General features: G+C 72.1%; 50 protein-coding genes and 1 pseudogene. 31 read left to right on the top strand and 20 right to left on the bottom strand.

Annotated features, from left to right (window positions below; genetic code table 11):
- Positions 1 to 91: 91 nt before the first annotated feature.
- Positions 92 to 2,758, bottom strand: a complete 2,667-nt coding sequence (locus tag ITX44_RS33350; protein ID WP_307795610.1) for a beta-glucosidase family protein — start codon at positions 2,756 to 2,758, stop codon at positions 92 to 94.
- A gap of 513 nt (positions 2,759 to 3,271) precedes the next feature.
- On the opposite strand from ITX44_RS33350, the gene ITX44_RS33345 reads away from it, so the two are divergent.
- The gene (locus ITX44_RS33345) at positions 3,272 to 4,495 is read left to right on the top strand and encodes an ROK family protein (RefSeq protein ID WP_205362281.1); all 1,224 of its coding nucleotides are present in this window, start codon (positions 3,272 to 3,274) and stop codon (positions 4,493 to 4,495) included.
- Positions 4,496 to 4,570: 75 nt separating this feature from the next.
- On the top strand, positions 4,571 to 5,140 hold the full coding sequence (locus ITX44_RS33340; RefSeq protein WP_205362279.1) for a hypothetical protein: 570 nt from the start codon (positions 4,571 to 4,573) through the stop codon (positions 5,138 to 5,140).
- A gap of 233 nt (positions 5,141 to 5,373) precedes the next feature.
- On the opposite strand, the gene ITX44_RS33335 is transcribed toward ITX44_RS33340, so the two are convergent.
- The gene (locus ITX44_RS33335) at positions 5,374 to 6,012 is read right to left on the bottom strand and encodes a cyclase (RefSeq protein WP_205362277.1); all 639 of its coding nucleotides are present in this window, start codon (positions 6,010 to 6,012) and stop codon (positions 5,374 to 5,376) included.
- Positions 6,013 to 6,583: 571 nt separating this feature from the next.
- Positions 6,584 to 7,303, bottom strand: coding sequence for a DUF4328 domain-containing protein (locus tag ITX44_RS33330; protein ID WP_205362275.1), 720 nt, complete (start codon positions 7,301 to 7,303; stop codon positions 6,584 to 6,586).
- Positions 7,304 to 7,573: 270 nt separating this feature from the next.
- Between ITX44_RS33330 and ITX44_RS33325 the strand changes: the two genes are divergently transcribed.
- Positions 7,574 to 7,978 (top strand): VOC family protein, encoded by a 405-nt coding sequence (locus tag ITX44_RS33325; protein ID WP_205362273.1) that lies wholly within the window; start codon positions 7,574 to 7,576, stop codon positions 7,976 to 7,978.
- 311 nt (positions 7,979 to 8,289) lie between these two features.
- Entirely contained in the window at positions 8,290 to 9,132 is an 843-nt protein-coding gene (locus ITX44_RS33320) for an alpha/beta fold hydrolase (RefSeq protein WP_205362270.1), read from the top strand.
- Between the two features lie 75 nt (positions 9,133 to 9,207).
- On the opposite strand, the gene ITX44_RS33315 is transcribed toward ITX44_RS33320, so the two are convergent.
- Complete coding sequence (locus ITX44_RS33315; protein WP_205362291.1) at positions 9,208 to 10,230, bottom strand: LLM class flavin-dependent oxidoreductase; 1,023 nt, start codon at positions 10,228 to 10,230, stop codon at positions 9,208 to 9,210.
- Positions 10,231 to 10,577: 347 nt separating this feature from the next.
- Between ITX44_RS33315 and ITX44_RS33310 the strand changes: the two genes are divergently transcribed.
- Positions 10,578 to 11,402: an alpha/beta fold hydrolase gene (locus ITX44_RS33310; RefSeq protein ID WP_205362269.1), complete on the top strand. Its 825-nt coding sequence runs from the start codon at positions 10,578 to 10,580 to the stop codon at positions 11,400 to 11,402.
- Positions 11,403 to 11,488: 86 nt separating this feature from the next.
- On the opposite strand, the gene ITX44_RS33305 is transcribed toward ITX44_RS33310, so the two are convergent.
- Positions 11,489 to 12,958: a DHA2 family efflux MFS transporter permease subunit gene (locus ITX44_RS33305; RefSeq protein ID WP_205362268.1), complete on the bottom strand. Its 1,470-nt coding sequence runs from the start codon at positions 12,956 to 12,958 to the stop codon at positions 11,489 to 11,491.
- A 121-nt stretch (positions 12,959 to 13,079) separates the two neighbouring features.
- On the opposite strand from ITX44_RS33305, the gene ITX44_RS33300 reads away from it, so the two are divergent.
- The 5 genes from ITX44_RS33300 to ITX44_RS33280 all read left to right on the top strand — a co-directional run bounded on the left by ITX44_RS33300 (position 13,080) and on the right by ITX44_RS33280 (position 17,012).
- Positions 13,080 to 13,550 carry a MarR family winged helix-turn-helix transcriptional regulator gene (locus tag ITX44_RS33300; RefSeq protein ID WP_307795609.1) on the top strand — a complete coding sequence of 157 codons (471 nt, stop codon included), beginning with the start codon at positions 13,080 to 13,082 and terminating at the stop codon, positions 13,548 to 13,550.
- Between the two features lie 176 nt (positions 13,551 to 13,726).
- A complete protein-coding gene (locus ITX44_RS33295; RefSeq protein WP_205362267.1) occupies positions 13,727 to 14,665 on the top strand; it encodes a heavy metal-binding domain-containing protein in 939 nt (312 codons plus the stop codon).
- Between the two features lie 107 nt (positions 14,666 to 14,772).
- Positions 14,773 to 15,483 carry a heavy metal-binding domain-containing protein gene (locus tag ITX44_RS33290; RefSeq protein WP_307795608.1) on the top strand — a complete coding sequence of 237 codons (711 nt, stop codon included), beginning with the start codon at positions 14,773 to 14,775 and terminating at the stop codon, positions 15,481 to 15,483.
- 50 nt (positions 15,484 to 15,533) lie between these two features.
- A complete protein-coding gene (locus ITX44_RS33285; protein ID WP_205362266.1) occupies positions 15,534 to 15,974 on the top strand; it encodes a hypothetical protein in 441 nt (146 codons plus the stop codon).
- A gap of 231 nt (positions 15,975 to 16,205) precedes the next feature.
- Positions 16,206 to 17,012 (top strand): transglutaminase domain-containing protein, encoded by an 807-nt coding sequence (locus ITX44_RS33280; RefSeq protein ID WP_205362265.1) that lies wholly within the window; start codon positions 16,206 to 16,208, stop codon positions 17,010 to 17,012.
- A gap of 47 nt (positions 17,013 to 17,059) precedes the next feature.
- Here the strand turns inward: ITX44_RS33280 and ITX44_RS33275 are convergent, their stop codons facing one another.
- Complete coding sequence (locus tag ITX44_RS33275; protein WP_205362264.1) at positions 17,060 to 17,521, bottom strand: carboxymuconolactone decarboxylase family protein; 462 nt, start codon at positions 17,519 to 17,521, stop codon at positions 17,060 to 17,062.
- Positions 17,522 to 17,601: 80 nt separating this feature from the next.
- Between ITX44_RS33275 and ITX44_RS33270 the strand changes: the two genes are divergently transcribed.
- The 4 genes from ITX44_RS33270 (at position 17,602) to ITX44_RS33255 (ending at position 21,623) form a co-directional block, all read left to right on the top strand.
- Positions 17,602 to 18,480 (top strand): sigma-70 family RNA polymerase sigma factor, encoded by an 879-nt coding sequence (locus ITX44_RS33270; RefSeq protein ID WP_205362263.1) that lies wholly within the window; start codon positions 17,602 to 17,604, stop codon positions 18,478 to 18,480.
- Positions 18,481 to 18,529: 49 nt separating this feature from the next.
- Positions 18,530 to 19,357, top strand: coding sequence for a class I SAM-dependent methyltransferase (locus ITX44_RS33265; protein WP_307795607.1), 828 nt, complete (start codon positions 18,530 to 18,532; stop codon positions 19,355 to 19,357).
- Positions 19,358 to 20,409: 1,052 nt separating this feature from the next.
- Positions 20,410 to 21,306 (top strand): ParB/RepB/Spo0J family partition protein, encoded by an 897-nt coding sequence (locus ITX44_RS33260; protein WP_236062146.1) that lies wholly within the window; start codon positions 20,410 to 20,412, stop codon positions 21,304 to 21,306.
- 104 nt (positions 21,307 to 21,410) lie between these two features.
- A complete protein-coding gene (locus tag ITX44_RS33255; RefSeq protein WP_205362257.1) occupies positions 21,411 to 21,623 on the top strand; it encodes an MbtH family protein in 213 nt (70 codons plus the stop codon).
- Positions 21,624 to 21,846: 223 nt separating this feature from the next.
- Here the strand turns inward: ITX44_RS33255 and ccrA are convergent, their stop codons facing one another.
- Positions 21,847 to 23,214: a crotonyl-CoA carboxylase/reductase gene (ccrA, locus tag ITX44_RS33250; protein ID WP_205362256.1), complete on the bottom strand. Its 1,368-nt coding sequence runs from the start codon at positions 23,212 to 23,214 to the stop codon at positions 21,847 to 21,849.
- Between the two features lie 653 nt (positions 23,215 to 23,867).
- On the opposite strand from ccrA, the gene ITX44_RS42415 reads away from it, so the two are divergent.
- The 11 genes from ITX44_RS42415 to ITX44_RS33195 all read left to right on the top strand — a co-directional run bounded on the left by ITX44_RS42415 (position 23,868) and on the right by ITX44_RS33195 (position 60,392).
- A complete protein-coding gene (locus tag ITX44_RS42415) occupies positions 23,868 to 32,771 on the top strand; it encodes a type I polyketide synthase (RefSeq protein WP_205362247.1) in 8,904 nt (2,967 codons plus the stop codon).
- On the top strand, positions 32,768 to 36,121 hold the full coding sequence (locus ITX44_RS33240; protein WP_205362239.1) for a type I polyketide synthase: 3,354 nt from the start codon (positions 32,768 to 32,770) through the stop codon (positions 36,119 to 36,121). Before ITX44_RS42415 ends, ITX44_RS33240 begins: the two co-directional genes overlap by 4 nt.
- Positions 36,118 to 39,450, top strand: a complete 3,333-nt coding sequence (locus tag ITX44_RS33235; RefSeq protein ID WP_205362238.1) for a non-ribosomal peptide synthetase — start codon at positions 36,118 to 36,120, stop codon at positions 39,448 to 39,450. Before ITX44_RS33240 ends, ITX44_RS33235 begins: the two co-directional genes overlap by 4 nt.
- A gap of 5 nt (positions 39,451 to 39,455) precedes the next feature.
- The gene (locus tag ITX44_RS42865; RefSeq protein ID WP_205362237.1) at positions 39,456 to 45,266 is read left to right on the top strand and encodes a type I polyketide synthase; all 5,811 of its coding nucleotides are present in this window, start codon (positions 39,456 to 39,458) and stop codon (positions 45,264 to 45,266) included.
- Positions 45,263 to 46,048, top strand: a complete 786-nt coding sequence (fabG, locus tag ITX44_RS33225) for a 3-oxoacyl-ACP reductase FabG (RefSeq protein ID WP_205362231.1) — start codon at positions 45,263 to 45,265, stop codon at positions 46,046 to 46,048. The genes ITX44_RS42865 and fabG overlap by 4 nt, the downstream gene beginning before the upstream one ends.
- Positions 46,049 to 46,127: 79 nt before the next feature.
- The gene (locus tag ITX44_RS33220; RefSeq protein WP_205362229.1) at positions 46,128 to 47,339 is read left to right on the top strand and encodes a cytochrome P450; all 1,212 of its coding nucleotides are present in this window, start codon (positions 46,128 to 46,130) and stop codon (positions 47,337 to 47,339) included.
- Between the two features lie 8 nt (positions 47,340 to 47,347).
- A complete protein-coding gene (locus ITX44_RS33215; RefSeq protein WP_205362227.1) occupies positions 47,348 to 47,563 on the top strand; it encodes a ferredoxin in 216 nt (71 codons plus the stop codon).
- A gap of 79 nt (positions 47,564 to 47,642) precedes the next feature.
- On the top strand, positions 47,643 to 48,386 hold the full coding sequence (locus ITX44_RS33210) for a thioesterase II family protein (RefSeq protein ID WP_205362225.1): 744 nt from the start codon (positions 47,643 to 47,645) through the stop codon (positions 48,384 to 48,386).
- 47 nt (positions 48,387 to 48,433) lie between these two features.
- Positions 48,434 to 49,408 carry a beta-ketoacyl-ACP synthase III gene (locus ITX44_RS33205; protein WP_205362223.1) on the top strand — a complete coding sequence of 325 codons (975 nt, stop codon included), beginning with the start codon at positions 48,434 to 48,436 and terminating at the stop codon, positions 49,406 to 49,408.
- A gap of 110 nt (positions 49,409 to 49,518) precedes the next feature.
- The gene (locus tag ITX44_RS33200) at positions 49,519 to 59,106 is read left to right on the top strand and encodes a non-ribosomal peptide synthetase (protein ID WP_236062145.1); all 9,588 of its coding nucleotides are present in this window, start codon (positions 49,519 to 49,521) and stop codon (positions 59,104 to 59,106) included.
- Between the two features lie 26 nt (positions 59,107 to 59,132).
- Positions 59,133 to 60,392 (top strand): MFS transporter, encoded by a 1,260-nt coding sequence (locus ITX44_RS33195; protein WP_307795606.1) that lies wholly within the window; start codon positions 59,133 to 59,135, stop codon positions 60,390 to 60,392.
- 31 nt (positions 60,393 to 60,423) lie between these two features.
- Here ITX44_RS33195 and ITX44_RS33190 read toward each other — a convergent pair whose 3' ends face one another.
- The 5 genes and pseudogenes from ITX44_RS33190 to ITX44_RS33170 all read right to left on the bottom strand — a co-directional run bounded on the left by ITX44_RS33190 (position 60,424) and on the right by ITX44_RS33170 (position 70,668).
- On the bottom strand, positions 60,424 to 62,412 hold the full coding sequence (locus ITX44_RS33190; RefSeq protein WP_205362219.1) for an N-6 DNA methylase: 1,989 nt from the start codon (positions 62,410 to 62,412) through the stop codon (positions 60,424 to 60,426).
- 287 nt (positions 62,413 to 62,699) lie between these two features.
- Positions 62,700 to 62,879 (bottom strand): annotated as a pseudogene (locus ITX44_RS33185) (DUF397 domain-containing protein); the annotation flags it as partial.
- A gap of 13 nt (positions 62,880 to 62,892) precedes the next feature.
- Positions 62,893 to 64,524 carry a YncE family protein gene (locus ITX44_RS33180; protein ID WP_205362217.1) on the bottom strand — a complete coding sequence of 544 codons (1,632 nt, stop codon included), beginning with the start codon at positions 64,522 to 64,524 and terminating at the stop codon, positions 62,893 to 62,895.
- 236 nt (positions 64,525 to 64,760) lie between these two features.
- Positions 64,761 to 67,598, bottom strand: a complete 2,838-nt coding sequence (locus tag ITX44_RS33175) for an FG-GAP-like repeat-containing protein (RefSeq protein WP_307795612.1) — start codon at positions 67,596 to 67,598, stop codon at positions 64,761 to 64,763.
- Between the two features lie 523 nt (positions 67,599 to 68,121).
- Entirely contained in the window at positions 68,122 to 70,668 is a 2,547-nt protein-coding gene (locus tag ITX44_RS33170) for a GmrSD restriction endonuclease domain-containing protein (protein ID WP_205362212.1), read from the bottom strand.
- Positions 70,669 to 70,987: 319 nt separating this feature from the next.
- On the opposite strand from ITX44_RS33170, the gene ITX44_RS33165 reads away from it, so the two are divergent.
- Positions 70,988 to 76,546 (top strand): PDDEXK-like endonuclease domain-containing protein, encoded by a 5,559-nt coding sequence (locus tag ITX44_RS33165; RefSeq protein ID WP_205362211.1) that lies wholly within the window; start codon positions 70,988 to 70,990, stop codon positions 76,544 to 76,546.
- Positions 76,547 to 76,678: 132 nt separating this feature from the next.
- On the opposite strand, the gene ITX44_RS33160 is transcribed toward ITX44_RS33165, so the two are convergent.
- Entirely contained in the window at positions 76,679 to 78,871 is a 2,193-nt protein-coding gene (locus ITX44_RS33160; protein ID WP_205362209.1) for a UvrD-helicase domain-containing protein, read from the bottom strand.
- A 423-nt stretch (positions 78,872 to 79,294) separates the two neighbouring features.
- On the opposite strand from ITX44_RS33160, the gene ITX44_RS33155 reads away from it, so the two are divergent.
- Positions 79,295 to 83,494 (top strand): carboxypeptidase regulatory-like domain-containing protein, encoded by a 4,200-nt coding sequence (locus tag ITX44_RS33155; protein WP_307795605.1) that lies wholly within the window; start codon positions 79,295 to 79,297, stop codon positions 83,492 to 83,494.
- A gap of 177 nt (positions 83,495 to 83,671) precedes the next feature.
- A complete protein-coding gene (locus tag ITX44_RS33150) occupies positions 83,672 to 85,927 on the top strand; it encodes a glycoside hydrolase family 3 N-terminal domain-containing protein (RefSeq protein WP_205362199.1) in 2,256 nt (751 codons plus the stop codon).
- A gap of 84 nt (positions 85,928 to 86,011) precedes the next feature.
- Here the strand turns inward: ITX44_RS33150 and ITX44_RS33145 are convergent, their stop codons facing one another.
- The gene (locus tag ITX44_RS33145) at positions 86,012 to 86,269 is read right to left on the bottom strand and encodes a hypothetical protein (protein ID WP_205362194.1); all 258 of its coding nucleotides are present in this window, start codon (positions 86,267 to 86,269) and stop codon (positions 86,012 to 86,014) included.
- 327 nt (positions 86,270 to 86,596) lie between these two features.
- Positions 86,597 to 87,568: a nuclease-related domain-containing protein gene (locus ITX44_RS33140; RefSeq protein WP_205362192.1), complete on the bottom strand. Its 972-nt coding sequence runs from the start codon at positions 87,566 to 87,568 to the stop codon at positions 86,597 to 86,599.
- A 119-nt stretch (positions 87,569 to 87,687) separates the two neighbouring features.
- Here ITX44_RS33140 and ITX44_RS33135 point away from each other — a divergent pair, with 119 nt between their 5' ends.
- Positions 87,688 to 88,332, top strand: coding sequence for a hypothetical protein (locus ITX44_RS33135; RefSeq protein WP_205362190.1), 645 nt, complete (start codon positions 87,688 to 87,690; stop codon positions 88,330 to 88,332).
- Here ITX44_RS33135 and ITX44_RS33130 read toward each other — a convergent pair.
- Positions 88,325 to 88,918, bottom strand: coding sequence for an XRE family transcriptional regulator (locus ITX44_RS33130; protein WP_205362188.1), 594 nt, complete (start codon positions 88,916 to 88,918; stop codon positions 88,325 to 88,327). The genes ITX44_RS33135 and ITX44_RS33130 overlap by 8 nt on opposite strands.
- Before the next feature lie 290 nt (positions 88,919 to 89,208).
- Between ITX44_RS33130 and ITX44_RS33125 the strand changes: the two genes are divergently transcribed.
- Positions 89,209 to 90,822, top strand: coding sequence for an MFS transporter (locus ITX44_RS33125; RefSeq protein WP_205362186.1), 1,614 nt, complete (start codon positions 89,209 to 89,211; stop codon positions 90,820 to 90,822).
- A 29-nt stretch (positions 90,823 to 90,851) separates the two neighbouring features.
- Here ITX44_RS33125 and ITX44_RS33120 read toward each other — a convergent pair whose 3' ends face one another.
- The 3 genes from ITX44_RS33120 to ITX44_RS33110 form a co-directional block, all read right to left on the bottom strand.
- Positions 90,852 to 91,385 (bottom strand): hypothetical protein, encoded by a 534-nt coding sequence (locus ITX44_RS33120; RefSeq protein ID WP_205362184.1) that lies wholly within the window; start codon positions 91,383 to 91,385, stop codon positions 90,852 to 90,854.
- Positions 91,386 to 91,437: 52 nt separating this feature from the next.
- Complete coding sequence (locus ITX44_RS33115; RefSeq protein ID WP_205362182.1) at positions 91,438 to 92,895, bottom strand: MFS transporter; 1,458 nt, start codon at positions 92,893 to 92,895, stop codon at positions 91,438 to 91,440.
- Between the two features lie 156 nt (positions 92,896 to 93,051).
- Positions 93,052 to 93,678: a cysteine hydrolase family protein gene (locus ITX44_RS33110; protein ID WP_205362180.1), complete on the bottom strand. Its 627-nt coding sequence runs from the start codon at positions 93,676 to 93,678 to the stop codon at positions 93,052 to 93,054.
- A 119-nt stretch (positions 93,679 to 93,797) separates the two neighbouring features.
- On the opposite strand from ITX44_RS33110, the gene ITX44_RS33105 reads away from it, so the two are divergent.
- Complete coding sequence (locus ITX44_RS33105; protein WP_205362178.1) at positions 93,798 to 94,274, top strand: MarR family winged helix-turn-helix transcriptional regulator; 477 nt, start codon at positions 93,798 to 93,800, stop codon at positions 94,272 to 94,274.
- 28 nt (positions 94,275 to 94,302) lie between these two features.
- On the opposite strand, the gene ITX44_RS33100 is transcribed toward ITX44_RS33105, so the two are convergent.
- Entirely contained in the window at positions 94,303 to 95,277 is a 975-nt protein-coding gene (locus tag ITX44_RS33100; protein WP_205362168.1) for an alpha/beta hydrolase, read from the bottom strand.
- Positions 95,278 to 95,294 lie beyond the last annotated feature (17 nt).

Below are 95,294 nucleotides of genomic sequence, written 5' to 3'. Positions count from 1 at the left end.
CCGGATGGCGGCGGGCGGAACGGCGCGGGTGGGCAGCGGCGGTACCGGGCGCTGCCGGTGCGGTGGGTCGGCCGATGGGCGAGCCGGTGGGTCAGCCGGTGACAGTGACCTGCTGTCGGAGCGCGTCCGTGCCGGAGGAGGTGCTCAGGTGGACGGTCCGCGTGCCGGTCGCGGTGGTCCAACGGCCGGCCGCGGTCGACCAGTACTGGAGTTGGCGCGGCGCCACCCGGATCGTCACCGTGCGGGCCTGGCCCGGGTTCAGGTGGACCCGGTCGAAGCCGGCCAGCGCCTCGGGAGCGAACTGGACGCCCTGCGGCTGGTCGTCGGGCGCGCCGAGGTAGACCTGGGGCACCGCGTCGCCGGCGGTCCGGCCGTCGTTGCTCACCCGGAAGGTGACGTCGAGGCCGCCCGCGTGCGCGGGGGCCACCCGCAGTCCGGAGTAGTGGAAGGAGGTGTAGGACAGGCCGTAGCCGAACGGGAAGAGCGGGGTCTCGCCGGTGGCCTGGAAGAACCGGTAGCCGACGTCGACGCCCTCGGAGTACGTGGTCTTCCCGTTCACGCCCCGTGATGAGCGTTCGGGGTGGGCGGCCTGGTGCGCGAGTTCCTGGTCGATGGCGGCCGGCCAGGTGAAGGGCAGCTTGCCGGCCGGGTCGGTCCTGCCGAGCAGGACGTCGGCGGTCGCGCGGCCGCCGCGGTCGCCGGAGTACCACATCTCCAGTACCGACTTGACGTTCGGCAGCCAGGGCATGGCGACGGGCTGGCCGGTGTTGAGGACCACCACGGTGTCGGGGTTGACCGCGGCGACGTCCTCGATGAGCTGGTCCTGTCCTTCGGGCAGCGGCTTGGACAGGTCGTCGCCGCTGCCGGCCCAGGCGAACACCACGGCGGTCTTCGCCGAGGCGGCCGCGGCGACCGCGGCGTCGTGCTGCGCCTTCTGTTCCTGGGGGGTCACCCAGTTCAGCCGCACCTGGACGGGCCGGCCGGACACGTCGGCGTGCTGGACGACCTGGAGGGTGTGCGGGCCGGCGGAAAGGTCCAGGAAGGTACGGCCGTTGGCCAGGCCGTCGGTGGTCGGCAGCGGTCCGTTGCCGTCGGTGGCGTGGACGGTGCCGTAGCGGGGCGGGCCGGCCTGGCCGTCGTAGCCGCCCCCGATGTTGGTCAGGAGCTTGCCGTCCACGGTCAGGGTCGCCCAGGCGCCCAGGGTCTGGATGTTCAGCCAGTAGCTGCCGGCGGCGGGCACGTCCAGCGTTCCGGTCCAGGTGTGGTCCGAGCCGGCGGGGAGCGCCGCGTGGCCGGCGGTGGTGAAGTCCAGCTGCGGGTCGGTCTGCTGCACGGTGCCGGCGGTGTCGGTGCGCTGCAGTCCGGGCGTGCCGTCGTGGGACAGGGCCGAGGCGGGGACGGGCACGCCGGTCATGTCGTCGCCGACGGCGTAGCTCAGGTGGGCGCGGGCGCCGAGCTGCTGCTCGAGCGCCTGGTAGGTGCCGGTCTGCTCGGAGGCGATGCCGCCGGACCGCTCGCCGCCGCCGTCGGTGGCGACGGTCCGGCCGGCGCCGGGGCCGATCAGTGCGACGGAGGACGTGCCGCTCAGGGGCAGGGTGTCGGCGTCGTTCTTCAGCAGGGTGGCGGCGTCCTCGGAGGTCTTCTGGACGGCGGCGTCGTCCGCGGCGCGGTCCTCCGCCGTGACGGTGTGCTTGGACGAGCCGTCCAGCAGCCCGAAGCGGTCGTACTCGTAGAGGATGCGGCCGGCGGCCTGGGTGATACGGGACTCGGTGACCGTCCCGTCGGCGACGGCCGCCTTGAGCGCGTCCTTGCCGAAGTACGCCGGGAAGCCGCGTTCGGTGCGGCCGGGGACGGTGTTGCCGTAGCCCTGGCCGGGCATCTCCAGGTCCAGGCCGTCGTTGATGTAGTCCGTGCCGTGGTTGGCGCCCCAGTCGGAGGTGACAAAGCCCTTGAAGCCGAGCTCGCCGCGCAGGATGTCGGTGAGCGTGTGCTGGTTCCCGCACGCCTGGGCGCCGTTGACCTTGTTGTAGGAGCACATGACCGAGGAGACCCCGGCGTCGACGGCGTCCTGGAAGGGGGCGAGGTAGATCTCGTGCAGGGTCTGCTCGTCGACGGTGACGTCGTTCGCGCCGTCGTAGGCGATGTAGTGCTTGACCTGGGCCATCGTGCCCTGGCTCTGGGTGCCCTTGATCTCCTCGGCGCCCATCTGCCCGGTCAGGTACGGGTCTTCGCCGAAGGTGTTGAAGCCGCGGCCGCCGGTGGTGTCCCGGTCGATGTTGACGAACGGCTCCAGCACGACGTCCTGGCCCAGCGCCTTGGCGTCCCGGCCGACGACCGCGCCGTTCAGGCGTGCGTCCTTGCGGCTGAAGGTGGCGGCGACGCCCATGGTCGCGGTCATGCCGGTGGAGTCCTGCTTGGTGATGACCCCGGGCGGCCCGTCGGTGAGCTTCAGGGAGGGGATGCCCAGCCTGGGGATGCCGGCGAGGTAGCCGGCCTGGTACTGGGGGTCGGCCTCGAGGTCGACCTGTCCGGCGATCATCGTGAGCTTGTCGTCGAGGGTCATCTCGGCCAGCAGCCGGTCGACCCTCGCGTCCCCGGTCGCCGAGGGCGCCGCCGGTCCCTGGTCCGGGTGGTCCGCGCGGTCCGGCGGGGCGGCGGCGCCGACGGTGCCGGCGGTGAACAGGAGGAGGGCTGCCGCACCGGTCGTCAGCTGGACGACTGCGCGGGCGCGTCGTGCTTTGCGTCTGGTACGTGCCACCGGGTGTCTCCCTCGGTCGGTTGTCCTGTGCTCTGTTCCGTTCCGCGCCCCGTGGCGGTGACCGGGCGGGCAGGGCGACGCGTCCGCGCAGGGGTGTCCCGCGGGCGCGGTTGTGCGGGCAGTACAGGGGGCCGCCGGACGGGCGGGTCGCTCCGGTCGGTGTGCCGGGGCCGCGGCCGGTGGGGGCGGGCGAAGCCGGTGAGACGGCGAAACAGGCGAAACAGGTAGAGCTGGTGAAACCGGTGAAACGGGCCGTGCAACCTGTCGGCGAAACCGGTGACCGACCTCGTCCGGGTCGATCATTTGTTTTCGTCGGAAACGAATATTTAACCTGCCGGTCGAGGGTGTCAAGCCTTCTGCGCGGACGGGACTCGGCGTCCCGCGCGGCCTTGTGCCGCGTGGGACCATGACCTACTCGCGGTGCCTGACTCGCACCGCGCATGGAGGGTCGGAGCGCCCCTGACGCGCCGACAGGGGCGCCGATGCCAGGCCGATGCCAGGGGGAGACACAGGATGACCAGGACCGCCGGCCAGGCGACGCCGGACGTACGCAGGCACAACCTGCGGGCCCTGCTGCGCCACCTGCACCTTCATGGCCCCTGCACCCGCACCGGGCTCGGCGAGGCGCTCGGCCTGACCCGCAGCGCGGTCGCCGACCTGGTCGCCGAGCTGACGCGGCGCGGCCTGGTGACCGAGTCCGCCGCGGCCCGCGCCACCACCGCCGGGCGCGGCCGCCCGTCGCTGACCGTGGCCCCCGACGGACGCCGCGCGCGGGTGCTCGCCGTGGACATCGGGGTCGACGAGATCCGCATGGCGCTGGTGGGGCTGGACGGGTCGGTGGCCGCGACGACCGTCCTGGACCAGGTCCCCGAGCCCGGCGACCCGGCACGCACCCTGGACCGGCTGGCGCAGGCCGTCGACGGGTTCACCGCGGGCCGGACGCGCCCGCTGGCGGTCGGCATCGCCGTGCCGGGGCTGGTCGACGGGGCCGCGGACGCCCCGGACGGCGGCCCGAGCGTGGTGTCCTTCGCGCCGAACCTGGACTGGCACCAGGTGCACCTGGCCGACGAGCTGCGCCGGCGGGTCCGCCTGGAGATGCCCGTACGGCTGGGCAACACCTGCAACGTCGCGGCACTGGCCGAGCTGCTGCACGGCGCCGGGCGCGGGCACCGCAACATGCTCTACCTCTACGCCCGGGTCGGGGTGGGCGCCGGCATCATCGTCGACGGCCGCCTGCTGGGCGGCCCGGGCTGGGCCGGCGGCGAGGTCGGGCACATGCTCTTCGCGCCCGGCGACCGGCCGTGCCGGTGCGGGTCCAGCGGCTGCTGGGAGACCGAGGTCGGCGGCGACGCGCTGCTGCGCCACGCCGGGCTGCCCGCCGGCCGCGGCCACGCCCGCCGGGCCCGGATGACCGAGCTGCTGGAGCGCGCCGACCGCGGGGAGCCGCAGGCGGTGGACGCGGTGACCGCCCTGGCCCCGGCGGTCGCCACCGGGCTGTCCTCCCTGCAGGCCCTGCTCGGCACCGAACTCATCGTGATGGGCGGCCTGTTCTCCCACGTCCTGCGCCACGCCCGGGGCACGCTCGAGGACGCCCTGCGGGCGGGCCGGAGCCGGCTCGGCGTCCGGCGGGAGACCGAACTGCTGCCGGCCGCCCTCCAGACCGGCGCCCCCCTGCTCGGCGCCGCCGAGATCGCCGTCGAGGCCTTCCTCGACGACCTGGCCGACACGGCGCCCTGAAGTCAGCGGGACGGACGTGGCCCGGAAGCGTACATTCCGCCGCGGCGCGATCCCGGCGGGCGCTAGCGTGAGGAAATGAGCAACTCGGTCAACCTGGCCACGGTCGGGGTCTCCGTCGTCGTCAACGGCGTCATATTGTTCTCGCTCCAGCAATGGGTGCAGCACAAATTCAAGCGGCTCGGCGCGACCGTCGACCGTGAGACCAAACTCGGCGAGAAATCCCTGGAACTGCTGACGGAGTCCTACCGGGCGGTCTGGGGCGGCCTCAGCAGCCTGGAGAGGTATCTGCGGTACGAGATGCCCGACCGCATCAACGCGGGGAACCACGACGGCCTGGGGGACCCGATCCGCGAGGCGTTCATCCTCTTCCGCTCGACGCTGTTCCTGACCGATTCGCTCTCCGGGAAAATCGGCACGCTGATCAACGACCTCGAACGCGACTACAACACGTTCGTCGCCGTCGCGCTGCGGCAGGGCGCATCCATCAACGCGGGCGGCAGCGGACAGGAAGCCGTGCGCCGTATCCAGGAAGCGATGTCCACGATGACCCGGAATTACACCACCGGCATTGACGGCCTGCGCGAGGAATTCCGCCGGGCGAGCCACGCGGCGATCAGCGGAAATCCGGCGGCGCTGGGGCGTTGACGATGGCGGACGTCCGCACGTACCCCGTCTGCATCCTCGGCGTGGAGGGCAGCGAGGGCGGCAGGGTCGACCTCGTCGGGCTGGAGGGACCGGAGCGGCTCTTCATGGCCGGTGACGGCGGGCACTTCCTCTACCTTCAACCCGGCGCCGCCCAGACCTGGTGGGGGTGGGTGAGCTGTCACCCGGGGCGGGCCCGGCGCCGGGCGGCGCCGGGTCCGCGGTTCACGTTGACGTCAGCTGATGGACGTCGTGGTCAGTACCGGGTTCGGCGAGGGGTAGCAGGCGGTCGGGGCGTTCACCGTGAAGATGGCCGCGGTGACCTTCGCGGTGAACGTCAGGCCGGGGCTGGAGTAGCTGGTGCCCGCCAGCTTGGTCTGCACCGTGCTGCCGGATGCGCCGGCGGTCAGGTTCAGGTTCAGCGTCGGCAGCGTGAAGGTGCTGCCGCCGTTGATCGGACCGGGCACGTTCATCGTCAGGGTGCCGCCGCTGAGCGTCAGCGTGGGCGTTCCGGATCCCAGCCCGGAACCCCCGCTGATCGTCTCGCTGTTGAGGGTGGCGTTGGCCGGCACCGGGGCGCTGAGCTTCAGGCCGCTGATCGAGTTCACCGTGTTCCCGTTGACCGAGCTGGGTACGGTGATCGGGTCCGGCGCCAGTGTGATGGCGAAGGCGCTGCCGGAGGCCACGCTGGCCGGCGCGGTTCCGTTGACGCCGGCGCCGATGGTGAAGGTCTGTGCGCCGCCGATCGGGGGCGTCGCCTGGCAGGCCAGGCTCAGCTGGACGTCGGCGGCCGAGGCCGCCCCGGTGGCAAGGCCGACCGCGGCGACCGTGCCGAGCACGACCATGGGCAGGCGCAGAGCGGTTCTGGGTCGCATGAGTCTCTCCTGTTCCGGTTTCCCGGTGCTCCGGTCCCGTGTCGCGGAGGCCGGGGAATGGTCGATGTGGTGGTCATGGCCATGACACTGTTACCGCGGGTAAGGGTCTACGCCCGGCAATATCCACCCGCGGGATTCAATGGATAAGGGGGTGTTTCAGCCGTCGTCCCGGCCCGGAGAAAACCATGCGCCCGACCCCTGACCAGGTGATTCGTCCAGCCGAGGGGACGGTCGCCCGCGGCGGCCGCCGGACGGACCCCTCGAACAGGTGCGCGCAGCCGCCCCCTTGACGACCGAGCCGGACGCGTTTGGAGGGTGCGTCCGCGGCGGGAATACCGATACCGGAGGGACAAACAGGGCAAGCGAGGTCGTCCGGGAGTGGAGTCACGGGCCCTTCCGCCGGCGTCCCGTGACGGTGGAGCACGCACGAGACGCAAGTGACCGGAAAGCTACTGTTCAGTAGGGGAGGGAGCCTGCGCCCCCACCTGTTCGCCTCAGGGACGGCGGGCAGGCCGGACCGGGAGAGACGATCACGCGGAATGCGAGGGCGCGGCCTGCTGCGGAGGCGTCCTTACGCAGGAACCGCCCACTCGTCGTCGAGCACCTGTTCCGCCTGCCCCTGTCGCTTCATCAGCCGTCGCACCATCACCACCGCGAGGACCGCAGCGGTCGCCTCCATCACCGACCGCACGCCGAAGAACACGTACAGACCCACCTCGGCCCCGGGATCCGTCCTGAGCGCCGTCGCCAACCCGCCGGTCAGCAGCCCCGACCAGCGAGCGACGGTGAACAGCAGCCACCAGGCCAGCACCAGCCGGGGCCGCTTGTCGTCAGTGGGGCCACTCGCCTGCCAGATGTCCCGCACCGACTGGTACGGCATCCACAGGGATCCGAGCGGCACGAACCAACTGGCGATCGTCCAGCCCGGACTGTTGGTCAACCGGCCGGGGGCGATGCTCTGTGCGGCCCGGTGTGCCCGGTACAGCCAGGCAATGAACACCGCGGCCGTCAGGAAGAAGAGCGCATTGTCAGCCGTCCCGGTGGACCACGAAGCCAGCATCCGGCGCACACCGGGATCCGTATCAGAAACCCGACCCGCGGCGGCCTGCGCCCACAACTCCCCCTCCAGCACGTCAAAGCCCAGCCGAACCAGGCACATGACGGCTTCGAGCCCCAGCAGAACCCGAACCGCCGCCCCCAGCCACTCCGGCACGACAGCCCCTTGCCGCCGCACGGCAACCACCAGCGGTGACACCACCACGCCCTCCCCGCCCCTGCGCACTGTGCCCATGATCACCAGAGCACGGCGCACCCTAGCAGCGCTGACGGGGGTGCGATTCCCCTGGCGGCCCGACTTCCGCCTCGTCCGGGCCGTCCGCGCCAACGCGGCCGGGTCGCCGGCGTGATCGCGCCCACCAGATGTCCACGGGCAGCCACCTCATGGCGTGGGATGTGGGACACCGTCATTATGCCGGGCAGCCAGTCGTAACAGGCAGAAGGGAAGGGTCCGATTGAGTGCGGGGTTGACCTCCCCGTACCCGCAATCTCCAAGGAGAACGCCATGCCCGACGAACCCGCCGTCCGTGAACTTCGCCTAGTGGTCACGGCAGCCGACTACGATGCGGCGCTGCACTTCTATCGTGACGTCCTCGGCTTGACCGAACGCGCCGCGTTCACCTCTCCCGGCGGACGGGTCACGATTCTCGACGCGGGCCGAGCCACGTTGGAGCTGGCCGATCCGAACCACGCGGCTTTCATCGACGAGGTCGAGGTCGGACACCGAGTGGCCGGCCACATCCGGGTCGCCTTCCAGGTCGACGACTCCGTCGCCGCCACATCAAAACTGGCCGCAGCCGGAGCCCAGGTGATCGCCGAGCCGACGCTCACCCCGTGGAACTCCCTCAACTCACGGCTGGAAGCACCTGGCGCTCTTCAACTGACCCTCTTCACCGAACTCGACGATTAGGAATTCGGGGATCGTCCTGGTCGCAGCCATTCGCTGATAGGCCCAGCCAGGACAGTTGTTCCACAGCAGACCGCAAGCTTGTCGTACTCTCGGGAAGTTCGTGGGGGTGACTCTCGGTCCGGCTGCGGCGATTGCTCACAAGCGGAGGCTATAGGGGCGTCGAGTGTGGGGGGTGGCCGGTCGGACAGCCTGACCAGGTGGTCGGATCGTCCAGGGACCGGAGCGGGGTTTTCGCCGGGTCACGAACGCCGGCTCGTCCACCCCCCTGGTAGAACGGAATCCCTGGAGGGACTGCCCTGGCGGAGGCTGTCGTGCGGGATGTCGAGGTTACGGCCGGTGTCATCGAGTACGACGTTGCCGGATCAGGGCCGCCCGTCGTTCTACTGCACGGGCTGCTGATGGACCACACCGTATGGGACCAGGTACTGCCGCTGCTCCCGCAGGGGTTCACGTATCTACGCCCTGTGCTGCCCCTGGGCGCCCATCGGCGGCCCATGGAGCCGGACGCCGATCTCACGCTGCACGGACAGGTCGGCCTGGTCGCCGATTTCCTTGACGTACTCGGCCTGGAGGGCGTCACGCTGGTACACAGCGACTGGGGCGGGGCACTCTTTCTCACCGCCCACGGCCGCGACCAGCGCGTGGCCCGGCAGGTGATCCTCCCGTGCGAGGCGTTCGACAACTTCCCGCCCGGGCTGCCCGGCAGGATGGTGACGCTGGCCGCCCGAATGCCCGGTGGATTGCGGTTCGCCGCTCGCCAACTGCGTATCGGCCGGCTGCGCCGGCTGCCCATGCTGTACGGGCAGATGGCTCGGCAGCCGGTACCGGACGACCTCATGCGTCGCTGGACCGAACCCCTCCTCGGCGATCCCCGCATTCTGCGTGACCTACGAAACTACTGCACCGGGCCGTTCGACAAGGAGAAGCTCGTTCGCGACACCGAGGCGCTGCGCCGGTTCACCGGGCAGGCGCTCGTCCTGTGGTCACCGAGCAACCGCGTGATGCCGCCCGACCACGGTCATCGTCTGGCACAGCTGCTACCGGCAGGGCAGTACGCCGAAGTACCCGACGCATACGTGCTGTCGATGCTGGACGAGCCCGAGACCGTGGCCCGCGAAATCGGCAGGTTCCTCACCTCTCCCGCTGCCCCGTAGCCGGAGTGACCGGAGCAGCGGCCCCCGGGCCGGAGCGCCCACCGCTCCGGCCCGTACGTACATTCGCAGGGGGGGTCAGCGCCAGCCGAGGTCCGGGGCCACGTGGGTGAGGATGCTCTCCAGGACGTGGGCGTTGTAGTCGACCCCGAGCTGGTTCGGGACGGTGAGCAGCAGGGTGTCCGCGGCCTGGATCGCCTCGTCCTCCTGGAGCAGCTTCACCAGTTCGTCCGGCTCGGCGGCGTAGGAGCGGCCGAAGATCGCCCTGGTCGTGTCGTCGATCATGCCGACCTGGTCGCGCGAGTTGCGGTCGCGGCCGAAATAGGCCCGGTCCGTGTCGCTGGTCAGCGCGAAGATGCTCCGGCTGACCGACACCCGCGGCTCGCGCTCATGACCGGCCTCCTTGTACGCCGCGCGGTACGCCTCGATCTGCTTGCGCTGCTGGACGTGCAACGGCTCGCCCGTCTCGTCGTCCTTGAGCGTGGAACTCTGCAGGTTCATCCCCAACTGCGCCGCCCAGACCGCGGTCGCGTTCGAGCCCGAGCCCCACCAGATCCGATCGCGCAGCCCCTCGGAGTACGGCTCGACGCGCAGCAGGCCCGGCGGATTGGGGAACATGGGCCGCGGGTTCGGCTGCGCGAAGCCCCGGCCCTTGATCACCTCGAGGAACGCTTCGGTGTGGCGGCGGGCCATGTCCGCACCGGTCTCCCCGTCCGCAGGCGCGTACCCGAAGTACCGCCAGCCGTCGATCACCTGTTCCGGTGACCCACGGCTGATGCCGAGCTGCAGCCTGCCACCCGCGATGAGATCGGCGGCGCCGGCGGTCTCCGCCATGTACAGCGGGTTCTCGTACCGCATGTCGATCACGCCGGTGCCGATCTCGATCCTCGACGTACGCGCCCCGATGGCCGACAGCAGTGGGAACGGGCTCCCCGCCTGCTGCGCGAAGTGGTGCACCCGGAAGTACGCGCCGTCCACCCCCAGCTCCTCCGCCGCGACCGCGAGATCGATCGACTGATGCAGGAAGTCGGCAGCGGAGCGCGTCTGCGAGTGCACACTGGGCGACCAGTGCCCGAACGAGAGAAAACCGATCTTCTTCACACTCGTGACAGCGTCCCAGAGCCCGCTTTGATTCCCGCCGGCGGCGGGCCGCAAAGGCATCAGGGGCTTCCTCGCCCGCGAAACCTCCGTATTCGGAATTCTCTTTACGGTCATAACGGGCAGGTCCCCGCCGAACCGCCGCGCGTACGCCGACCAGGGCAGAAGCTGACGTGTCGCACGGCGAGCCCCGCTGCGGCGCCCGCCACAGGACGGTAAGCTTTCAGTGGCCATTATTTCACTTCAAGTAATTGCCGTGATTGCTGCGCGTCAAATCGAGCAGCGTTGCGTGGGCATGTCGGCAGCACTCACACGGTCACCACGGTCACCGCACAACAATCGGGAGAGTCATGGGTTTCGTGACGACGCGCGACGGCACGGAGATTTTCTACAAGGACTGGGGGTCGGGCCGGCCGGTGGTGTTCAGCCACGGTTGGCCGCTGTCGTCCGACGACTGGGACCCCCAGATGATGTTCTTCCTGAACCACGGGTTCCGCGTGGTCGCCCACGACCGGCGCGGCCACGGGCGCTCCGCCCAGGTCGCCGACGGTCATGACATGGACCACTACGCCGATGACCTGGCCGCGGTGGTCGAGCACCTGGACCTGCACGACGCGATCCACGTCGGCCACTCGACCGGTGGCGGCGAGGTCGTGCACTACCTGGCCCGGCACGGGCAGAACCGGGCGGCCAAGGCCGCGATCATCAGCGCCGTGCCGCCGCTGATGGTGCAGACCGACGCCAACCCGGGCGGCCTGCCCAAGAGCGTCTTCGACGACCTCCAGGTGCAGACGGCGACCCGCCGTACCTCGTTCTACCGCGACCTGCCCGCCGGCCCGTTCTACGGGTTCAACCGGGACAGCGTGCAGCCCGACGAGGCCGTCATCCAGAACTGGTGGCGGCAGGGCATGACCGGCGGAGCGAAGGCCCACTACGACGGCATCGTCGCCTTCAGCCAGACCGACTTCACCGAGGACCTGAAGAAGATCACGATCCCGGTCCTGGTCATGCACGGCGACGACGACCAGATCGTCCCCTACGCCGACTCCGGCCCCCTGTCGGCCGAACTGCTCCCGAACGGCACCCTCAAGACCTACGCGGGCTTCCCGCACGGCATGATCACCACGCAGGCCGACGTCATCAACGCGGACCTGCTCGCGTTCATCCAGAGCTGACCGACAGCCCCACCGAAACGCGATGGCCGGACCCTCCCCCGGGCGGTGCCCGGCCATCGCGTCACGGGCCGCCCCACGCGTACCCCTCAGCCCTGCGGTCCCCCCGCCTCGGCCGCCGCTCCGGCACGCCTCCGGCGGGAAACACGCTGCACGCGTGGGCTCCGGGGTGGGGGCGGGTCGTTGCGGGCCGGGGCGTCGTGCAGCTTCAGGGTGAAGAGGGTGGCCACCGCGCACATCACGGCGAGCACCAGGTAGACGGTCCGGTACGTGGAGGGCGGCGCGGTGTGCAGGCCGTGCGGGGTGCCGGCGATGAGCAGGGTCGCCACCAGCGCCGGTGCCAGGGCCATCCCGAGCTGGGTGATCACGCTGGTGAGGGTGGACGCCTGGCCCACGTCCTCCTTGGGGATCGTGCTGAACGAGGCGACCGTGACCGGCATGAAGACCGCACCCATGCCGAGCCCCAGCAGGAACATGTAGAGCCGCATCGCCCACGCCCCCGTCCCGGCGTCCACGCTCGTCATGAAGCCCAGCACCACGGTGACGCACAGGAGTCCGCCCGCGATGATCAGCCGCGGGCCCACCCTGTCGTAGAACCGCGACGCGACCTGCACGGTCAGCAGTACGCCGATGGCCTCGGTGAAGGTGCTGGTGCCGGAGTGCAGGGCGGAGCCGCCCTGGGCCTCCTGGATGAACAGCGGCGCCGCGTACATCGCACCCATGAACGGCACCACGCCGATCAGACCGATCACCTTGGTGTCCCTGAAGAGCGCGTCCTTGAACAGCCGCAGCCGCAACGCCGGCGCGGGCGTGCGGAGTTCGACCACGATGGTCGCCACCACCAGTACGGCCGCGGCGGCGAGGCTGCCGGCGATCACCGGCGACGACCAGCCCTGCCGGGCGCCCTCGCACACCCCGTACATCAGCAGCGACATCGCGGCGGCGGACAGTACGAGGCCGGGGATGTCGAGCTTCCCGGGCCCGGGCTGGCGGGAGTTGTCGAGGAAGAGCAGGCCGAAGAGGCAGGCAGCCACGCCGAACGGCAGGTTGACGTAGAAGACCCAGCGCCACGAGAGGCTGTCGACGAGCACGCCGCCGAGCATGGGCGCGACGGCGGGCGCGATCTGCTGCGGGATGGTCATGACGCGCGAGGCCCGTACCCGCTCGGCGGGCGTGAACGTACGGAAGAGCATCGCGGCGGCCACCGGCGTGAGCAGCCCGCCGGCCAGGCCCTGGAGGCCGCGGTAGAGGGTGAGTTGGCCGAGGCTGCCCGCGATCCCGCAGAGCGCGGACGCTACGGTGAACAGCCCCATCGCACCGATCAGCACCGGCTTGCCGCCGAAGCGGTCGCCGAGCCAGCCGGACAGGGGGATGGTGATGCCCACGCACACCGGGTACACCACGGCGACGCTGTCGCTGCCGGCGGCCGACACGCCGAACTGGTGGGCGATGGACGGCAACGCGACGGTGGTGATGGCACCGTCCATCACCACGAGGAAGAAGGTGGCGACGAACATGACGGGTACGACCAGGCGCTGGTCGATACGGCGGCCGGGCATGGTCCTCCTTCTCCGGGGGCCCGGGGCGGTCTGCGGACATACGGGGGTGTCGGCGCGCAGCCGATATGCTGAGTCTACTCACTATGAGTCGACACACAACGGGTGAGAGCTCGTAGAGGGAGTGAGGCGGAACACCGTGGTGGAGACCCGCAGCAGCGACGTCCTGGTCGACGACCTTTTCCGTACGACGGTGCGGTTGCGCACGTACGTCGACGCGCAACTGCGCTCCCACGGCCTGTCCGTGTCCCGCCTGCGGCTGCTGCGGGCGCTGGCCACGACGACCGAGCCGCTGCGCATGCGCGATCTCGGCGAGGCGCTGGACGTCGCCCCGCGTACCGTCACGTCCCTGGTCGACGCACTGGAGCGGGAGGGCCTGGTCGAGCGGGCCCGCCACCCCACCGACCGCCGCGCCTACCTGCTGACCCTCACCCCGACCGGCCGCACCGTCCACGCCCGCGCCGAGGAGATCGACCGCGCCGCCCTGTCCACGGCGACCGCAACCCTCACCCCGACCCAACGCACCACCCTCCTCGACCTCCTCTCCACCCTCCGCGCATCCGTCCCCGACGCCCCGCCGAGCCCCCAGGACTGAGCTCGCGCCGGGGACTGCGGCGACCACGAGTGGTACCGCCAGGACAACGAGTTCTTGCGCTGCTACCACTGCAAGGTGGCGCCCCACCTACCCGAGGGCGGCTTGGGGGGCGGGCGTAGACTCCGGGCCGCTGTGGGTGGGGCTCGGCGGGGGCCGGGACGGGGAAGACGGTGGGCATGAGCGGGGAATGGGCAGGGGCCGGGTTGCCGCCGGGGGCGGCCGCGCGCGTGGCGGAGGCGCGGAGCAGTGGGACGTGGTCCTCGGCGCTGTCCACCGGGGAGTTCGCGGCTTTGCGGGCTGTGGGGTTCGAGCCGGTGGGCCAGGTCATGGGGTCGGCTGTTTATCACGTCGGCCGCCGCGGCCGGTATTGGGGCTATCACGACTGCCAGTTCACGAGCAGGTGGTCCGGCTCCGGCAGACACGCGCGTGTCGCGCTCTCCGGACGCGGCGCCCCGTCGGCCGCGCTCGTCGAGGTGCTGGACAAGGCGCGCCGTACGGCGCTCGGGCGGATGAGCGCGGAGTGCGCGGCCCTCGGCGGCGACGGCGTCGTCGCGGCGCAGTTGACGGTGGCGCCCTTCGTGGCGCAGCCGAACTGCCTTGAATTCCAGGTGATCGGCACCGCGGTGCGCGCCGCCGGGGCGGTACGGGCACCGCAGCCGTTCACGTGCCACCTCGACGGCCGGGGGTTCGCGAAGCTGGTGACCGCCGGATGGGTCCCCGTCGAGCTGCTGTACGGGATGTCCATCGGCGTGCGGCACGACGACTACCGCACCCGATCGCAGCGCAGCTCGTGGCGCAACACCGAGGTCAGCGGCTGGACCGAGCTCGTGCACGACGTACGCTCCGACGCCAGGGCCGATCTGAGGGCCCAGAGCGGGCGACGGGGCGGTGACGGCGTGATCCTCGCCGCGGGCGACCTGCGCGTGTGGAGCGAACCCTGCATCCGCAGCGGCAACAAGGACCAGGAGGACCACCTGGCCGAGGCGACGCTGGTGGGTACGAGCGTCGCCCGCTTCGCCGTACGCGAGCAGCCGCCCCGCGTCCTCACCGTGATGCCGCTCGACCCGGAACGACGCCGGCGGGCCACGCGCCCGGCCGGCCCCGACATGCGATGAGGGGAACCCGTACATGACCGACTTCAACTCCGCGGCTGGCCGAACTGCAGCCGGGCAAGCCGGGTTCGATCTTCACCAGTGACCTGTCGGTCAACGAGTTCCTGCTGGTGCGCGAGGCGGGATTCCGGCCCATCGGTCTCGTGCTGGGCAGCTCCATCTATCACGTCGGCATCCAGCTCGGCCGATGGGGCAAGAACCAGGAACTGACCACACTCAGCCAGGCGATGTACCAGGCCCGCGAGCTGGCGATGACGCGTATGGAGGCCGAAGCGGCGCAACTGGGCGCGGACGGCATCGTCGGTGTACGGCTGAGTGTCGAGGCCCGCGACTTCGGCAACGACATCGCGGAGTTCATCGCGATCGGCACGGCCGTCAAAGCCGATCATCCCGCGCCGGGCGGCAACGGCGGCAGCTGGCGCAACCTCAAGGGCCAGCCGTTCACCTCGGACCTCAACGGCCAGGACTTCTGGACACTCATCCGCGCCGGCTACGCCCCGCTGGGCATGGTGATGGGTACGTGCGTCTACCACATCGCGCACCGGAAGATGGGGCAGATGCTCTCCAACATCGGCCAGAACGTGGAGATCGAGCAGTTCACGCAGGCGCTGTACGACGCGCGGGAGCTGGCCATGGAGCGGATGCAGCGCGAGGCGGAGGAACTGCGCGCGGAGGGCGTGGTCGGCGTGCAACTCAACGCGCACAACCACCGCTGGGGCGGTCACACCACCGAGTTCTTCGCGATCGGCACAGCCGTACGGCCGCTCCGCGACGACCACGTCATCGAACGTCCGGCCCTCGTCCTGGGCCTGGACGGCTGAGCGCCCCGCCCAGCAGGCTCGCAGCAGGCACCCACACGAGAGACACCACGATGACCTCGCCGAACGACCCCGCACCGTTCGACCCCGCCACCGGGGCAACCGACTCCATCGACCTCCTGACGGCCGCGCTGCGCCGAGACGCCGCCGACCTGGAGGTCTACGCCCGGGTGCTCACCACGACCCTGGCCGACGCCCTTCCGCCGGACTCCGTCACCGTGGCCCGGAAACGCAGCATGGCCGACCGCCTCGCCGGGCGCGACGGCCGTGTCGAACGCGTCGAGGTCGTCCTCGGCGAACAGCGACTCGTCCTCGACCTCGCCGGTGGCCGTCCCCAGGGTCAGGTGTGCAAGGAAGTCCGCGGTGTCGTCCTCTCCCGGCGTCCGGTGGCCCTGGACGAGTGGGTACGGGAGCTCGCCGGCGCTGTCGTCGCCCGTGCGCAGTCGGACGCCCGGGCGCGGGCGGCGCTGGAGCGACTGGTGCTCGGTGAGTGAAGGGGCGGCTGCCGGGGTGGGTCAAGGGTCCGGGGGGCCGGCACACCTGAATGGTGCTTCTGACGCTATGTCGCGTCGCAGCAGACCCGCTGAGTTCGGGCGCCGGGACCGTTCAGCAGGTGCGGCTTGCCGGTAGTCGGGCAGCCCGTACGGGCAGGGTTGAACACGTTCAGTTTTGCGGGCATGCTGGGTGCGCGCCCGCAACAGGCTCTGGACGAGAGGACCGTGGGCATGACGAGCTCGCTTCTCACTCCGCGCGGCCGGTCCGGCGGGGGTACGGCCGGGGCAGGCAAGGCCGGGGCGGGGACAGCGGTCGGCAGCAGCGCACCCACGCCCATCCTCAATTGGTCGCATCCACGGGTTGCCTCGTTGCTCCAACAGGTCGACGCGGCGGCGGACATGGGCGAGGCGTCGGATCCCGTTCGCCGGACAGCGGCACTGCGCCGGGCCCACCGCCTGATCGCCGCGACAGTGCGGCCGGTGTACTCCGTGCAGGACGAGCGACCGGTCTCCGAGGTCCTGCGCCGCGGCCGCGGATCGTGCAGCCAGCGGCTGGCCGTTCTGGAGTCCGTCGCGCGGGCGTCCGGGGTGCCCACGCGCGTACGGGGGTTGCTGGTGGACGGTGCCTTCTGGTATCCGCGGTTCCCTCGGCTGCGTCGGGTCGTCCCGGACCGGGTGGTCCTGCCGTGGCCGGAATTCCGGCTCAACGGCCCGGCGCCGACCGCCCACTCCCCCGCGCCCTGGCTGACCGTCTCCGAACTCTTCGGCAGCCTTGACGAGTTGAGCCACAGCGACGGCTTCGCCAATTTCGGTAAGGAGACGCTCTTCGAGGCGCTGTCCAGGACGGCGATCGATTGGGACGGCGTAACGCTCTGCCCGGCGGACGGCACCCCGTGCGATCTGTCGGCCTACGTCCTCGCCGACCTGGGCCACTTCGACTCGCGTGACGAACTCTTCGCCCGGCACGGCCAGACCCTCTGCCGTACGGCAAGGCTGCTGGCCGAACCGGTCCTTGGCCGACGCGCGGCCGGCGCCTAGCCACGAACGACGGGCGCCCGCGTTTCGGATGCGGCGTTCGGCTCAGCTCACCAGCTCTTCCCCGCCTGCTCCCGGACCGTGCGGTTGATGCGGTTGAAGAAGTTGGTCAGCGCGATTTCCAGGATGATCGCGTTCAGCTGCTTCTCGTCGAAGTGGTCGGTGGCGTCGTCCCAGATCTCGTCGGTCACCCCGGCGGCGCCGTCCTGGAGCCGGGTGGCGGCCTCTGCGAGCTGAAGCGCCGCCCGTTCCTCGTCGCTGAAGAAGGGGGTCTCGCGCCACGCGGCCACGCTGTGCAGCCGCTCGTCGCTCTCCCCCTGCTTCTTCGCCGACTGGATCGAGGCGTGCACGCACGGGCTGCAGCCGTTGATCTGGCTCGCGCGCAGGTGGACCAGCGACAGCAGGCGCGGGTCGACGCCGGCGGAGTGGATCGCCCTGTTGAGCTGCTGGATCGCGGAGATCACCTCGGGGTTCGCCGAGTCCGACGTGCGCTTGGTGCGGGTTTCTTCCATCGTCCTGCCCTCCATCGGTTACGTGTGCCCGTCCGGGCACGTCACCCTCATGACGGAGCGGATCCGAGGAAGGTAACCACATGACCGACACCAGCCCGGCGGACCCGGTGGCCGAGGCGTTCCAGGCCGAGCGCCACCGGCTGCGCGCGGTCGCGTACCGCCTGCTCGGATCGCACGCCGATGCCGAGGACGTGGTCCAGGAAGCCTGGCTGCGGCTCTCCCGCCAGGACACGGCGACCATCCAGAACCTCGCGGGCTGGCTGACCACGGTGGTCGGCCGGATCAGCCTCGACGTCCTTCGCTCCCGCCGGACCCGCCCCGAGGCTCCGTACGACGACCATCTGCCCGAACTCGTCGTCACGCTCGACGACGGTCCCGCTCCCGAGGACGACGCGATGCTCGCCGACTCGGTCGGGCTCGCGCTGCTCGTCGTCCTGGACTCGCTCGGGCCGAGCGAGCGGCTGGCGTTCGTGCTGCACGATCTGTTCGCGGTGCCGTTCAGCGAAATCGGCCAGATCCTGGGCAAGTCCACCGACGCGGCCAAGATGCTCGCCAGCCGTGCCCGCAGGAAGGTGCAGGTGACCGAGCGACCGGCAGGCGTCGCGCAGGAGCAGCGCGAGGTCGTCCAGGCCTTCCTGGCGGCGGCGCGCCTCGGCGACTTCGAGGGACTGCTGCGCTTTCTCGACCCCGAGGTACGGCTGACCGTCGACACCCCGGCCGGCCCGGTCGTCACCCTCGGCGCCACGCAAGTGGCCGCGGGCGCGAAGCTGTCCGCCGGCGCGGCCACGCAGGGACGGGCGGCGATCGTCAACGGCCGGCCCGGAGTCATGTCCTGGCGCGAGGACGGCACCCCGCTCGCGCTCCTCGCGTTCACCGTCGTCGACGGCCGGATCACCGACATCCAGGCCGTGATCGACCCGGCCGAGCTCGCGCTGATCGACCTGCCGAACCCCGCGTGACGGCAAACCGGTGGCGTGCGCGCGGACGAGCCCCGTAGTTTGTGCGCTCGTGACCGATGACCCGCATCCGCGCCCGCATCCACGCGAACTCGGTAGGCTGTTCGACGAGGTGCCGGAGCTCTACGACCGGGTCCGGCCGGGTTACCCCGACGAGTTGTTCGCGGACCTCGTCTCCGTCACCGGCACGGACGAACGCTCGGCGGTGCTGGAGGTGGGCTGCGGTACGGGTCAGGCGACGCGCTCGCTGGCGGCACTCGGATGCCCGGTGACCGCCGTCGAGCCCGGCGCGGGCATGGCCGCACTGGCTCGCGAGCGGACCGCCGCCTTCCGCAACGTACAAGTCGAGAGGTCGACCTTCGAGGAGTGGGACGACCGCGGCCGCCGCTTCGACGCCCTCGTGGCCGCGTCGTCGTGGCACTGGGTCGACCCGTCCCTCGGCTGGCGACGAGCACACGCCGTTCTCCGGCCCGGAGGCTGGATGGCGCTGCTCGGCAACGTCGTCGTCCGCCGGCCGGGAGAGCCCGAGGTCTACGCCGAGACCGCCGATCTCCACGAGCGGTTCAGCCCCGGCAACCCCGGCTGGGGCCATCCCCCGCTGGAGGACGACGTACGCGCCACCGACGAGGGCTGGGGACAGGTCGACGGCCCCGGAGGCCTGTTCGGCCCGACGATCGTGCGCTGGTACCCGACCGTCCAGTGGTTCGACGGGCAAGGCTTCGCCGATCTCCTCCGCTCGACCTCCCTCTACCGCAAGCTCGCCCCCGACATCCGCGAGCCCCTGCTCGACGCCATAGCCGAGCGCATCCGCACCCGCATGGGAGACCGGGCGTCACGCCGCTACCTCAGTGTCCTCCGCGTCGGACAGCGCGCCGGGTGAGTCCCGCCGCGCGGACCCACGGACGGATCACCGCCGTTTGCGGATGTCGACGGGCTTTTCGTGTCCGGTCCCGCAGCACGGGCACAAGCATGACCGCGTAACGGGACGGCTTCCCTGCGCGCGGCTCGCGGTTGAACAGCAGCGGAAGGTATTCGCGGCGTGCGGCTCCGGCTCTCTCCCACCTCGGGCCTCCCGCTCCGGGCCCTCCACCCGTGCGCGCCCGCAGAGATCCACGACCACATCGTCGAGATCTTCCTCAGCTTTGCCTGCGGCAGCATCCGCCGGCGCCGACGGCGAGCCTCGCGCTTTGTGATAGTTCTGTATACGCGTGTTGTCCGAGATGAGCGCGGGGCCGGTGGAAATGACGTGTGCCCGATCGGCATGTGTTACCGGCGGCAGCACCAGGACGCGCGTAGACCGGGCTCCGACGTGGTGCTCGCCGCACGCTTGACACCCGCTCGGGGTGTCGATATCAAGCCATGTGAACGTTCATAACAATCCAAACCCCGGGGTTTTTCGCGGTGTTGCGCCCGCTGGGGGGCGATGTACCCAAAAGGGTGCGAAAACCCGTCGGGGCGGCACCGGAAGGTGGGCCTGACAGGGCCGCGAACCCATGCGTACCGGGACAGAGCATGGGGGCGGTTCGGCCCTGTCGTGGGTGGACCACCGTAGCGCAGCATTCGACCGACGCATACGCAGCCACGCGTGCGCCCAGGGCGGAGGGAGGTTACCGACCGACGTCAACAGGTGTCACCGAAGGGATCCTTGCCGGGTCTTGAGCGTCGCCCCGGATCACACGGGTGCCGGCGTTCACGGAAGCGCCAAGAAAGGGCTACGTGTCCGTATTACCGACCGGCGAAGAGTCGCGGATTCACCTCCACGAACAACTCTCCTCTCGCCGTACGCACTTGGTCCCCATCGGTTCCTTGCTGCCCGCCGACTCCCCACGTCTGGCGGGCGAAACTGAAGAACACGCGCGCATCCTCGCAGAATCGGAAGCGGCCCTGCCGCCCATCGTCGTCCACCGCGACACAATGCGTGTGGTCGACGGCATGCACCGACTACGGGCCGCCGCCCTGCGCGGCGACCAGCACATCGAGGTACGGCTGGTGGAGGGCACGGCGGAGGATGCCTTCGTGCTCGCCGTCGTGCTCAACGCCGAGCACGGCCTGCCGCTGTCCCGGCAGGACCGGACGGCCGCCGCCCAGCGCATCATCGAGAGCCACCCGCACTGGTCGGACCGCCGGATCGCGTCCGTCACGGGCCTGTCGCCGAGCGTCGTGGGCGCCCTGCGCAGGCAGGCAGACGTGCCCATGGCCGAACTGTCCCTGCGGACCGGCCGCGACGGACGCAGCCGTCCCGTCGACCTGGTTGCCGGGCGCATCGCGGCCAGCAGGGTCATCGCCGAGTCACCCGACGCGTCGCTGCGGGAGATCGCCGGCCGCGCCGGAGTGGCGCTGGCCACCGCCCGCGACGTACGCAACCGGATACGGCTGGGCCAGGACCCCGTACCGCCCAAGCTCCGGACCGCCGGGAGCGGCCCGGAGCAGACCGGGGCGGACGCGGATCCGGCAGAGTCCGGGCAACACCATGGGGACGACCGACCGGCCGGCTCGCAGGAGCCGCAACCGGTCCGGCCGGTGCCCCCGCCTGCTGCCGCGGTCACCGAGACCGTGCTGGCCCGCATGCGCCGCGACCCGTCGCTGCGCATGTCCCAGACCGGCCGGGCGCTGCTGCATCTGCTGGCGGCCCATCTGCTCACCGACGAACAGCGGCAGGACCTGGTCGCCGGCGTCCCCGCCCACCGCGCGGCCGACGTGGCACACGTCGCCCGGCTTTGCGCCGACCGCTGGCTGCAATTCGCCACCGACGTCGAAGGGAGCCGCGCCCAGGCCGGCGAGACGGCGTCCGGCCGGGGCAGGGTGCCGTCGCTGTCCCCGGGCGCCTGACGTACCACCGAGCACGGGTCCGGCACCCCGCTCCCGGGGTCCCGGGCGGACGGCCGGCGGCGGTCGTCGGCAGTCATCGGCAACAGAACGAAAGGAGACGCCAGATGGTCAATCCCTTCGACGACCCGGACGCGCGCTACCGCGTGCTGGTCAACAGCGAGAACCAGCACTCGCTGTGGCCGGAGTTCGCGGACGTGCCGGCCGGCTGGGAGCCGGTGCACGGTCCGGCCGGACGGGAGGAGTGCGTGAGCTACGTCGAGCGCCGCTGGACGGACATGCGCCCGCGTACGCTGATCACCGCGACCGGCCAGGACTGAGCGTTTTCGGCGGCGGCCGCATCCCGCGACCTCGCGGGGCCGGCCGCCGCCGTCGTGGCTGCGTGCCGCCGTCCTGCCCACGTGGCTGCGTGCCGCCGTCCTGCCTGCGCGCCTGCGCGCCGTGGTCATGCCTGCGTGCCGCCGTCGTGCCCGCGCGCAGCCGTCCTGCCTGGGTGCCGCCGTCCCTGTGTGCCTATCCGCCCGCGTGCCCTGCGTCCCCGCGCTATCCGGCCGCCACGACCGAGGCGACCGAGGCGACCGAGGCGGTACGGAACCTGTTGATCGCCTGCTCGTGCTTGGCCCTCAGCTCCGGGTCGGTCACGCCCAGCCCCTGCGCGGGCGCCAGGCACAGCACCCCGACCTTGCCCTGGTGCAGGTTGTGATGCACGTCGTGCACGGCCTGCGCGGTGTGTTCGAGCGGCACCACTTCCGACAACGTGGGGTGGATCCGGCCCTTGGCGATGAGCCGGTTGGCCTCCCACGCCTCGCGGTAGTTCGCGAAGTGTGTCCCCACGATCCGCTTGAGGTGCATCCACAGATAGCGGTTGTCGAAGGTGTGCTGGTAGCCCGAGGTGGAGGCGCAGCTCACGATCGTGCCGCCGCGGCGCGCCACGTACACACTCGCGCCGAAGGTGTCCCGGCCCGGGTGCTCGAAGACGATGTCGGGGTCCTCGCCGCCGGTCAGTTCCCGGATCCGGGCGCCGAACCGCTTCCACTCCCGCGGGTCCTGGGCGTGCTCGTCCTTCCAGAACCGGTAGCCCTCCGCGACCCGGTCGATGACCAGCTCCGCGCCCATCCGCCGGCACACCTCCGCCTTCTGCGGGCTGGACACCACGCAGACCGGTGTGGCCCCGCCGTTCAGCGCGAGCTGCGTGGCGTACGAGCCCAGGCCGCCGGACGCCCCCCAGATCAGCACGATGTCGCCCTGCTTCATCCCGGCGCCGTTGCGGGAGACCAACTGGCGGTAGGCGGTGGAGTTCACCAGCCCGGACGCCGCGGCCTCCTCCCAGGTCAGGTGCCCGGGCTTGGGCATGAGCTGGTTGGCCTTGACCAGCGCCAGCTCGGCCAGGCCGCCGAAGTTGGTCTCGAAGCCCCAGATCCGCTGCTCCGGGTCGAGCATGGTGTCGGAGTGACCGTCGGGGTGGTGCAGTTCGACGGACAGGCAGTGCGCCACCACCTCGTCCCCGGGCTGCCAGGCCGCCACGCCCTCGCCGCAGCGCAGCACCACCCCGGCCAGGTCCGAGCCCAGTACGTGGTACGGCAGGTCGTGCCGCGCCGCCTGCGGCGAGGTCCTGCCGTACCGGGACAGGAAGCCGAACGTGGGCAGCGGCTCGAAGATCGAGGACCACACGGTGTTGTGGTTGATGCCGCTGGCCATCACGGCGACCAGCACCTCGCCGGCCGCCGGTTCGGGTGTGGCCACCTCGTCCAGGTGCAGCGAACGGCGCGGGTCCTTGTCCGGGCCGGCCAGCCCGTCGAACATCGCCGCCTCGTCGGCGTGCAGGGTGACGCCCCGGTAGAACTCGGGCACCGGGAGGCGGCCGACCTCGCCGAGTTCGCCCGCGAGGATCGCGTCGAGGATCTTCTGCATGTCTTCGGCCCTCTTTCCGGCGGGGTCCGCCTGGGTCCGCGAACAAAACGGGACATGAAGTAATACGCGGTTAACCGCGGGAGAAATATGCGCGCGGGATGGCTCCGGGCCGCTGCGGGATGTCCGTTTCGCCAACGCCTTGCCGAATTGTGGGGGCAGGAGCGTGATTCATGCTGGCATCCGGCCGAGGGCACCGTCCAGCCGTCCCGGACCCGGCCCGGTTTGTCAAAGGTGTTCAAGGTCGCCGGATGTTCAGCCAGGGGTTCGGCCGGGTTGTCCGGCCGGGGGTGTTCAACTGTCCGGGCAGGTCAGTTGAACACCCCCGGGCAACCGCGCCCCGTCCGCGGTTCCTTGACGGGCCGCAGGGCTTCATGGATGCTGACGTGCAAATGGCAGGAAAGACTCGGGAAATCCGGCGGCGAACTGCTCGGATTCCCTTGGGCGATCGGTGGATCGTCTGTCGAGCGATTCTTCCGGCCGGTCGCGGCCGATTTTTCCATCAATGCATGTGATGCGAGCAGTGCAGGTGAACGGTTTTCGTTGACCCTTTCCACGAGCCGGACGCCGTCGTCGGAAATACGGTGGAATTACTCGGACCGGTTCCGGTTCCACCGGATGCGCGCGCAGGTGTCGAGCACTGAAAGGACGGTCGGATGCAGGGCCGCGATTCCGAATCGCTTGTCGACCATTTCCGCGCGGTCTTCGGCGAGCAGCCGGAGCAACAGATCTTCCGGTTCCTGGTGGACGGTGAAGGCGCACCGCACGGCATGACCAACGCCGTACTCGACCTGCGGGCCCGCACGATCGCCGCGGCGCTCAGGGAACGCTTCCCCGCCGGGGAACGGGCACTGATCATGTGCCCGGCCGGACTGGACTACGTGACCTCCTTCTTCGCCTGCCTGTACGCCGGCCTCGTCGCGGTGCCCGTGTACCCGCCGGACCCGGCCTTCCTGATGCGCACGCTGCCGCGGCTGATCAACGTCATCGAGGACGCCGGGCCCGCGGTGATCCTCGCGCCGGCCGAGACCGTCGCCCTGGCCGACCGCTTCACGGAAGCCGCCCCGGCGCTGCGGGATCTCGCCTGGCTGGCCGTCGACGACCTCGACACCGCTGCCGCCGAGGGATGGCGGCACCCCGGATCCGTCCGCGACGACATCGCGTTCCTCCAGTACACCTCCGGCTCGACCAGCCGGCCCAAGGGCGTCATGGTCGGCCACGGCAACCTGCTGCACAACATCGCGTCGATGAACGACCGGCTCTTCCGCGACCATCCCGACCAGCACATGGTCAACTGGCTGCCGCCGTTCCACGACATGGGCCTGATCTTCGGGTTGCTCACCCCCGCCTTCGCCGGCTTCCCCGTCACCTTCATGTCGCCGTTCTCCTTCCTCAAACGGCCGCTGCGCTGGCTGCGGGCGATATCCGACGCCGGCGGCACCGCCAGCACGGCCCCGAACTTCGCCTACGACCTGGTCGTCGCGAAGGTCACCGAGCAGGAGCGGCAGGCGCTGGACCTGAGCACCTGGCGGATCGCGGGCAACGGCGCCGAACCGGTCCGGCCGATCACCCTGGAGCGTTTCTCCCGCACCTTCGCCGAATGCGGCTTCCGGCCCGACGCGCACGAGCCCTCCTACGGGCTGGCCGAGGGCACGCTGATGGTCTCCACCGGCGACCCCTCCACCGGACCGGTCAGCAGAAGCCTGCGGGTGGACGGCCTGCTGTCCGGCGCGGCCGAGGACGCGGCGCCGGACGAGTCCGCGCGGACCCTGTTCAGTTGCGGCACCTCGCTGCCCGACCAGCGGGTCGTCGCGGCGGACCCGGACACCCGCGCCCTCCTGCCCGACGGCCGGGTCGGTGAGCTGTGGGTCAAGGGGCCGAGCGTCGCCCACGGCTACTGGCGGCGGGAGCGGGACACCGAGGAAACCTTCCGGGCCCGGCTCGCCGGCAGCGACGAGGGCCCCTTCCTGCGCACCGGCGACCTGGGCTTCACCGACGGCGACCAGATCTACGTCACCGGCCGGATCAAGGACGTCATCATCGTCGCCGGCCGCAACCACTACCCGCACGACATCGAGCGCACCGTTGAGAGCGTGGACCGCGGCCTGCGGGCCGGCTGCGGTGTCGCGGGCTCCCGCGAGATCGACGGCGAGGAGCGCCTCGTCGTCGTCCAGGAATACCGGGGAAGCCGCCTCCCCGAGGACCGCGCCCGCGTCATCACCGCGATCCGGGCCGAGATCGCCCGCGAGCACGGCCTCCAGGCGTACGTCGTCGCGCTGGCCCGGGCCGGGACGGTGCCGAAGACGTCCAGCGGCAAACTCCAGCGCGCGGCCTGCCTCGACTCCGTGCTGGACGGAACCCTCGATCCGCTGGTCCTGTGGCGCGCGGACGAGGCGCCAGGAACCGGCCCGGTCGGCGACCCGGCGGCAGCCGAGGGACCGGAGTCCCGGACGGCCACTGGCACATCCGGCGCGCCCGTCGCGGCCGAGGTGCCTGCCGCGCCCGAGGTGCCCGCACCGAGCGCGGCCGAGATCGAGCAGTGGCTGCGCGAGGCGCTGGCCGCCACCGCCGGCGGCCGGCCCGAAGCCGTCGATCCCGAGCTGCCGTTCGCCGGATACGGGCTGCGGTCGGTGGAGATGGTCACGATGGTCGGCGACCTGGAACGGCGGTTCGGCCTGCCGCTCGCGCCGACCGTCGTGTGGGAGCACCCCACCCCCGCCGAACTCGCCGAGCACCTGGCCGACCGGGGCGCGGCCGCACGCACAGCACCCGCCGCACACGCCGGTACGCAGTCGCCCACCGCCCCGACCGAGGCCGCAACCCGCGCCGCCGCCCTCTCCGCCGCGTCCCGGCCCGCACCGCAGCCACCCGCCGGATACGAACCCGCCGCATACGAACCCGCCGCATACGAACCCGCCTCATCCCTGGCGCCCGCACACAAACCCACCGCACACAAACCCGCCACCGCCGACCCCACCACCGCCGAACCCGTCGCGATCATCGGCATCGGCTGCCGCTTCCCCGGCGGCGTCGACGGCCCCGACAGCTTCTGGCAACTGCTGAGCGAGGGCCGCGACGCCGTGACCGAGGTGCCCGCCGACCGGTGGGACGTCGCGGAGTACACCTCCGACGACCCGCAGGCGCCCGGGCGTACCAACAGCCGCTGGGGCGGATTCCTGGACGGCATCGACCGGTTCGACGCGGCCTTCTTCGGCATCCCGCCGCAGGAAGCCGCGCGCATGGACCCCCAGCAGCGGCTGCTGGCCGAAGTCGCCGTCGAGGCGCTGGAGAACGCCGGGGTGCCCACCGACCGGCTGGCCGGCTCGCCCACGGGTGTGTTCGTCGGCATATCGACCTTCGACTACGCCACCGCCCAACTGCGCGATCTCGACGCGATCGACCCGTACACGGGGACCGGCAGCGCCCTGAGCATCGCCGCGAACCGCCTGTCGTACCTGCTGGACCTGCGCGGCCCCAGCATGGCCGTGGACACCGCCTGCTCCTCCTCGCTCGTCGCGGTCCTCCAGGCGTGCGCGAGCCTGGAGCGGGGCGAGTGCGACCTGGCCCTGGCCGGCGGCGTCAACCTGGTGCTCTCCCCGGCCACCGCCATCAACTTCAGCAAGGCCGGCGTGATGTCCGCCGACGGCCGCTGCAAGCCCTTCGACTCCAGGGCCGACGGATACGTTCGCTCCGAGGGCGTCGGAGTCGTCGTCCTCAAGCCGCTCAGCCGGGCGCTGGCCGACGGCGACCCGGTCCACGCCGTGATCCGCGGCGGCGCCATCAACCAGGACGGCGCGAGCAACGGCCTGATGGCGCCCAACCCGCAGGCCCAGGAAGCGGTGCTGCGCGCCGCCCACCGCAGGGCCGGCGTGCGGGCGGCGGACATCGGGTACGTCGAGGCGCACGGCACCGGCACGATGCTCGGCGACCCGATCGAGGCCAAGGCGCTCGGCGCCGTCCTCGGTGACGGGCGCGACGCCGGCCGGCCGTGCCTGATCGGCTCGGTGAAGTCCAACCTGGGACACATGGAGGCCGCCGCGGGCATCGGCGGCCTGATCAAGACCGCGCTGATGGTCCGGCACCGCACGGTGCCGGCGACCGTGCACTACCGCGAGCCGAACCCGCACATCCCCTTCGGCGACCTCGCGGTACGGGTCGCCGACGCTCTGCAGCCGTGGCCGGGCGACGCGGACGCCCCCGCCCTGGCCGGCGTCAGTTCCTTCGGTTTCGGCGGCACCAACGCCCACCTGGTGCTGGAGCAGCCGCCCGCCGTCGTCCCCGCGGCCCGGCCGGACACCTCGGACCGCGCGGTCGTCCTGACCGTCTCGGCCCGCGACGAACAGGCCCTGCGCGACCTTGCGGCGGCCTATGCGGACAAGCTCGCCGTGCCCGGCACGGTGCCGGCCGACGTCGCCGCCGCCGCGGCGGTCCGCCGTACCCACCACGAGCACCGGCTGGCCGCCACGGGCTCCTCGGCGGACGAACTGCGGGCCGCGCTGGCCGTGTTCGGCCGCGGCGAGGAGGTGGCCGGCCTGTCCTCCGGTGTGCGGCGGGTGGGCCGGCGCCCCAAGCCGGTGTTCGTCTTCTCCGGGCAGGGCCCGCGCTGGTGGCCGCTGGCCGGCGACCTGCTCGACGGGGAGCCGGTGTTCCGCACGGTCGTCGAACGCTGCGACGCGCTGCTGCGCCGCCACACCGACTGGTCCCTGCGCGACCAGCTCACCGCGGACACCGCCGGGTCCCGGCTGCTGGACACCGCCGTCGGTCAACCCGCCCTGATCGCCGTGCAGATCGCGCTGGCCACCCTCTGGCGTTCCTGGGGTGTCGAGCCGGCCGCGGTGGTCGGGCACAGCGTCGGCGAGATCGCCGCCGCCCACGTAGCGGGCGCGATCTCCCTGGAGGACGCGCTGGTCATCGCCCTGCACCGGGGCACCGCGCTGCACGCCGCCACCGGCAAGGGCCGGATGGCCGTCGTCGGCGTCGGCCTGGACCGGGCCCGGGAGATCCTCGCCGAACGCCGCCCGGGACCGGTGTGGGTGGCGGCGGGCAACAGCCCGAGCTCCACGGTCTTCTCCGGTGAGGGCACCGCCCTGGAGGAACTGGCCAAATCCCTCGAGGCCGACGGCCTTTACTGCAAGGTTCTGGAGTCGGTCGAATTCGCCTCGCACTGCCCGCTGATGGAACCCGTGGCACAGGACCTGTGGCGGCTGCTGGCTCCCCTGCGGCCGCGCGCCTGCGCCGTCCCCATGGTCTCCACCGTCACCGGGCGGCCCGCCGACGGCGACCTGCTGGACGCCGAGTACTGGGCGTCCAACCTCACGCAGCCGGTGCTGTTCGACACCGCCGTCACCGCGCTCGCCGAGTCCGGGCACGACGTGTTCGTCGAGATGTCGCCGCACCCGATGCTCACCGACGCCGTGTCCGAGCGCCTGTCGTCGTACGACCGGACCGCCGTCGTCTCCTCGCTGCGCCGGGACCGGCCCGGCCGGGCCGCCGTGCTGGCCGAGCTCGGGCGGCTCTGGACCGCCGGGTACCGGATCGACTGGACCCGGGTGTACGGCCCCGCCGGGCCCATGGCCGACCTGCCCACGTACCCCTGGCGGCGCACCCGGCACTGGTTCGCCGACGGCACACGGCGCCGGAGCGAGCACCGCGGCCACCCGGTCCTGCGCTCCCACGTCCGCTCGGCGCAGGCACCGCACGCCGCGCACTGGTCCGCGCCGGTCGACCTGGCGGAATTCCCGTACCTGGCCGACCATCAGGTGGCCGGCGGCCCGGTGCTGCCCGCCGCCTTGATGCTGGACGCCGCGCTGGCCGCCGCACGCCTCCAGCTCGGTGCGGCGGCCGCCCTCACCGACCTCCGCTTCGTCCGGCCGACCGTCGTGCCGGAGCAGGCCGACGACGCGACGCTGCAGCTCGTGCTGGTCCCCGGGACCGCGGGCACCGGATCGCTGCGGCTGTACACCAGGGCCGGCGCGGACGACGAATGGGCGGAGGCCGCCCAAGGCGCCTACCGCGCTGCCGCACCCGCCTCCGGCGCCGCCGACCGTACGCTGGCCGCGGTACGCGACCGCTGCGCCACCCCGTTCGCGACGGACGACCACTATGCCGCGCTGCACCGGTCCGGGCTCACGTACGGACCCGCCTTCCAGGGCGTCGAGGAGCTGTGGCGCGGACGTGCCGAGGCGGTCGGCCGGCTCCGCGACCGTGCCGCTCTCACCGCCGACCGCGGCGACCATCCCGTCCACCCGGCCGTGCTCGACAGCGCCCTCCAGGTGCTCTCCGCCGCCGTCGGCGACCGGGACGAGCCGGCCACCTACCTGCCCGTACGGGTCGGCGGCTTCACCCTCTTCACCGAGCGGGCCGCGCCGCGCTGGGCCCACGCCGCCGTCGCGGCGCCCGAGCCGGGCGCCGAGGAGATCACCGGTGGCACGGTCGTGCTCTACGACGAGGCCGGGGCCGCGGTAGGCGAGATCACCGGGATCGCCCTGCGGCGCCTGGAGCCCGCCCGGGACACCGACCCGCTCACCGGCGCCCTGCACGACATCGCCTGGCGGCCGGCCCCGGCACCGTCTCCCGGCCTGTCGCGGCCCGGCACCTGGCTGCTGTTCGCCGACGCCGGCGGCACCGGGGCGGCGCTGGGCACCGCGGTGCGCTCCCGCGGCGGCACCTGTGTGACCGTCACCGCCGGCGCCGCCTACCGCAGGACGGCCGCCGACAGCTACGAGCTGGACCCCGCGCGCCGCGAGGACGTCGCCGCGCTCCTGACCGAGCTGGCCGCGGCGGGCACGCGCCTGGACGGCATCGTCCACGCCTGGCCGCTGGACGTCGAACTCACCGACAACGGCGCCCCGGAGCAGTTCCCGGCCGCCCAGGACGCCGCCACCGGGCCCGTACTGCATCTGGTGCAGGAGCTGGCGCGGGCCGGGCAGGACCCCGCGCCTCGCCTGGTGCTGCTGACCCGCGGCGCCCAGTACGCCGCCGCCGGCGACGAACCGGCCGTCGGCCAGTCGCCGCTGTGGGGACTGGCCCGGGTGATCGGCCTGGAGCACGCCGAACTGCGCCCCACGGTCGTCGATCTGGACCCGGCCCGCCCCGACGGCGAGACGGACCCGCTGCTGGCCGAACTGCTGCGGCCCGGCGACGAGGACCAGGTCGCCCTGCGGGGCGGCGAGCGCCTGACCCCCGCGCTCCAGCGGTGGACGCCCGCCAGCGCGGCCCCGGAGGACGGGCCGGCCTGGACCTTCGAGGCCGCGCGCGACGGCAATCACCGGCTGCTCGCCGCCCGTCCCGGCAGCCTGGCGAGCCTGCGGCCCACCTGGTGGCACCGCACCCCGCCGGGACCCGGCCAGGTCGAGATCGAGGTCGCCGCCGCCGGGCTGAACTTCAGCGACGTACTCAAGGCCCTGGAGACCTATCCCGGCGCGGAGGGCGTCGTCCCGCTCGGCGCCGAATGCGCGGGCCGGGTCAGCGCCGTCGGCGAGGGCGTGACCCGGCACCGGGTCGGCGACCGGGTGATCGCGGTCGGCGGCAGCACCATGGCGGCGTTCACCACGGTCGAAGGGGACCTGGTGGCGCCCGTGCCGCCGGCCCTGGATGACGACCAGGCCGCCGGCGTGCCCATCGCCTTCCTCACCGCCGTCCATGCCCTGGAGCGGCTGGGCCGGCTGCGCGAGGGCGAGAGCGTGCTCATCCACTCCGCGACCGGCGGCGTGGGACTGGCCGCCCTTCAGGTCGCCCGCCGCCGCGGCGCCCGCGTCTACGCCACGGCCGGCACCGAGGAGAAGCGCGAACTCCTGCGCGGCCTCGGTGTGGAGGCGGCCATGGACTCGCGCTCGCTCGCCTTCGCCGACGAGATCGCCGAACGCACCGGGGGCCGCGGCGTCGACGTCGTGCTCAACTCCCTCACCGGCGAGGCCCTGGTCCGCAGTATGCGGCTGCTCGCGCCGGGCGGCCGGTTCGTCGAGATCGGCAAGCGCGACATCCACGACAACAGCCACATAGGACTGGAGTTCTTCAAGGACAACCGGTCCTTCCTCGCCGTGGACCTGGAACGCACCATCCGCGAGCGGCCCGAGGAGATCGCCGAGTTGTTCGCCGACGTCGTCCGGGGCTTCGAGCGCGGCGAGTTCACCGCCCTGCCGGTCAGCACCCGTCCCTTCGCCGAGGCGCCGGCCGTCTTCGCCGCCATGGCGCAGGCCCGGCACACCGGCAAGCTGGTGCTGCGACCGGACGCGCACGAACGCGTCACCACCGCGCCGGGCGCCGCCCCCGTACGCCCGGGGGCCACGTATCTGATCACCGGTGGCCTCGGCGCGCTCGGCCTGGAGACCGCCCGCTACCTGACCGGGCAGGGCGCCCGCCATCTGGTGCTGGTCGGCCGCAGTGCCCCGTCGGCCGCCGCCGAACCGGTCCTGGCCGAGCTGCGCGGCAGCGCCGAGGTCGCCGTGGTCCGCGCCGACCTGTCCGGGCGGGACGGCATCGACGAGGTGCTGGCCCGGATCGACGCCGGCATGCCCCCACTGGCCGGGATCGTGCACGCCGCCGGCATCCTCGACGACGGCCTGCTGACCGGCCTGGACCGGGAGCGGTTCCGTACGGTCGCAGGCCCCAAGTCCGCCGCCGCCTGGCATCTGCACCAGGCCACCTCGGCGCGCGAACTCGACTTCTTCGTCCTGTACTCCTCGGCCGCCGCCGTGCTCGGCTCGGCCAGCCAGGGCAACTACGCCGCCGCCAGTGCCTTCCTGGACACGCTCGCCCACCACCGGCGCTCGCGCGGTCTGCCCGCGCTCAGCATCGACTGGGGTCCCTGGTCGCAGATCGGCCTCGCCGCCCGTCCCGACCGCGGCGGGGCGCTGGCCGCCCGCGGCATCGAGAGCATCAGCCCCGGCGACGGCATCGCGACCCTCGACCTGCTGCTGCGTTCCCCCGCCGCCCAGGTCTGCGTCCTGCCGCTGGACCGGGACAGGCTGCGCGACCATCCCAGCGGCGGCCTGCTGCGCACCCTGCTCGGCGACCCGCGCGGGGACGCCCCGGCGGACAACCGGGCGCCGGCCGAGGTGCGCCGCAAGATGCTCGCCGTCGAACCCGGCCGGCGCCGCAGGGCCGTGCTGGCCGAGCACTGCCGCGCCGTCGCGGCCCGCGTCCTGGGCACGGACCCCGCCGTGATCGACACCGGTGCGCCCGTCTCCAGCCTGGGCTTCGACTCGCTGCTCTCCCTCGAACTGCGCAGAGGCCTGGAGTCCTCACTCCGGGTGCAGCTGCCCTCGACCGTCACCTGGCGCTTCCCCACCATCGACGCCCTGGTGCCTTACCTGGCGGAACGCATGGGCATCGAGCTGGAGCCCGGCGGGACGGGCGGCGGCAGAGCCGCTGAACAAACCGCCGGACAGACCACCGTGCGGGCCGCGCCGGTACGGGCCGCCGCCGCGCCCGTGGTGCCGGTGAGCACCGGAGCGCCCGCGGACGGCCCCGGGCCCGACCTCGACTCCATGTCCGCCGCCGAACTCGAAGCACTCCTGCTGGACAGGACGAAGCAGATCGACGAAGGGGGTCAGCGATGACGTCACCGGGATCCGGATCCGGCCACGCGTCCGCCGACACGCTCAAACGCGCCTATCTGACGATGGAACGGCTCCAGCGCCAGGTCGAGGAGTACGAGCGGGCCCGTAGCGAGCCCATCGCCGTCGTGGGCGTCGGCTGCCGCTTCCCCGGCAAGGTCACCGACGCGGCCACGTACTGGCGGATGCTGGCCGACGGCACCGACGCCGTCGGCGAGATCCCCGCCGACCGGTGGGACCACGACGCCTTCTACGACGAGGAGGCCGGCAAACCGGGCAAGGTCTACACCCGCTCCGGTGCGTTCGTGGACGGCCTCGACCGGTTCGACCACGACTTCTTCGGGATCTCCCGGCGCGAGGCGCTGGCGATGGACCCGCACCAGCGCCTCGCCCTCGAAGTGTCCTGGGAGGCCCTGGAGAACGCCGGGCAGGCCCCCGCCGGGCTGGCCGGCAGCCGCACCGGGGTGTTCATGGGCGTGGCCGGCTCGGACTACGTCACCTCGCGGATCCGCCACCCCGAGGAGATCACCGCCTACACCAGCTCCGGCGCCGCCGCCAGCTTCGTGCCGGCCCGCATCGCCTACCTGCTCGACCTGCGCGGCCCCAACGTCGCCCTCGACACGGCCTGTTCCTCCTCACTGCTGGCCGTCCACCAGGCGGCCCAGAGCCTGCGCACGGGTGAGTGCGACATGGCGCTGGCCGGCGGTGTCAACGCGGTGCTGTCCCCGCTGCTGATGATCTCGCAGTCGCAGTTCGGCTCGGTGTCCCGGCAGGGCCGCGCCATGACGTTCTCCGACACCGCCGACGGCTACGTACGCGGCGAGGGCTGCGGTGTCGTCGTCCTCAAACGGCTGTCCGACGCCCAGCGCGACGGTGACCGCGTCCTCGCCGTCGTGCGCGGCGGCGCCGTCAACCAGGACGGCCGCAGCGCCGGCATCACCGCGCCGAACGGCGCCGCGCAGCGCGACGTCTACCGGCGCGCGCTGGCCGCGGCCGGAGTGACGCCCGAGCGGGTCGGCTACGTCGAGACGCACGGCACCGGCACCCGCCTCGGCGACCCGATCGAAGCGGAGTCCCTGGCCGACGTGTACGGCCGCGAGCACGGCGCGCCGGTCTACCTGGGTGCGGTCAAGACCAACATCGGGCACCTGGAGGCCGCGGCCGGCATCGCCGGGCTCATCAAGGCCGCGCTGTGCCTGGAGCGGGCCCAGATCCCGCCGAACCTGCACTTCGCCCGGCTCAACTCGAACATCTCCTTCGAGGGCACCACCTTCGAGGTGCCCACCCGCCTCACCCCCTGGCCGCGGACGGACGGCCGCCGGGTCGCCGCGGTCAGCAGCTTCGGCCTCAGCGGCACCAACGTCCACATGATCCTGGAGCAGGCCCCGCCGCCCCCCGCCGTGCCGGCCACCCCGGCCGCCGCCGACACGCGCAGGCCCGCCTCCGTCCTGGCGCTGTCGGCCCGCAGCGAGACCGCGCTGGCCGCCCTCGCCGCCCGCTACGCCGACCGGCTGGCCGAGGGCGACGACACCTCCCTGGCCGACCTGTGCCACTCGGCCGGCACCGGCCGCTCCCACTTCCGCCACCGGCTCGCCGCCGTCGGCGCCACGCGCCAGGAGGTCGCCGCCCGGCTCGCCGCCTTCGCCCGCGGCGAGAGCGGCCCCGGCCTGGTCCAGGGCGAGGCCGGCAACCCCGAGGTGGTGTTCCTCTTCACCGGCCAGGGGGCCCAGCGCCCCGGGATGGCCCGCGGTCTGTACGACACGCAGCCCACCTTCCGGCGCGCCGTCGACGAGTGCGCGCGGATCCTGCGCCCGCTGCTGGACCGGCCGCTGCTGTCCGTGCTGTTCCCGGACGACCCCGACGACCCGCGGATCAACGAGACGGCCTACGCCCAGCCCGCCACCTTCGCCGTCGAGTACGCCATGGCCCGGATGTGGCAGTCCTGGGGCATCACCCCCGCGGCCGTCCTCGGCCACAGCTTCGGCGAATGCGTGGCCGCGTGCGTCGCGGGCGCGATGTCGCTGGAGGACGGGCTGGCGTTCGCGGTGGAACGCGCCCGCGTCATCCAGGAGTACTCGCTGCCCGGCACCATGGCCGCGGTGTTCGCCTCCGAGGAGGAGGTCACGGCCGAGATCGCCGCGCACCCCGGCCGGATCGCCGTCGCCGCGGTCAACGGCCCGGCGAACACCGTGATCTCGGGCGACCGGGACCTCGTCGAGGCCGCCTGCGCCGCCTTCGCCGCCCGCGGCGTCAAGGCCAGACCGCTGCACATCGCCTCCGCCGGGCACTCGCCGCTGATGGACCCCGTCGTCGAACCGCTGCGCCGCGCCGCGGAGAAGATCGCCTTCACCGCCCCGCGCATCCCCCTGGTCTCGAACGTCAGCGGCGAACTGTGGCCCTGGGACCAGCCGCCGAGCGCCGGCTACTGGGCCCGGCACGTGCGCGCGACCGTACGCTTCGCCGACGGCGTACGCACCCTGCGCGAGATGGGCTACCGCACCTTCCTGGAGGTCGGCCCCGCGCCGACCCTGCTCGGCGTCATCAGCGACATGCTGCCGCCCGGCCACGACGACCTGCTGCTGCCCAGCCTGCGGCCCAAGCAGGACGACTGGGAGGTGCTGCTGCCGACCGTCGCCGAGCTGTACGCGGCCGGGGCCGCCGTCGACTGGGCCGGCTTCGACGCCGACTACGCCCGGGCCAAGGCGCCGCTGCCCACCTACCCGTTCGACCCGGTCCGCGTCTGGCAGCCCCCCTTCGCCTGGGACGGCGGCTTGCCCGCCACGCCCGCCGCCGACGCCATCGCCGAAGCGGAGGACTCCCCCGACCGGCCCGCCCGTACCTCCCGCCGCTCCTCGCGCACCCGGCGCCGGGCCAGTCGCATCCCCACCGCCGCCGAACTGCTGGAACTGGCCGAGTCGGAGCGGCTGGAGGCCCTCGCCGCGAACTTCGTGCTCAGCGTGACGGACGTCCTCGGCTCCGCTTCCACCGCCGTGGCCCTCGACGAACCGCTGACCGGCTTCGGCCTGGACTCCCTGATGGCCGTCGAACTGCGCAACGAGATCCAGAGCCGGCTCGGCCTCACCCTCCAGATCACCGACTTCCTCGGCGGTGCGACCATCCGCGGCGTCGCCGAGCGCATCGTCAAGGAACTCGCCGCGGCCGGCGACACCGCGGGGACGGGCACCGCGCCGCGCGGCCCGGGGGCGGACGCGATGATCCGGCGCGTGCCCCGCGCCGCCGAGGCCGCCGCCGATGTCGCCGCCGAACTCCTCGCCGAACTCGCCGGTCCCGCCGTCCCCGCTGCCCCCTCCGTCCCCTCCGTACAGGGCCCCGGCCCGGAGGACCGCACGTGACCGACGACGACCTCGCCCGGCGGCTGGCCGCCCTCACCCCCGAGCAGCGCGCCCGCTTCGACGCCCTGCTCGCCGAGCGCGCCCCCGCCGAGGACACCTTCCCGCTGGCCGTCCTGCAGCGCGGCACCTGGTTCCTGGAACAGCTCCGGCCGCGCAACCCCGGCTACATCGTGCCCGGCGCGGTCCGCATCGAGGGTCCCCTCGACACCGGCCGACTGCGGGCCGCGGTCGGCGAGATCGTCCGCCGCCACGAGGCCCTGCGCACCACCTTCGAGCTCCGCGACGGCGCCCCCGTGCAGGTCGTCCACCGGCATCTGGACGTCGACATCCCGGAAACCGACCTCGGCGGCCCGGCGTACACGGACGCCGACCGCCGCAAGTGGATCGACGACGCCCTCGCCGAACCCTTCGACATCGACACCGGTCCCCTGATCCGGGCCCGGCTGCTGCACACGGGCCCGCAGGAGTGCGTACTCGTCGTCGCCACGCACCACCTCGTCTCCGACCGCTGGTCCACCGAGGTGTTCCTCGGCGAACTCTCCGAGCTGTACGAGGCGTTCACCGCCGGCCGGCCCTCGCCGCTGCCCGGCCTGCCGATCCAGTACGGGGACTTCGCCGTCTGGCAGCAGCAGCAACTCGACGGCGGCGGCTGGCAGCAGGACCTGGCGTACTGGCGGGAACATCTGGCCGGCGCGCCCCTCGTGCTGGACCTGCCCGCGGACCGCCCCCGTCCCACCGTCCAGGGCTTCAACGGCGGCTCCGTCCCGGTCGACCTGCCGCCCGCCCTGATCCGCGAACTGGCCGCGCTGGCCGGCCGGCACGGCGCCACCCCGTACATGGCACTGCTGGCCGTCTTCGAGATCCTGCTGCACCGCTGGAGCGGCCAGGACGACCTCGTCGTCGGCGTGCCCAGCGCGCTGCGGGCACGCGCCGAACTCGAGCCGCTGATCGGGTACTTCGTCAACACCCTGCCGATCAGGGGCGATCTGTCCGGCGATCCTGACTTCGAACAGGTGCTCACCCGAGTGCGCGACGCGTGCCTGGGCGCGTACGCCCACCAGGACGTGCCCTTCGAGCTGATCGTCGCCGACCTCAACATCCCCCGCGACCTGAGCCGCCCTCCGGTCTACCAGGTCAGCTTCAGCTACGGCCGGGAACCCGTGCCCGCCCTCGCCGCGGCCGGCGCCCGCCTCACCCGGCTCCCGGTCAGGAGCGAAGGAGCCCGCTTCGACCTGGAACTCCAGGCGTTCGACACCGACGGCGGCGTCACCGGCTGGTTCGAGTACGACCGCGACCTGTTCGACGAAAGCACCGTCGTCCGCCTCGCCGGGCACTTCCACCGCCTCGTCGAACAGGTCGTCGCCCGGCCCGGTACGCCCATCGGCGACCTGGACCTCCTCTCCGTGGACGAACGCCACCGCGTGGTGACCGAATGGAACGCGACGGCACATCGGTGGCCGGACGGCCTGGTCCACAGTCACGTCGAGGAGCAGGTCCGCCGCACCCCCGAGGCGCAGGCCGTCCGGTTCGCCGGCACCTCCCTGAGCTACGCCGAACTGAACGAGCGCGCCAACCGCCTCGCGCACCTGCTGCGCGGCCGTGGCGTCGGCCGGGACGTCCTGGTCGGCGTGGCCATGGAGCGCTCCCCCGACCTGGTCGTCGCGCTGCTCGCCGTCATGAAGGCCGGCGGCGCCTACGTACCGCTCGACCCCGACCTGCCGCCCGCCCGGCTCGCCGCCATCGCCGAGGACGCCCGGCCCGCCGTGGTGCTCACCCACGGCGCCACGGCCGGACGGCTCCCGGTCCTGGACTGCCCGGTGCTGCGGATGGCGGACATCGGCGCGGAGCTGGCCGCGCAGTCCCCGGCCGACCCCGGTGTCGCGGTGGACGGCGAGGACCTGGCGTACGTCATCTTCACCTCCGGCTCCACGGGCCGGCCCAAGGGCGTGATGAACGTGCACGCCGCCCTGCGCAACCGGCTGCTGTGGATGCAGGACGCCTACGGGCTGGACGCGACCGACCGGGTGCTGCAGAAGACGCCGTTCTCCTTCGACGTGTCGGTGTGGGAATTCTTCTGGCCGCTGATGACCGGCGCCACCCTGGTCGTGGCCCGGCCCGGCGGGCACCGTGACAGCGGCTATCTCGCCGACACCATCGCCGCCGAGCGGATCACCACCGTCCACTTCGTCCCGTCGATGCTCCGGCTCTTCCTCGCCGAACCCCCGGAGAAGTCCGCCGGCCTGCGCCGCGTCTTCTGCAGCGGCGAGGAACTGCCGCGCGCCCTCCACGACCGCTTCCTCGACCTCCACCGGGCCGAACTGCACAATCTGTACGGCCCGACCGAGGCCGCCATCGACGTCACCGCCTGGCACTGCCGCCCGGGCGCCGACCCCCGGCCGGTGCCCATCGGGCACCCCATCGCCAACGTCCGCATCTACGTCCTGGACCGCCACGGCCGGCCCGTCCCGGCCGGTGTCCCGGGCGAACTGTGCATCGGCGGCCGGGGTTTGGCCCGCGGCTACCTGAACCGCCCGGACCTGACCGCCGAGCGCTTCACGGACGACCCCTTCGTGCCCGGCGCCCGCATCTACCGCACCGGCGACCTCGCCCGCCACCGCGCAGACGGCGCCCTGGAGTTCCTCGGCCGCCTCGACCACCAGGTCAAGCTGCGCGGTCAGCGGATCGAACCGGGCGAGATCGAGGCCGTGCTGGCCCGGCACGGCACCGTACGCGAAGCCGTCGTCGTGGCCCGCGAGCACGCCCCCGGTGACGTACGCCTGGCCGCCTACGTGACCGCCGCGGGCACCGCCGCGCCGGTGTCCGGCGACCTCGCCGCGCACCTGCGCGCGTACCTGCCGGAGTACATGGTCCCGGCCTCCTTCACGGTGCTGGACGCACTGCCGCTGACCCCCAGCGGCAAGACCGACCGCAAGGCCCTGCCCGAGCCGCGCACCGACCGCACCGGCCCGGGCAGCCGATTCGTCGCGCCGAAGGACGGCTTGGAGCACGCCCTCGCCGAGATGTGGCGCGGCCTGCTGGGCGTCGAGCGGGTCGGGGTGCGGGACAACTTCTTCGACCTCGGGGGCCACTCGCTGCTCATGGCCGAGTTCCGGACCGCCCTGGCCGCGGGCCTCGGCCACGAACTGACCATGGTCGAGCTGTTCCAGCACCCCACCGTCGGATCGCTGGCGGCGTACCTCGGCGGCTCCCGCACCGGGCCGGGGACCGCCGCGGACGGCGCCAGGCAGCGCGCAGAGAACCGTCGTCAGTCCCGCAACCGGCGGCAACAGGCGGCCGAACGCCGGGCCGCCTCCCGCGGAGACAGGTGATCCAGGTGAGCGAAGTGACACAGCCACAGCCACAGCAGGACCGGGACCGGGAATCCCGCGAGGACCGGGATCTCGACCGCGTCGCCGTCATCGGCATGGCCGGCCGCTTCCCCGGCGCCGGCGACGTGGAGACCTTCTGGACCAACCTCGAACAGGGCCGGGAGGGCATCACCGTCTTCTCCGACGAGGAACTGACCGCCGCGGGCGTCGACCCGGCGCTCCTGGCCCGGGACGGCTATGTCAAGGCCAAGGGCGTGCTGGACGGCGCCGACCTGTTCGACGAGGGCTTCTTCGGCTACAGCCCGCGCGAGGCCGAACTCCTCGACCCCCAGCACCGCGTCTTCCTCGAATGCGCCTGGCACGCCCTGGAGTCCGCCGGCGTCGACCCGGCGCGATTCGACGGCCGGATCGGGGCCTTCGCGGGCGCCGGCCTCAACACCTACCTGCTGTTCAACGTCATGAACAACCGGCGGCTCCTGGACGCGACCGGCCTCCACCAGGTCGTCCTCGCCTCCGACAAGGACTTCCTGGCCACCCGTGCCGCCTACAAGCTCGACCTCACCGGCCCGGCCATGACCGTCCAGACCGCCTGCTCCACCTCTCTGACCGCCGTGCACCTGGCCTGCCAGAGCCTCATGAACGGCGAGTGCGACATCGCCCTGGCCGGCGGCGTGGCCGTGACCTCCCCGCTGCGCAGCGGCTACCAGTACGAGCCCGGCGGCATCATGTCCCCGGACGGCACCTGCCGCGCCTTCGACGCCGACGCCGCCGGCACCGTCGCGGGCAACGGCGTCGGCGTCGTCGTGCTGCGCCGCCTCGCCGACGCCCGCGCCGAGGGCGACGGTGTCGACGCGGTCATCCTCGCCTCCGCCGTCAACAACGACGGCTCCCTCAAGGCCGGTTACACCGCGCCGAGCGTCGACGGCCAGGCCGAGGTGATCGCCGAGGCGCTGGCACTGGCCGACGTCGACCCCGCCACCGTCGGCTATGTGGAGACCCACGGCACCGGCACCCCGCTCGGCGACCCCATCGAGATCGCCGCGCTCAGCCGGGCCTTCCGGGCCGGCACCCAGGAGACCGGCTACTGCGCCATCGGGTCCGTCAAGAGCAACGTCGGCCACCTGGACGCCGCCGCCGGCGTCACCGGCCTGATCAAGACCGTGCTCGCCCTCAAGCACGAGGCGATCCCGCCGACCCTGCACTGCGAGCGGCCCAACCCCGGTCTGGAACTGGAGACCAGCCCCTTCTACGTCAACACCGAACTGCGCGCCTGGCCGCGCAAGGAGGAGCCGCGCCGGGCCGGCGTCAGCTCCTTCGGCATCGGCGGCACCAACGTCCATGTCGTACTCGAAGAGGCTCCCGACGGCCCGCCGGCCGTCACGCCAGAAGACCGGACGGCTACGGCCGAGCCCGCCGTACGGCTGCTGCCGCTGTCCGCGAAGTCCGCGACCGCGCTCGCCGAGGCCGCAGCCCGCCTGGCCGACCACCTCGAGGCCGAGCCCGACGTCCCGCTGGCGGCCGTCGCCCAGGCCCTGGCCCGCCGGGCCCGGTTCCCGCACCGCCGCGCCGCCGTCGCCCGTAGCACCGAGGAGGCCGTCACCGCGCTGCGCCGGCTCGCGCACGACGCGGCCCACGCCACCGCGGCACCCGACAGCGCCCCGGTCGCGTTCCTCTTCCCCGGGCAGGGCGCCCAGTACCCCGGCATGGCCCGCGGCCTGCACGCCCGGGAACCCGTCTTCGCCGCCGAATTCGACCGCTGCGCGGACCTGTTCGCCCCGCATCTGGGCGAAGACCTGCGCGCGCTGGTCCTCGGCCCGGACCTGCCCGGGACCGGGCCGGAGTCCGCCGACCGGCTGCGGCAGACCCGTATGGCCCAGCCCGCGCTGTTCTGCGTCGAGTACGCCCTGGCCCGGCTGTGGCAGTCCTGGGGCGTCCAGCCGAACGCCATGGCCGGCCACAGCGTCGGCGAATACGTCGCCGCCTGCCTGGCGGGCGTGTTCTCCCTGGAGGACGCCGTACGCCTGGTCGCCGCGCGCGGCCGGCTGGTCCAGCAGATGCCGCCCGGCGCGATGCTGAGCGTCTTCCTTTCCGAGCGGGAGACCGCCGCCCGACTCGGCGACGGCCTGTCGATCGCCGCCGTCAACTCCACCGCACTCACCGTGGTCTCCGGCAGCCCGCAGGCCGTCGACGCCCTCGAACAGCGGCTCGGGGACGAAGGGGTGGGTTACCGCCGGCTGCACACCTCGCACGCCTTCCACTCGCCCGACATGGACGCCGCCGTCGGACCGTTCACCGACGAGGTCCGCCGCGTGGCCCTGCACGCGCCGGCGATCCCGTTCCTCTCCGACGTCACCGGCACCTGGATCACCGACGAGCAGGCCACCGGTCCCGAGTACTGGGGGACCCATCTGCGGCAGCCGGTACGGTTCCGCGACGCCCTCGACGTGCTGCTCGCCGACCCGGCGCTGGTGCCGCTGGAGGTCGGCCCGGGCCGGAACCTGACCGGCTTCGTCCGCGCGCACCGCGCCTGGACCGACGGCAGGACCGCCGCCGGATCGCTGCCCCACCCCGGCGACCGCACCGACGACTCCGCCCACCTGCCGGCGAACCTCGGTGCCGTGTGGAGCGCCGGCGTCGCCGTGGACTGGGCCGCCGTCAACGGCCCCGCCCGCCACCCCGCCGTCCGGCTGCCCGGCTACCCCTTCCAGCGCCGCCGCTACTGGGTCGAACCCGCCGAGCGGGCCGGCCGTGCTCCCGAGGCCGCGCCGGCCGGCCCGTCACCCGCCGACTGGTTCCACGTCCCCGGCTGGAAACGCCTCTCCCGGCCCGCCCGGACTGCTGCTCCCACCGGCGACACCTGGGTGGTGCTCGGCGCCGGCCTCGCCCTCGGCGACACCCTGGCCGACCGCCTGGCCGCCGCCGGCGACCGCGTCGTACGCGTCACCGCCGGCACCGCCCTGGCCGGCGACGGCGACGCCTGGACGGTCGACCCCGCCGACCGGGCTCAACTGGAAGCGCTGGTCGGGTCGTTGGCCGCGCCCCCTGTCGCGGCGGGAGGGGACGGGGCCGGGGACGAAGCGGCCGCGAGCGAGGGGCGCATGCGCTTCGTCCACCTGTGGAGCACCGCCACCGCCCCCGGGGGAGACGTCCCGCCGCGGCACCCCACCCGCGAACGCCTCGACGCCGCCCGCCGCACCGGCTTCGACAGCCTCCTCGCCCTGGCCCAGGCCCTGTCCTCCGGCGAGCGCCCGGCGGTGCCGGTGACCGTCGACGTGCTGTGCCGGGGCGTGTACGACGTCACCGGTGACGAACCCCTGGCACCCGAGAACGCGCTGTTGCTCGGTGCGGCCACCGTCATCCCCCAGGAGACCGCCGACACCTCCTGCCGCGTCCTGGACGTCACCGGCACCGATCCCCACGCCCCCCAGGACGACGCCGTACGGGCCCTGCTCATGGTCCTCACCGGCACCGGGGACGAACCCGAACTCGCCCTGCGCGGCCGCCACTGGTGGCACCGCACCTTCGACCCCGTACCGCTCACGGCTGACGGCACCGGCCTGCGCGACGGCGGCGTCTACCTGATCACCGGCGGCCTCGGCGGTATCGGCCTGTCCATGGCCGAACACATCGCGGCCGCCGCCGACCGCCCCGTACTCGGCCTGCTCGGCCGCTCGCAGTTCCCGCCGCCCGCCGACTGGGACACGTGGCTGTCCGCCCACGACGAGGCCGACCCCACCAGCACCCGCATCCGCCGGCTACGGCACATCGAGGGCCTGGGCGCCCGGGTCCTCGTGCTGCGCGCCGACATCACCGACGAGGAGCAGACCCGGCACGCCGTCGCCGAGCTGCGGGCCGCCGCCGGTCCGCTCAACGGGGTCGTGCACGCCGCCGGCAACCCCTCGCAGGGCATGATCGTGACGAAGTCCCCGGACGACGCCGACAAGGTGCTCGCCGCCAAGACGCACGGCGTCCTCGTCCTGGACCGGGCCTGCGGCGACGACGACCTGGACTTCATGCTGCTGTGCTCCTCGGTCACCGCCGTGCTCGGCGGCCCCGGCCAGAGCGACTACGCCGCGGCAAACGCCTTCCTCGACGCTTTCGCCCAGTGGAAACGCCGCGAGAGCGGCGTCCCGGTCACGGCCGTCGGCTGGGACACCTGGCAGGAGGTCGGCATGGCCGCCGGCCTCGGCGCCCGGTTCGGCGCCCCGGCCGGCACCCCGCTCACCGACCACCCGCTCGTCCAGCGCCTGGTGAGCAGCACGCCCACGTCCCGCACGTACGCCACCGTCCTCAGCACCGCCGAGAGCTGGATCGTCGCCGACCACCGCATCCAGGACCACGGCCTGGTCCCCGGCACCGCCTACCTCGAACTGGTCCGGGCCGCCGTCGCCGGGCAGGCCGCCGGGCGGGGCATCGAGATCGGCGACGTGCAGTACCTGGTCCCCGTCGTCGTGCCCGACGGGCAGATCCGCGAGGTCTTCACCACCGTCGAGGAACGCGACGGCCGGTGGCAGTTCGCCGTGCGCAGCCGCACCGGCGCGCCCGGGGCCGTCACCTGGACCGACCACGCCCTCGGCACCGTCGCCTTCTTCGAGCCGGAGCCGGACACCGTACGGGACCTGGACGAGCTGTTGGCGCGGTGCGGCGCCACGGAGGTCCTCGACACCGACGAGTCGATCACGCGCGGGCTGCGGCTGGACCGGTTCCAGAAGGGCGGCCCGATCGAGTTCTCCTTCGGCCCCCGCTGGAAGTGCATGCGCGAGATCCACGTCGGTCCGCGGCGGGTGCTGGCCACGCTGCGGCTCGACGAGGAGTTCCACGGCGACCTCGACCACTACCTGCTGCACCCGGCGCTGCTGGACGCGGCCGGCGGCACCGCCCGGGTGCACGTCCCCGACACCTACTACCTGCCGTTCGGCTACCGCAGCCTGCGCTTCCACCACGGCCTGACCGGCACCGTCCACGCCTACGTCGAGCTCAAGGAGTCGCCGGACTCGGCGGGCGAGACCAGCACCTGCGACATCGAACTCCTCGACCCCGACGGCCGGCTGCTGGTCCGCATCGAGGACTTCACCATCAAGCGCATCAACGACCCGGAGGACCTGCGCGACCGGATCGCCCGCGCCGCCGAGCCCGGGCCCGGCCGGGACGGGAACCCGGACGGGAATTCGGCCGCGGACGGCGCGGGCGGCGCGGGCGCGCTGCGCACCCTCGCCGAGGGCATCACCGAGCAGCAGGGCAAGGACGTCTTCGCCCGCCTGCTCGCCGCCCCGGACCTGCCCGGCCATCTCGTCGTCTCGCACCGGGACTTCACCGCCGTACGCGAGCTGGCCCGGTCCCTGACCCCGGCGCTCCTCGCGCAGGAGATGGACCAATTCGCCCCGCCCGGCGGCACCCACCCCCGGCCCGACCTGACGACCCCGTACATGGCGCCCCGCACGCCTGCCGAGCACGCCGTCGCCGACGTGTGGCGGGAGATCCTGGGCCTGGAGCGGGTCGGTGTCGACGACGACTTCTTCGCCCTGGGCGGGCACTCCCTGGCCGCCGTACAGATCGGCACCCGGCTGAAGGCGCGCCTGGGCACCGAACTCGATTTGCGCGCCTTCTTCGACCATCCCACCGTCGCCCGTACCGCCGAACTCCTGGGCGCCGCCGGCGCGGGCGCTCCGGCCGCCGGCCCGGGCGACACCATCGAGGTCCTGGCGCGCGCCGACGACTCCCTGAGCGCGGATCTCGACGCCCTCGCGGACCTCACCGACGAGGAAGTGGAAGCACAACTGCGCGAACTGCTGGCCGCCGAGGAGGACCAGGCATGACCGACCCGACTCGTACGCACGGAAACAACACCGCCGCAAGCGACAGCGCCCCCCGCGTCGCCCTGGTGGCCGGCGGCTCCCGCGGCATCGGGCGGGCCGTCGCCGTACGCCTGGCCGAGGACGGCTACGACGTCGCCGTGTGCTATGCCTCCGACGACTCCGCCGCCCGCGAGGTGGAGAAGGAGATCAACGCGCTGGGCCGCCGGGCCTTCGTGCGCCGCGCCGACGTCGCCGATCCCAACGCGGTCGACGACCTCGTGGAGGCCGTCGAGGACGCCCTCGGGCCCGTGCGGGTGGCCGTCACCTCCGCGGCGGTGCTGCGCGACCACCCGCTGATGCTGATGGAGGACGAGGACTGGACCGACGTCCTGCGCACCAACCTCGACGGGGTCTTCCACATCTGCCGTGCCGTCGTCGGGGACATGGTCAGGCGGCGCGGTGGCGCGATCGTCACCCTGTCCTCCATCGCGGGCCTGCACGGAAACGCGGGGCAGACCAATTACGCCGCGTCCAAGGCCGGGATCATCGGCTTCACCAAGTCCCTGGCCCGCGAGGTCGGCCGGTACGGCGTGCGCGCCAACGCCGTGGCGCCCGGCTTCATCGAGACCGACCCCGTACTCGCCCTGCCCGGGGAGGTACGCGACCGGTTCAGGCAGCGCGTCGCGCTCGGTCGTTACGGCCGCCCGGAGGAAGTCGCCGACCTGGTGTCCTTCCTCCTGTCCGAGCGGGCCGGCTACATCACCGGCGCCACTTTCCAGATCGACGGCGGCATGGCCACCTGATCCGGCCGATCTCCGCTGATCCGGCCGATCGGGCGGCATTCCCGGCGCAGCACTCCAGCCCACCGAAGAAAGGCTCGCGATGAACGACATGGTCTGCCCCTACCTCACCAACGGCCTGCCCAAGGTCCGGGAACGCCCCCTCGACCCGCCGGCGATCTTCGGGCAGCTGCGCGCCGAGGAGCCCATCGCGCCGATGACGTTCCCCGACGGCGCCCGCGGCTGGGTGGTCACCGGGTACGAACAGGCCCGCACGATCCTCGCCGACTCCCGGTTCAGCTCCAAGGCGGCCCAGAAGCACCTGGCCTTCGCCTCGGACCTGGCGACCGACTTCGACCTGGAGAAGGACCTGCCGCCCGCGCAGTTCGAGCACATGGACCCGCCCGAGCACACCCGCTACCGCAAGCTGCTCACCGCCGAGTTCACCGTGCGCCGGGTGAAGACGATGGTGCCGCAGATCGAGCGGATCGCGGCCGGCCGGGTGGCCGCCATGCGCGCCAAGGGGCGGTCCGCCGACCTCGTCAAGGACTTCTCCGTGCCGATGTCGGCGCACGTCATCTGCGAATTGCTGGGCATCCCCGAGGAGGCGCGCGCCCGCTTCGAGGAGCTGTCCACCCAGGCCCTGAGCCTGGACAAGAAGCCGGAGGAGACCAAGGCGGTGCTGGACGGTCTCGTCGGCCTCATCGGCGAGGTCGCGATGGGCAAGCTCGAGCAGCCCGGCGACGACCTGCTCACCCGCCTGATCCACGGCGGACAGCTCGAGCCGGCCGAGATCCTCGGTGTCCTTCTGCTGCTGCTGGTCGCCGGCCACGAGACCAGCGCCAACATGCTGTCGCTGGGCACCTACACGCTGCTGCGCGAGCCGGAGCAGCTCGCCAAGCTGCGCGCCGACGAGGCACTGGTCGAGAACGCGGTCGAGGAGTTGCTGCGCTACCTCACCATCGTCCACATCGGAGTGCAGCGCACCCCCACCGAGGACGTGGAGCTCGCCGGCGTGACCCTCAAGGCGGGTGAGACCGCCCTGATCCACCTGCCCAGCGTCAACCGCGACCCCGAGCGGTTCCCGGACCCGGACACCCTCGACGTCACCCGCCGCGCCGCCGGCCACCTCACCTTCAGCCACGGCATCCACCAGTGCCTGGGCCAGCAGCTCGCCCGGCAGGAGCTGCGGGTCGGCTTCACCACCCTGCTGCGGGAGTTCCCGGAACTGCGGCTGGACGCCGACCCGGCGGACATCCCGATGCGCGACAACATGACGATCTACGGCGTGCACCGGCTGCCGGTGGCCTGGTGACCGGGACGATGCCGACCACGCGTATCACGGCCGACCCGCAGGTGTGCGTCGGCTCGGGCATGTGCGCCCTGACCGCGCCCGATCTGTTCGACCAGTCGGACAAGGACGGAACGGTGCTGGTGCTGCAACCCCTGCCGGCGGACGCGCGGATCGGGGACGCCGAAGAGGCCGTACGGGGCTGCCCGTCGGGCGCCTTGCGGCTGGCGGAAGGATCGGCGGAATAGCCGGCGGGACCGGGCGGTGCCGGCCGCCGGGGCCGCGGGGACGGCGGCCCCGGCGGCCGTGAGGCGAAGGAGGAGCGACGTGCGCAATCCGTGGTTCGGCCGCGGCGAGCCCGGACCGGGGCCCGCGATCCGGCTGTTCTGCCTGCCCTACGCCGGCGGCAGCGCGGCCGCCTACCGTGACTGGCCGGCCCTGGCGCCCGCCGACATCCAGGTCTGCCCGGTGGAACTGCCCGGCCGCGGCGGCCGCTTCGGTGAGCCGCCGTTCCTGCGGATGCGGCCGCTGGCCGGTGCGTTGGCCGCGGCGATCGCGCCGTATCTGGACCGGCCCTTCGCGGTGTTCGGGCACAGCATGGGCGGCCTGCTCGGCTTCGAGCTGACCCGGACCCTGCGCCGTCGCGGACTGCCGCTGCCCGCCCACCTGTTCGTCTCGGCGACCGCCGCCCCGGGCACCCCGCGCGCCCGGCCGCCGATCCACGGGGCGCCCGACGCGGAGGTCGTGGCCGAGCTGCGCCGGCTCGGCGGGACACCCCGCGAAGTGCTCGAGGACGGGGAACTGATGGCGCTGACGCTGCCCACGATCAGGGCCGACTTCTCGGCCCTGGAGACCTACGAGTACCTGCCGGAGCCGCCGTTGCCGGTGCCGGTGACCGTCCTCGGCGGCACCGACGACCCGCTGGTGCCGGTGCGGGACCTGGACGGCTGGCGCGGGCAGTCCGCCGCCGGCGCCCGGCTGCGGGTGCTGCCCGGCGGCCACTTCTACGTGCACTCCGCCGCGGCCGAGGTCATGTCCGTCGTCGCCGCGGCACTCGCCACCCCTGTCTAGCCCGCGCCTGCGTCCCCTGTCCGGTACGTGACTCCCCTGGAGGACTCGTGTCCGCCGCCTCTCCCGGCTCCCGGATCCTGTCGCTCGCCCACCACCAGCCGGCCCGCGTGGTCACCAACGACGACCTCGCCGCCCTGGTCGACACCTCCGACGAGTGGATCCGGTCCCGGATCGGCATCGCCACCCGCCGGATCGCCGCCGCGGACGAGAGCGTCGCCGACATGTCCGCCGCTGCCGCCGCGAAGGCCGTCGCCCGGGCGGGCGTCGACGCCTCCGACATCGACCTGGTCATCGTGGCGACCTGCACGGCGGTGGACCGTATGCCCAGCGTCGCGGCGCGCGTCGCCCGCCGGCTGGACATTCCCGCCGCGGCCGTCTTCGACGTCAACGCAGCCTGCGCCGGCTTCTGTTACGCCCTGGCCACGGCGGGCCTCGCGGTCGGCGGCGGCACCAGCCGTACGGCTCTGGTGGTCGGCGCGGACAAGATGAGCGATTTCCTCGACTGGCAGGACCGTTCCACCAGCGTCATCTTCGGTGACGGCGCCGGCGCCGCGGTCGTGGCCGCGGACTCCGGCGCCGGTCCGGACGGCATCGGGCCGGTGGTGTGGGGCTCCGATCCGCAGCGCGGGCACGCCATCTCCCTGGAGACCACCGGACCGGCCGGACCGCCCGCGCTGTTCCGGCAGGACGGCGGCACCGTGTACCGGTGGGCCATCACCTCGCTGGCCCCGCTGGCCCGCCAGGCGTGCGAGCGGGCCGGCGTCGCCCTGGCCGAGCTCGGCGCCGTCGTCACCCACCAGGCCAACCTGCGGATCATCGAAAGCATCGCCCGGCAGATCGGCGCGGTGAACGCCGTCGTCGCCACGGATGTCGTCGAGTCCGGCAACACCTCCGCCGCCAGCGTCCCGCTGGCGCTGTCGAAACTCGTCGAACGCGGCGAGGTGCCGAGCGGCGCTCCCGTCCTGCTGCTCGGCTTCGGCGCCGGCCTGTCCTACGCGGCCCAGGTGGTCCGCTGTCCATGACGTACGGCTCAGGGCCCGCGGCAGGCGGGCCGACCCGCACCTGAAATGTCCTGCCGATCGCGTACGCGCTGCCGGAGCACCGCCGGGACCGACGATCAGGAGCACCGCGCATGACCGACATCGACCTGACCAGCCTCACACCGGAGCAGAAACGCGCGCTGCTGGCGGATCGGCTGCGCCACCGGAGCGGCGGCCGGCCCCCGGCGCGCAAGCGGCGGTTCCCCGCGTCCTTCCCGCAGGCGCGCATGTGGTTCCTGGACCAGCTCAACCCGGGCAGCGCCGCGTACAACATCCCGGCGGCGGTACGCGTGCACGGCCCGCTCGACGTGGAGCTGTGGCGCCGCAGCCTCGCCGACATCGTCCGCAGGCACGAGTCGCTGCGCACCACGTTCGACGAGGTGGACGGCGAGCCGGTGCAGGTCGTGCACGACACCGGCGAGCTGGAGCCGACCGTCGAGGAGTGCGGCCACCTGCGCGGCCCCGCCGGCGAGGCGGGCATCACGGAGCTGGCGCGCCAGGAGTTCACCCGCCCGTTCGACCTGGCCACCGGGCCGCTCATGCGGATGAAGTTCCTGCGCCTGGCCGACGACGAGCACGTGCTGCTGCTCACCATGCACCACATCGTCGCGGACCTGTGGTCGACGTCGGTACTGTTCGGCGAGCTGGTCGCGCTCTACCGGGGCCACCTCACCGGCACCCCGGCCGAGCTGCCGGAACTGCCGGTGCAGTACGCCGACTACGCGGCCTGGCAGCGCAGGAAGCTGGCCGGCCCGGACTTCGCGGCCGAGCTGGAGCACTGGCGCAAGACCCTGGAGGGGGCGGCGCCGATCCTCGAACTGCCCACCGACCGGCCCCGGCCCGCGGTCCTGGGCACGGCCGGCAGTTCCCGGCCCTTCCACCTGCCCGCCCACGTGATGGACGGCGTGCGGGAACTGAGCCGGCGCACCGGCGTCACCCCGTTCATGACCCTGCTCGCCGCCTACGTCGTCCTGCTGCACCGGTACAGCAGGCAGGAGGACGTGGTCGTCGGCGTGCCGGTCGCCAACCGCGGCCAGTCCGAGGTCGAGCGGCTCATCGGCTATTTCGTCAACACGCTCGCGATCCGCAACGACGTGTCCGGCAATCCGTCGTTCACCGAACTGCTCGGCCGGGTGCGCGGCGCGGCCCTGGATGCCTTCGCCCACCAGGAGGCGCCGTTCGAGCGGCTGGTGGAGGAACTGCGCCCGGAGCGGGACCTGTCGCGCTCCCCCGTCTTCCAGGTGTCCTTCGTCTACCAGAACATCCCGGTGCCGGAGTTCGGCGTCGGGGGCCTGCGCTTCGAGATGATGGACGTGCCCAGCTCCACCGCGCGCTTCGACCTCGAACTCCAGGTGTTCGAGCAGGGTGACGCGCTCGGCGGCTGGTTCGAGTACAACACCGAGCTGTTCGACGCGGCCACGATCGACCGCATGGGCGGCCATCTGAAGGTGCTGCTGGACCACCTGCTCGCCGATCCGGAGCAGCCGGTCCTGGACGTGGCGCTGCTGACCGAGGACGAGGAGCGCGAGCAGCGCACGGAACGGGCGGACACCCGGCACGAGTGGCCCGACGAACTGCTCACCCACCAGCGCTTCGAGCAGCAGGCCCGCCTGCGACCGGATGCCGAGGCGGTGTACTGCCAGGGGCGGACGCTCACCTACGCCGAACTCGACGCGGCCGCGAACCGGCTGGCCCGCAGGCTGAAGGGCCTCGGTGTCGGGCGCGACGTGCTGGTCGGGGTCTGCCTGGAGCGCTCGCTCGACATGGTCGTCGCGGTCCTGGCCGTGCTGAAGGCCGGCGGCGCGTACGTGCCGGTCGACCCGGCACTGCCGAAGGACCGTATGGCGTTCATGATCGAGGACGCCGGGCTGCCGGTCCTGATCACCCAGAGCTCGGTGGTACCGGCCCTGCCGGAGTCCGGGGCCCGGACGCTGTGCGTGGACGAGCTGGGCGAGGAGCTCGCCGCCGAGTCCGCCGAGGTCCTGGACGAGCCGGTCGAGGGCGGGGACCTCGCCTATGTGATCTACACGTCGGGCTCCACCGGGCGCCCGAAGGGCGTCCAGCTGCCGCACCGCGCGCTGCGCAACCTCTTCTGGGCCATGAAGCAGTGGCCGGGCATCGACGCCGGCGACAGCCTGCTCGCGGTCACCACGCTGTCGTTCGACATCGCGACGCTGGAATTGCTGCTGCCGCTGGTCGAGGGTGCCCGGGTGGTGCTGGCCACCCGCGAGGTGGCCACCGACGGCAAGCTGCTGGCCGAGGAGATGGCCACCACCGGCGCGACCATGATGCAGGCCACCCCGTCCACCTGGCGGATGCTGCTGGACGCCGGCTGGCCCGGCCGTCCGGCGGGCCTGCGCGGGCTGATCTGCGGCGAGGCGCTGCCCCCCGACCTGGCACGGCGGCTGCTGGCCAAGGGCGTGGACCTGTGGAACATGTACGGCCCCAGCGAGACCACGATCTACTCGCTGGGCACCCGGGTCGTGGACGACACGATCACCATCGGCAGGCCGATCGCCAACACCGAGGTGCACATCCTCGACCCCGAGGGCCGTCCGGTGCCACCGGGCGTCCCCGGCGAGCTGTGCATCGGCGGCACCGGACTGGCCCGCGGCTACCTCGGCCGGCCGGAGCTGACGGCCAAGCAGTTCGTCGCCAACCCGTTCGCATCCGGCCTCGCCGACCGCCTGTACCGCACCGGCGACCTGGTGCGGCGCCGGGTGGACGGCACGGTGGACTACCTCGGCAGGCTCGACCACCAGGTCAAGCTGCGCGGCTACCGGATCGAGCTCGGCGAGATCGAGTCCGTGCTCATGTGGCAGGAGCAGGTCAGGGAATCGGCCGTCGTGGTCCGTGAGGACCGGCCGGGCGACAAGCGGTTGGTCGCCTACGTGGTGCCGGACCCGGCGGCGGGTGCGGCCGATGAACTGCGCCGGCACCTGCGGGCCGCGCTGACCGACAAGCTCCCCGCCTACATGGTCCCGTCCGCGTTCGTGTTCCTGGACGCGCTGCCGCGCACCCCGAGCGGCAAGACCGACCGGGGCGCGCTGCCCGCGCCCGACCTGGGGCAGGAGACCCGGGCGGCGACGCCGTACGCCGCCCCGCGCGACGCCGAGGAGAAGGCCCTGTGCGAGCTGTTCGCCCAGGTGCTGAACGTGCCCCGGGTGGGCATCGACGACAGCTTCTTCGCCCTCGGCGGGCACTCGCTGCTGGCCACCCGGCTGGTGGCGAGGATCCGCGGCACGCTCGGCGTCGAGGTGCCGGTGCGCGCCCTGTTCGAGAAGCCGACCGTGGCCGAACTGGCCGGGCTGCTGCGGCAGGGCGGCGACGACACGCGCCCCGCGCTGCGCCCGATGCCCCGGCCCGAGCCGCTGCCGCTGTCCTTCGCCCAGCGGCGGCTGTGGTTCCTGCACCGGATGGAGGGCCCCTCCCCCACGTACAACCTCCCGGTGGTGCTGCGCCTCACCGGTGCGCTGGACGTGGCCGCCCTGCGCGCGGCCCTCGCCGACGTCGTCGCGCGCCACGAGTCGCTGCGGACCGTTTTCCCGGACACCGGCACGACCGCGTACCAGCAGGTCCTCGATCCCGAACAGGCGCGGCCCGCGCTGCCGGTGACCGAGGTCGACGACGCCGGCCTGAATGCCGCGGTGGCCGGCGCGGTCCGGCACCCGTTCGACCTGGCCACGGAGATTCCGCTGCACGCGGAGCTGTTCGCGGTCGGCCCCGACACGCATGTGCTCGCCCTCGTCGTCCACCACATCGCCTCCGACGGCTGGTCGCTGGCGCCGCTGCGGCACGACCTGGCCGTCGCCTACCGCGCGCGGCTGGCCGGCCACGCGCCACGCTGGGCGCCGCTGCCGGTGCAGTACGCCGACTACGCCGTGTGGCAGCGCGAGTACCTCGGCGCGCCGGACGACCCGGAGAGCGCGTGGTCGCGCCAACTGGCGTACTGGCGCGGCGCCCTGGACGACCTGCCGGAACGGATCGCCCTTCCGGTCGACCGGCCCTACCCGGCCGAGGCGTCCCACGACGGGGACACGCTCACCTTCCGCTGGGACGCGGACCTGCACGAAGGACTGGCCCGCCTGGCCCGTGCCTGCGACGTGAGCATGTTCATGGTGCTCGACGCGGCGCTGGCGGTGCTGCTCGGCCGGCTCGGCGCCGGTGCGGACGTCCCCATCGGCGTGGCGACCGCCGGACGCGACGACCAGGCCGCCGAGAACCTGATCGGCTTCTTCACCAACACCCTGGTGCTGCGCACGGAAGTCCCGGACCGCGGGACGTTCCGGGACCTGCTCGGGGCGGTACGGGAACGCACCCTCGACGCGCTCGCCCACCGGGACATCCCGTTCGACGCCCTCGTGGACAGCCTGCGGCCGGCCCGGTCGATGGCGCACCACCCGCTGGTCCAGGTCATGCTGTCCTGGCAGACCGTCACCGACCAGGCCCTGGACCTGCCCGGGGTCGAGGTGGCGCCGCTGGTGATGAGCACCGGCACCGCGCGGATGGACCTGGTGTTCCTGCTGCACGAGCACCTGGCGGGCGACGGCACGCCCGGCGGCATCGACGGCGGCATCGAGTACAACGCCGACGTCTTCGACGCGGACACGGTGCGTACGATGCTGCGCCGGCTGCGCCAGGTCCTGCTGGCGATGATCGCCGACCCGGACCGGCCGATCGGCGACGTCGACCTGCTCACCCCGGCCGAGCGGCACCGCGTGCTGGAGGAGTGGAACGGCACGGACGGTGCGGCGCCCGCGGCCGGGCTGCCCGAGCTGTTCGAGACGCAGGCGGCCCGCACCCCGGACGCCGTCGCGGTCAGCTGCGGCGACGAGCGGCTGACCTACCGTGAACTCGCCGCGGCCGCGGACCGGCTCGCGGTGCGGCTGCGCGGACTGGGGATCGGCGCCGGCGGCGCCGAGGACGCGGTGTGCCTGCTCATGGAGCGCTCCGTACGGCTGCCCGTGGCGATCCTCGCGGTGCTCAAGGCCGGTGGCGTGTACGTTCCGCTGGACCCCCGCTATCCCGCCTCCCGCATGCGGCTGATCATGACCGACACCGCGGCGACCGTACTGCTCGTGGACGGGGCCGGGCCGGCGCACCCGACCGTCGACGGCCTGCGCGTACTCGACGTGGGCGGCGTACTGGCCGACGCGGACGGTGCGACGTACGGCGCCGCCCCCCTCGCGGCGCCCGCCGGCGGGCCGGACCGGATGGCGTACGTCATGTACACCTCTGGCTCGACCGGGCGGCCGAAGGGCGTGGCGGTCACCCACCGCAACGTGGCGAGCCTGGCCGCCGACCACGTGTGGCGGGGCGGCAATCACAGCCGCGTACTGATGCACGCCCCGAGCGCGTTCGACGCCTCCACGTACGAGCTGTGGGTGCCGCTGCTGTCCGGCGGCGAGGTGGTCGTCGCGCCGGCCGGTGAACTCGACCCGGACCTGCTGCTGCGCACCATCGCCGAACGCGGCGTCACCTCCGCCTTCTTCACGGCCGCGCTGTTCAACCTGCTGGTCGAGCGCGACCCGGCGGCGCTGGCCGGGATGCGCGAGGTGATGGCCGGCGGCGAGGCCCTGTCGCCCCGCGTGGTCGCCAGGGCGCTGGGCGCGTGGCCGCGGACGGTGCTCACCAACGGCTACGGGCCGACCGAGACGACGACGTTCGCCGTCCTGCACAGCACCCGCGACGTGACCGACGGCACCGTGCCGATCGGCACGCCGATGGACGACACCCGCGCGTACGTGCTCGACGAGCGGCTGCGGCCGGTGCCGCCCGGCGTCCCCGGTGAGCTGTACCTCGCCGGGTCGGGGCTGGCCCGCGGCTACCTCGGTCAGCCCGGGCTGACCGCGCAGCGGTTCACCGCCAGTCCCTACGGCCCGCCCGGCAGCCGGATGTACCGGACCGGCGACCTGGTCCGCTGGCGCGCGGACGGGCGCATCGAGTACCTGGGCCGGACCGACGCGCAGGTGAAGATCCGCGGCTTCCGCATCGAGCCGGGCGAGATCGAGAACGCGCTCGGCGCGCACCCGGCCGTGGCGGACGCGGTCGTGGTGGTACGGGAGAAGTCCGGCGGCGGCAAGGACCTCGTCGGCTACGTCGTACTCGCCGACGGCGCGCGTGCCGAGCCCGCCGAGTTGCGGTCGTTCGTGGCGGAGCGGCTGCCGCAGTACATGGTGCCGGCCGTGGTGACCGTACTCGACGCCTTCCCGCTGACCGGCAACGGAAAGCTCGACCGCCGCGCGCTGCCCGCGCCGGATCCCGTCGCCGGCACCGCGTCCCGGGCGGCGGCGACACCGGTCGAGCGGACCCTCGGCGCGGTGTTCGCCGAGGTGCTCGCGGTGCCCGAAGTCGGCGCGGAGACCGGCTTCTTCGACCTGGGCGGGGACAGCATCCAGGCCACCGAACTGGTCGCCCGGGCCCGCACGGCCGGGCTGGTGTTCACCGTCCGGGACGTGTTCACCCAGCAGACGGTGGCCGGCCTCGCCCAGGTCGCGAGGACGGCCGACCAGGCTGGGGACACCGGGGCGGGCGCGGTGGGCGTGGCGGACGTCGGCACCGGCGAGATCCCGCTGCTGCCCGTGGTCGAACGGCAGCGGCAGTTGGGCGGCTCGGTGGTCGGCTTCGACCTGTCCGCGACCGTCGGCCTGCCGTACGACGTGGACGCGGACCGGCTGACCGCGGCGCTCCAGGCGGTGGTGGACCGGCACGACGCGCTGCGCACCCGGCTGGTGGTCGGCCCCGACGGGCGGTGGTCGCTGTACGCGGACGAGCCCGGCACGGTGCGGGTCGCGGACGTCCTGCGCCGGGTGGACATCAGCGGGCTGGCCGGCGTCGACGCGCGGGCGCTGATCGCCGAGGAGACGGCTGCCGCCAAGCGGCGGCTCGACCCGGCCGAGGGCGCGATGCTCCAGCCGGTGTGGTTCGACGCGGGGGCCGGGCGCGCGGGCAGGCTGCTGCTCGCGGTGCACCACTTCGCCGTCGACGGCGTGTCGTGGCGGATCCTGCTGACCGACCTGGCCGTCGCGTGGGACGCGGTGGCCGCGGGCCGGCCGCCGGCTCTCGCGCCGGTGGCGACGTCACTGCGCGGCTGGGCGGCCCGGGTCGCCTCCGCCGAGGCCGTCGCACGGCACCGCGCCGAACGCCCGTTGTGGCAGGGCATCCTGCGGGACGCGGTGCCGCTGGTGGCCGGGGAGCCGGACCGGGACCGCGATGTCACCGGCACCGAGGGACGCCTGTCGGTGACCCTGCCGGTCGAGGACACCGCGCCGCTGCTCGGGCCGGTGCCCGCGGTGTTCCGCGGCGGCATCCAGGACGTGCTGCTGACCGCTCTCGGGCTCGCCGCCGGGCGGTGGCGCGCCCGCCGGCCGGGGGGAAACGACAGCGGTGCCGGTCCGGTGACGGTGGACGTGGAGAGCCACGGCCGGCACGAGCACCTGGTCGACGGCACCGACCTGTCCCGTACGGTGGGCTGGTTCACGAGTGTCCACCCGGTCCGCCTCGACTGCGCCGCGCTGCCCTGGGACGACGTGACCCGGGCCGGCGGCGAGCTGGCCGCAGCGGTCACCCGCACCGGCCGTCAGGTGCGGGCGGTCCCGGAACGCGGCCTCGGCTACGGGCCGCTGCGCTGGCTCGACCCGGGCACCGCGCCGCTGCTCGCCGAACTGCCCGCGCCACAACTGCTGTTCAACTACCTCGGCCGTGTACCCGTCACCGACGCCGGGACGCCGTGGCTGCCGCTGCGGGACGACACCGTGCCCGGCGCCACCGGCGGCCGCCCGCTGCCGTACCCGCTCGAGGTCAACGCCGTCACCCAGGACGGGCCGGACGGTCCGCGGCTGGTGGCCAACTGGAGCTGGGCGAATTCGCTGCTGGCGGAGGACGAGGTCCGCGAGCTCGCGGACGCCTGGTTCGACGCGCTGCGCGCCATCGCCCGGTGCGCCCGCGCGGTCGAGGACGGGGTGGTCGAGCCCTTCTTCGAAGACCTCGAGGAGCACGGCGGCGGCGAGCGCGCCGTGGCCGCCGGCGCGGCCGACCTCCTGCACGCGCCGATCCCCCGGGCCGACCGCGGCGACGGCGTCGGGCTGTCCTTCGGGCAACTGGAGTTCCTGCTCCAGCCGGTGGGCCCGAACCACGCGCACCACGGCGTCATCACCGCGTGGCGCCTGCGCGGCGACCTCGACGCCACGGCACTGCGCCGCGCGCTGGACGACCTGGTGACGCGGCACGACATCCTGCGCACCCGCTACGTCCAACGCGGTTCGGCCACCCTTCAGTTCGCCGACGGCAGGCCCGCGTGGCCGGTCGACACCGTCGACCTGGGCGCGTACCAGGGGCGGGTCCAGCGCGAGAAGCTGCGCGAACTGCTCACCGCGCAGACCCGGCGGCCGTTCCGCGTCGAGGACGGGAACCTCGTCCGCGGTCTGCTCGTGCGGCTCGCCGACCAGGAGCACGCGCTGGTCCTCGTCGCCCACCACATCCTGGTGGACCACTGGGGATTCCTCGTGATCGGCAACGAGTTGTCGGAGCTGTACGCGGCCCACTCGGCGGGACGGCGGCCGACGTTGCCCGACGTGCCGGTCCAGCACCTGGACTACGCGGCCTGGGAGCAGGGGCTGCTGGCGAGCGGCGCGCTCGACGAGCACGTCGAACACTGGCGCAAGGAGCTGGACGGTGCGGCGCGCACGCTCGACTTCGACGCGCCCGCCCACCAGCTCGACGATGTCGTCGAGGGCTACAGCCACAGCTTCGTCGTCGGCGCCCGGATCATGTCGTCGGTACGGGAGGCCGCCCGCCGCGCGGGCGTGACCCCGTTCATGGTGCTGATGTCGGCGTTCCACGTGCTGCTGCACACGTACTCGGGCGCCACCGACATCGCGGTGAGCCACCCGCTGGCCGGCCGCGAACGGCCCGAGACCAGGTCCATGGTCGGCCCGTTCATCAACATCGTGCTGAACCGGTCGCGGATGGCGGACGACCCGACCTTCCACGAGCTGGTCCAGCGGGTGCTCCAGGGCGAACTCGACGCGTATTCCCACCAGAACGTGCCGGTGCGCGCGATGGTGCACGACGGCGTGGTGGGCGAGGGCAACCAGTTGCCGCTGCGCGTGATGCTCAACATGCTCGGCGTGCCGGGCAATTCGCTGACCCTGGCGGGGCTCGAGGTGGCGCCGCTGGACGTGCGGGTCGGCGACGAGACCCCGCTCCCGGAGCTGGTCGCCGCGATCGAGCCGCACAATCTCGATCTCTACCTCGTGGCCCGCGAGGTCGAGGGCGAGCTGCGCGGCCTGTGGGTGTACGCGCCGGACCGCATCGCGCCGCCGGTCATGGGCGCGCTCGTCCGGCAGTGGCCGCGGCTGCTGGAGCTCGTCGCGCGGCACCCGGAACTCACGGTGTCGCAACTGCGGGAGCGCGTACGGGCCGTACGGTCGGAGACGCGAACGGACGCTCGACCCGCCCCGCGGACCGGCACTCGGACGGACCCGCGGACCGACACGCAACCGGAGCCGCGGACCGACACACCGACGGACCCGAAGCCGGGCCCGGCGCCGACGAACGCGCAAGCCGACCCGCAGCCGGGCACACCGGCTGACCCAATTCCGGGCCCGGCGCCGACGGACGCGCGCCCGGATTCGGCCCGGGCCGGCACGGAGCCCGATGCGGCCCGGGCGGCTCGGTGACGACCTCGGTGACGAGCGCGACGACGGTGCAACGATCGCCCCTGCGGAGCTGGCAGTTCCGCAGGGTCGTCGCCGCGGAGTTCATCTCCTCGGTCGGCACCCAGATGACCACGCTGGCGCTGCCGTGGTTCGTCCTGACGACCAGCGGGTCGCCGGCGCGGATGGGGCTGGTGTTCGTCATCCAGATCCTGCCGGTGCCGCTGCTGGGCATGCCCGCCGGACTGCTCGTGGCCCGGTGGGGTGCCCGCCGCGTCACGATCGTCGGGGACCTGGTCGACACCGTGCTGACGGCTTCGGTGCCCACGCTGTACCTCGCGGGCGCGCTGCCGTTCTGGGCGCTGCTGACCGTCGTGGCCCTCGTCGGCTGCGTCGCGTCGGGGTACCTGTCCGCACAGCGCATGCTGCTGACCGAGACCATCGGCTCGGACGAGGGCGCCGTCACGGCGGGCAACGCCATGTTCGAGACGGCGACCTCGTCGGCGCGGCTGGTCGGCCCCGCGATCGCCGGTTTCCTGATCGCCGGGGCCGGACCGCTGAACGTCCTGTGGGCCGACGCGGCCTCGTTCGCGGTGTCGGCCGCGCTGCTGACCGGCCTGCCGCGCCACGAGCGTACGCCGGAGCCGTTGTCGGCGAACCGCATGGCGGAGGGCGTGCGCTACCTCCTCCGCGACCGGGTGCTGCGGACGATGGCGCTCGCCGCCCTCGGCTACGGCACACTCATGCCCGTCGTGCTGCTCGCCCTGCCGGTCATGGCCAGGAGCCGCTACGACGCCAACCCCCACGTGGCCGGCTGGCTGCTGGCCGCGTGGGGCGGCGGCACCGCGCTGGGCACCGTGGTGGTCGCCCGGCTCGCGCGCCGGATCCCGCCCACCCGTTTCGCGGCGTACGGCGGCGTCGGCGCGGCCATCGTGCTCTGGCTGCTCCCCTGGCACCAACCCGCCGCCACCGCCGGCCTGACGGTCGCCGCCGCCTGCATGTTCCTGCCCGCGGTCACCGCGCCCGCCGCCGCCCTGCTGATGCTGCGCCCCCCGGAACACCTGCGCCCCCACGTGGTCCCGGTCTTCGGCGCCGCCGTCTTCGTCGCGAGCCCGATCGCCTACGCGGTCGCCGGCGTCCTCTTCGAACACCTCGCGGTCGGCACGGTCCTCGCGGCGGTCGCCGCAGGAGCCACCCTCTGCGCCCTCCTCCTCCTGAACCTGGCCCGCCACCCGGAGACCACGTCACCCGGAGGTCCCGTCGCCGCCCCACCCCCGGTAAGGGCGACTCCGCCGCCCGGAGGACCCTGACCGTCCGGGCGCCGTGGCCGCGGGCGCCCCGTCAGGTGGTCAGCCCACCCGCGGCGAGACGGTCGCTCATGTCGCCGACCAACACTTTGGCAAGGGTGTCGGTCCTGCCGAGGAGCGCTTCGAAGGACCTGAGGCGACGGAACGTCTCGGCGTACGCCAGTTGCTCGGCCAAGGGGAGCTGAAGCACCTGCAAGCGCCGGACGTCGACCCGGGACGAGCTGGATGCGTGGGTGCCCGCCTGGCGTCCGTTGGCGGGCGCACGGAGACATCCGGCGAGAAAATGGGCGTCGAGCCTCTCCGGGTCCACCCGAAGGGTGTAAAGCTGGGGGCCCAGGGCCATCGGCGGCCCTTCGTGCACCCACGCCCGGAAGGCCCGAACCACGCCGGCGACCACGACATCGCCTTCCTCGGCGACGGCCTGTGCCGAGTCGGCGCGGAGCAGCCCGGTGGGAACGCCGTCCGTCAGCAGGTCTGCGACCGTGAGGAGCGGCACGGCAGGCTCACGGACCGGTGGCGTGATCTCGAGCGGTTGCTGACCGGCGCGCAGCGTCAGGGCACCGGCCTTGACGAGATCCCCCACGGTGGCCGTGGTCCGCACCGCCTCGGCCTCGAAGCCGAGCTCGGACAGGTACTGGGCCCGGCCGGCCAGATCGGCCAGGTGAGCACTCAGCTCCCGGCAGCCCGCCGCGAGTTCGGACCCGGAGGACTCCGTACCCGATGCCGTGTAGCGCCCCGGAGTGACGTCCACCTCGTCGTCCAGGAGGTCGAGCAGGGAGACGCGTACGGCGTGCTCCGGCGGATCGTCGTCCGGACGGTCGAGGACTGCCACGGCGGAGAGAACGAAAGAGCCGAGGGCGTCCCAGTCGGGTCCCGGCTCCCGCGCGCCGGTCCTTGCGAAGCGTGCGGCGTCCACGAGCAGCGCGTCCTGGCTGGACGGTACGGCGCCGGGGCCGTCCGCGGCCGCCCGAAGGACCCACAGTTGGAGAGAGACGCTGTGCGGTTGTGCGCTGCCGGGAGGCAGGGCCACGACGGCTCGCAGCGCGCCGGTACGGAGCAGGGAGCCCCGGATGCGGCGGCCGGCCTTGCGGGACGCGACAGCGGGCGGAAGGACGACGACGGCCGCCCCGCCGGGCCTGAGGTGCGAGAGCAGGTGCTGGACCCAGGCCAGTTCCGGCTCGGTCCGCGGTGGCAGTCCATGTGTCCAGCGCCGGTCGGTGGCGAGTTCCTCGTAGCCCCAGTCGCGTTCGTTGAACGGCGGGTTGCAGAGCGCGATGTCGGCCACCCGCGCTCCGGCGAACGGGTCCTCGCGCAGAGCGTCGGTCGTGGCGATCTCCGACCGGACGTCCAGTTCCTGGGTGACGAAGCCCAGCCGGGCAGCGGCCAGTGCGGCAAGGGCCGGGTCCCGCTCGCATGCCAGCAGGGTCGCTCCCGAACCGCCGGACTCGTGTGCCGCAGCGGCGAGCAGATGGCCGGTGCCGCAGGCGGGATCGAAGACGATCAGTCCTCCTTCGCCGTGGCCGAGACGGACGGTGAGAGCGATCCGCGCCATCAGCGCGGCGAGTTGTGCGGGGGTGGTGCTGAGCTGCCGCACGTGTGTCTCGAGCCACCGCTGCAGGAGGAACTCGAAAGTCTCGCGCGGGCCCTCACGACGCCCCAGCCGCGCCGCCTCGCCCACCAGCGTGCGTGCTTCCCGGGAAAGCTCAGGATGTGATATCCGAGCCCGGGGGGATCGCATCCGGCGGGCCGCCTCCGCGACGGCCAGCCCCGACTCGTCCCTGCTGCCGAGCGCCTCGAACCGCGGCCAGAGGAACTCACGGCGGCCGACGTCCCTGAGTTTCCCGTTGTCCCTCAGCCACAGCTCGACCTCTGCGAGTGAGAACTGCGGGCTGACATCGGTGCCGCCGATACGCGCGGGAAACGTGTGATGGCGGCGGCGCCAGTTGCTCACCGCGGCGCGCCCCACACCGGCGATCCGGGCGATCTCCGCCAGGCTGACGGGCACGGCGTCGGGTGTACTCATCGAAGCGTCTCCGAGGTGCGGAACCGGTTGGGCTGGTCGGCGTCCCAGCAGCCGTATTGCATGGAAGGCTACTACGCTCATTGACTCTGTTCACAGAACAAAAGTGCGAGCTCACTGTGTGGGTAGTGTGGAGGACGGGAGAAATGCGGGAATTCACACCGGGAATAGTGCTTCGCGACCGCTACCGGCTGACGTCGGTACAGGGCGCCCTCTTCTGAACCCACGGCATGACAAAGGGGAGCCGGTCCGCGTCACCGCAAGTACGCGGACCGGCCCCCTCTCAGCGCTCAGACATCCAAGCCGGCGCCATCAGCGGCGAAGGACACGAACGCCACCCGCTCCTCGCGACTGACCCGCGGTACGGGCCCCTCGCCCGCCGCCTTCGAGTCCCGTACGTACACGGCCTCCGGACCGACGGCCACCTCCACGCAGTCGCCGCCCCCGGATCCGCTGTAGCTGCTCTTGAACTGCCCAGGCCCGTTACGGGAGCACCTGGACCGTGGCCGACACCGTGCTTCCGTTGTACGTGTCGTCTCCCGCGTAGGTGACGGTGTAGACAGCCGGACCGGCCACGAAGGGGACGTCGGCGATCTGGAACGTGCCGTCGGCGGCGACCTTCCGGGTGCCGACGAGTGCCGCGCCCGGCCCGGTGCTGTCCTGTCGGGTGATGGTGACGGTGGCGCCCACGGGGATGGACGTCGCCGAGGTGAGCCTGCCGTCCATCTTGAGCTTCGCGCCCACCTTGGCGCGGTTCTCGAACTCCAGCCACAGCGTGGTGTCGGCCTTCGCGGGCTTCGTGACCGTCAACGACGCCGACTGCCGCGCCGAGGTGTGGTCCCGGTCACCGTCGTAGGAGACCTGGTAGGAGACGTCGCCCCCGGCGGTCGCCGTGTCGGTGAAGGAGAACGTGCCGTCGGCGCCCACCGCCGCGTCCGGCAGCGCCGTGCCGTCCGGGTCCGCCGCGTCGGTGCGCGTCACGTGCACGGTCTGCCCGGCCGCGAACGCTTGCGTCGACGCCAGAGCCCCTTCGACCGAGAACGGCGTCCCCACTTCCGCGCCGGCCGGGGCCGTCAGGGTCATCGTGGTGTCGACCTGCTCGGGGTTGTGGATGACGTTGAGTACCGGGTCGGTGGTACCCGAAGGTGACCAGCCCCCGGAGGCCGCGTACAGCCGCGATCCGTCCGAGGACCATGCCAGACCGCCTGCGTTGACCGGCGCCGCCAAGGTTCGCCGCGGCGCGGACTCGCCGGGTACGACCACGGACATCCCGACCGCGCCCTGATACGGGTAGTTCCAGTAGCCGGCCGCCACGGCGCCGTCCGGAGCAACGGCCACCGCCTCCGCAACGTTGCTCACGGGAGTGGCCGGACGGTCGGGTTGCAGGTCGGCGATCCGGAAGAACTGGACCTTCGCTTCCCCCGCCATCGTGACGACCACGTCCTCGCCGTCGCTGGTGACCACCGCGTCGTAAGTGTTGTCTGCGTCCGTATACGAGTCGGTCTTCACCGCGGTGGTCGTGGAGACGTCGTAGACACCGAGCCCCCCGCCGTGGAACGCGCTGGTGACGACCAGGACATTGGGGTCCGCGGGGTCGGCCAGCACATTCGGAGCGTCGCCCAGCCACTGCCAATCCGGATCAAGGCTCACGGTGGGAGTCTGTGCCTGCAGGTCCACGGAGCCGATACCGGCGTCACTGTGGTCGAGCAGGTTGAAGCCGAACCACAACCGGCCTCCCGTGAACGCCAGGCGCTCCGTGTCGACGCCCGTCTGGTACAGCGCGGTCTGCTGCAGAGTAGCGGTGCTGACCGCGGAGATCGTGCCGAGTTCGGCGTGCGCGATGTACAGCGTGCTGCCGTCGGGCGAAAGGGCCATCCCGCTGGCGCTGGGCTGGTCGTCTATCGTGCCCACGCGGTTGCCGTCCAGGTCGAAGACCTCGACGTAGGGCAGCTGGCCCTCGGTGCTGAGGTAGACGTGCTGGTTCTGTTCGTCCAGCAGAATGCGGGGCGACGGAGTGGGTGTGCTCGCCGCCGCAGGCATGGCCGGCAACACGGTGAAGGCCGCCCCCGCCAGTACCGCCGCGGCCATGCTGACCGCGCCCTTCTTGAATCGCATGAAACCCCCCAGGCTCATACGGGGGCACGCCGCCGGAGGCCCCCCGGTCCCCGCGCCCCCCATTGGTCGCGCACTTCCCCAAGTGCGCCGTTGACGAAGGTAGTTGCCCTCTCCCTGCTCTTCAAGATCCGGGGTGCCGTGCGGCGAGCGGGCTCCCGGGCCCGTGCGGGCCCGGGAGCCGGCTCTTCAAAGGCACGACCCGGAAAGCGGGTTCGGAAAGTGACTCGGAAGGTGGCTCAGAAGGTGTAGGTGTCTCCGCCCAGCGTGGCGGCCGGGGTACTGTCCTGAGAGAGGACGGAGAGGGTGCGGGCCGTGCCGGAGACATGTCCGTTGCCGTCGCCGGGCCACCAGTGGGCGACGCCGGAGGAGTCGAGCCCGACGAAGTCGGTCGCCCCGTCGCCATTCACGTCCGCGGTGAACGTGTGCCCGTAGGCGGCGAAGGACGTGCCCGGCGCGAGCTGCTGGGCGGTCGACAGCCCGCCGTTGCCGTCACCGGCCCACCACCACAGAGTGCCGCTCGCGTCGACGCCCGCCACGTCCGTCCGGCCGTCGCCGTTGAAGTCCCCGGTCGGTACGGCCTGGTATCCCGCGAACGCGGTCCCGGGCACCAGGTTCTGCCGGGCTCCGAAGGTGCGGTCGCCATTGCTGGGCCACCACCACAGGGAGCCGTCGTAGCCGAGCCCCAGGATGTCGGTGAGGCCGTCGTTGTTGAAGTCGCCGCCGGAGACGGCCATGACGTCCTGGAACGAGGTGCCGGGGAGCAGCACGACCGGCGGCGAGAAGGAGCCGTCACCCTGCCCGAGCCAGAACTCGAGCCGGTTCTGGTTGTCCTTCGCGATCAGGTCGCCGATCCCGTCGTTGTTGAAGTCGCCGCGGGCGGGGTGGAAGGACGTGTCGAAGCCGGTCCCGGCGGCGGTGGGGTTCTGGAGGGAGACGTCGCCGGGCGAGCCGGCCGTCACGTCGCCCACCGTCGGGAAGTAGCGCAGGTCGCCGACCGTCGTGCGGCCCAGGACGTCGAGCCGGCCGTCACCGTCGATGTCGCCCCAGGAGCGCGGGTCGGGAACGCCGCTGTCGAACGGCAGGTGCAGTAGCGGGCCGACGCCGGAGTAGGTGCCGCTGTTCGCCGCGGCGGTGATCTCCTGGGCGCTCAGCGCGCGGTCGTAGAGCACCACGTCGTCGATGGATCCCGCGTAGGGCTGGGCGCCGTCGATCCGGTTGCCGATCTCCAGCGGCTGCGGGCGGGAGGGCGAGATCGCCCCGGAGGGAGCGGCGCCGGAGGCCACCTGGACGCCGTCGATCCACAACAGCAACTGGCTGCCGGACCGCTGGAAGGCCACGTGGTGCCAGGTGTTGTCGTTGTACGCCTGCGTGGTGTTGAGCGTGGTGCTGCCCGAGCTCGTCGTCGCGTCCGCGGAGATCCGGTGGTTGGCGGGGTCGCCTCGCACCCACAGTTGCGGAAGGCCCGCGCCGACACCGAAGCCCCAGATGATCGGGCGCAGCCCATCGGTGGCGTTGTACTTGAAGTCGGCGGCGACCGTGAAGTCCCCGTCGATCCGGGCGTACGCGGGGCTGGGGGTCACGTCGACCCAACCGGTGGCGCCCGCGGAGTTCGGGGTGAAGGTCACGGCCCGGCCGAACCGCCCGGCGGTCAGCTTGGCCCCGCCGCGCAGCACGGCCGCGTTGCCGCCGGCCGCGGTGTCGGGCGTGCGCGCGCCGGTCACGGGCCCGGTGATCACGCTCTGCCCGGAGGAGACGACCGTGAACCGGACCGTGGTGCGGCTGGACGCCGGGGGGCCGCTGATCTTGGACGGGTCGGGGCCGGCCTCATAGAGGACGCCGATCCCGCCCCCCGCGGTGCGGGTGAGATCGGAGTAGCCCGCGCCGGCCTTGGCGATGACGAGCCCCTGGTCGGGGGTCTGCCAGGTGAGGCCGTCGTCGAAGGACGAACGCATGATCAGGGTGCCCTGGAGGTTGGTCGCGGAGGGGTCGTGGTAGACGGGCTGGGTGATGACGAGCTGGTGGTAGGCGTCGCCGTCGGCGGCGTCGGCGGCGGCCAGCACCGGGGCGAAGACGGTGGCGCCCGGCAGTGCGGACGCGCCGGTCAGGGGCTGCCAGGACGCGCCGCAGTTCGTGCTGACGAAGGTGAGCCGGTTGTCCCCCGCGGCGTCACCGGCGGCGGTGTTGACCTTGTTGTTACGGGCGGTCATGAGCAGCCGCCCGTCGGAGAGTTCCGCGATGCTCGGCTCACCCGCGTACTGGGCGGTGAGGTCGTTGGGGGTGGAGGCACCTCGATGCCAGACGCCATTGGTGTCGCGGTAGAGGGCGGCGGCCACATGGCCGAAGACGTTCGTCTGGTTCGGGACAGGCACGCTCTCGTACGTGGGGGCGACCAGCCAGCCGGCGCAGTCGCCGTGCCGCAGTTGGATGCCGTGCCCCGGACCGCTGACGAAGAACCCGACACCGGTCGGGTTGACCTGCGCGGAGATGTCCTGGTCACCGCTCCAGCCGGCGCCGTCGTCGGAGCTGACCAGCACATGGGTTTTGATCGGAAACACGCCGCCGGCGGGGTTGTTGATGGTCCCGTCACTCGCGAGCTGTCGTACGTTGTAGAGCAGGACGACCTGGCCGGCGCCGCTGCCGACCGTGGCGTCGACGATCGGCGTCGGCTCCATGTCGATCGCGGGAGTGTGTGTGCCTGCCGTGTCTGTCGGCAGGCCGCGGGCGACGATCTGCGGGGGCAGCCACGTCGTGCCGCCGTCGGTGGAGCGGCGCAGCACGATGTCCATTTCCTTGGTGTCCGCGCAGTCGCCGCCAGTGAGTCGGCCCTCGGCGAAGGCGAGCAGAGTGCCGTCGTTGGCACGGACCACGGAGGGTACCCGGAAGCAGGCGTAACTCCGGCCGCCGATCACGGTGTTGGAGGTGAAGAGGGTCTCCTGTGCGGGCAGCAGGGGTGCCTGCGGCGCGTTCAGCTGGCCGGTCGTCCCGGCGGCCTGCGCCGACGCCGGGGCGGCGGACGCGGACACGGGGGCGGCCAGGGCCCAGGCGGCGGCCGACGCGAGGAGCACCGCTCCCACGATCGTCAATCGAAGAACACTACTGATTACTGCGGGCAAACGTGATCGCATTCACACTCTTTCCCTTGCTGAAGTCCGCGAAAGATGCACGGAAAGGCATAGCCGACAGGCTCGGGAGACCGCCGAAATCGCTACGGTCGAGGAATCACGAGTGGATGAGGACGCGACGCGACGCACCTGGAAAGCGGAAGTACAGAAACATGAGCACCGCTCATGAGAAACCCCCCACGCGCCCCCGTCGCGAGCGTGCTGGGCACTGTCGTCCCGCACGAGGAAGAACGCTACGAGCTTCCATGATTGCCAGTCAAGAGGGATTTTTTCGATCGAGCGTCGCGGATGCCGGCGTCCGCATCGGGCCTGCGGATTTCATGCTCATCACGAGATGAGGAGTTGATTAACTTTCCCTGCCTGTCGAGGCAACGCGGAAAAGTCGAGCGACCCGACGCGGCGGATGGATGGCCGAAAAATAATGCAACCTACACCGGAGGTGAGTTGTCTGCTCGCCGGCCGCCTCGTTCGGTCGTCAGTCCCGCCGCGCCAGATCCAGTGCCGCCACGCCCACGAACCAGTCCAGCACCTGGCAGATCTCATCGCTGTGTTCCGCGAAGACCTGTACGGGGAAGGACGGGCGCAGCTCCAGCTTCGCCTCGGGCAGGTCGATGCCGTCGATCTCGTTGAGGCGCCGCAGGAGCTCGCGGCGCTGTTCGGTGTCGTCGAAGGGGCTGCGGCTCTTGAGGTACTGGAAGACGACCTCGACCGTCCCGCTCACCGGGTAGATACCGACCGGCCACAGCAGGTGGGACTGCCGGCTCGTCCCGGCGTCGAGCATGGGAAAGCAACTGGTCTCCTCGTGCCGGCCGTAGGTGATGTGGCCGCCCTGGGCACGCCAGAAGTCGAGCGCCGCGAGGACCCCGGAGAAGGCCTCGGGCCAGTGCCCCCGCAACTGCGTGCGGAAGCGCTCGGCAGCCGCCGAGTCCTCCCCCTCGGGAAGCGGATCGTCGGAAACGGGCCGGGCCACGTCCCTGCCCAACAGAGTGGCCAGCTCCGCGGCCGTCAGGCGCTGCGCGTCATGGGCCCGGCCCGCGGAGTCGAACCTCACTCCCTCACTCGTCAGCAGGTCCTGCGGCGGCTGCCGGTCGCTGCCGTCCGCCCACCGGAAGGAAGCGGAGATCCGGCCCTCCGCGGTGAGGACCCGATACGCACCGACCAGCGTCGGGTTGGCGCCGAGGTACGTGCCCACCGGCACCGGATGGCTGCCGATGAGCTCGGCGACGTCACCGTACGTCGTCCAGGTGCCGCTGGGCATCGCCACCAGGGCCGCCCGAAGTTCCGCCCAGCCCGGCCACTCCTCGCCGCTCGGCTTGGCCCCGGTGATCGGGCCGGGCCACAGGTCCACCGCCCGCTGCGCCAGGCGGTCGGCGCGGGCCGTGATCTCCGCCTTGCCCCAGCGCTGAGCGGAGGCGATCTCCAGGTTCATGCGCAAGGCGCTGGATTCGAGGATCTGCTGCTTGCGCTCGAACGGGTGGTTCGACAACTTGCCGTTGTCGCCGGTCAGTGTCAGGTTGCCGAGCGTGTGCACCAAGAGGTCGTGCAGTTCCTGGGGAGTCTGGCTGGGCTCGGTCTCGTCGGCGAGCTGGTCGAACCACTCCGGCGCCGGGCGCTGCGGCAGGACGTGCTCCACGGTGAGGGACGCCTTAGCGAAGTCGACGGGCTCCGTGGGCCGATAGCTCTCCTCCAGGCGGCGCAGGATGTAGCTGCGCTGCGGAGGACGACCGCTCCAGTAGAAGGGCTTGCTGCGGATCGCCTCGCGCAGTTCCTCGTCGCTCGGCCACCGCCGGCGGCGCCCGGACAGGAACCTCCGCACGGCCTCGGCCGCCGCACGGTCCGTCTCCAGCTCCTTCGGCGCCTCCATGAAGATCCGGTTGAGGCCGGTGGTCGGCGTCTGGCAGATGAGTCGCCGTACCAGGTAGGACTCGACGTACAGCAGCGCCTGCGCCGCGTCGTCGGGCGTCGTGCTGCCGGCGTCGACAAGGTCCAGCAGGTGAAGTGCGAGCGGGTAGTGGGTCTGACCGCCCCAGGAGGCCAGGCGTTCCAGGACCGCGCGGAGTGCGGGTGACGGCTCGCGCCCGGGCTCCACGATGCGGAGGAACCGCCGTCCGCGCTCGGCCAGCTGCGTGATCTCGTGTTGCAGGGCGTCCTCGTCACCGGCCAGTGGCTGGAGCCGCTTCTGCTGTTCCCGGTAGATGTCGCTCTGCTTCGTCTTGTGGTTGCCGCGGACCACCAGGTCCAGCCAGACGAGGAGTTCGAGGTTCTTCGGGCCGAGGCTCTGCTGCATGGGCAGCCACAGTTCCTGGTAGACCCGTTCACCTCGTTTGGGCAGGAGCATGAACACGTAATTGCGCAGCAGGTCGCTCTGGCTGAGCCCGACACCGGTGTTGTTGATCGACTCGAAGATCCGGTAGACGTTGTCGCCGGACTCTGCGGTGATCTCCACGATCGAGAGCAGGTCCTTGAGGACGATCTCGACGGTTGCGATCCATCGCTCGTCGCCGGTCTCCCGCCCCTCGGCGAGCGCGCCCCGGAAGAACCGATAGGCGGCACCGATGTTGTCGCTCCCGCCGGCCTCTGCCCGGGACTGGACACAGGCGTTGTACGCCTCGCGGTCCGCCTGCGTGGGCAGCAGCCGGTAGTGGTCGAGGTCCTCCTGGTACTCGTTGACGAGTATCTGCTTGTGCACCCTGTCCACGCCGCGCAGATCGCCGATCTCCCTGAGGTGGTCGCGCAAAGCGGTGAAGGCCAGCATCAGCGTGGTCAACCGCTGCTGACCGTCCACCACCAGCCACCGCTGTACCCCGCCGGCCTGGATCTGACCGGGAGCCAGCACCACCGAGCCCAGGAAGTGCGGGGCCAGGGAATCCCCCGCGAGGTGCTGGTCGACGAGTTCGCAGACGTCCTCCCACAGGCGCTTCAGCTGGTCCTTACCCCAGCTGTAGGTGCGCTGGTAGAGCGGTACCTGGAACTGCTTCTCCCCCTGGACGAGCTTGAGGAAGGTGATTTCCTGGGCGCGCATGCGCTTCCTTTCCCTGCCGGCTTTCCCTGCCGGGTGCACAGGACTGGGCCGCCCGTCCGGCCGTTCGGCGCCGGGACGGCAGTCCATGAATGTACCGGTTGAGCAGGTCGACGAAGGTGGCTTCCGGTCCGCTCCGCGGTCGCGCGCCGGTGAGGGTGAAACGCGCGGCCCCGGCACCGCTCCCTGCTACGCTCGGCGCGTGTGCTCAGTTCACACTCAAGTCGTCGTGCCGGGGGGCGCTGCGTGGTCGTGCTTGAGGTGGCCGGGGCGGATTCCCGAGGCGGCCACTGAGTGGCCCTCAGCAGCGGTGGGGTGGCGCGTGAGCCAGGGCGTGAACGACATGGACGACGGTGTGCAGCCCGTCGGTTTCATCCATCACTACGACGACGGCCTGCATGTGAGGGTCGACGACGTCGTGCCGTACGAGCTGGCCGACCCCGGGAGTTCCCACGGGTACCGGCCAGGCGACGACCTGGTGCGATGCACTCTGTACCTGAGCAACGGCACCGGCCGGCCCGTCGACGTCGACGGTATCGCCCTGCTGGTGCGCAGCGGGCCCTACGGAAAGACCGGCCGCCGGGTACTGGACAGCAAGGCCGGCGTACTCGACGACGAGCTGGAAGGCACCTTGCGCACGGGGCGCCGGATGTCGGTGACCTGGGCGTACAGCATTCCCGCCGGCACCACCGCCGAACTGGACATCGAGGTCCGCTTCCCGAGCTCGCACGGCCGCGCGAGCATCACCTTCACCACGGCTTCGGCCGCGCCTTCCGGGACTCCTGTGGGCGCCGCACACGCCTTCGCGGAAGCGGGGCCGGAAGGCGCAGGCGAGCAGACCGACGCCACACGCGTGCGGCAGATCTTCCGGTTCCTCGCCGAGGCGGAAGAGTCGAGGGCCCGCCCCGTGCGTACCCTCGACGGAGCTGCCGGCACCGTGTGGTTCGACGAACTGCCGGACGACCCCGGCGTCGCGGTCATGCTGGACGGAGCCCTGGACGCCGACGACCCCGCCTGGCTGACCGTCGCCCGCCCCGAGCGCGAGGACGCCCCTCATCCGGAGCCCCTGCTCGCTCCCTGGGTCGACGACACCCGCGTGCGGGATTTCAAGCAGACCCGCCCTCCGCACCTGCGTCGCCGTATCGAGCCGGCACTCCCCGACTGGACCCGGGGCATCCCGCTCGAAAAGGCGTACCACGAGCTCGACGAGCACCCTGATCGGGAGAAGATCGAGAAGCTTTACGCCGCGTGGGAACAGGAATGGCTGGCCTGGGCCGAGCGGCGCCGCGCGATCGACCCCATCGTCAGGCTGTACGACCGGCTGCACAAGATGCACGAAGACGCTGCCAACCTCGGCGAGGCGTACGAACTCGTACTCGGCCTGGGGCGGCTGACCTGGCAGACACCGGGCGGTCTGCGGGTGGAGCGACACCTGGTCACCCATCGGGCCACGGTCCGGCTCGACCCGTCCACCGGCACGCTCACCGCCGCTCCGGACCCGACCGGCCCCGGTCTGGAGCTGGAAGAGGGCATGCTCGAAGGGGCGCAGCATGTCCCCGGCCCGGTGCGCGAGAAGATCGTCGAGGTGCTGGAAGGCGCTTCCGACGTGACGGATCCCGAGCACCTCGAAGCCCTGCACACCGCCCTGCGCAGTTGGGTCAACGCCGCCCACAGCGCAGGGAGCTATCTGCCGACCGTGGAACGGGTCAGGCCTCGGTCCCTCGACGTGCCGCAGGTGGGGCTCACACCCGGGCTCGTCCTGCGCGAGCGGACGCGCAGATCGACGGTGGACGCGCTCAAGGCGATTGCCCGCCGGATCGACGCGGGTACCCCTCCGACCGAACTGCTCGGGTACATCGCCGGCCGCGACGGGGCGTTGACCGCCGCGGGCCTCGCGGCGGCCGAGGACGGCGCCACCGGCGATGTCACCGGTGAGATGTACTTCGCGCTCCCGGCCAACGAGGAGCAGCGCACGATTGCCGAGCGGCTGCGCGCCAACCGGCTGGTCGTCGTCCAGGGCCCGCCCGGCACCGGCAAGACGCACACCATCGCCAACCTGGTCACGGACCTGCTTGCCCAGGGCCGGCGGGTCCTCATCACCAGCCACACCCCGCGCGCCCTTCGCGTGCTGCGGGACAAACTGCCCGAGTCGGTCCGCGACCTCTGCGTGAGCCGGACGGAGGACGGAGCGGCCGCCCAGCGGGAACTCGAGGCGTCCGTCCAGCGGATCCTCAGCGAGTACGCCGGCTACGACCCGAAGGCGTCGGAGCGTGAGATCCGCGCCCTCCAGTCACGGCTGGCCGCGGCGCGGGCCGCCCAGACCGCCATGCTCCGCGACCTCGCGGTGCTGCGCGAGCAGGAGACCCACCGCTTCGAGGCGGAGATCGGTGACTACAGCGGCAGCCTTCAGGAGATCGCCGAACGCCTCACCACCGAGGCCGGGACGTACGACTGGCTCGGCACGGTTCCCGGCGAACAGCCCGTACTCGGCGCCGACGAAGCGCTGAGGCTGCTGCACGCCACCCGCGCCTACACGCCTCACCACCGCGCCGTGGCCGCTGAGGTACCCGGCCCGTCCGAGCTGCCGAGCCCCGGTGCTTTCGAGGAAGCCGTCTCCGTCGTCCGCGCGGCGGAGGAAGCGCACGCGGCGGTGCGGCAGGACCCGCTGAGCCAGGAGTACGACACGGCCGTACGCGGCTTGGCAGAAGCGGAACAGCAACGGCTGTCGACCGCTCTCGACGCGTTCTCCGCCGCCCGGGCACGCGCCGCGTCCCTCGCCGCCCCGGCCGGGGACTGGGCCGTGGCGCTCCTGAAAGAGGTGACCGCGGGGCAGGACTGGCAGACGCGCAGCCGGCAGGCCGCCGTCACCGATGCGCTCGCCGCGGTCGAGTCCTCGCTCGCCACGCTGGGTACCGCGATGGTCAGCGGTCTGGAGGAATACGACCCGGCAACCGCGCTGGGCCAGGCCACCGCCCTGCACGACGGGCTCGGCCAGGGCCAGAAGCTGCGCGGGCCGCTCGGTGTGCGATCGAAACTGGCCAAGGCCGTCGGCGGGTTCGTGGAATCCGTCCGTGTCGACGGGCGGGCTCCGGAAGACATCGCGACCGCGGCCGTCGTCCTTGCCCGCGTGCAACTCGAACTGCGCCTGGCGCAGGTGGAATCCGAGTGGGGAACCCCGGCCGGACGCTGGCACGGGCACGGCCCGAGGCTCGCCCGTCTGCGGCAGGACGCCGCGGTACTCGAAGCCCTGCTCGCCGTCGCCGCCGCCCGCACCGACGTGGTCACCACCGCGGCCACCTCGCCGGAGCTGGCCGTCGCCGCCTGGCACGAGCCTTCCGTCGAGAACGCCGTACGCGCCCTGCTGCGCGCGGCGGTGACGCTGCGCGCCGCCGATCAGTCGCGCAGGATCATCGCGGACGCCGAGGACCTGTTGCGTGTCTGGAACGACCGGACCGGGGTGTCGCCGGCCGTTGGGCGCGCTCTCGACACCGTTCGCGCTCAGGACCCGGACGGGTACCGAGAGTTCAGCCAGGAGATCGCCGAGGTCCGGGAAGCGGCCCGGTTGCGGGCGGAACAGCACGCGGCGCTGTCGCTCGTGCGACAGGCCTTCCCCGCGCTCGCCGAACGGATCAGCGACACCCCCGAGGACGCCGCTTGGGAGACCCGGCTGCCGCTCCTCGCCGAGGCCTGGGCGTGGTCCGCCTGGCGCGACCGCATGGAGCGGCTCACCGATCCGGAGGCCGAGCGCTCCCTGCGCAAGCGGTTGACGGAGGCCGACGACGAGGCACGCATCATGCTCGCCCGGCTTGCCGCCGCGCGCGCCTGGCACCGCTGCCTCGGGCTGCTCACCGGCGACCAGTCCAGGGCGCTCAGCGCGTACCAGCAGGCTGCACGCCGCATGAAGGGCAAGTACCAGCACCGCTACCGACGGGACGCCCAGGCCGCATTGCGCAAGGCGCAGACGGCGGTGCCGGCCTGGATCATGCCGCTGCACCAAGTCGCGGAGACCGTGCCCATGGACCGGCCCGGCCTGTTCGACGTCGTCATCGTCGACGAGGCCAGCCAGTCCGGTCTGGAGGCCATGCTGCTGAGCTGGCTCGCCGACCGTATGGTCGTCGTCGGCGACAGCAAGCAGGTCAGCCCCGCCAACGTCGGGCTCAAGCAGGACGAGTACTTCCATCTGAGAGACCGGCTGCTGACCTCCCTCGAGCCGGACGTCCGCAGCCTGTTCGGCCCGGAGTCCAGCTTCTTCGATCTCACCGAAGCACTCTCCGCGGGCCGCGGCACGCTCATGCTCAAGGAGCACTTCCGGTGCATGCCGGAGATCATCTCCTTCTCCAACGAGCTGTGCTACGACGGCCGGCTGCAGCCGCTGCGGCAGTACGGTGCGGACCGGCTGCCCCCGGTCCGCACCGTGTACGTGCCGGACGGCGAGGCCGTCGGTGCCGATGCCCGCCTGGTCAACACCGCCGAGGCCGAGGCACTCGTCGACGCGGTCGTGCGCTGCTGCGCCGACCCCGCGTACGAGGGGAAGACCATGGGCGTCATCAGTCTGCGGGCCAGCAAGGGGCATGTGGCGGAGCTGGAGAATCTGCTGGCCGAGCGCCTCGACTACGAGGAGCGCGAGGAGCGGCGTATCCGGGTCGGCGACGCCGAGGACTTCCAGGGCGACGAACGCCACGTCATGTTCGTCTCCTGCGTCAACTCGGCGACCACCGCGGCAGGGACGGTGCCCGGAGGGTTCAGCGGAAAGAGGTACGAGCAGCAGCTCAACGTCGCGGCCTCCCGCGCCCAGGACCAGGTGTGGGTGTTCCACAGCGCACGCGCCGAGCAGTTCCACGAGAACGACCTTCGCCGGCGGTGGCTCGATCAGCTCACCAGGCCCGTGGAGGAGGACATCGTGGCGGTCGGCAGCGAGGTGCTGCCGGATGTCCGGCACGAGGCGTTCGACAGCCTGTTCCAGCAGAAGGTGTACCTGGAGCTGACGGCGCGCGGTTACCGCGTGCGGCCGGGGTACCGTGTCGGCCGCCACACGATCGACCTGGTCGTCGAGGGCGGGACGCGCAGGCTGGCGATCGCCTGCGACGGGGACGCGTTCGCGGACGGCGAGGACGCGGGCACGGCCGCCACCCGGCAGCGCGACCTGGAGCGCGTCGACTGGACCTTCGTCCGCGTTCGCGGCAGCCGGTTCCACCTCGACCGCGAGCAGGCGCTGTCGCCTGTGTGGTCCGAATTGGAGCGGCTGGGCATCCGGCCGGCCGGTGACGAAGGGGAGCAGTTCGTCGTCCCCGTCGAGATCGACCGGACCGGGGTTCCGCCGGTTGCGGAGCCAGGCGAATCCGTACCGGCCGCCGAGGACTCCTCCGTGGCCCCGGCGGACCGGGCGCGGGACGTGCAGGTCCCGACGTGGGACGCCGGAAGCCCGCTGCCGGTTCGGGAGATCCCCGCCGCAGCCTTCCAGCGGCTGGTCCGCGAGATGCAGGAGTTGCAGGCAGCCGTCGATGCTCCGGACGTGACGCCCGACGGCGTGGACCCGGCGAACCTCGTCTCGCTCCGGAAGACCGACGCTGATCAGCGCGACCGGCGTACGAAGCGGCTCGGCTTCCTGAGGTCGTTCCTCGACACCGTCGCCGTCGGGCGGGAGACGGCCGTACCGGCGCTCGTAATTCCCGGCGCCCTGCTCGTTCTGGAATTCGACGGACAGATCGATGGCGACACCCTGTACACGGTTGCCGAACTACCGACCGGCGACGCGGACATCGTGTCTCCCTCTTCTCCGTTGGGGCAGGCGCTGATGTGGCAGCCGGTGGGACACGAGGTCTCGTACGAGGCGTCCCAGGACAAGGCGCACACCGTGGTCGTCCGGGAGATCCGCGTGTGAGGGGTGTGAGGGGTGTGAGGGGTGTGAGCGCCTGAGCCGCGGCCCGGACGGAGATCCGGTGGTACCGGCATCGGCCGACGTCCCGCCGTCCCGACCCGGTTTCGGGTTCGGGCGGCGGGACCCCTGCATTCCTCATCCAGTGATCGCGGTGATCGGGTCCAGCAGGCGGCTTCGCTCGCCACTCCACGAGATGGCCAGTGCGTCACGCGGCCGCGTGCACGCCACGAACAGCAGGCAGTGCTCGGCGAGCAGGTCGGACTGATGCTGGACGGGATCCACCTCGGCCGGCGTCACCTGCGGGGCGAAGGGCAGCACGCTGGAGGTCACGCCGACGACGGCCACGCAGCGGAACTCCAGGCCCTTCATCGCGTGCATGGTGGCAACACGCACGCCGGACACACCGGCCCCTGGATCGTCCCTCACGGCGACGGCTGGGATGCGTTCCCGTCGCAAGCGTGCGATGACCGCATCGACCAGGGTGTTGAACCGGGCGCATACCGCCACCTCGGACGGTTTGACGCCGTCCTGATCGATCCAGATCCGGATCTGCTCGATCAGCGCCCGCAGTTCCTCGTCCTGGCTCGCGTATCCGCGGACGGCCGGAACACGGCCGTGCAGTTGGGAACGGTAGCCGTGCAGTGAGTCCCGGTCACCGTCATCGTCGTCGTCCTCACCGAGCCGGCCCACGGCCTGACCGTCGAGGAGCGCCGCCGACCAGCGCAGGATCTCCTCCGTGCTGCGGTAGTTGAGGCGGAGCCGGGACGAGCGCCCGCGGACGTCGATGCCCAGCGAGCGCAGTGATACGCGGGAATCGTAGATGCGTTGATGCGGGTCCCCGACGATGAACATGTCGTCCGCCCGGTCCGCCGCGCAGGCCCGCAGCACCCGCCACTGGGCCGGATGGAGATCCTGGGCCTCGTCCACGACGACGTGGCGGTAACGCGGCTTGCCCTCCGCCAGGATCCGGGCGGCCTGGTCGCACAGTTGTGTGTACGTGGCCGAATCGTGGGCGGCCAGGTCTGCCGTGAACCGCTCCATGACGCGCCACAGTCGCGCCCTCTGCACCCGCCCGATCTGGGTACCGCGCCCCCTGCGCACACAGCGCAGGTACTCCTCGGGTGTGCGCAGCCCTTGCGCCAGCACGACGTTGCGGAACTCCTGGGACAGGAACTGCTCTGTCCACGGGAGTTCCTCACGTGCACTGACTCGGGTCCAGGCGCTCTTCTCGGCTGCGGCGGAGAGGGGCTTGAGCGAACGGCCCCGCGCCTCCCGGATCACCCGGGCGGCGAGGGAGTCCACCGTCGTGACATCGACACGGTCCAGCAGGTGGGCGTCGGCTTCGCCGAGCAGGAGCGCCAGGCTGTCCCGCAGCGAAGACGCCATGGCGTTGGTGAAGGTCGTGAGCAGGATCCGGTCGCCGTCATCGCCGGTGCGCAGCAGATGCCGGACACGGTGCAGGGCGACGACCGTCTTGCCGGTGCCGGGGCCACCGGTGACCTGGGCGGGCCCGTTGAAACCGGCGTGGTAGGCGAACCGGCGCTGGGCAGGGTGGAGGAAGATCCGCCATCGGGCGAGGTCCTCGGTGAGGACCCGCTCCAGCTCTCCGGGCCCCGTCACCTCCACGATGCGGTCCGGCGTGTTGAGGACCGCCTCGGTGAGCGTGACGGTCGGCCGGTCCTGCGCCGTCCGCACGGTCTGTCCCCGCGGCGCGATCAGCTGCTCCCAGACATCCTCGGCGGAGTAACCGGCAGCCAGGAACTCCAGGACCTCGTACTGATCGGCGGGCATCATCGGCGGTGCCATGACCGTCAGGTCGTCGGTCGTGACACAGACCCGGGCAAGCCGCATGACCTGCTCGTCGATGCCGAGGTCGCGCAGCACGGTGTCCGAGTGCCCTTCGAAGAGGCGGACAGGTGCGGTGACCGCGTTCGCTTCGAGTTTCGCCTCGAAGTACGTCTCCATCTGCTCCAATGCCTCGACGTTTCGCACCTCCAGACCTCCGGTCGCGCCGTTGACGGAGTAGACGCGCTTGCAGGCCCAGTTGATCGCCTCGTCATGAGGGGCGACCCGAAGGAGCGTGAACAGATCGCTTCCGTCGTCGGGGGCCAGGAGGACGCCCCGGTAGGACTTGGTGACGCGTATCGTGCGGATCCGGGAGTCGCGCGCCCGCTCGAGTTTCTCCAGATGCATGCCCTTGCTGGCATGGAGCTGAGGGACGGTCATGCTCCGGAACATCTGGATCGCGTCGTTGACTTCTTTCTGGACCGGTCTCTGAAGCGCGATGAGGTCCGTGACGAAGTCGTCGGAGAGGGCGAGTCGGGGCATGGGCGTCCTCGGGTCGCAAGCGGGCGGTGATCGAGGCCAGCCTAGGGACTCGCCTCGCCCAGACGGACCAGAAGAGCTTATTCATGGCGTGAACTCAGTCAACGCTCTGTCGTTTCCGGTGCTGCGGTCGGTCGCGCAGGCGAACCCCGCACATCCCGATTGCCCGCGCATGCGCGCAACGTGCGCCATGCCGTGTTCGCCCGCAGACGCGCTGAATCCCGTTCAAAAATCAACCAAGGCTTAACACGGATGGATTGACAGACCATCAAGTCGGCCAGCGGAATGGATCTTTGCGGAGGCGACCCCTTCGCGAAGGCGCGCGGGCGGCATTGCGCCTTCAACTCAGGTGCAACCAGCAAGGAGTTCGGAATGTCAAGACAGCCGGAGCACTCAACGGTGCGCCGACGAAGAATACGTTCCGCCGTGGCCGCGGTCGGTGCGGCACTGATCGCGCTGGCGGGGGCGGCCCAGGCGCCGGCGTGGGCGGGCACCCCGCAGCAGGCCGCGGCGCAGCCGGGGCAGGGCAAGCAGCAGGCGCAGTTCGAGCGGATGTGTGCCGACCCCGGGCCGGGCAAGGACAGCTGCTTCGGCCTGCGCAAGGCATCGCCCCGGGTCGCGGCGGACGCCGTGGGGACGGCACCGCAGGGCTACGGCCCCGCCGACCTGCTCGGCGCGTACAACATCCCCGCGGGCGGCGGCGCCGGCACCACCGTCGCGATCGTGGACGCGTACGACGACCCCCAGGCCGAGAGCGACCTCGCGGTCTACCGCGCGCAGTACGGGCTGCCCGCCTGCACCACGGCGAACGGCTGCTTCACCAAGACCGACCAGCGCGGGGGCAGCAGCTACCCGGTGCCCGACTCGGACTGGGCCGGCGAGATCTCGCTCGACCTCGACATGGTGTCCGCGCTCGCCCCTCAGGCGCACATCCTGCTGGTGGAAGCGGACGACTCCGCCCCGCTCTCGCTGGCCGAGGCCGAGGACCAGGCCGTCGCGCTGGGCGCGGACGCGGTCTCGAACTCCTACGGCACCCGGTACGACCTGGGTCCGGGTGAAAGCCCCGACGAGACGACCGCACTCGACCCGCACTACCACCACCCCGGCGTCGCCATCGTCGCGTCCGCCGGTGACTACGGCTACGGCGTCTCGTACCCCGCCGCCTCACCGTACGTGACCTCCGTCGGAGGGACCTCGCTGACCCGGGACGCGACGACCGCCCGCGGCTGGCGCGAGCAGGCCTGGTCGCTGACCGGCGCCGGCTGCTCCGCCTACGAGCCCAAGCCGGCCTTCCAGACCGACTCCGCGTGCGCCAACCGCACGGTCGCGGACGTCTCGGCCGTGGCCGACCCGAACACGGGCGTCGCCACCTACGACAGCTACGGCGCGGGCGGCGGCTGGGGCGTGGCCGGCGGCACCAGCGTGTCCTCGCCGATCATCGCCGGCGTCTACGCGGACGCGGGCAAGCCGGTCGCGGGCACCGACCCCAACAGCTACCCGTACGCGGCCACGGACTCACTCAACGACGTGACCACCGGAGCCGACGGCAGTTGCACGCCCTCCGCGCTGTGCACCGCGGGCCAGGGCTACGACGGCCCGACCGGGCTGGGCACCCCCGACGGGCTCGCCGCCTTCCGCTCCGGACCCGTCGGGCACATCTCGGGTGTCGTGACCGGCGGCGCGACCGGCCGTACGCCGAAGCCGCTGGCCGGCGTGACGGTGACCGCGGGCAGCGCACACGCCACCACCGGCACCGACGGCAGCTACTCGCTCACGGTGCCGACCGGCACCTACGACGTCACGGCGACGCTCTACGGCTGGACCGACGGCTCCGCCACGGGCGTCACCGTGACGGAAGGCGGCACTGTCGACGAGGACTTCACCCTGACGCAGCGCCCGGTGAGCACCCTGTCCGGGACCGTACGGGACGGCTCCGGCCACGGGTGGCCGCTGTACGCACGGGTCACCGTGGACGGCTTGCCCGGCAACGGCGTGTGGACCGACCCGTACACCGGCAGGTACACGGTGAGCCTCCCCCAGGGACAGGCGTACTCCCTGCACGTCACGTCCTACTACCCCGGGTACCAGCAGCTGGACCGGCAGGTGACCGTCCGGAACACCGACCTGACCGCGGACCTCGCGCTCAAGGCCGACCCGAACACCGCCACCGCGGTGGGGTACTCCATCCGGCCGCAGGGCACCACGCAGACCTTCGACACCACCGGCACGCCGCAGGGCTGGACCGTGACCGACGCTCCCGGCACCACGGGTGGCTGGGAGTTCGACGACCCCGGGCACCGCGGGAACCAGACCGGCGGTTCGGGCGGCTTCGCCATCCTGGACAGCGACCACTTCGGGATCGGCAAGAGCCAGGACTCCGCCCTGATCAGCCCGGTCATGGACCTCAGCGGATTCACGAATCCCGAGCTGTCCTACGACGACTACTACAACGGAACGTTCTCCGGACAGCACGCCGAAGTCGACATCACCGCCGACGGCGGCGCGCACTGGGACACCTTGTGGCAGGCGACCAGCAGCTCAACGCTGGCCGCCCAGCACCACGTGATCCCGTTGACCTCCTACGCGGGCGACCCCGCCGTGCAGGTGCGCTTCCACATGACGGCCACCTGGGGCAACTGGTGGTCGCTTGACAACGTTTTCGTCGGGGCGCGGGTGCCGGTACCGGTGCCCGGCGGGCTGATGGCCGGTACGGTCACCGACCCCAACACGGGCCTCGGCCTGGACGGCGCCACCGTGAGCGACGCGGCCGACTCCGCCGAGACCGCGCAGAGCGCGGCCACCCCGGACGACCCCGCAGTCGGTGACGGCTTCTACTGGCTGTTCACCCCGCACACCGGCAAACGCGACTACCAGCTCTCCATGCCGCGCTACACCACGCTGACGGCCGCGGAGAAGGTGGCGGCCGACGCGGTCGCCCACCACGACTTCGCCCTCGCCGCAGGGCAGTTGACCGTGACCGGCGGCCCGCTGCAGCGGTCGGTGGCCTGGGGCCAGAAGACGACCGCCGACCTCACGGTCAAGAACTCGGGCGGCGCACCGGCCACCTTCACCGTGCACGAGCAGCTCGGCAGCTTCACCCCCGCCGGGCAGCACGCGACGGTGTCGGACGCCCCGCGTCATCTGGTCAGGGCGGACAAGGGTACGTTCACGCCGCTGCGGACGGTCGCGGCCGCGCAGGCGGCCAAGGACGGCAAGGACGGCAAGGACACCGCCCCGTCGGCCGGCGCACCCACCGCGAGCGCGCCCGAGGAGACGGTGGGCGACGCCTGGCAGCCGTCGGCCGACCTTCCCGAAGCGCTGTCCGACAGCGAGGCCGACACCTACCAGGGCACGGTCTACTCGTACTTCGGCTTCGGCGCCGATCTGAACCTGTCCAAGGATCTGTTCGCCTTCCAGCCGCAGCAGGGCACCTGGAAGCAGCTGGCATCGGCGCCCTACGCCAAGGGCGGGGCGATGCACGGCTTCATCGACGGCAAGCTGTACGCGGCGGGAGGCTGGGACGACGACCTCCAGCCCGACCCGCGCCTGGAGATCTACGACCCCGCCACCGACAGCTGGACGGCCGGCCCCAGCGCGCCGCTGGCCTACGCCGACGCGGGCACCGCGGTACTCGACGGCAAGCTCTACTCCGTGGGCGGCTGCACCACGGCGACCTCGTGCGGCACCCGCGACGTCCTGGTCTACGACCCGGGTCTGGAGCGCTGGTCGCAGGCGGCGCCGTACCCGCTGTCGACCGCCCTGGTGTCCTGCGGCGCCATCCGCGGCAAGCTGTACTGCGCCGGCGGCCAGAGCGGCGCCGGGGTGCCCTACCAGGACGCCTTCGTCTACGACCCCACGTCCGACGCCTGGACCCCCGTGTCCTCGCTGCCGGTCGGGCTGGGCGGTTCCGCGTACTCCGTGGCCGACGGCCGGCTCGTGGTCGCCGGCGGGGCCACCCAGGACGGAGCGGTGATCACCAACGCCGGCTACGCCTACAACCCCGCCACCGATGTGTGGACGCCGCTGCCCAACGCCGTCCACACCACCTACCAGTCCGCCGGTGCGGCCGGCTTCTACAAGCTGGGCGGCACGAGCGGCACGCTGGCGGCGGTGACCACCGTCGAACAGCTTCCCGGGTGGGACCAGCAGGAGCCGTCCGACGTGGACTGGCTCTCCGAGAGCGCCCAGCAGGTCACCCTGCGGCCCGGACAGAGCAGAACGATCACCGTCACGCTCGACTCCTCGCTGCCGGACTTCACTCAGCCCGGCACCTACGAGGCGTCGCTGCTGTTCACCAGCGACACGCCGTACGCCATCCCCTCGGTACCGGTGCGCCTGACCGTGGCGCAGCCGGCCGGGTGGGGGCAGATCACCGGCACGGTGCTCGGGGCGGGCTCCTCGGGGACGCAGCCGATCGCGGGTGCCACCGTCGAGGTGTACGAAGCCGGCGGTGCCACGCACACGCTGACCACCGCGGCCGACGGCACCTACGCGCTGTGGCTCGACTCCGCGGGCAGCCCCTTGACCGTGATCGTCGCCAAGGACGGCTACCAGCCCGCGTTCTCGACGGTGACGGTGGTGCCCGGGCAGACGGTCACCACCGACTTCACGCTCAAGAAGGTCTGACACCGCAAGGTCCGACACCGCGCCGAGGCGTGGTCCAGGACCTGGTACGGGTCCTCTCTCGGTGGCCTTTTCCGGCCACCGGGAGGGGACGCCGCCGCTTACCGCACCTCTTGACAGTGCCTCGGTCCCACTGGCGTGATGGGAGCGCTCCCATACATCCCCCCACACGGAGTACCCATGCGCAGACGTACCTATCGCCGGGCCGGCGGCGCCGTCGCCGCCGTGCTCGCGACGCTCTCCTTGTGCACCGCCGCCGTGCACGCCACGGCCTCCTCGCCGTCCGCCCGTTCGGCGGCGGTGTCCGGCGCGGCGGCCGGACTGCCGTACCAGGACCCGTCGTTGCCGGTGGCGCAGCGGGTCGAGGACCTGCTGTCGCGGATGTCGCTGGACGAGAAGGTCGGGCAGATGACGCAGGTCGACCGGACCGCGCTGGCCGCGGCCCCCGCGGACCTGGCGACGTACCGGCTCGGCTCGGTGCTCTCCGGCGGCGGCTCGGCGCCGAGCCCGAACAACGCGACGTCCTGGGCCGACATGTACGACACCTTCCAGCGGACCGCGCTGACCACGCCGCTGGGCATCCCCATGATCTACGGCATCGACGCGGTGCACGGCGACAACAACGTGTACGGCGCGACGATCTTCCCGCACGACATCGGCCTGGGCGCCACCCGCGACCCCGCCCTGGTGCAGCAGATCGGGCGGGCCACCGCGGAGGAGGTGTCCGGCACCGGCATCGACTGGGACTTCGCGCCGTGCGTCTGCGTGGCACGCAACGACCGGTGGGGCCGTACGTACGAGTCCTTCGGCGAGACGCCGGACCTGCCGTCGGCGATGACCACCGAGATCACCGGCCTGCAGGGCACGACGCTTGGCGGCCCGGCCTCGGTGCTGGCCACCGCCAAGCACTTCATCGGTGACGGCGGCACGGACGGCGGGGTCAACGAGGGCAACGCCACTTTGTCGGAGGCGGACCTGCGGGCCATCCACCTGCCGCCGTTCAAGGCCGCGGTGGACCGCGGGGTCGGCGCGGTCATGGTCTCGTACAGCAGCTGGAACGGGGTGAAGGACCACGCCAACTCCTACCTGATCACCACGCTGCTCAAGGGCGAACTCGGCTTCTCCGGTTTCGTGGTGTCCGACTGGGCCGGCATCGACCAGATCGACGGGAAGAACGGCTTCACCGCCGCCGAGGTCGCCACGGCCGTCAACGCCGGCATCGACATGGTGATGGTGCCCACCGACTACAAGTCGTTCGTCGCGGACCTCAAGAGCGACGTGTCCAGCGGCGCCGTCCCGATGTCGCGGATCGACGACGCCAACCGGCGCATCCTGACCAAGAAGTTCCAACTCGGCCTGTTCGAGCACCCGTTGACCGACCGGTCCTACACCTCCACGGTCGGCTCCGCCCAGCACCGGGCGCTCGCCCGGCAGGCGGTGCGCGAGTCGCAGGTGCTGCTGAAGAACGACGGGAACGTCCTGCCGCTGGCGAAGTCCGCGAAGGTCTTCGTGGCCGGCAAGTCCGCGGACGACATCGGCAACCAGAGCGGCGGCTGGACCATCAGCTGGCAGGGCGCCAGCGGCAACACCACGCCCGGCACCACCGTCCTGCAGGGCATCAAGGCGGCGGTCACCAACCCGTCGCAGGTGACGTACGACCGCTACGGCAACGGGATCGACGGCTCCTACGCCGCCGCTGTCGCCGTGGTCGGCGAGACCCCCTACGCGGAAGGCCAGGGCGACCGGACCGGCGCGATGGGCCTGGACCAGGAGGACTTGTCGACGCTGGCCAAGCTCAAGGCCAGCGGCGTCCCCGTGGTCACCGTGCTGGTCTCGGGCCGCCCGCTGGACATCGCGGCCCAACTCCCCGACTGGAAGGCGCTGGTGGCCGCCTGGCTGCCCGGCACCGAGGGCAACGGCGTGGCCGACGTCCTCTTCGGCGACTACGCGCCCACCGGCAAGCTCCCGGTCACCTGGATGCAGAGTGCTGCGCAGGAGCCGATCAACGACGGCGACGGCAAGACGCCGCTGTTCCCGTACGGGTACGGGCTCACGTACGACAGCGGCCAGCCCCCGACGACCCCGCCGACAACTCCCCCGACCACACCGCCCACCACTCCCCCCACGACCCCGCCGCCGGGTCCGGGCTGCGCGGTGCAGTGGAAGGTGACGAACTCCTGGTCGGGCGGCTTCCAGGCCGACGTGACCGTGAGCAACACCGGCACGGCACCGTTCAGCGGCTGGAAGGTGACCTGGCCGTCCCCGAACGCGACGATCACCAGCCTCTGGAACGGCACGTACGCCCAGAGCGGGGGCAACGTCTCCGTGATCAACGCCCCGTACAACGGCGCGATAGCGGGCGGCGGTTCGGTCTCCTTCGGCTTCACCGCGAACGGCACACCGGGCACACCTTCGCCGATCTGCACGGCGTCGTAGCAGTGCGTTCGTGACATCTCGCCGGCCCTGCCTCCCTTCGGCTCAGGGGGAGGCAGGGCCCTGCACTTGGCGAGGTGGCGGGCTTCAGGCGACGGTGCGGAACACTTCAGGGACGACCACCGTCGGGTGCTCGGGAATGATGGCTCCCTCGGCCTCGTCCCGTGCCGTGTACACGGCGGACCGCACGTCCCCGGGCTGCAGGACGCCGGTCTCGACCCGCACCAACGCGTTGTACCCCAGCGGCCCGGTCAGCCGGACATACGTCAGGTACTTTGCGGGCTTGGATCCGGTGTTGGTCACCTCGACGGCGACCCGGAAGGCGTCGCCACTGCTCTTGAGCACCGGGGTCCTGACGGTGACACCGCCTTTGGCCGCAGCGATGTCCGCGGTGTCCCTGCTCGGCGTGGTCCGAGGAGAACGGGACGGTGACGTCACGGCCCGGGACGTGGCCGGCGCCGGGGAGTTGCTTGCTCTTGTCGTTGGGGCGGCCGGATGCGGGCCACTGTTGCCGCACGCGGTGACGGCGAAGAGTGCGCGACGTCGAGCGGGGACATACGGCCCGAGAGCGCCATGAACCGGTACGGAGGCAGGTCGGCCACCGGCCAGAAGGGGAAGCCGGTCGCGTCCGGGGTTTCCAGGACGGCATCCACGATCAACACCGGGTCATTCTCACCTACCGTTCCGTCGGCGGTTACGCGTCGACATCCACACGTCGTTGCGCCTGGCCACCTCGTAGACGTGCGAAATCCGGTGTTCCGGGACGGCCGCGGGGAGGGACATCAGCTGCCCGACGAGGTGATGCCGGTCGACCACGATCACGGGCGGAGCATCGTCCGTGAAGTCGATATTGGCCGCTCCGACGACCGCGATCACCGGCTGCACGGGGACATCCCAGCCGCACCAATGACGCAGGACCTTCGCGACCCGTTCCGCCTCGTCGAGTGCGAACCGCAGGTGATCGGTACTCCGGTTGTTCACGCGGATCATGTTCTTGCCCACCCACACACGCGCTCCGGCGTGGTGCTTGGCGTTGATCGTGAACACCCCGGCCGCCCCGATGGCCAGGTGATCGATGTCGGCTCCGCTGGGCCATTGAATGGCGTGGAGCACGCGCCACCCGGAAGACGGCAACTGCTTCAGAGCCGCCCCTACTGTCCGCTCCCCCTCCAAGCCGGTTTGCCAGTCGTCGGCGCCCAGTGACAATCGCAGTCCCTTGGCCACCAACCGGACCAGCGGACTGCGCCGGCCTTCGATCTCCCGGACCTTGGCCGCCACCGCGGCTCCGGGACGGTTCAGGGCGAGATCGTTCTCCCGCGTCAGCGGGGGCAGCGGAGGGATCGCAGGAGCGGGCGGCCAGTGCGCGGGTGGAGCCGGGGGCGCGGTGGGAGGTGCAACGGGCGGGGCGGGATTCCGGCCTTCCTGGCGTTGCCACTGCCCGATCAGCTCACGCGCGGCCGCCTCGTACTCCGGCATCTTGATCTCGACCTTGCCCGTCCTGCAGTCCAGCCAGGCAACCGCCGGACCACCGCGCCCGCCCAGGTTGACGTACAGACGGTCCTGGCCCGGCCGCTGCCAGCGATTCACGTGCAAGTCCGCCATGCCGCCCCCCTTGATCACCCACCCCTGCACCCAGATCAGCACAGAGCGCACTTTCGCGGGAGAGCACGAATCAGCCACCCGGCGACGGCTGTGCCCTTGGGAACGAGATAGCGTTGTTCCCTTCGGCCGGGTTGCCTGCTGGAGTATCGACGGGATGCTCTGTGAGCCTTGAGGACGCCGACCCCCTCGCTGCTGCGATGGCCAGGGTCTCCGAGACCTTCGGCGGCATGACGGCCCGAGCGAGCGAGACCGGATGCGGTCGGTGCTTCAGTGAGGACGAACTCGAGCTGCTACGGAGTCCCGACATCCCCCTTCCAGCGGATCTCGTCCGCCGGGTGGCGCAGAAGGAACCCGGCCATTGGGATGACCAACCGGCGGTCATCCGTCGGGTGTTGCCGCAACTCGTGGTGATGCTCGCGCAGGGGGCGGACGAGCCGGATCTCCTGGTACGGGGGCTGGCAGCGGCGGGCTGGCCGAAGTGGCCCGGCGAGCAGGCCGGGTCGGTCGCCGGTCTCCTGGACGCGTGGTGGACCCACACCCTTCGCAACGCGACGCCCCCGACCTCGGCGCCCGATGTCTTCGCGAGCTGTGTGACGGCGAGTTCCACCGTCACCCCGTGGCTCGCCCGCTGGGCGGCGGAAACGACCCCGATTGCCAGGCAGCACCTGAATGAGTGCGTCAACTGGTGGCGACAGGACCTGGAGTCCGACACCTCGCCGTTCACATGGTGGTGGGGCAGCGCGGCGGAGGAGCAGGCTGCCTGGGAGGAGCTGAAGGCGTGGCCGGCCGGGCGGGACGTCACGTAGGGGAAGCATCCGGTTCGTAGGGGTTGCTGTCGCGCTGGTGGCCGCGGCGGGCGTCGCGGTCGAAGATGCCGAGGATCTCGCAGGGGCCGCCCTCGGCGCCGATGGCGTGCGGGAGCATCGTGGGGAATTCGGCGGCCTGGTTGGTTTCGACGCGGAAGCGGCGGTGGCCCAGCAGGAGGACCGCGGTGCCGGAGAGGACCACGAGCCATTCGCGGCCCGGGTGGGCCCGCATGCGGGAGGGGTTGTCCGGGGGCGGCTCGGTCATGCGCTGACGTACGACGCTCATGCCGGGGTCGCCCTTGACGGGCCAGCGCATCAGGCCGTGGGCGCTGTCGATCATGGGGCTGATGACGACGTCGTCGGAGGCGGTCTCCACCAGTTGGTCCAGGGACGTGTCCAGGGCGCGGGCGAGGGTGACCAGTTGGTCCAGCGCGAGGCGGCGCCGGCCGTTCTCGATGCGGGACAGGGTGGACTGACTGACCTTGGCGCGGGCGGCCAGTTCCTCCAGGGACCAGCCCTGCGCCACCCGCAACGCGCGGATGCGTTTGCGTACGAGGCTGTCCAGCTCGCCATTGTCTTGCGTCATACGCAAAATTGTATGCCCATCTCGCAAGGTGCGCTTAGCGTCGTGGGCAGGGCCCGGAACCGCCGAGGCCCGAACAAGGCGGGAAGGGGGGCAGGGCAATGGCTGCCACCGGTGCCGCGTACGCACGCGACGCCCTGACGGTGCGCTGATGCCCACCCGGCCCCGCCGCTCCGTAGTCGGCACCGGCACCAACGCCACCTGACGCGCAAGCACGCCCTCCCACCCGATCGAATCCGGCGGCCGGACATCGGTCCGGCGCCGCCCCCGCCTGCCCTTTGTGGAAGGAACCCATGAGCACGAACCAGCCCGCACCAACATCAGCCGACGGCGCTGCCCAGGCCGTCAGCGCGCCGGACGCCCGGCAGCTCCGCACCGTCCTGATCGCGGTCTGCGTCGCCTTGATGGCGGTCATCGCCTCGGTGTCCGGGCTGAACGTCGCCCAGCCCGACCTGGCCGTCGAATTCGGGGCTTCGCAGGCCACGATCCTGTGGATCATCAACATCTACACGCTCACCCTGGCCGCGCTGCTGCTGCCGCTCGGCGCCATCGGTGACCGGCTGGGCCGCAAGCCCATGCTGATCACCGGCCTGGTCGTCTTCGGCATTGCCAGTGCGACAGCCGGGCTCGCCCCGTCGGCGGGCGTCGTGCTCGGCGCGCGGCTGCTCAGCGGGATCGGCGCGGCGATGATCATGCCCATCACCCTCGCCGTGATCACCTCCACCTTCCCCGAGGAAGAGCGCGGCAAGGCGATCGGCGTGTGGACCGCCGTCGCGGGAGGCGGCGGCATCCTGGGCATGTTCCTGTCCGCGGCGCTCGTGGACGTGGCGAGTTGGCGCTACCTGTTCGTCCTGCCCGTCGCGCTGGTCGTCGTCGCACTCGCGATGGCCGTGCGCTCGGTGCCCAACTCCCGTGAGCGCTCCGGCCGTTCTTTCGACACCGTCGGCGCGCTGAGCTCAGCCGCCGCCGTCGTCGGCATCGTCCTCGCGCTCCAGGAAGGCCCCGAACACGGCTGGAGCGACCCCGTCACGCTGATCGGCCTCGGCGCCGGGCTCGTCTGCGCTGTCTTCTTCGTGGCCTGGGAGCTGCGCCGACGCGACGCCTCCCTGCTGGACGTACGCCTGTTCCGCGAGCGCGGCCTGGCCGGCGGCTCGGTCACGCTGCTGACCGTCTTCGGCGTCCAGGCAGGGATCTTCGTCGTCCTCTTTCCGTTCTTCCAGGCCGTCCTGGGCTGGTCCGGCCTGCTGTCCACGCTCGCGCTGATGCCCATGGCGGTCCTGATGATGGCGGCATCCGGCCTGGCCCCGAGGCTGGCCGCGCGCATCGGCTCGCGCTCCACCATGGCCGCGGGACTCGCACTGGCCGGCGCCGGCCTGGCGCTGATGGCCCTCATCGTCTCCGTCGACGGCGGTTACCTGTCGATCCTGCCCGGCATGCTCGCCATGGGCGTCGGCATGGGCCTGTCCATGACCCCGTCCACCGAGGCCATCACCAGTTCCCTGCCGCCCGACAGGCAAGGCGTCGCCTCCGCTCTCAACGACGTCACCCGCGAGTTCGGCACCGCCCTCGGTGTCGCCCTGCTCGGCGCCCTGCTGTCCGCCGGCTACCGCGGCGCCATCGACGGCAAGCTCGACGGCATCCCCCAGGGCACCGCGGCCACCGCGCGGGAAGGCGTCGCCAACGCCGTCGAAGCGGCCGGCGGCGCAGGCCCCCACGCGCAGCAACTCCTACGCGCCGCGCACCAGTCCTTCGTCGACGGCTGGCAACAGGCCATGTGGGCCGGCGTGATCGTCATGGCCGTCCTGCTCCTCTACATCCTCACCCGCGGCCCGCAGAACCCCAGCCCCGCGGCCGGGGCCGAAGCGGAAACCGCCGAGGCATTGCCGTCCCCCGTCCCGCACGACTGACCACGCCGCCGTATCGAGCACCCCTGAGTTCACGGCAGGTGCCGGCGTACGGACACCCAGGCGGCAAGCCGATCCTTGACCGGTCCGGGCGGAAGGCTCGGCATCAGCAGGTCGATGTGAGCGGTGAGGTTCTTGTGGCGGCGCAGTTCGCCGATTTGCTCGATCGGGAGGTCGCGCCAGCCTGTCGCGGCCGACTCCGCCCGGCCGGGTTCGAGCGAGAGCGCGGCGAGGGTGTCGGTCGCCAGCGCCTCGGGGTTCCAGTCGGGATCGGAAGCCAGGTCGGTGTCGCTGGCGAGGCATGCGATGACCCACGTACGAAGCGCGAATTCCTGGCTGCGCGTACGGGCCTGCTCCCACGCACCGTCGCCGTGATACCGCCTGTTCGCCGCCAGGGACAGTTTCGCCCAGCGAAGCCGGACGTCGCGCGGCTGGTCGGACCGATGGATGTAGGACTGCGCAACCGTGCGGATCCGCTCCAGCTCATGCCCCCACTGAAGCCCGGCCACGCGGGTCTCGAGGCTCTCGATGCTCCAGGCACCGAAGTCGGGATTCAGCCGGTCCACGTATCGCCTCCGCTCGACGACCGCCTGTCGCGGCCTCAGGAAAACCGCGACGCTATCGGCGCCGAGTCCCCCGCGCCACCCGCTCAGTGGCGGGCCGCTCAATCAGCGGCGCGGAAGGGGGCGCCCCGCGGCGAGAGCCGTGCAGGGCGCGGTCGAACGCCGTGACCAGGACCGTGAGGGCGCCGACGGCGATGAGGATCAGGGCGATGGTGTGGAGGCCGCTGTCGTCGACGTGGGTGCGGAAGACTATGCCGGTCAGGGTCGACGAGGCGATGGAACCGACGTAGGTGAAGGTGCGCAGCAGGCCGGAGGCGGTGCCGACCTGGTCGGGGGCGGCCTGGAGGTAGAGGGCGGTCTGGCCGGCGGAGATGCCGGCGCCGAGGGTCACGCCGAAGAGGAGGGTGATCAGCAGGATCAGGAGGCGCGGGCTGGTGGCGGTCAGCAGCAGGATGCCGGCCGCGCCGAGGGCGAGGGCGAATCCGGCGGCGAGGAGGGGTGAGCGCACGCTGCCGCGGCGGGAGACCCAGGTGGAGAGCACGGCCGCCGCCACGCCCATGGGGACGATGAGGAGTCCGGACTGACCGGCGGAGAGGCCGTGGGCCGCTTCCAGCCACTGGGGCAGTCCGTACAGGACGGCGTAGACGCCGAGCATGGTCAGGCCGCTGCGCAGGTAGGTCCGGGTGAGCGCGCCGTTCGACCCGAGTCGGCGTACGTCCAGGAAGGGGGCGGCGGTCCGCATCTCCCACCGGACCAGGGCCGCGGCGAGGACGGCGGCCGCGGCGAGCGCGGGCAGGTCCGGGTGGGGCAGGGACACGAGGAAGAACAGCAGGCAGGTCATGGCCGCGGCGAAGCCGGCGATGCCCGGGAGGTCGATACGGGCGAGCACGTCGCGCGCCCTGCGGGCGCCCGCGGCGGGCGGGGTGTCGCGGGGCAGCCACAGCGCTGTCATGACCAGGGTCAGGACCGCGAAAGGTATGTTGATCAGGAAGGTCGATCGCCATCCCAGCGCGCCGACCAGGAGGCCGCCGAGGGGCGGACCGACGGCGATGAGCGCCAGCCCGACGATGGCGAGTCCCGCGAGTACGCCGCCGGGTGGCTCGTACAGCCCGGCCGCGGTCGCGCGCCGACGTACCAGGAGCATCGCGCACGGGTAACCGGCCGATGTGCCGATGCCGATCACCGCTCTGGCGACGATCAGTGAGGTGAGGTCGTGGCTGAGGCCGCCGATGAGTCCGCCGGCGAGGACCAGCACGGTCCCGCCGAGGAAGACCCGCCGGGGGCCGAGCTCCTCCGCCAGCTTCCCCGCGGTCGGCTGGGCGACGGCGCAGGCCAGGTAGAGGGCTGACACCAGCACCGTCGTCCGGCCCACGGAGACGCCGAGGGAGTGGGCGATGGACACGAGCGCCGTGGCGATGAGCGTGCTGTTGACGGGGTTGAGGGCCGACCCCAGCAGGAGGGGGGTGACGAAGCGCCATGAGAAGGGTCGCTGCTGGTGTGCGGTGATGGGCATGAGGCGACTTCCGGTGCGGTCGAGAGTGGTGCGTCCGGTCCCGGGCGGAAGCCCGGGACCGGACCCGCCATCTACTATAGCGCTGGATTTTCCAGCGCTGAAATAAATGGACAGGGGTCGCCCATCACGACCTCCCCGGCCCACCCCCGAGGTCGATTACGAGGCGCGCGCCGCCTCGGCGAAGGACTCGGCGGTGATCACATCGGCGTAACGCGCGATCACCGTGCCCATGAGGGTCTCGTGCAGCGCCGGATCGGGATCGGCGCAGGCGTCCGCGAGGACGGCCAGCCGGTAGTCCCGGTCCGCGGTGTCCGTGACGGTGGACAGGATCACCCCACTGGTGGTGACGCCGGCCAGGACGAGGGTGTCCAGTCCGCGGTCGCGCAGGAAACGGTCCAGGTCGGTGGTGATCAGGGCGCCCACGCGGGTCTTGGTGACGACGTGCTCGCGCGGCTCCGGCTGGAGGTCGGGGTGGATGCGGGTCTCCTCGGAGTCGTCGGCCGCGATGCCGTGCCGTGCCACGTCCGCGAAGATCTTGTGGTGGGCGGGCACCGAGGCATGGTCGTCCTCGGTGAACCCGATCCGTACGTGCACGACCTGCATGCCGGCGTCCAGCGCCGCCTGCCGGGCGCGTCGGGCCCGGGCCAGCACCGCCTCGGAGGTCTCGACCATGCCCAGGGTGAAATGCTGCAGGTCCATCAGCAGCAGGGCGGTCCGGTCCTTGGCGAAGGCGATGGGTGCGTGGGGAGCAATAGGTGCGTGGGGAGCAATGGGTGCGGACAAGGGGAACCTCCAAAGAGGAATAGGGAGGGAGGGTCCGGGTGATCGCCCGGCTCGGTCAGCCCCAGGAACTTCATCGCTGAAGTGTTCTGGGTTGAGTTCTACAGCGCTAGAATACATTCATGACCGATGACGGCTGGCTGAACCCTGACGAGCTGCGCGTCTACCGTGCCTTCAACCGTTCGTGGCAGGCTCTGAACGCGCGCCTCGACGACGATCTCGAGACCGACCTGGGGCTCCCCCGCGCCTACTTCGATGTCCTGTGGCGCCTGCGCCGGGCGCCCGGCCGCGCCATGCGGATGTCCGAGCTGGCGGCCGAGACGGAGTCCAAGCCCAGCCGGATCACCCACGCGACCTCCCGGCTGGAGGCCATGGGCCTGGTACGGCGCGTGGCCGCCGAGGGCGACCGCCGCGGATACCTGGCCGTCCTCACCGACCAGGGGCTCACCGTCGCCGAGCAGGCCGCCCCCCGGTTCGCCCGCGCCGTACGGGAGCACTTCCTCGACCTGCTCACGCCCGCGATGCGCGAGCACATGACGGAAATCGGCGCCGCCGTGCTCCGCGAGAACGCCCCCGACCGCACCCTCGAAGGCCCCTGACCCGGACCCGGTCCGGGGTCAGGGCGGCTCAGGCCGCTACCGGCCCGTCCGCGGAAAGCTTGTCCGCGAAGAACGCCGTCAGCCGTTCGACCGCCGGACCGACGTACTCCGGCTTGTCGTAGAGGTCGACATGGCTGGCGCCCTCGATCCAGTACAGCTCCTTGGGGCCGTGGGCACGGGCGAACGCCTCGGTCGACATGTACGAGGTGACCGCGCGGGTGCCGACGACCATGAGCAGCGGCCGCGGGGCGAGGAGGTCGATGAAGCGGAAGGGGTCGAAGGAGACGATGCGGTCGACGCTGCTCCAGGTGAATTCCTTGGCCGAGCGGGGGTGCCGGGCGCGATCGGTGCAGTAGTACTCGAACCCCTCGAACCCGTGCTGGCCGCCGGCGGCGCGGGCCTCCTCGGCGGTCGGCGGGAAGATCGGGAAGGTGCCGGTCCCCTCGCCCCGGGCCTCCGCGGTCCGGGCGGCCGCGGCGGCGGTGAGCAGCTGCCGTACGACCGCCGGGTCCTGCCCACCGTCGGCGCCGTCGCGGAACTGTCGGCCGATGTCGGCCCCGCTCACCGTCGCCAGCGCACGTACGCGCTGGTCGGTGGCGGCCGCCTGGGTGGCGTAGCCGCCGGACGCGCAGATGCCGAGCATCCCGATCCGCTCCGGGTCGGCCTCCGGGCGGGTGCTGAGGAAGGAGACGGCCGCCTTGAGGTCCTCGACCCGCTGGGCCGGGTCCTCCAGGCCGCGGGGAAGGCCCTCGCTCTCGCCCTGGTGAGCGGCGTCGAAGGTGAGTACGACGAACCCGCGGGCGGCCAGGTGTCCCGCGTACAGGTCGGCGGCCTGTTCCTTGACGCCGCTGGCGGGGTGGCCGACGACGACGGCCGGCAGCGGATCGGCCGGGGCGGTGTGGGGGACGTGGAGGTGGCCGGCGAGGGCGAGGCCGGCGCTCCGGAAGGTGACATCGGTCGTGGTGGCACTGGTCTTGGCATTGGTCTTGGCATTGGTCTTCATGTCTCCACCTTCGGCAT

Source organism: Actinacidiphila acididurans (assembly GCF_016918855.1).
In the GTDB taxonomy this organism is placed as follows: Bacteria; Actinomycetota; Actinomycetes; order Streptomycetales; family Streptomycetaceae; genus Actinacidiphila; species Actinacidiphila acididurans.
The sequence above is the reverse complement of the archived record's forward strand: the minus strand, read 5'-3'. Positions and strand labels throughout refer to the sequence as shown.

What these genes read in the sequence shown, in the direction of transcription:
- ITX44_RS33345 (WP_205362281.1), top strand. Translation starts at nt 3,272, where the DNA reads ATGACCAGGACCGCCGGCCAGGCGACGCCGGACGTACGCAGGCACAAC.
- ITX44_RS33340 (WP_205362279.1), top strand. Translation starts at nt 4,571, where the DNA reads ATGAGCAACTCGGTCAACCTGGCCACGGTCGGGGTCTCCGTCGTCGTC.
- ITX44_RS33335 (WP_205362277.1), bottom strand. Translation starts at nt 6,012, where the DNA reads ATGCGACCCAGAACCGCTCTGCGCCTGCCCATGGTCGTGCTCGGCACG.
- ITX44_RS33330 (WP_205362275.1), bottom strand. Translation starts at nt 7,303, where the DNA reads ATGGGCACAGTGCGCAGGGGCGGGGAGGGCGTGGTGGTGTCACCGCTG.
- ITX44_RS33325 (WP_205362273.1), top strand. Translation starts at nt 7,574, where the DNA reads ATGCCCGACGAACCCGCCGTCCGTGAACTTCGCCTAGTGGTCACGGCA.
- ITX44_RS33310 (WP_205362269.1), top strand. Translation starts at nt 10,578, where the DNA reads ATGGGTTTCGTGACGACGCGCGACGGCACGGAGATTTTCTACAAGGAC.
- ITX44_RS33305 (WP_205362268.1), bottom strand. Translation starts at nt 12,958, where the DNA reads ATGCCCGGCCGCCGTATCGACCAGCGCCTGGTCGTACCCGTCATGTTC.
- ITX44_RS33295 (WP_205362267.1), top strand. Translation starts at nt 13,727, where the DNA reads ATGAGCGGGGAATGGGCAGGGGCCGGGTTGCCGCCGGGGGCGGCCGCG.
- ITX44_RS33285 (WP_205362266.1), top strand. Translation starts at nt 15,534, where the DNA reads ATGACCTCGCCGAACGACCCCGCACCGTTCGACCCCGCCACCGGGGCA.
- ITX44_RS33280 (WP_205362265.1), top strand. Translation starts at nt 16,206, where the DNA reads ATGACGAGCTCGCTTCTCACTCCGCGCGGCCGGTCCGGCGGGGGTACG.
- ITX44_RS33275 (WP_205362264.1), bottom strand. Translation starts at nt 17,521, where the DNA reads ATGGAAGAAACCCGCACCAAGCGCACGTCGGACTCGGCGAACCCCGAG.
- ITX44_RS33270 (WP_205362263.1), top strand. Translation starts at nt 17,602, where the DNA reads ATGACCGACACCAGCCCGGCGGACCCGGTGGCCGAGGCGTTCCAGGCC.
- ITX44_RS33260 (WP_236062146.1), top strand. Translation starts at nt 20,410, where the DNA reads ATGCACCGACTACGGGCCGCCGCCCTGCGCGGCGACCAGCACATCGAG.
- ITX44_RS33255 (WP_205362257.1), top strand. Translation starts at nt 21,411, where the DNA reads ATGGTCAATCCCTTCGACGACCCGGACGCGCGCTACCGCGTGCTGGTC.
- ccrA (WP_205362256.1), bottom strand. Translation starts at nt 23,214, where the DNA reads ATGCAGAAGATCCTCGACGCGATCCTCGCGGGCGAACTCGGCGAGGTC.
- ITX44_RS42415 (WP_205362247.1), top strand. Translation starts at nt 23,868, where the DNA reads ATGCAGGGCCGCGATTCCGAATCGCTTGTCGACCATTTCCGCGCGGTC.
- ITX44_RS33240 (WP_205362239.1), top strand. Translation starts at nt 32,768, where the DNA reads ATGACGTCACCGGGATCCGGATCCGGCCACGCGTCCGCCGACACGCTC.
- fabG (WP_205362231.1), top strand. Translation starts at nt 45,263, where the DNA reads ATGACCGACCCGACTCGTACGCACGGAAACAACACCGCCGCAAGCGAC.
- ITX44_RS33220 (WP_205362229.1), top strand. Translation starts at nt 46,128, where the DNA reads ATGAACGACATGGTCTGCCCCTACCTCACCAACGGCCTGCCCAAGGTC.
- ITX44_RS33215 (WP_205362227.1), top strand. Translation starts at nt 47,348, where the DNA reads ATGCCGACCACGCGTATCACGGCCGACCCGCAGGTGTGCGTCGGCTCG.
- ITX44_RS33200 (WP_236062145.1), top strand. Translation starts at nt 49,519, where the DNA reads ATGACCGACATCGACCTGACCAGCCTCACACCGGAGCAGAAACGCGCG.
- ITX44_RS33190 (WP_205362219.1), bottom strand. Translation starts at nt 62,412, where the DNA reads ATGAGTACACCCGACGCCGTGCCCGTCAGCCTGGCGGAGATCGCCCGG.
- ITX44_RS33180 (WP_205362217.1), bottom strand. Translation starts at nt 64,524, where the DNA reads ATGCGATTCAAGAAGGGCGCGGTCAGCATGGCCGCGGCGGTACTGGCG.
- ITX44_RS33170 (WP_205362212.1), bottom strand. Translation starts at nt 70,668, where the DNA reads ATGCGCGCCCAGGAAATCACCTTCCTCAAGCTCGTCCAGGGGGAGAAG.
- ITX44_RS33160 (WP_205362209.1), bottom strand. Translation starts at nt 78,871, where the DNA reads ATGCCCCGACTCGCCCTCTCCGACGACTTCGTCACGGACCTCATCGCG.
- ITX44_RS33150 (WP_205362199.1), top strand. Translation starts at nt 83,672, where the DNA reads ATGCGCAGACGTACCTATCGCCGGGCCGGCGGCGCCGTCGCCGCCGTG.
- ITX44_RS33130 (WP_205362188.1), bottom strand. Translation starts at nt 88,918, where the DNA reads ATGACGCAAGACAATGGCGAGCTGGACAGCCTCGTACGCAAACGCATC.
- ITX44_RS33125 (WP_205362186.1), top strand. Translation starts at nt 89,209, where the DNA reads ATGAGCACGAACCAGCCCGCACCAACATCAGCCGACGGCGCTGCCCAG.
- ITX44_RS33115 (WP_205362182.1), bottom strand. Translation starts at nt 92,895, where the DNA reads ATGCCCATCACCGCACACCAGCAGCGACCCTTCTCATGGCGCTTCGTC.
- ITX44_RS33105 (WP_205362178.1), top strand. Translation starts at nt 93,798, where the DNA reads ATGACCGATGACGGCTGGCTGAACCCTGACGAGCTGCGCGTCTACCGT.
- ITX44_RS33100 (WP_205362168.1), bottom strand. Translation starts at nt 95,277, where the DNA reads ATGAAGACCAATGCCAAGACCAATGCCAAGACCAGTGCCACCACGACC.